The sequence below is a fragment of the Rhizobium sp. 01L419 genome (genome assembly GCF_056400025.1).
This window is the reverse complement of record NZ_JBFTSM010000001.1, coordinates 1-113786: the sequence shown is the minus strand read 5'-3', so window position 1 is coordinate 113786 and position 113786 is coordinate 1. Positions and strand designations below refer to the sequence as shown.

Annotated in this window: 104 protein-coding genes and 2 pseudogenes (1 of these 106 running past the window's edge); 49 read left to right on the top strand and 57 right to left on the bottom strand. The window is 61.0% G+C overall.

Translation table 11 applies throughout. The annotated features are described in order from the left end of the window. Positions 1 to 1107, bottom strand: partial view of an adenylosuccinate synthase gene (locus AC1DUP_RS00530; RefSeq protein ID WP_113299793.1) — the 5' portion only. Its footprint begins 192 nt before the window's first position; the window shows 1107 of its 1299 coding nt (coding positions 1-1107); its start codon is at positions 1105 to 1107; its stop codon lies off the left edge, out of view. Between the two features lie 188 nt (positions 1108 to 1295). Between AC1DUP_RS00530 and AC1DUP_RS00525 the strand changes: the two genes are divergently transcribed. Further along, positions 1296 to 2213 (top strand): DMT family transporter, encoded by a 918-nt coding sequence (locus tag AC1DUP_RS00525; RefSeq protein WP_477831818.1) that lies wholly within the window; start codon positions 1296 to 1298, stop codon positions 2211 to 2213. Here the strand turns inward: AC1DUP_RS00525 and AC1DUP_RS00520 are convergent. Together AC1DUP_RS00520 and AC1DUP_RS00515 are read right to left on the bottom strand one after the other, a co-directional pair. Further along, complete coding sequence (locus tag AC1DUP_RS00520; RefSeq protein WP_477831817.1) at positions 2210 to 3058, bottom strand: GNAT family N-acetyltransferase; 849 nt, start codon at positions 3056 to 3058, stop codon at positions 2210 to 2212. The two genes, AC1DUP_RS00525 and AC1DUP_RS00520, sit on opposite strands and share 4 nt — an antisense overlap. Positions 3059 to 3326: 268 nt before the next feature. Further along, positions 3327 to 3665, bottom strand: a complete 339-nt coding sequence (locus tag AC1DUP_RS00515; RefSeq protein ID WP_477831816.1) for a hypothetical protein — start codon at positions 3663 to 3665, stop codon at positions 3327 to 3329. Between the two features lie 265 nt (positions 3666 to 3930). On the opposite strand from AC1DUP_RS00515, the gene AC1DUP_RS00510 reads away from it, so the two are divergent. Together AC1DUP_RS00510 and AC1DUP_RS00505 are read left to right on the top strand one after the other, a co-directional pair. Continuing rightward, entirely contained in the window at positions 3931 to 4140 is a 210-nt protein-coding gene (locus AC1DUP_RS00510) for a KTSC domain-containing protein (protein ID WP_113311253.1), read from the top strand. Positions 4141 to 4269: 129 nt separating this feature from the next. Next, positions 4270 to 5109, top strand: coding sequence for a DUF6030 family protein (locus tag AC1DUP_RS00505; protein WP_477831815.1), 840 nt, complete (start codon positions 4270 to 4272; stop codon positions 5107 to 5109). Here the strand turns inward: AC1DUP_RS00505 and AC1DUP_RS00500 are convergent, their stop codons facing one another. Continuing rightward, positions 5110 to 5643, bottom strand: coding sequence for a hypothetical protein (locus AC1DUP_RS00500; protein WP_162747200.1), 534 nt, complete (start codon positions 5641 to 5643; stop codon positions 5110 to 5112). Between the two features lie 268 nt (positions 5644 to 5911). Between AC1DUP_RS00500 and AC1DUP_RS00495 the strand changes: the two genes are divergently transcribed. Further along, on the top strand, positions 5912 to 6112 hold the full coding sequence (locus AC1DUP_RS00495) for a KTSC domain-containing protein (RefSeq protein WP_113299799.1): 201 nt from the start codon (positions 5912 to 5914) through the stop codon (positions 6110 to 6112). 130 nt (positions 6113 to 6242) lie between these two features. Here the strand turns inward: AC1DUP_RS00495 and AC1DUP_RS00490 are convergent, their stop codons facing one another. The 6 genes and pseudogenes from AC1DUP_RS00490 to AC1DUP_RS00465 all read right to left on the bottom strand — a co-directional run bounded on the left by AC1DUP_RS00490 (position 6243) and on the right by AC1DUP_RS00465 (position 16434). Beyond that, the gene (locus tag AC1DUP_RS00490) at positions 6243 to 8081 is read right to left on the bottom strand and encodes a bifunctional diguanylate cyclase/phosphodiesterase (RefSeq protein WP_477831814.1); all 1839 of its coding nucleotides are present in this window, start codon (positions 8079 to 8081) and stop codon (positions 6243 to 6245) included. Between the two features lie 103 nt (positions 8082 to 8184). Beyond that, positions 8185 to 9969 carry an IlvD/Edd family dehydratase gene (locus tag AC1DUP_RS00485; RefSeq protein ID WP_477831813.1) on the bottom strand — a complete coding sequence of 595 codons (1785 nt, stop codon included), beginning with the start codon at positions 9967 to 9969 and terminating at the stop codon, positions 8185 to 8187. Next, a pseudogene (locus AC1DUP_RS00480) lies at positions 9966 to 10883 on the bottom strand (NAD(P)-dependent oxidoreductase); the annotation flags it as partial. The pseudogene AC1DUP_RS00480 and the gene AC1DUP_RS00485, both read right to left, overlap by 4 nt. Positions 10884 to 11062: 179 nt before the next feature. Further along, the gene (locus AC1DUP_RS00475) at positions 11063 to 14260 is read right to left on the bottom strand and encodes a multidrug efflux RND transporter permease subunit (protein ID WP_113311248.1); all 3198 of its coding nucleotides are present in this window, start codon (positions 14258 to 14260) and stop codon (positions 11063 to 11065) included. A gap of 122 nt (positions 14261 to 14382) precedes the next feature. After that, entirely contained in the window at positions 14383 to 15573 is a 1191-nt protein-coding gene (locus AC1DUP_RS00470; protein ID WP_477831812.1) for an efflux RND transporter periplasmic adaptor subunit, read from the bottom strand. Positions 15574 to 15621: 48 nt separating this feature from the next. Then, a complete protein-coding gene (locus tag AC1DUP_RS00465; RefSeq protein WP_477831811.1) occupies positions 15622 to 16434 on the bottom strand; it encodes an alpha/beta hydrolase fold domain-containing protein in 813 nt (270 codons plus the stop codon). A gap of 164 nt (positions 16435 to 16598) precedes the next feature. Here AC1DUP_RS00465 and AC1DUP_RS00460 point away from each other — a divergent pair, with 164 nt between their 5' ends. Then, positions 16599 to 17510 (top strand): LysR family transcriptional regulator, encoded by a 912-nt coding sequence (locus tag AC1DUP_RS00460; RefSeq protein WP_113299806.1) that lies wholly within the window; start codon positions 16599 to 16601, stop codon positions 17508 to 17510. Positions 17511 to 17749: 239 nt separating this feature from the next. On the opposite strand, the gene AC1DUP_RS00455 is transcribed toward AC1DUP_RS00460, so the two are convergent. Together AC1DUP_RS00455 and AC1DUP_RS00450 are read right to left on the bottom strand one after the other, a co-directional pair. After that, entirely contained in the window at positions 17750 to 18652 is a 903-nt protein-coding gene (locus AC1DUP_RS00455; protein WP_477831810.1) for an SDR family oxidoreductase, read from the bottom strand. Positions 18653 to 18734: 82 nt separating this feature from the next. After that, positions 18735 to 19475, bottom strand: coding sequence for an SDR family oxidoreductase (locus AC1DUP_RS00450; RefSeq protein WP_477831809.1), 741 nt, complete (start codon positions 19473 to 19475; stop codon positions 18735 to 18737). 121 nt (positions 19476 to 19596) lie between these two features. Here AC1DUP_RS00450 and AC1DUP_RS00445 point away from each other — a divergent pair, with 121 nt between their 5' ends. Next, positions 19597 to 20511 carry a LysR family transcriptional regulator gene (locus AC1DUP_RS00445; protein ID WP_477831808.1) on the top strand — a complete coding sequence of 305 codons (915 nt, stop codon included), beginning with the start codon at positions 19597 to 19599 and terminating at the stop codon, positions 20509 to 20511. A gap of 19 nt (positions 20512 to 20530) precedes the next feature. Then, the gene (locus tag AC1DUP_RS00440) at positions 20531 to 20851 is read left to right on the top strand and encodes a hypothetical protein (protein WP_113299810.1); all 321 of its coding nucleotides are present in this window, start codon (positions 20531 to 20533) and stop codon (positions 20849 to 20851) included. A gap of 21 nt (positions 20852 to 20872) precedes the next feature. On the opposite strand, the gene AC1DUP_RS00435 is transcribed toward AC1DUP_RS00440, so the two are convergent. Then, positions 20873 to 21193, bottom strand: a complete 321-nt coding sequence (locus AC1DUP_RS00435; protein ID WP_477831807.1) for a hypothetical protein — start codon at positions 21191 to 21193, stop codon at positions 20873 to 20875. An 83-nt stretch (positions 21194 to 21276) separates the two neighbouring features. Between AC1DUP_RS00435 and AC1DUP_RS00430 the strand changes: the two genes are divergently transcribed. Beyond that, the gene (locus AC1DUP_RS00430; protein WP_113299812.1) at positions 21277 to 21891 is read left to right on the top strand and encodes a DNA-3-methyladenine glycosylase; all 615 of its coding nucleotides are present in this window, start codon (positions 21277 to 21279) and stop codon (positions 21889 to 21891) included. Between the two features lie 79 nt (positions 21892 to 21970). Here the strand turns inward: AC1DUP_RS00430 and AC1DUP_RS00425 are convergent, their stop codons facing one another. The 3 genes from AC1DUP_RS00425 to AC1DUP_RS00415 are packed head-to-tail and all read right to left on the bottom strand — an operon-like array spanning position 21971 to position 25198. Continuing rightward, a complete protein-coding gene (locus AC1DUP_RS00425) occupies positions 21971 to 23512 on the bottom strand; it encodes a DHA2 family efflux MFS transporter permease subunit (protein WP_115034204.1) in 1542 nt (513 codons plus the stop codon). A gap of 5 nt (positions 23513 to 23517) precedes the next feature. Next, the gene (locus tag AC1DUP_RS00420; RefSeq protein ID WP_113299814.1) at positions 23518 to 24741 is read right to left on the bottom strand and encodes an HlyD family secretion protein; all 1224 of its coding nucleotides are present in this window, start codon (positions 24739 to 24741) and stop codon (positions 23518 to 23520) included. Beyond that, on the bottom strand, positions 24734 to 25198 hold the full coding sequence (locus AC1DUP_RS00415; protein ID WP_113299815.1) for a MarR family transcriptional regulator: 465 nt from the start codon (positions 25196 to 25198) through the stop codon (positions 24734 to 24736). The genes AC1DUP_RS00420 and AC1DUP_RS00415 overlap by 8 nt, the downstream gene beginning before the upstream one ends. Before the next feature lie 490 nt (positions 25199 to 25688). Here AC1DUP_RS00415 and AC1DUP_RS00410 point away from each other — a divergent pair, with 490 nt between their 5' ends. Both AC1DUP_RS00410 and AC1DUP_RS00405 read left to right on the top strand, forming a co-directional pair. Next, on the top strand, positions 25689 to 26864 hold the full coding sequence (locus AC1DUP_RS00410) for an efflux RND transporter periplasmic adaptor subunit (protein ID WP_113299816.1): 1176 nt from the start codon (positions 25689 to 25691) through the stop codon (positions 26862 to 26864). Continuing rightward, entirely contained in the window at positions 26861 to 30040 is a 3180-nt protein-coding gene (locus tag AC1DUP_RS00405) for an efflux RND transporter permease subunit (RefSeq protein WP_113509565.1), read from the top strand. Before AC1DUP_RS00410 ends, AC1DUP_RS00405 begins: the two co-directional genes overlap by 4 nt. A gap of 104 nt (positions 30041 to 30144) precedes the next feature. On the opposite strand, the gene AC1DUP_RS00400 is transcribed toward AC1DUP_RS00405, so the two are convergent. Beyond that, positions 30145 to 30921: a metallophosphoesterase family protein gene (locus tag AC1DUP_RS00400; protein ID WP_113299826.1), complete on the bottom strand. Its 777-nt coding sequence runs from the start codon at positions 30919 to 30921 to the stop codon at positions 30145 to 30147. 162 nt (positions 30922 to 31083) lie between these two features. Here AC1DUP_RS00400 and AC1DUP_RS00395 point away from each other — a divergent pair, with 162 nt between their 5' ends. Beyond that, complete coding sequence (locus AC1DUP_RS00395) at positions 31084 to 32208, top strand: acyl-CoA dehydrogenase family protein (RefSeq protein WP_477831806.1); 1125 nt, start codon at positions 31084 to 31086, stop codon at positions 32206 to 32208. A 65-nt stretch (positions 32209 to 32273) separates the two neighbouring features. On the opposite strand, the gene AC1DUP_RS00390 is transcribed toward AC1DUP_RS00395, so the two are convergent. Together AC1DUP_RS00390 and AC1DUP_RS00385 are read right to left on the bottom strand one after the other, a co-directional pair. After that, positions 32274 to 32735: an RrF2 family transcriptional regulator gene (locus AC1DUP_RS00390; RefSeq protein WP_007815103.1), complete on the bottom strand. Its 462-nt coding sequence runs from the start codon at positions 32733 to 32735 to the stop codon at positions 32274 to 32276. Between the two features lie 207 nt (positions 32736 to 32942). Continuing rightward, positions 32943 to 33731, bottom strand: a complete 789-nt coding sequence (locus AC1DUP_RS00385; protein WP_477831805.1) for an SDR family NAD(P)-dependent oxidoreductase — start codon at positions 33729 to 33731, stop codon at positions 32943 to 32945. A 164-nt stretch (positions 33732 to 33895) separates the two neighbouring features. On the opposite strand from AC1DUP_RS00385, the gene AC1DUP_RS00380 reads away from it, so the two are divergent. After that, positions 33896 to 34663 carry a TIM barrel protein gene (locus tag AC1DUP_RS00380; protein WP_477831804.1) on the top strand — a complete coding sequence of 256 codons (768 nt, stop codon included), beginning with the start codon at positions 33896 to 33898 and terminating at the stop codon, positions 34661 to 34663. A gap of 38 nt (positions 34664 to 34701) precedes the next feature. On the opposite strand, the gene AC1DUP_RS00375 is transcribed toward AC1DUP_RS00380, so the two are convergent. Beyond that, complete coding sequence (locus tag AC1DUP_RS00375; RefSeq protein ID WP_113509561.1) at positions 34702 to 35757, bottom strand: LacI family DNA-binding transcriptional regulator; 1056 nt, start codon at positions 35755 to 35757, stop codon at positions 34702 to 34704. A 184-nt stretch (positions 35758 to 35941) separates the two neighbouring features. Here AC1DUP_RS00375 and AC1DUP_RS00370 point away from each other — a divergent pair, with 184 nt between their 5' ends. The 8 genes from AC1DUP_RS00370 (at position 35942) to AC1DUP_RS00335 (ending at position 47958) form a co-directional block, all read left to right on the top strand. Then, positions 35942 to 37867 carry an ABC transporter substrate-binding protein gene (locus AC1DUP_RS00370; RefSeq protein ID WP_477831803.1) on the top strand — a complete coding sequence of 642 codons (1926 nt, stop codon included), beginning with the start codon at positions 35942 to 35944 and terminating at the stop codon, positions 37865 to 37867. Positions 37868 to 37954: 87 nt separating this feature from the next. Beyond that, positions 37955 to 40063: a family 10 glycosylhydrolase gene (locus tag AC1DUP_RS00365; RefSeq protein ID WP_477831802.1), complete on the top strand. Its 2109-nt coding sequence runs from the start codon at positions 37955 to 37957 to the stop codon at positions 40061 to 40063. Positions 40064 to 40169: 106 nt separating this feature from the next. Further along, complete coding sequence (locus tag AC1DUP_RS00360) at positions 40170 to 41156, top strand: ABC transporter permease (protein ID WP_113509558.1); 987 nt, start codon at positions 40170 to 40172, stop codon at positions 41154 to 41156. A 10-nt stretch (positions 41157 to 41166) separates the two neighbouring features. Beyond that, entirely contained in the window at positions 41167 to 42354 is a 1188-nt protein-coding gene (locus AC1DUP_RS00355) for an ABC transporter permease (protein ID WP_115034196.1), read from the top strand. 10 nt (positions 42355 to 42364) lie between these two features. Further along, entirely contained in the window at positions 42365 to 44074 is a 1710-nt protein-coding gene (locus AC1DUP_RS00350) for an ABC transporter ATP-binding protein (RefSeq protein ID WP_113311231.1), read from the top strand. Between the two features lie 10 nt (positions 44075 to 44084). After that, complete coding sequence (otnI, locus tag AC1DUP_RS00345) at positions 44085 to 44864, top strand: 2-oxo-tetronate isomerase (protein ID WP_477831801.1); 780 nt, start codon at positions 44085 to 44087, stop codon at positions 44862 to 44864. Positions 44865 to 44871: 7 nt separating this feature from the next. Continuing rightward, entirely contained in the window at positions 44872 to 45747 is an 876-nt protein-coding gene (locus tag AC1DUP_RS00340) for a 2-hydroxy-3-oxopropionate reductase (protein ID WP_477831800.1), read from the top strand. A gap of 108 nt (positions 45748 to 45855) precedes the next feature. Beyond that, positions 45856 to 47958 (top strand): beta-galactosidase, encoded by a 2103-nt coding sequence (locus AC1DUP_RS00335; RefSeq protein WP_477831799.1) that lies wholly within the window; start codon positions 45856 to 45858, stop codon positions 47956 to 47958. Here AC1DUP_RS00335 and AC1DUP_RS00330 read toward each other — a convergent pair whose 3' ends face one another. Genes AC1DUP_RS00330 through AC1DUP_RS00305 form a run of 6 tightly spaced genes read right to left on the bottom strand, consistent with a single transcriptional unit; the run spans position 47959 to position 53583 of the window. Further along, entirely contained in the window at positions 47959 to 48687 is a 729-nt protein-coding gene (locus AC1DUP_RS00330) for an ABC transporter ATP-binding protein (RefSeq protein ID WP_477831798.1), read from the bottom strand. Continuing rightward, entirely contained in the window at positions 48684 to 49508 is an 825-nt protein-coding gene (locus AC1DUP_RS00325; RefSeq protein WP_477831797.1) for an ATP-binding cassette domain-containing protein, read from the bottom strand. Before AC1DUP_RS00325 ends, AC1DUP_RS00330 begins: the two co-directional genes overlap by 4 nt. Continuing rightward, positions 49501 to 50358, bottom strand: a complete 858-nt coding sequence (locus AC1DUP_RS00320; RefSeq protein WP_477831796.1) for an ABC transporter permease — start codon at positions 50356 to 50358, stop codon at positions 49501 to 49503. The genes AC1DUP_RS00325 and AC1DUP_RS00320 overlap by 8 nt, the downstream gene beginning before the upstream one ends. Then, positions 50355 to 51437 (bottom strand): ABC transporter permease, encoded by a 1083-nt coding sequence (locus AC1DUP_RS00315; RefSeq protein ID WP_113311225.1) that lies wholly within the window; start codon positions 51435 to 51437, stop codon positions 50355 to 50357. The genes AC1DUP_RS00320 and AC1DUP_RS00315 overlap by 4 nt, the downstream gene beginning before the upstream one ends. Beyond that, the gene (locus AC1DUP_RS00310; protein ID WP_113311224.1) at positions 51438 to 53024 is read right to left on the bottom strand and encodes an ABC transporter substrate-binding protein; all 1587 of its coding nucleotides are present in this window, start codon (positions 53022 to 53024) and stop codon (positions 51438 to 51440) included. 28 nt (positions 53025 to 53052) lie between these two features. Further along, a complete protein-coding gene (locus AC1DUP_RS00305) occupies positions 53053 to 53583 on the bottom strand; it encodes a carboxymuconolactone decarboxylase family protein (protein WP_477831795.1) in 531 nt (176 codons plus the stop codon). A gap of 230 nt (positions 53584 to 53813) precedes the next feature. On the opposite strand from AC1DUP_RS00305, the gene AC1DUP_RS00300 reads away from it, so the two are divergent. The 5 genes from AC1DUP_RS00300 to AC1DUP_RS00280 are packed head-to-tail and all read left to right on the top strand — an operon-like array spanning position 53814 to position 57632. Then, positions 53814 to 54485: an amino acid ABC transporter permease gene (locus AC1DUP_RS00300; protein ID WP_113311313.1), complete on the top strand. Its 672-nt coding sequence runs from the start codon at positions 53814 to 53816 to the stop codon at positions 54483 to 54485. Then, positions 54485 to 55156: an amino acid ABC transporter permease gene (locus AC1DUP_RS00295; protein WP_113311222.1), complete on the top strand. Its 672-nt coding sequence runs from the start codon at positions 54485 to 54487 to the stop codon at positions 55154 to 55156. The genes AC1DUP_RS00300 and AC1DUP_RS00295 overlap by 1 nt, the downstream gene beginning before the upstream one ends. Before the next feature lies 1 nt (position 55157). Next, positions 55158 to 55892 carry an amino acid ABC transporter ATP-binding protein gene (locus AC1DUP_RS00290; protein WP_115034186.1) on the top strand — a complete coding sequence of 245 codons (735 nt, stop codon included), beginning with the start codon at positions 55158 to 55160 and terminating at the stop codon, positions 55890 to 55892. 8 nt (positions 55893 to 55900) lie between these two features. Then, positions 55901 to 56818, top strand: a complete 918-nt coding sequence (locus AC1DUP_RS00285; RefSeq protein WP_113299847.1) for an isoaspartyl peptidase/L-asparaginase — start codon at positions 55901 to 55903, stop codon at positions 56816 to 56818. 22 nt (positions 56819 to 56840) lie between these two features. After that, the gene (locus AC1DUP_RS00280) at positions 56841 to 57632 is read left to right on the top strand and encodes a transporter substrate-binding domain-containing protein (RefSeq protein ID WP_113299848.1); all 792 of its coding nucleotides are present in this window, start codon (positions 56841 to 56843) and stop codon (positions 57630 to 57632) included. A gap of 40 nt (positions 57633 to 57672) precedes the next feature. On the opposite strand, the gene AC1DUP_RS00275 is transcribed toward AC1DUP_RS00280, so the two are convergent. Further along, positions 57673 to 58674, bottom strand: a complete 1002-nt coding sequence (locus AC1DUP_RS00275; RefSeq protein WP_113299849.1) for a LacI family DNA-binding transcriptional regulator — start codon at positions 58672 to 58674, stop codon at positions 57673 to 57675. A 148-nt stretch (positions 58675 to 58822) separates the two neighbouring features. Here AC1DUP_RS00275 and AC1DUP_RS00270 point away from each other — a divergent pair, with 148 nt between their 5' ends. Together AC1DUP_RS00270 and AC1DUP_RS00265 are read left to right on the top strand one after the other, a co-directional pair. Continuing rightward, complete coding sequence (locus AC1DUP_RS00270; RefSeq protein WP_477831794.1) at positions 58823 to 60181, top strand: Xaa-Pro aminopeptidase; 1359 nt, start codon at positions 58823 to 58825, stop codon at positions 60179 to 60181. A gap of 74 nt (positions 60182 to 60255) precedes the next feature. After that, positions 60256 to 60726, top strand: a complete 471-nt coding sequence (locus AC1DUP_RS00265) for a cupin domain-containing protein (protein ID WP_025668423.1) — start codon at positions 60256 to 60258, stop codon at positions 60724 to 60726. 3 nt (positions 60727 to 60729) lie between these two features. Here AC1DUP_RS00265 and AC1DUP_RS00260 read toward each other — a convergent pair whose 3' ends face one another. The 14 genes from AC1DUP_RS00260 to AC1DUP_RS00195 form a co-directional block, all read right to left on the bottom strand. Then, a complete protein-coding gene (locus tag AC1DUP_RS00260; protein ID WP_477831793.1) occupies positions 60730 to 62343 on the bottom strand; it encodes a GMC family oxidoreductase in 1614 nt (537 codons plus the stop codon). A gap of 8 nt (positions 62344 to 62351) precedes the next feature. Then, entirely contained in the window at positions 62352 to 63569 is a 1218-nt protein-coding gene (locus AC1DUP_RS00255) for a mandelate racemase/muconate lactonizing enzyme family protein (protein ID WP_477831792.1), read from the bottom strand. An 11-nt stretch (positions 63570 to 63580) separates the two neighbouring features. Beyond that, positions 63581 to 64999, bottom strand: coding sequence for an aldehyde dehydrogenase (gene aldA, locus AC1DUP_RS00250; protein WP_477831791.1), 1419 nt, complete (start codon positions 64997 to 64999; stop codon positions 63581 to 63583). Positions 65000 to 65095: 96 nt separating this feature from the next. Next, positions 65096 to 66685: an ABC transporter ATP-binding protein gene (locus AC1DUP_RS00245; protein WP_115034179.1), complete on the bottom strand. Its 1590-nt coding sequence runs from the start codon at positions 66683 to 66685 to the stop codon at positions 65096 to 65098. After that, positions 66682 to 67527 carry an ABC transporter permease gene (locus tag AC1DUP_RS00240; RefSeq protein WP_477831790.1) on the bottom strand — a complete coding sequence of 282 codons (846 nt, stop codon included), beginning with the start codon at positions 67525 to 67527 and terminating at the stop codon, positions 66682 to 66684. The genes AC1DUP_RS00245 and AC1DUP_RS00240 overlap by 4 nt, the downstream gene beginning before the upstream one ends. 7 nt (positions 67528 to 67534) lie before the next feature. Beyond that, the gene (locus AC1DUP_RS00235) at positions 67535 to 68494 is read right to left on the bottom strand and encodes an ABC transporter permease (protein ID WP_477831789.1); all 960 of its coding nucleotides are present in this window, start codon (positions 68492 to 68494) and stop codon (positions 67535 to 67537) included. Between the two features lie 53 nt (positions 68495 to 68547). Next, positions 68548 to 70173: an ABC transporter substrate-binding protein gene (locus tag AC1DUP_RS00230; RefSeq protein ID WP_477831788.1), complete on the bottom strand. Its 1626-nt coding sequence runs from the start codon at positions 70171 to 70173 to the stop codon at positions 68548 to 68550. A gap of 36 nt (positions 70174 to 70209) precedes the next feature. Beyond that, positions 70210 to 71205 carry a LysR family transcriptional regulator gene (locus AC1DUP_RS00225; RefSeq protein WP_477831787.1) on the bottom strand — a complete coding sequence of 332 codons (996 nt, stop codon included), beginning with the start codon at positions 71203 to 71205 and terminating at the stop codon, positions 70210 to 70212. Continuing rightward, positions 71205 to 72650: an NAD-dependent succinate-semialdehyde dehydrogenase gene (locus tag AC1DUP_RS00220; RefSeq protein WP_477831786.1), complete on the bottom strand. Its 1446-nt coding sequence runs from the start codon at positions 72648 to 72650 to the stop codon at positions 71205 to 71207. Before AC1DUP_RS00220 ends, AC1DUP_RS00225 begins: the two co-directional genes overlap by 1 nt. Position 72651: 1 nt before the next feature. After that, positions 72652 to 73161 (bottom strand): formaldehyde-activating enzyme, encoded by a 510-nt coding sequence (fae, locus tag AC1DUP_RS00215; RefSeq protein ID WP_113311211.1) that lies wholly within the window; start codon positions 73159 to 73161, stop codon positions 72652 to 72654. 33 nt (positions 73162 to 73194) lie between these two features. Continuing rightward, complete coding sequence (locus tag AC1DUP_RS00210; RefSeq protein ID WP_113311210.1) at positions 73195 to 74190, bottom strand: aldo/keto reductase; 996 nt, start codon at positions 74188 to 74190, stop codon at positions 73195 to 73197. A gap of 105 nt (positions 74191 to 74295) precedes the next feature. Next, on the bottom strand, positions 74296 to 75468 hold the full coding sequence (locus tag AC1DUP_RS00205) for an ABC transporter permease (RefSeq protein WP_113509541.1): 1173 nt from the start codon (positions 75466 to 75468) through the stop codon (positions 74296 to 74298). Beyond that, on the bottom strand, positions 75465 to 76676 hold the full coding sequence (locus AC1DUP_RS00200; protein WP_113299861.1) for an ABC transporter permease: 1212 nt from the start codon (positions 76674 to 76676) through the stop codon (positions 75465 to 75467). Before AC1DUP_RS00200 ends, AC1DUP_RS00205 begins: the two co-directional genes overlap by 4 nt. 1 nt (position 76677) lies before the next feature. Continuing rightward, positions 76678 to 77667: an HlyD family secretion protein gene (locus tag AC1DUP_RS00195; protein ID WP_477831785.1), complete on the bottom strand. Its 990-nt coding sequence runs from the start codon at positions 77665 to 77667 to the stop codon at positions 76678 to 76680. Between the two features lie 555 nt (positions 77668 to 78222). On the opposite strand from AC1DUP_RS00195, the gene AC1DUP_RS00190 reads away from it, so the two are divergent. The 5 genes from AC1DUP_RS00190 to AC1DUP_RS00170 all read left to right on the top strand — a co-directional run bounded on the left by AC1DUP_RS00190 (position 78223) and on the right by AC1DUP_RS00170 (position 81759). After that, the gene (locus AC1DUP_RS00190) at positions 78223 to 79812 is read left to right on the top strand and encodes a sensor histidine kinase (RefSeq protein WP_477831784.1); all 1590 of its coding nucleotides are present in this window, start codon (positions 78223 to 78225) and stop codon (positions 79810 to 79812) included. Next, a complete protein-coding gene (locus AC1DUP_RS00185) occupies positions 79799 to 80446 on the top strand; it encodes a response regulator transcription factor (protein ID WP_113311205.1) in 648 nt (215 codons plus the stop codon). The genes AC1DUP_RS00190 and AC1DUP_RS00185 overlap by 14 nt, the downstream gene beginning before the upstream one ends. A 93-nt stretch (positions 80447 to 80539) precedes the next feature. Next, entirely contained in the window at positions 80540 to 80908 is a 369-nt protein-coding gene (locus AC1DUP_RS00180) for a response regulator (protein ID WP_113299865.1), read from the top strand. 143 nt (positions 80909 to 81051) lie between these two features. After that, positions 81052 to 81258 carry a hypothetical protein gene (locus tag AC1DUP_RS00175; RefSeq protein ID WP_113311204.1) on the top strand — a complete coding sequence of 69 codons (207 nt, stop codon included), beginning with the start codon at positions 81052 to 81054 and terminating at the stop codon, positions 81256 to 81258. 90 nt (positions 81259 to 81348) lie between these two features. Next, positions 81349 to 81759 (top strand): ACT domain-containing protein, encoded by a 411-nt coding sequence (locus AC1DUP_RS00170; protein ID WP_477831783.1) that lies wholly within the window; start codon positions 81349 to 81351, stop codon positions 81757 to 81759. Positions 81760 to 81761: 2 nt separating this feature from the next. On the opposite strand, the gene uxuA is transcribed toward AC1DUP_RS00170, so the two are convergent. Then, the gene (gene uxuA, locus AC1DUP_RS00165) at positions 81762 to 82949 is read right to left on the bottom strand and encodes a mannonate dehydratase (RefSeq protein WP_477831782.1); all 1188 of its coding nucleotides are present in this window, start codon (positions 82947 to 82949) and stop codon (positions 81762 to 81764) included. Positions 82950 to 82989: 40 nt separating this feature from the next. Next, on the bottom strand, positions 82990 to 83712 hold the full coding sequence (locus AC1DUP_RS00160; protein WP_477831781.1) for a GntR family transcriptional regulator: 723 nt from the start codon (positions 83710 to 83712) through the stop codon (positions 82990 to 82992). Positions 83713 to 83950: 238 nt separating this feature from the next. On the opposite strand from AC1DUP_RS00160, the gene AC1DUP_RS00155 reads away from it, so the two are divergent. The 4 genes from AC1DUP_RS00155 (at position 83951) to AC1DUP_RS00140 (ending at position 88125) form a co-directional block, all read left to right on the top strand. Further along, complete coding sequence (locus tag AC1DUP_RS00155; protein WP_113299943.1) at positions 83951 to 85126, top strand: extracellular solute-binding protein; 1176 nt, start codon at positions 83951 to 83953, stop codon at positions 85124 to 85126. 165 nt (positions 85127 to 85291) lie between these two features. Next, positions 85292 to 86401, top strand: coding sequence for an ABC transporter ATP-binding protein (locus AC1DUP_RS00150; protein ID WP_113299870.1), 1110 nt, complete (start codon positions 85292 to 85294; stop codon positions 86399 to 86401). Then, positions 86398 to 87279, top strand: a complete 882-nt coding sequence (locus tag AC1DUP_RS00145) for an ABC transporter permease subunit (RefSeq protein WP_113299871.1) — start codon at positions 86398 to 86400, stop codon at positions 87277 to 87279. The genes AC1DUP_RS00150 and AC1DUP_RS00145 overlap by 4 nt, the downstream gene beginning before the upstream one ends. Before the next feature lie 3 nt (positions 87280 to 87282). Continuing rightward, complete coding sequence (locus tag AC1DUP_RS00140) at positions 87283 to 88125, top strand: ABC transporter permease subunit (RefSeq protein ID WP_113311201.1); 843 nt, start codon at positions 87283 to 87285, stop codon at positions 88123 to 88125. A 40-nt stretch (positions 88126 to 88165) separates the two neighbouring features. On the opposite strand, the gene ppk2 is transcribed toward AC1DUP_RS00140, so the two are convergent. Further along, the gene (gene ppk2, locus AC1DUP_RS00135; protein ID WP_113299873.1) at positions 88166 to 89074 is read right to left on the bottom strand and encodes a polyphosphate kinase 2; all 909 of its coding nucleotides are present in this window, start codon (positions 89072 to 89074) and stop codon (positions 88166 to 88168) included. A 333-nt stretch (positions 89075 to 89407) separates the two neighbouring features. Between ppk2 and AC1DUP_RS00130 the strand changes: the two genes are divergently transcribed. Genes AC1DUP_RS00130 through AC1DUP_RS00110 form a run of 5 tightly spaced genes read left to right on the top strand, consistent with a single transcriptional unit; the run spans position 89408 to position 93971 of the window. After that, positions 89408 to 90583, top strand: a complete 1176-nt coding sequence (locus AC1DUP_RS00130) for an ABC transporter substrate-binding protein (RefSeq protein WP_477831780.1) — start codon at positions 89408 to 89410, stop codon at positions 90581 to 90583. 55 nt (positions 90584 to 90638) lie between these two features. After that, positions 90639 to 91499 (top strand): branched-chain amino acid ABC transporter permease, encoded by an 861-nt coding sequence (locus tag AC1DUP_RS00125; RefSeq protein ID WP_477831779.1) that lies wholly within the window; start codon positions 90639 to 90641, stop codon positions 91497 to 91499. Next, entirely contained in the window at positions 91496 to 92530 is a 1035-nt protein-coding gene (locus AC1DUP_RS00120; protein WP_477831778.1) for a branched-chain amino acid ABC transporter permease, read from the top strand. Before AC1DUP_RS00125 ends, AC1DUP_RS00120 begins: the two co-directional genes overlap by 4 nt. Then, positions 92527 to 93273: an ABC transporter ATP-binding protein gene (locus AC1DUP_RS00115; RefSeq protein WP_477831777.1), complete on the top strand. Its 747-nt coding sequence runs from the start codon at positions 92527 to 92529 to the stop codon at positions 93271 to 93273. The genes AC1DUP_RS00120 and AC1DUP_RS00115 overlap by 4 nt, the downstream gene beginning before the upstream one ends. Continuing rightward, positions 93273 to 93971 carry an ABC transporter ATP-binding protein gene (locus AC1DUP_RS00110; RefSeq protein WP_477831776.1) on the top strand — a complete coding sequence of 233 codons (699 nt, stop codon included), beginning with the start codon at positions 93273 to 93275 and terminating at the stop codon, positions 93969 to 93971. The genes AC1DUP_RS00115 and AC1DUP_RS00110 overlap by 1 nt, the downstream gene beginning before the upstream one ends. 4 nt (positions 93972 to 93975) lie before the next feature. Here AC1DUP_RS00110 and murA read toward each other — a convergent pair whose 3' ends face one another. From murA to AC1DUP_RS00095, 3 genes are all read right to left on the bottom strand, one after another. Next, complete coding sequence (gene murA, locus AC1DUP_RS00105) at positions 93976 to 95289, bottom strand: UDP-N-acetylglucosamine 1-carboxyvinyltransferase (RefSeq protein ID WP_477831775.1); 1314 nt, start codon at positions 95287 to 95289, stop codon at positions 93976 to 93978. 202 nt (positions 95290 to 95491) lie between these two features. Further along, positions 95492 to 96904 (bottom strand): vanillate/3-O-methylgallate O-demethylase, encoded by a 1413-nt coding sequence (gene ligM, locus AC1DUP_RS00100; protein ID WP_113299880.1) that lies wholly within the window; start codon positions 96902 to 96904, stop codon positions 95492 to 95494. Positions 96905 to 97061: 157 nt separating this feature from the next. Then, entirely contained in the window at positions 97062 to 97796 is a 735-nt protein-coding gene (locus AC1DUP_RS00095) for a GntR family transcriptional regulator (RefSeq protein WP_113311193.1), read from the bottom strand. 198 nt (positions 97797 to 97994) lie between these two features. Between AC1DUP_RS00095 and AC1DUP_RS00090 the strand changes: the two genes are divergently transcribed. Genes AC1DUP_RS00090 through AC1DUP_RS00075 form a run of 4 tightly spaced genes read left to right on the top strand, consistent with a single transcriptional unit; the run spans position 97995 to position 100212 of the window. Continuing rightward, on the top strand, positions 97995 to 98705 hold the full coding sequence (locus AC1DUP_RS00090; protein WP_477831774.1) for an alpha/beta fold hydrolase: 711 nt from the start codon (positions 97995 to 97997) through the stop codon (positions 98703 to 98705). Then, a complete protein-coding gene (locus tag AC1DUP_RS00085) occupies positions 98698 to 99051 on the top strand; it encodes an extradiol ring-cleavage dioxygenase (RefSeq protein ID WP_115034162.1) in 354 nt (117 codons plus the stop codon). Before AC1DUP_RS00090 ends, AC1DUP_RS00085 begins: the two co-directional genes overlap by 8 nt. Next, positions 99044 to 99886, top strand: a complete 843-nt coding sequence (locus AC1DUP_RS00080; RefSeq protein WP_113311192.1) for a class III extradiol dioxygenase family protein — start codon at positions 99044 to 99046, stop codon at positions 99884 to 99886. The genes AC1DUP_RS00085 and AC1DUP_RS00080 overlap by 8 nt, the downstream gene beginning before the upstream one ends. After that, positions 99886 to 100212, top strand: a complete 327-nt coding sequence (locus tag AC1DUP_RS00075) for a YciI family protein (RefSeq protein ID WP_113311191.1) — start codon at positions 99886 to 99888, stop codon at positions 100210 to 100212. Before AC1DUP_RS00080 ends, AC1DUP_RS00075 begins: the two co-directional genes overlap by 1 nt. Positions 100213 to 100364: 152 nt before the next feature. Here the strand turns inward: AC1DUP_RS00075 and AC1DUP_RS00070 are convergent, their stop codons facing one another. From AC1DUP_RS00070 to AC1DUP_RS00045, 6 genes and pseudogenes are all read right to left on the bottom strand, one after another. Next, a complete protein-coding gene (locus AC1DUP_RS00070; protein ID WP_477831773.1) occupies positions 100365 to 101231 on the bottom strand; it encodes an NAD(P)-dependent oxidoreductase in 867 nt (288 codons plus the stop codon). A 66-nt stretch (positions 101232 to 101297) separates the two neighbouring features. Beyond that, positions 101298 to 102356 carry a 4-oxalomesaconate tautomerase gene (locus AC1DUP_RS00065; RefSeq protein WP_477831772.1) on the bottom strand — a complete coding sequence of 353 codons (1059 nt, stop codon included), beginning with the start codon at positions 102354 to 102356 and terminating at the stop codon, positions 101298 to 101300. After that, the gene (locus AC1DUP_RS00060) at positions 102349 to 103020 is read right to left on the bottom strand and encodes a 4-carboxy-4-hydroxy-2-oxoadipate aldolase/oxaloacetate decarboxylase (RefSeq protein ID WP_477831771.1); all 672 of its coding nucleotides are present in this window, start codon (positions 103018 to 103020) and stop codon (positions 102349 to 102351) included. Before AC1DUP_RS00060 ends, AC1DUP_RS00065 begins: the two co-directional genes overlap by 8 nt. Beyond that, the gene (locus AC1DUP_RS00055; protein ID WP_477831770.1) at positions 103020 to 103748 is read right to left on the bottom strand and encodes a PIG-L deacetylase family protein; all 729 of its coding nucleotides are present in this window, start codon (positions 103746 to 103748) and stop codon (positions 103020 to 103022) included. The genes AC1DUP_RS00060 and AC1DUP_RS00055 overlap by 1 nt, the downstream gene beginning before the upstream one ends. 3 nt (positions 103749 to 103751) lie before the next feature. Beyond that, positions 103752 to 104711 (bottom strand): VOC family protein, encoded by a 960-nt coding sequence (locus AC1DUP_RS00050; protein WP_477831769.1) that lies wholly within the window; start codon positions 104709 to 104711, stop codon positions 103752 to 103754. Positions 104712 to 104943: 232 nt separating this feature from the next. Next, positions 104944 to 106322: pseudogene (locus AC1DUP_RS00045) on the bottom strand (aldehyde dehydrogenase). Between the two features lie 447 nt (positions 106323 to 106769). On the opposite strand from AC1DUP_RS00045, the gene AC1DUP_RS00040 reads away from it, so the two are divergent. The 3 genes from AC1DUP_RS00040 to AC1DUP_RS00030 all read left to right on the top strand — a co-directional run bounded on the left by AC1DUP_RS00040 (position 106770) and on the right by AC1DUP_RS00030 (position 109997). Beyond that, positions 106770 to 107690, top strand: coding sequence for a methylenetetrahydrofolate reductase (locus tag AC1DUP_RS00040; protein ID WP_477831768.1), 921 nt, complete (start codon positions 106770 to 106772; stop codon positions 107688 to 107690). 32 nt (positions 107691 to 107722) lie between these two features. Then, complete coding sequence (locus tag AC1DUP_RS00035) at positions 107723 to 108919, top strand: LysR family transcriptional regulator (RefSeq protein ID WP_477831767.1); 1197 nt, start codon at positions 107723 to 107725, stop codon at positions 108917 to 108919. A 106-nt stretch (positions 108920 to 109025) separates the two neighbouring features. Further along, entirely contained in the window at positions 109026 to 109997 is a 972-nt protein-coding gene (locus AC1DUP_RS00030) for a D-2-hydroxyacid dehydrogenase family protein (RefSeq protein WP_477831766.1), read from the top strand. A gap of 36 nt (positions 109998 to 110033) precedes the next feature. On the opposite strand, the gene AC1DUP_RS00025 is transcribed toward AC1DUP_RS00030, so the two are convergent. Genes AC1DUP_RS00025 through AC1DUP_RS00015 form a run of 3 tightly spaced genes read right to left on the bottom strand, consistent with a single transcriptional unit; the run spans position 110034 to position 112457 of the window. Continuing rightward, the gene (locus AC1DUP_RS00025; RefSeq protein ID WP_477831765.1) at positions 110034 to 110960 is read right to left on the bottom strand and encodes a dihydrodipicolinate synthase family protein; all 927 of its coding nucleotides are present in this window, start codon (positions 110958 to 110960) and stop codon (positions 110034 to 110036) included. Continuing rightward, on the bottom strand, positions 110957 to 111661 hold the full coding sequence (locus AC1DUP_RS00020; RefSeq protein WP_113299896.1) for a ribonuclease activity regulator RraA: 705 nt from the start codon (positions 111659 to 111661) through the stop codon (positions 110957 to 110959). The genes AC1DUP_RS00025 and AC1DUP_RS00020 overlap by 4 nt, the downstream gene beginning before the upstream one ends. A 10-nt stretch (positions 111662 to 111671) precedes the next feature. Further along, positions 111672 to 112457, bottom strand: coding sequence for an SDR family oxidoreductase (locus AC1DUP_RS00015; RefSeq protein ID WP_477831764.1), 786 nt, complete (start codon positions 112455 to 112457; stop codon positions 111672 to 111674). 93 nt (positions 112458 to 112550) lie between these two features. On the opposite strand from AC1DUP_RS00015, the gene AC1DUP_RS00010 reads away from it, so the two are divergent. Continuing rightward, a complete protein-coding gene (locus tag AC1DUP_RS00010; RefSeq protein WP_477831763.1) occupies positions 112551 to 113426 on the top strand; it encodes a LysR family transcriptional regulator in 876 nt (291 codons plus the stop codon). A gap of 121 nt (positions 113427 to 113547) precedes the next feature. On the opposite strand, the gene AC1DUP_RS00005 is transcribed toward AC1DUP_RS00010, so the two are convergent. Then, positions 113548 to 113786, bottom strand: a 239-nt coding sequence (locus tag AC1DUP_RS00005) for a transposase (RefSeq protein WP_477831762.1), incomplete at its 5' end; no start/stop codon positions are given.

The window sequence follows — 113786 nt, the reverse complement described above, 5'->3', positions numbered from 1 at the left end:
GACTCGAGCTTGCGCCGCCTGGCTTGCCGGAAGATGGTCGATCTGTTCGCCATCGAGCATATAGCCGACGCAGATCTTCAATTCATCGAGGCCGTCGAGCACATCAAGCTTGGTGAGCGCGATGCCACTGATGCCATTGGTCGCGACCGACTGGCGCACGAGTGCGGCGTCGAACCAGCCGCAACGGCGCTTACGGCCCGTTACCGTGCCGAATTCATGACCTTTCTCGCCGAGGAACTGACCGATCTCATCCGTCAACTCGGTCGGGAACGGACCTTCGCCGACTCGCGTCGTATAGGCCTTGGTGATGCCGAGGATATAGCCGAGCGAACCCGGACCCATGCCCGAACCGGCAGCGGCCTGGCCGGCCACCGTGTTGGACGAGGTCACGAAGGGATAGGTGCCATGATCGATATCGAGCAGGCTGCCCTGCGCACCTTCGAAAAGGATGCGGGCGCCCTTGCGGCGTTCCTTGTCGAGGAACAGCCAGACTGTATCGCGGAAGGGCAGCACACGGTCGGCGATCGAGGTCAGCTCATCCATGATCGTCTGGTGGCTGACTTCGGCAACACCGAGGCCGCGGCGAAGCGCGTTGTGATGGGTCAGGATGCGATCGACCTTGCCCGGCAGGGCTTCAAGGTCCGCAAGGTCCATGACGCGGATGGCGCGGCGGCCGACCTTGTCTTCATAGGCCGGGCCGATGCCGCGCCGCGTCGTGCCGATCTTGGTGCCGCTGTTGGAAGCTGCATCTTCGCGGAAAGCGTCCAGTTCGCGGTGCAGGGAAAGAATGAGGGTCGCGTTGTCGGCGATACGCAGGTTTTCCGGCGTGACCTTCACGCCCTGGGCTTCCAGCCGGCCGATCTCGGCAATCAGCGCATGCGGATCGACGACGACGCCGTTGCCGATGACAGCCATCTTGCCCGGGCGCACCACACCGGATGGCAAGAGCGAGAGCTTGTAACTCGTGCCGTCGATGACGAGAGTATGACCGGCATTGTGTCCGCCCTGATAGCGCACAACGATATCCGCACGTTCCGAAAGCCAATCGACAATCTTGCCTTTGCCTTCGTCACCCCATTGCGAACCGACCACGACTACGTTCGTCATCAAACTCTTCCTGTTACCGGCGGAGAACCGCACACCTGCTCAAACCCGCGCATCTATAAAGCTTTGTTTTTGGGAAAGCGACCCTGTTGTCACAGCAGATTCGGCTTTTTACGTGACAAATCAGCCGTCAGCAGGCTAAGCCCGATCGAAAAAGCCTCCCAGAGACGGCAAGACGGGAAGATCAGCCTTTGCAAGCTAAAGCCTATATCTGCCTCGTCATTGCAACTCTCTGCTGGGGCGGCAATGCCGTTGCAGGCAAGCTGGCGCTCGGCCATGTCAGCCCTATGATGCTGACCTTCCTGCGCTGGTTCCTGGCCGTCATGCTGATCGCCGCCGTCTCGCTGCCGCAGTTGAAGAAGGACTGGCCGGTCGTGCGCAAAAACCTGCCCCTGCTCTTCTTCTACGGCGTCATCGGCTATACGATCTTCAACGCCATGCTCTATTCGGCCGTGCAATACACGACTGTGATCAATGTCGCCATCGAGCAGGCCGGCATTCCCATGCTGATCTTTCTCTTGAATTTCGCCTTTTTCCGAACCGGTGTTTCGCTGGCGCAGGTCGTCGGCTTCGGCATGACGCTTATCGGCGTGGGGCTGACGGCAGCCCATGGCGATCTCGCGACGCTCCTGCGGCTCAACCTGAACCGCGGCGACGGCCTGATGCTGATCGCGGTGGCGGCCTATTCCGTCTATACGATCTTTCTGCGCTGGAAGCCCATCGTCGACTGGCGCACGCTGATGGCGATCCCGGCACTCGGTGCGGCCCTGACTGCCCTGCCGCTGCTCTTGTGGGAGGCCTCCCGCGGCGCGGCTCAATGGCCCGATGGACAAGGCTGGGCGATTGCCTTCTATACGGCAATCTTCGCCTCTCTGCTGGCGCAGATACTTTATATCAGAGGCGTCGAGGAAATCGGCGCCAATCGCGCCGGCCTGTTCATCAACCTCGTCCCGGTTTTCGGTACGCTGCTGTCCGTCGCCCTGCTCGGTGAAACGCTGCAGCTTTTCCATATGATTGCGCTGGCGCTGACGCTCGGCGGCATCGCCATCGCCGAAAAGGGACGGCCGAAGTCGGCTGCGCCCACCGTGCCGGCTTCGCCTGTCGACTAACCAAGCTCCAGCGTCGTCACGCCAAAGACGTTCTTCAGCGGGATTTCCGGCGCCGGACCGCGATACATGCGCGCGGTCTCCATGACCGGCTCAAGCCCCGCGCTTTCGGCAAGCGCAATCGCCTCGGCATTGGCGGCGGGGATATCAATATAGATCGACGCACCGTGCGCCTGGGGAATGAGGCCGGCCAGAAGGGCGGCAGCGCTGTCCGCCTCAGCGGCGAAAAGCGGGCCGATCTTGTAACCCTCATAACAGCGGCGGATCGTGCCGTAACCGCGGATCTTGCCGCTCTTGCGCACGACAACAGAACTGCGCCCCTTGCGGCCCGTGCACCAGGCAGAAAGGAAAGCCGGACGGGGCTGCGGGAAAATGCCGCTGTCGTAGCGCTGCAGGCCTTCGAGCCGCGCATCCGGAACCGGCTGTGCGACGAGCGAGGATTGCGGTACGGATGACGGCACACCGCCATAGCGGATCGTGTTGTAGGCAACCTCGAAACCGGCCTTCCGATAGGCTGCCTGCTGCGCAGCAACCCCGTCGAGACCGATCGTACGGTCCCCGGCAGAAGCGATGCCGGCGTTCCAGATCGCCTTGCCGAAACCTCGGCCGCGGAAGTCGGGGTGGACAATGTAAAGGCCGAGGAAGGCGAAGTTGTCGCCATATTTGACGACCGAGATAGAGCCGACCGGCACCTCACCAATGGAGCCAACGAAAAATCCGGAAGGATCGGCTTCATGGAATGCGATCGCATCATCGAGGCCGGGATTCCAGCCCTCCTGGCGTGCCCATTCCAGCGCAAGCTCCAGTTCGCCGGGCCGCATGGAACGAACGACAAATTCCGAATTCATGCAACCTTCCCAGATTGAAATCAGCAAGTTCATTCGGTGATGCACCAAGCAATCGTCAAGTCGATTGTCAGTGCGCTCGGACCGGTGATGATGAACTCGCGTTCACGGCTTGAACGATGCGTATCGTCGTTTTGAAATGCAATGCAAAAGAACTTCGATCTCGCCTTACCATGAAACAATGCAATTGCAATCTCAAGAAAATTACTGCGCCCGCAGGATCCTTCCGGCGGGCGCAAATCGAAAGACGGCAGTATCCAATATTTAAGTGTTAACGCAGAAACGGACCCAGCGCTTCGGCAGCACCGATGGTCTGGGCAGCCTGGCTGAGAACGCTGTCGAAAACGAAGCCGACGACGACAGTCAATTGGTGCGAATAGGCCTTCAGCTTATATCCTTCGCCGTCGACCTGTGCCGGAGCACGCAGAGCGAAGGGCATGTTCGGACGAACGAAGCCGGCGCTCGTCGTCAACGGCTCCTCAGGCAGATGGCCGATGGCCGAGGTGTACATGAGATCGCGACCGAAGCCACCAGGGCCAAAGGCAAAAGCCGGCTGGCTTGCAACCGATACGGTGATTGCGAGCGTCGCGGCAAGAAGAAGTCTGCTCATCTTGAAGTCCCCGTTTTCCAGTCGGCCCGACGATTTCCGCCTGGCCGCAGCGCCGGTCGCATCTGTCCATGCCCGGCCGCTTTCATGAGGGTCACTCTACATGTCGGTATTTGCAGGCCTTTTAAGCCGATCCGTACAATTTTATTGAAACGCGATTTTTTAGACTGTCGCTCTTCATGCGGAAAACAATCTTTACCATACGCCTTGACCGTATCTTCGCATCCTTACTTCTAAGGTGCCGCAAAACAAAACAGGGCAGAAAACAATGCACGAAGTTCCAGTCAAATCCAGGATTATTCAGAACGTCTATTTCAGCCAGGAAGACGGGCGCCTGCGCATCTGCTTCCGCAACGGTGAAGAGCGTCTGTTCGAAGGCGTGCCGGTCGATGACGTCAATACCATGGTGGCCGCGCCCTCGCCGGGCCAGTACTATATCGACCAGATCAGAAAACGTTATCGTCGCATCGCGGCTTAAGGCGCGTCGATACTTTCACCGGCGCGGCTTTAAATCGATTGCCCCCATGCTCCGGATGAGATCGATTGCCACATTGGTCCGAGCCTTATAAATGATGACTTCCGTTGTCCGAGGTCTCGCGAACTGACGATGCAGTCGTCCGATCAGAACATGAAACTGGCGCCGCAGCCGCGAAGAGGCCGCGCCGTCATGTGGCTTCTGATCATTCTCTCCTTTTCAATTGTCGCCGCCACTGTGCTGCTGTCGAATGACATGCGTCACCTGAAGTCGCTGGCTCACTACTTCGGCATAGAACTTTTCCCGCCGGAGGCACCCCCGCCTCCCCCACCGCCTAAGGTTTTCCGCCGAACCGAACCGGTCAGCATCAAGATCGCGCCGCGTATGTTCGACCCGCCGCAGCCGGCTCTTGCGAGCGTTTTTCTGCGGACCTGGCGCATTTCCGGCCCGGCCATGTGCGAGGCGCTGCGTTCTGCCGGCGTCCAAACAAGTGAATGGACGGCGACCGCCTTCAATTCCGATACGTTCGAATGCTCGTACGAACAGATTTTCAAGAAAGAGAAGGAGCACATCGCCAGCTCGCTCTTCCTCGTCGTTCGCGGCAACGGCAATGGCACGATATCAAGCATGCGGGTGAAACTCGTCGGCCCAGCAACCAACAATGACGGGCAGCTCGACGCTGGCACGATGCGCATCTTCGAAACCATGCTCACGCAGCCGGCGTGGCTGGATTTCCATGATGCGCTGGCAGCAATCCGTAATCTTAGGGATGTGAAGGAAGAAGGCTTCGGCTCGCTGATCAACTTCACCCAGGAACATTCGCGTCCGGGCAGCTTCAATTTCACGCTCCTGCTTCAGGAGACCTCCCCCCAACAGCGCCGCACGAAGGATTATTTTTCCGCGAAGACCTGGCTGCCTGCGCCCGATCCCTCCTGGCTGGTGCCGGAACTCATCTTCTGGCGACGCGCCTGATCACTTCGCGCTGGCAACAAGCTGCGGCCTTGACGTGTCGTTGAGCACGCCGGCAAGATCCTGACCGTCCCGTCTGCAACTGACCATGAACAGCTTCGGCGCCAATTCCTTGCGGCTGCATTCGATGAAACTGCGGCGCAAGGCAGTCCGCAGCGCGCCCGCTGCATTCTGGCCGCAGGCAAGACGGCGCCCCTGCACATCGACACAGAGCGCCTGCGGGGCGATGCGCGATACACCGGCAATGACGAACGTGTCGCCATTAAGGGAAAAGGTCGCATTGTCGATGACCTTCAGGGACCGACCGGCGGAGAATTTGAAGGGATAGCGGTCGGGCTCGCGGTCATAGGGCTGATGGCCCGGATCGATATGAACCGGTACAGAGGTCCAGATCGCTCCACTTTCCGCATCCATACGCGGCGTCGCATCGACCGGAGAGGCAATCAGATAGGAGGCAAAAGCCATCGCACCCGCCACGGCCACAAGCGCGCCGCAGACGCGGCCGAAAAGAATGAGCAGCTCTGCAATCACTCGCAAGAAATCACCGTGCCTGAGGCTGGATAGAACGTTTTTTGAACGCTCACCGGCGGACGATGGTTCCGTGAAGGGGGCGCTCCATTTTCCATAGTGCGCCCGGCCTAATTTAGGGCGTCAAACTTCAGACGCATTTAACTCAAAATAGGTGCAGCCAAACTCTTTCGATCCTTGACTTGAATCGACCAGGGATTAGCTTTGACGCTGTCTTGAACCGCTCGTCGGATCCAGCAGCCACCTCTCTCGCGCGAAACACATCGGGGAGTACCGCATGGAAACTAGACTGCAGTCCAAACTCATTGAAGCGATTGATTATAAGCGCGAAACTCGACACCTCACGCTCTATCTGACCAACGGCCAACGCCGTCACTACGAAGATGTCCCCGAAGGCATCGTCGTCGGACTTGCCGCAGCAGCTTCTCCTGGCGACTTCTACATGAGCCAGATCCGGGGCCGCTTCCGCACTACCTGAAAAATACGGCACGCACCCAAGGCGTGCCGTGTCGGTGCGCTAGGAACCAACCTACATTGTTCACCGATTGGACCGTTCATAACCGAGATCGGCCTCGCATCCCTCCATCGACTAAACTCAGCCACAAATCTCAGCCGGCCACACTTCGCGATTTGTCGTCGTGGCCGTTTGATGCAAGAAGGCGTCCCGTATCGGCAGCGCTTGAGGGATAGCCGAGCGCAAAGCCCTGCAGGCTGTCGCAGCCGAGCCATGACAGCGTCACGGCATGAGCCTCGGTTTCCACTCCTTCGGCGATCACTTCGACATCGAGAGCCTTGGCGATCTCGACGATCGATCCGACCACGCGCCTCTGCTCGGCCGATTCCACGACATCGGTGACGAGCTGGCGGTCGATCTTCAGCCGTTTCGGTTTCAGCCGCACAAGACCGATGAGCGAAGCATGGCCGGAACCGAAATCGTCGATCTCGATATCGATGCCCATTTGCTTGATGAGGTCGATATTGGCGAGGAACTTGTCATCGCAATCGTCGAGGAAGATCGTTTCCACCAACTCGAAGACGATGGCGCCCGGCGGAATGGCAAGCCGGCGCAACTTGTCTAGCAGAGCTGGATCGGCAAGACGCGCAGGAGAAATATTCACGGCGATGCGAGGTACGCTGCAGCCCATAGCCTGCCAGACAACGCGATCTTCGAGCGCACGCTGCAGGATCGCGGCATCGATCTCTGCCGAAAGCCCATACTCATCCGCAATGCGGAGGAAGACGCTCGGCGCCAGCAAACCCTTTTCCGGATGGTTCCAGCGTGCCAGCGCTTCCAGCCCGGTGATCTCGCGAGTGCGCGCATCGAGCTGAACCTGATAGTAGGGAACGATCTGGCCCTGCTCCAGAGCTTGGGCGAGGTCCTCGGCGAGGCGGCGTTTGCCGCGCAGGTCTTCCTGAAGCTGTCGGCTGAAGAATTCGATGCGGTTGCGGCCGAGCTTTTTCGCCTGATAAAGCGCCAGATCCGATTCGGCGAGCAAATTGCGCGCCCGCCTGTTGCTGCTCCAGGATACCCCGATCGACGCGCCGGATTGCAGCATCTCCTGCCCGAAACGGATTTTCTTCCGCAATCGCCGCTGCACATCCTCGACAATCGCTTTCAGTTCGGCGAGGCCGGCGAAGTTGATCAGAACGATGACGAATTCGTCGCCGCCGACACGCGCGGCCATGCCATTTGCAGGAATGGCAGCTGCAATTCTGAGCGATGCCGCGCGCAACACGGCATCGCCAGCCGTGTGGCCATGGCTGTCATTGATCTGCTTGAACTGGTCGAGATCGAGGTGCAGAACGGCAAGCATGGATACGCCCCTGTCGGTCGGCAGTTCGGCAAGCCGCTTGTCGAGCAGACGTCGGTTCGGCATGCCGGTCAGGTAGTCACGGTCGGCTACATGCTCGATCCGCGCATTGCTTTCCTCGAGTGCGAGCGCCCGGGCCTCGGCCACTATCTTCTGCTTGCCGAGTTCGGCATTGAGCAGCACGTCGGAGGTTACGTCCCATTCCGCGCCGATGAAGGACGGGGTCCCCCCCTCATCGACATAAAAGTGCGCCCGCGACCTCAGATGGCGGATCTCGCCGCTCGGCAGGATGATGCGAAACTGGGAATTATAGGCGCCACGGGCGGCAACCGCTTTTTCGAAGTCTTGCTCGGCCCGTTCCCTATCCTCTGGATGCAGGGCATTCGACCAGATCCAGGTCGGCACCTCTCGGTTTGTCTGACCGGTTCCGTAGAGGCGGTGCATCTGCGCATCCCAGAGAATGGCATTCTTATTGATACTGTGCTCCCACACACCGATCTGCGAAGCGTCCAGCGCAAGCTCCAGTCTCCGGAGAAGATCCTGGAACTCTCGCTCGGATCGCGTTGGTTTATTCTCGGGCAATTCGGTTTCAGCCTCGAAGCCTGCAAAAACTCTAATATAGTCGCAAGCCCTCATTAATGAAGCCTTTTTGTAAGTACCGAACTAGTTACTAGGTGAACTGTTCGTTACGACTGCCTCCTTTTCGATCAGTATTGCTTTAGCCAGACAATTTCTTCAATTAGTGATTGTGACGGGGCGAATTCTTGGCAATCTGGCGGAAGTCCGCCGCACCCTCGATCACCGCACCGTCAGAAAGCTGTGTGACCGAACTGCGGTATAGGCGCTGCCAGGGCGTCGCATCGGCCGGCACAGGCGGAATTCCGTCCCCCTTGCGCCGCTCGATTTCGGCATCGTCGACGAGCATGTCGCAGCGCCCCTGGTTGAAATCGATGCGGACGATGTCACCCGTCCGCAGCCAGGCAAGCCCACCGCCGGCAGCACTTTCGGGCGAAGCATTGAGGATCGAGGGGCTGTCCGACGTGCCGGACTGGCGCCCGTCGCCGATCGTCGGCAGACTCTTGATGCCGCGCTTCAGGATATGATCCGGCGGCTGCATGTTAACGACCTCCGCCGAGCCCGGCCAGCCGAGCGGACCGGCGCCGCGGATGGCAAGGATCGTGTTCTCGTCGATACCGAGGCCCGGATCGTTGATGCGCTTGTGGTAGTCTTCCGAGCCATCGAAAACGACAGCCTTGCCTTCAAAGACGCCTTCGCGGCCTGGCTCCTGCAGGTAGCGCTTGCGGAAGTCCTCGGAGACGACGCTCATCTTCATGATGGCGAAATCGAAGAGATTGCCCTTGAGCACGAGGAAGCCGGCGCGTTCCTTCAGGGGCTCTTCATAGGGCTTGATGACATCGCGGTCACGCGCCTCACGCCCTCTCAGATTGTCAGCCATGGTCCTGCCGGTGACGGTGCGACAGTCACCGTCGAGCTTGCCGGCCTGCAGCAATTCCCACATTACTGCGGGGGTGCCACCGGCACGGTGGAACTTCTCGCCGAGATAGGCACCTGCGGGCTGCACATTCGCCAGTAGTGGAATGTCGAAACCATGGACCTGCCAATCCTCGGGATATAGCTCGACTCCTGCATGTTTCGCCATGGCGGCAAGATGCGGCTGGGCATTGGTCGAGCCGCCGATGGCCGAATTGGTCTTGATGGCATTGAGGAAGGCTTCGCGCGTCAGGATATCCGACGGCTTCAGATCTTCGAGTACGATTTCGACGGCGCGCCGGCCCGTGCGATAGGCCATCTGGCCACGCTCGCGATAGGCAGCCGGGATATTGCCGCAGCCCGTCAGCGACAGGCCGAGCGCTTCGGCGAGTGCATTCATGGTCGAGGCCGTGCCCATCGTGTTGCAATGACCGACGGAGGGTGCCGAATCGAGCGCCGTTTGCAGGAATTCCTCTTCATCGATCTCGCCTGCCGCCAGCTTCCGGCGCGACTGCCAGATCGCCATGCCGGAACCGGCGAGCTTGCCTTCGTGCCAGCCGTCGAGCATCGGCCCGCCCGAGAGAACGATCGCCGGAATATCGACCGTCGACGCCGCCATGATCGCCGACGGCGTGGTCTTGTCACAGCCGGTCGTCAGTACGACGCCATCGAGCGGATAGCCGTAGAGGATTTCAACGAGGCCGAGATAGGCAAGGTTGCGATCAAGTGCTGCCGTCGGGCGCTTGCAGTTCTCGAAGATAGGATGCGTCGGAAACTCGATCGGGATGCCGCCCGCATCGCGGATGCCGTCACGCACGCGCTTGGCAAGCTCGATATGGACGCGATTGCAGGGCGTCAGATCGCTGCCGCTCTGGGCAATACCGATAACAGGCTTGCCGGACCGCAGCTCCTCCGGCGTCACACCATAGTTCATGAAGCGCTCCAGATAGAGCGCCGTCATGTCGATATGATCAGGATTGTCGAACCAGTCCTGTGAGCGCAGGCGGCGCTTGCCGGTCTTGCTGTCGGTCATTTCTTCCCTCCCATTCGGGCATTCGTATCTTCGAGATGGAGCAGCAAGGCACTGTGATCCGTCTCGCCGTTGCCTTTGCCAACAAATTCTGTGAATTCGGCATGCACCGCTTGCGTCAGCGGCAAGGTCAAAGACAGCGTCTTTGCCATCGCCATGACGGCGTCGAGGTCCTTCAACTGATTGGCCGAAGAACCGCCCGGTGCAAATTGCCGGTCAATCATGCGCTTGCCGTGGATCTCCAATATGCGACTGTCGGCAAAGCCGCCACGCACGGCATCCCGGAAGGCCGCCGGCGAACCGCCGCCCGCCTCGATCAGCATCATCGCCTCGGCAACGGCGCCGATCGTCACGGCCACGATCTGCTGGTTTGCGAGTTTGGCAAGCTGCCCTGATCCACTTGGCCCGACATGTGTAGCGCGCCCCATTGGCGCGAAAACTTCGGCGAGTTCGGCAATGACCGCAGCATCCCCGCCCGCCATGATGGCAAGAGTACCGGCCGCCGCGCCGACCGTGCCGCCCGAAACCGGCGCGTCGATGTGACGGATGCCGCGCGCGGCCAGTTTTTCCGCATGCTCCCGTGCAAAAGGCGGGGCGATGGAACTCATGTCGATGATAGCCGCGCCCGGTCTCATGGCGTCGGCAACGCCCAGATCGAACAGAACCTGCCCGACGGCCTGTGCATTTGTCAGCATGCAGATGACGACATCGGCTAAAGAAACGGCTTCAGCTGGGGATGCGGCGATATCGGCACCATCTGCGGAAAGAACCTCGGCCTTGGCGCGATCACGGTTCCAGACGGTGACGGCAAAGCCTGTGCCAAGCAGGCGCCGCACCATCGGCGCTCCCATGAGCCCGGTGCCGAGAAACGCAATCTTCGGCTTTCCAGTGTTTCCCGATGCGTGTGTCATCCAGCCCTCCCGAACCGTTGCCTGCCTTTGATACCCCCCTTACCTCAGCATGCAACCGTTTTGATGGACGTAACGCATTTTTGTCGCATCCCGCGACATCGTCCCCAAAATCGAGTGTACTTCACCTTAAAAACGAAACGGGCGAGGACCGAAGTCCCCGCCCGGTTTACCCGACAAAGGAGAGGTTATTCCGCAGCGACGCTCATATGGTCGTCCTTGTCCTGCGGATGATTGTCGTTGTGCTGGACGAGCGGACGGTTGCCCGTCATCCGGCGCAGGAGCACGTAGAACACCGGCGTCATGAAGATGCCGAAGAAGGTGACGCCGATCATGCCCGAGAACACCGCGACACCCATGGCGGCGCGCATTTCCGAACCCGCGCCGGTCGAAGTGACGAGCGGCACGACGCCCATGATGAAGGCCATGGAGGTCATGAGGATCGGCCGAAGACGCATGCGGCTAGCCTCGATCGCGGCCTCACGCGGCGTCCTGCCTTCGAACTCCAGTTCGCGGGCAAATTCCACGATGAGGATCGCGTTCTTGGCCGATAGACCGACAAGCACCACTAGGCCGATCTGCGTGAAGATGTTGTTATCTCCACCGGTGAGCCAGACGCCGGTCAAGGCGGCCAGAACACCCATCGGCACGATCATGATGATCGCAAGCGGCAGTGTCAGGCTTTCATACTGGGCAGCGAGCACCAGGAAGACGAGCAGCAGGGCGAGCGGGAAGACGACGATGCTGGAGTTACCGGCAAGGATCTGCTGATAGGTCAGGTCCGTCCACTCGAACTCGATGCCCGCAGGCAGCGTCTCGTCCAGGATCTTCTCGATCGCTGCCTGCGCCTGCCCGGACGAGAAGCCCGGTGCCGGACCGCCGTTGATATCGGCAGCGAGGAAGCCGTTATAGCGGTTGGCACGCTCCGGACCGGTGCTTGCATCCACCTTCAGGAGAGCTGCAAGCGGGATCATCTGGCCCGATGCCGAGCGGACCTTCAACTGGCCGATATCTTCCGGCTGGGCGCGGAACTTGGCATCGGCCTGCACGCGGACGCTGTAGGTGCGGCCGAAGGCGTTGAAGTCATTCACATAGAGCGAACCGAGATAGATCTGCAGCGTCTGGAAGACGTCGGTGACGGAGACTCCGAGCTGCTCGGCCTTGGCGCGGTCGAGGTCGGCATAGAGCTGCGGCACGTTTATCTGGAAGCTGGAGAACAGCCCCGCAAGTTCCGGCGTCTGATAGGCCTTGGCAAGCACTGCCTTCGTGGCTTCATCAAGCGCCTGGTTGCCCAGACCCGCACGATCCTCGATCTGCAGCTTGAAACCGCCCGTCGTGCCGAGGCCGTTGACCGGCGGCGGCGGGAACATGGCGATGAAGGCATCCTGGATGACGCCGAACTTCTGGTTCAGGGCCATCGCGATCGCCCCGCCCGAAAGGTCGGGCGTCTTGCGCTCATCGAAATCCTTCAGCGTCACAAAGACGATGCCGGCATTGGACGAGTTGGTGAAGCCATTGATCGACAGGCCCGGGAAGGCGATGGCGTTGGCAACACCCGGCTGGGCCAGGGCGATATCGGTCATGCGCTTGATGACGTCTTCCGTGCGGTCGAGGCTTGCGGCATCCGGCAACTGTGCAAAGCCGATCAGATACTGCTTGTCCTGCGACGGCACGAAGCCGCCCGGAACCGTATTGAAGATACTGTAGGTCGCACCAACAAGCACAAGATAGATCACCATGACGATGCTCTTGCGCGATACCAGACCGCCGACGCCCTTGCCGTAATAGTTCGAACCGGCACCGAAGGCGCGGTTGAAGCCACGGAAGAACCAGCCGAAGATCGCATCCATGAACCGCGTCAGCCAGTCCTTGGGCGCATGGTGACCCTTCAGGAGAAGAGCGGCAAGCGCCGGAGACAGCGTCAGCGAGTTGAAGGCGGAGATGACGGTCGAGATTGCGATCGTCAGCGCGAACTGGCGATAGAACTGACCCGACAAGCCCGAGATGAAGGCGAGCGGCACGAAGACCGCAACAAGAACCAGCGCGATCGCGACGATCGGGCCGGATACTTCCTTCATGGCCTTGTAGGTCGCAGCCCGGGGACTGAGGCCGCTTTCAATGTTGCGTTCGACGTTTTCGACGACGACGATCGCATCATCCACGACGATACCGATCGCCAGCACGAGACCGAAGAGGCTGAGTGCGTTGATCGAGAAGCCGAACATATACATGACCGCGAACGTACCGATGATCGATACCGGAACGGCGATCAGCGGGATGATCGACGCGCGCCATGTCTGCAGGAACAGGATGACGACGAGAACGACGAGCGCGATCGCTTCCAGCAGCGTGTCGATGACCTTCTCGATGGAGGCGCGAACGAACTTCGTCGTATCGTAGACGATCTCGTACTTCACGCCTGTTGGCATGGCGAGTTGCAGTTCGTCCATGGTGGCGCGAACATTGTCGGCGATCTCGATTGCATTCGAACCCGGGGCCTGGAGAACGGCGACGGCGACAGCCGGCTTGCCGTCGAGCAGCGAACGCAGCGTATAGTCGGCGGCACCGAGTTCGATCCGGGCAACGTCGCGCAGACGGGTGATCTCGCCATTGGCGCCCGTCTTGACGATGATGTTGCCGAATTCCTCGGGCGTACGCAGACGACCCTGGGCGTTCACGTTGAGCTGAAGGTCGACGCCTGGCTGGCTCGGCGAAGCGCCGATGATGCCGGCGGCGGCCTGAACGTTCTGCGAGCTGATCGCATTGCTGATGTCGCTGGCGGCAAGATTATGCTCGGCAGCCTTCTGCGGATCGATCCAAACGCGCATCGAATAATCGCCGGCACCGAAAACCTGCACCTGGCCGACACCGGCGATACGGGCGAGCCGGTCCTTGACGTTCAGTGTCGCGTAGTTGCGCAGATAGGTGATGTCATGGCTGTTCCCGTCGGAGACGAGATTGACGACCATGATGAAGTCCGGCGAGCTCTTGACCGTGGTGATGCCGAGTGCACGAACTTCCGCCGGCAGACGGGGTTCTGCCTGCGACACGCGGTTCTGAACCAGCTGCTGCGCCTTGTCCGGGTCGGTGCCGAGCTTGAAGGTGACGGTAACGTTCAAGGCGCCGTCCGACGTCGCCTGGCTGGACATGTAGAGCATGCCCTCGACGCCGTTGATCTGCTCTTCGAGCGGCGTCGCAACAGTTTCGGCGATGACCGACGGGTTTGCGCCGGGATAGGTGGCGTGCACGACGATCGACGGCGGCACGACCTCGGGATATTCGGAGATCGGCAGCGCCTGGAGGCCGATGAGGCCGGCGACCACGATGAGGACCGAAAGAACACCGGCAAACACCGGGCGGTCGATAAAGAATCTGGATATGTTCATTTTAGAGCCCTCTCCGGGGTGAACATGGATGCAAAGTCCCTCTCCGGTGGCCTGGAAAGCCCACCGGCAGGTCATGTCTTTTAGGGTAGCGGCCTCCTCCCCAAGGGAAGGAGGCTCAGATCTTACTGAGCGGTCGCGACTTTCTCTTCCATCTGAGGCGCAACGACTGCACCCGGACGGATACGCTGCAGGCCGTTGACGACGATCTTGTCGCCGACCGCAAGGCCGTCTTCAACCACGCGCTGACCGTCGAACAGCGAACCGAGCTTGATCTGCCGGTAACTGACCTTGTTCTCACCGTCGACGACGAAGACGAACTTCTTGTCCTGGTCGGTACCGACGGCGCGGTCATTGATGACGATCTTGTTCTCGGCCTTCGGCTGGCCCATGCGCACCCGTACGAACTGGCCGGGGATCAGCCTGCCGCCGGGATTGTCGAAGACTGCCCGCACTGCAATGGTACCGCTTGCGGCGTCGACTTCGTTATCGACGAGCTGCAGCTTGCCCTTGATCGGCGTCCCGTCATCGGCAAGCGTGCCGATCTCGACCGGGATCTGCTCGACGGCCGGCAGTGCCGCGCCGGTTTCCGGAAGCTCGGAGAGCGCCTTCGTGACCATCTCTTCGCTCGCATTGAAGCTTGCATAGATCGGATCGACAGAGACAAGCGTCGTCAGCTCAGGCGAAGCCGAGCCGGCCGCGACAATATTGCCGACCGTGACCTCGATCTTGCCGATACGGCCGGAAACCGGCGCTTGAACCTGGGTATAATCGAGATCGAGCTGCGCGGACTGGAGAGCCGCCTGCGCCGAGCGCAGGGTTGCCTGGGCTTCAGCTAGCGTGCTCTGGCGCTGGTCGAGGTCGCTCTGCGAAATCGTCCGGTTGTCTGAAAGACGGTGGCCCCGGTCGAGTTCCGTCTGCGCCAGGCTGACCTTGGCTTCGGCCGAAGCGACCTGACCTTGCGCTTGGGAGACGGCCGCCTGATAGGGAGCAGGATCGATGGCGAAAAGCAGATCGCCCTGCTTGACCAAAGCGCCCTCACGGAAATGCACTGATTGAATGGCGCCCCCGACGCGGGGACGGATCTGCACACGGTCGATGGCTTCCAGACGACCGGAGAAATTCTCCCAATTCGTCACATCACTGCTGGCGACGACGGCAACCGTCACCGGCACGGCGGGAGCCTGCGCAGGTTCGGAGGCGGCCGTGGCGGTTGCACTCATCGGCAATTCGAAAAAGATGGCAGCGGCCGAAACGGACGCAGCAACACCCAGACCGGCGCCCACTAGGGCCCAGCGCTTATTTCTGGACGTCATTGGTACTCTCCTTGCGGCCCTGAATGGCCGTAAAAAATCAGTTCGTCTTCAATGCAATTGTGGCTCAACGCTCACGTCCTGAAGGAAATCTCCGAAATGGCGGCTGACGTTGCCCTGCCACGTGGGAGTTCCCTCAGATTTCCCGCCGTAAATGGATGGCCAACCTGTCCCGGCGGGAAGAACATGCTGGCGCACGCCAACGCCTGCCTTCTTCAGGCGAGCGGCGTAACCGATGGTTTCGTCGTGCAGCGGATCGTCCTCCGCCGTAAAAATCAGTGCCGGTGCAACACCTGATATACGCGAACACAGGCAAGGCGCAGCATAGGGGTGGCAGCCGCCGCCGCTCAAATAATGGCTCCAGCCTTCCGTCCAGCGCTGGCGCATGCCGATCTTTTCCGCCTTGCGGATCGAGGACGTACCCATAAAAGGATCGAGAAGCGGAGAAAGCAGGATCTGGCCGTCGAGCGCCTCCGGCATCTGGTCACGCGCCTTGAGCGCAACACCGGCAGCGACATTGCCACCCGCCTCTTCGCCGGCGACGAAAAGCAGCGACTTGCGGTCGCCGAGGCCGGCCTTCTTGAGGGCGAGATAGGAAAAGATCGAGAAGGAAACTTCGAGCGCCTTCGGAAAGACATTGCCCGAAAGCGTGCTGTAATCTGCGCAAACAACGATCGCGCCCGCCTTTGCGAGGCTGCTTGCGATCGGGCGGTCGGCCTTCGGATCGCTATCGAGAAATGCCCCGCCATGCAGGTAGAGCACGATCGGCGGACCCTTGCCGAAATCAGCGCCCATATAGACGCGCGCAGAAACGGGGCCTGCGGCCACCTTTTCCAGCACCATGTCTTTGATCTCGGGCACCATCGTCTCTATCTCTTCGCTGCTTAGCGATGGACGGACAACGCCCGCCTCTTGCATTTTGAACTAAAAAGATATTGTTATTCAAATCGGGGAATAAGAAGCGATATCGCGATAACACTATTCCAAATCCCGAACAATGTTGCAACGCAAACTGCGGAATTGAACCGATGGATCAGCTCTCGGCAATGCGCGTCTTCATCCGCGTGGTGGAGACGGGCAATTTCACCCGCGCCGCCGACATGCTCGCCATGCCCAAGGCGACGGTGACCAATCTCATTCAGGGCCTGGAAGCGCATCTGCGCACCAAGCTCCTCAACCGCACGACGCGCCGGGTCATGGTGACGACGGACGGTGCCCTCTATTATGAACGCGCCGCACAGATCATTTCCGAACTGGAGGAACTGGACGGCAGTCTTTCAAATTCCCAAAGCCTGCCGACGGGACGGTTGCGGGTAGAGATGGCCGGCGCCTTTGCCGACTCCATCATCGTGCCGGCGCTTTGCGATTTCTACCTGCGTTATCCCGATATCCGCATCGACCTCGGCGTCGGCGACCGCACCGTCGACTATCTCGCCGAAAACGTCGACTGCGCGCTGCGTGCCGGTACGCCCGCCGACCAGTCGCTGATTGCAAGACGCGTTTCGGAGATCGAAATGATCACCTGTGTCGCACCCCTCTACGTCGAGAAATTCGGCCTGCCACAGCGGCCGGAAGAACTTGAAACGGAACATTATTCCGTCAATTATTTCCGAGCTCAGAACAATCGCACGGTGCCTTTCGAATTTCGCAAGGACAATGAGGTTGTCGAGGTAAATCCGCGATACATCGTCTCCGTCAACGACAGCCGCACCTACATGACAGCGGCGCTCGCCGGCCTCGGCCTCGCCCAGATCCCGGTCTTCATGGCGCGTGGACCGCTCGCAAACGGCGAACTGGTTCAAACCCTGACGGAATGGACCCGCGAGTCGCTGCCGCTCTACGTCGTCTATCCGCCGAACCGGCACCTCAGCAACAAGGTCCGCGTCTTCGTCGACTGGCTGGTGAAACTGCTGGCGGATGCGAATCTCAACGCCCGTTGAAAAACTCACCCTCAAAAAGAAAGCGGCCCGTGATGGGAGGGATAACCATCACGGGCCTTGATCTGATGTCTGAAACTGAAGGCCTGTCGCGCGCAGGGAAGGCGCGGCAGGCCCTGGAGTGGAGGTCAGGAGGCTGGCGGCAATCTGCCGTCCACCTCCGTCTAAGCTGATATAGGTGCGCTTAGCCGGATAGTAAGGGGCAGCGCCCAAGAGATCGTTCACAACTTTGCGACAGCCGGTTATCTCTTGATAGCAGGCTTCAGCAGATCCTCGATACCGATGCGGCGGAAGAGTTCCGCACGGACACGATCGGCGACGCCATTGACGATCTCCGCACCGTCTTCCGATGGATCGATATGGGTGCGGAACGGCCGCTTGCCGAAGGGCATATTCACCACATCGACGATGGCGGTCGCGACGGAGTCGGCATCCGCATCGGCAGGTTCGAGAGAGGCGAGGCCCTTCAGCGCCTGTTCCGGCAGCCCCTTGTAGGGACCTTCGTCATATTCGGCGGCGCGAGCCTTGTCGGCCGGCGAGCCGGAATGGGCGAAGTGGTTCGTGCCCTTGGTGAAGGCGCCGGGAACGATGATTGCCGTTTCGATGCCCCAGCGGGTCAGTTCACTCGCATAGGAGACGGCAAGCGAGTCCATCGCCGCCTTGGCAGCGAAATAGGGAGCAAGGTACGGAGGCGTGCCGCCGCGGGTGCTCGAGGAGGAAACCCAGACGACCAGGCCTTTGCCCTGCTTGCGCAGGTGCGGAAGCAGGGCGCGGTTCACCCGCTGGGTCGACAGCACGTTGATATCGAAAAGCTCGGCATATTGTTCCGGCGTGAAAGCTTCGGCCGGGCCGAAGGACATATGGCCGGCATTGTGGATGATCGTATCGATATGGCCTTCGGCAGCGATCACCCTGGCGACACCGGCTTCGACGGAGGCATCGGAGGCGACATCCAGTTCGACGGCTTTCAGTTCTACGCCGTTTTCCTTCGAGAAGGCCTCGACTGCCTCGACCTGCGGCCTGTTGCGGCCTTCGGTTTCGCGCATCGAGGCATAGACAGTGTAGCCGGCCTTGGCGAGCGCGCGGGCAGTAAGGGCGCCGAAACCACTGGAAGCGCCGGTGATGACGATGACTTGCTTGCTCATGATCCTGTTCCTTCTGGAAGAATTGGGTTGCTTGAAAGAATACGGGGAAAGAGCGTGGCGGCGCGCCGCCACGAAACCTGTCTCAGACCATGCCGCCATTGGCGCGCAGCACCTGACCGTTGACCCAGGCCCCATCGGGCCCGGCGAGGAAGGCAACGACAGCAGCGATATCCTCAGGCGTACCGAGACGTTCGAGCGGGTTTGCCTTGGCAAGGCGGTCGATCAGCTCGTCGGACTTGCCGTTGAGGAAGAGATCAGTGCCTGTCGGGCCGGGAGCGACCGAATTGACGGTGATCTGGCGGCCGCGCATCTCCTTGGAAAGGATGGCGCTCATCGTTTCGACGGCGGCCTTCGTAGCGGCGTAGATGCTGTAGGTCTCCGGCTTCAGCCCGACGACCGAGCTCGAGAAGTTGATGACCCGGCCACCGTCACGCAGGCGCTTGGCGGCCTCGCGCAGGGTGTTGAACGTGCCCTTGAGGTTGACGCTGATCTGGCGGTCGAACGTGGCGTCATCGACATCGGCAAGACGGGAAAGCAGCATGATGCCGGCATTGTTGACGAGCACGTCGACACCGCCGAAAGCGGCCTCTGCGGCATCGAACATGCGGCGCACGGCGTCCGCATCGGCGACGTCGGCCTGTGCCGTCAGCGCCTTGCCGCCGGCCTTTTCGATCTTCTGTGCCAGTTCTTCAGCAAGAGCTGCATTGCCCGAGTAGTTGATGACGACGGTAAAACCGTCCTTTGCGAGACGTTCAGCGATCGAAGCTCCGATGCCGCGGGAAGCGCCGGTAACGAGAACGACCTTGTTTTGATTGGCAGACATTTTTCTTTTCCTTTGCTTCGGCGCCACAGCGCCCCTTCGATGAGAAGAAGATGCCTCTTTCTATCGCGCGGATAATCAGCCATTATTCGGCATCACTATCCGGGAAATACGAACAAATAAAATGGACAGATTCGATGCCATGCGGGTTTTCTCCCGCGTCGTGGAGCGCCGCAGCTTCACGCTTGCGGCCGAAGATACCGGCCTGCCGCGCTCGACGGTGACGGATGCGGTCAAGCAGTTGGAGGCCCGCCTCGGCGTGCGCCTGCTTCAGCGCACCACGCGCCACGTTAGCCCGACGCTCGACGGCGAAGCCTATTACCAACGCTGCCTGTCGATCCTCGCCGATATCGAAGATGCCGAAGGCGCCTTCGCCGGCGCCAAGCCGAAAGGCCTGCTGCGGGTCGACGTCCACGGCACGCTTGCAAGGCATTTCGTGTTGCCGAGCCTGCCCTCCTTTCTGGAAACCTATCCAGACATCGAATTTTACATGAGTGAGGGTGACCGGCTGGTGGATCTGGTGCGCGAAGGCATCGACTGTGTGCTGCGCGTCGGCACTCCGCAGGACAGCGACATGGTTGCGCGTCGCGTCGCCATGCTCGACGAGGTCACCCTCGCCTCACCGTCCTATATCGCCGCTTTCGGCACGCCCGACCATCCCGACAGGCTGGACGCGCACCGCATGGTCGGCTTCCGCGCAACCGGCAGCGCAGGCCCGCTGCCCCTGGAATTCATCGTCGACGGCAGTGTCCGCAATATGAGCATTCCCGCGACTGTGACCGTCAATGCCGCGGAAAGCTACATTTCCGCTGCCCGCATGGGCCTCGGCATGATCCAGATCCCGCGCTACCACGCCGAACAGGATCTTGCCGCCGACACTCTTGTTGAGGTGCTCGCCGATTTTCCGCCCACGCAGACACCGGTCTCGCTGCTCTATCCGCGCAATCGCCAGCTTTCGCCGCGCGTACGCGTCTTCATCGACTGGCTGGTCAAGGTCTTCGCTCGACAAAACCCCGAAAACGCGGTTCACTCATATTAGCATTTTCGGAGAAAGAAATATGGCAGTCAGCGATATCATCGTCTACCAGACGGATGAGGGCTTCGTCGTCGAATTCGGTGGCGAGGGGGAGGACAGGATCGCAGTCACACTGCGCAATGCCCCCGATCTCACACATGACAATGCTATCGCAAGGGCGAAGGCACTTCTCACCTCCGCATTCGAGCCTGCTCATGGCGACGGCGCCCGCAACAAGGATGCGGCATTGCTCGAAGAAGAACTTCAGGAAGGCCTCGAGGACTCGTTTCCCGCAAGCGATCCTGTTTCCGTTACCGTTTCCTCCATCCCGATGCGCGACCCGAAGGCCGGTCACAAGATGTGAGCATCAAGAGGCTGTCCTCGGTCAGACCTGTGTCGAGATGATATTGTCGACCCGGACCTGGCCGCGCACGACGCCGCGCTCGGTGATGTCGGTGCTCGGCGCTTCCTCGATAACGGTGTAGAGTTTCTCGTTGCGAAAAGCGCTCGCCATCTTCGTCGACTTGTCCTCTGCCGGCGAACCGTCGATTTCCAGAAAATCGAGTTCAGTCTCCGCCGCGACGACACGTGCATCGCCGGACGTCAGCGCGGCGACGACGACCTCTCCGTGGGAAGGTGCGAGATCCCAGTGGGGGTCATCAGGGGCAGCGGCCGGCACCAGCCGATAAAGCTTGAGACCGTCCATGTTCCATCTCCTTGCTATTGTTGGCTTGCATTCGAAACGCCGGCCGGCGAACCATTGTTCCGGGTGGCGGATCGGCAAAGGGGATGCTATCGGCAATTCCCATGACGACAGAAATGATTGATGGCGCGATCGGCGCCGGCCCGCTTGCCGGGGAGAGCCTGCGCCATTTCTTCGAACGCGATGCGATCGAGGTCGCCCGCGACCTGCTCGGCTGCCACCTCACGGTCAACGATACGGGCGGGCGGATCACCGAGACGGAGGCCTATTATCCAGACGACGAAGCCTCTCACAGTTTCCGCGGCCCGACGAAGCGCAACGGCGCCATGTATGGCCATCCCGGCAACGTCTATATCTACCGCATCTACGGCATGTACTGGTGCCTGAACTTCGTCTGCACACCGGGTTCGGCGGTGCTGATCCGCGCGCTGGAGCCGGAAATCGGCCTGTTCGGAATGATCGAGCGACGTGGGACTGATGTCCTGACCCAGCTCTGCAGCGGCCCCGGCAAGCTCTGCCAGGCGCTTGATATCGACATAACCATCAACGACCGGATGCTCGACCATCCGCCCTACGCGATCTCACCGTCTGCGCCCGTCCCCATCGTCTCCGGCAAACGTATCGGCATAACGAAAAATGCCGAAGCACCGTGGCGCTTCGGCATTCAGGGATCGCGATATCTGAGCAAGCCGTTTCGTTAGAGCAATTGCAGCAAAGTTTGCAGCGGTTTTGCGTCCGGAATTGCGTGAAACCGAGAGCTCTGGACGAAGGCGTGCAAACTCATTCCATGACGGCACTGTGGTCGATTGCCGGCGCGGCCCTCGGCTTGCGCAGCAGCAGCACCAGCGGCATGACGGCAAGCGACATCAACATCAGCAGTTTGAAGTCATCCATATAGGCGATGATGGTCGACTGCAGCGTGATGACGTCGTTGAGCGCCGCGCGGCCGACCGCCGTCAGTGGGCTGAGGCCTTGCGCCGCCGTGGCATTGAAAGCGTGGTTGAACGGCGTCACATAGGCCGCGATCGACTCATGATTGCTCTGCGTATTCTCGACGATCAGCGCCGCGACGATGGAGATGCCGACCGAGGAGCCGATGTTTCGCGACAGATTGTAGAGGCCGGTTCCGTCGCCGCGCATCTGGGCCGGCAGCGTCGCAAAGGCGATCGTCGTCAGCGGCACGAAGAGGAAGCCGAGGCCCGCCCCCTGGATGAAGCCGACCGACACGATCGTCCACTGCGAGACGTCAGGCGTCCAGCCGGTCATGTCGTACATCGCCCAGGCCGTCAGGCCGAGGCCGAGCAGCAGCAGCCAGCGCGTATCTACCTTGCCGATCAGCCGACCGACGATGAACATGCAGAGCATGGTGCCGAGGCCCCGCGGTCCCATAACGATGCCCGCGGTGATGACCGGATAGCCCATCAATGTCTGCAGATAGGGCGTCATCAGCGCCAACGAGGCGAGATAGGTGATGCCGATCACGAAGATGAAGATCATGCTGACGGTGAAATTCTGGTCCAGGAACAGCCGCGGATTGACGAAGGATTTCTCCGCCGTCAGCGTGTGCACCAGGAGCAGGTAGAAGGCGGCAGCACAGATGATCGCCTCGACCACGATCTCGCCGGAGGAGAACCAGTCGAGCTGTTCGCCGCGGTCGAGAAAAAGCTGCAGCGAGGCGATGAACAGGCTCATCATCCCGAAGCCGAACCAGTCCAGCTTGGCGAGCGCATCCCTCTTCGTCTCCGAGACGAAAATGACAATGCCGGCAAAGGCGAGCGCGCCGATCGGAATGTTGATGTAAAAGACCCAGCGCCAGCTGATATTGTCCGTCAGCCAGCCGCCGATGACAGGACCCAGAACCGGCCCGACCATGACCGAGACGCCGAAGAGGGCCATGGCCGAGCCGCGCTCCTCGACTGTATAGATGTCGAGAAGGATGCCTTGGGAAAGTGGGACCAGCGAAGCGCCGAACAGGCCCTGCAGCAGGCGGAAGGCGACTATCTGTGGCAGCGACTGCGCCAGACCGCAAAGGATCGAGGCGATGACAAAGCCGACGATCGCAGTCAGCAGCACGCGCTTGCGGCCGAACTTGGCAGCAAGGAAACCCGACGGCGGCGTCATGATCGCGGCCGCGACGATGTAGGAGGTCAAAACCCAATTGATCTGGTCGGCGGAAGCCGAAACACTGCCCTGAATATAGGGCAGCGCCACGTTGGCGATCGTCGTATCCAGCGCCTGCATGATGACGGCCAGGATGACGCAGGCCGTGATCGCGCCGCGATTGGCAACCGGGGTTGCCGGTGATGCTGGAGCAGTGCTCATGGCCGTTACTCGGGGCTCTTGCCGTGGCCCAGAAGGTTGTTGACGAAATCAGGCAGGCCGCGCGCATGGCCGGTATCGACATCGACGACCGTGCTCATGCCGACGCGAAGCGGCGGCTTGCCCTGGGAATCGTCGATGCTGACGCGCATCGGAATGCGTTGCACGACCTTTACCCAGTTGCCGGTCGTATTCTGGGCCGGCAGCAGTGAGAAGGAGGAGCCCGATGCCGGGCTGATGCTCTCGACCTTGCCCTTCCACATCACGCCCGGATAGGTATCGACGTAGATATCGACCGACTGGCCGGGCTTGACGTAAGTGAGCTCGGTTTCCTTCGGGCTTGCGGCGATCCACAGATGCGAGGTCGAAACCAGTGAGAAGGCCTGCTGCGAAGCCTGCAGGTAGGAGCCGACCTGCAGCGCGTTCACGTTGGTGACGATACCGTCGAAAGGCGCCTTGACGACGCTGTGGTCGAGCTCGCGCTGGGCGTTGTCGACCTGCGATTTGGCCTGCAGGTAGAGCGGATTTTCCTCGACCGGCTGGTCGGCATTGCCGCCGAGTTGGGCAAGCGTCGTTGCAGCCTCCGCCTTGGCGACGGAAACCTTCTGCTGCGCGGCCTCGAGATTGTGCTTGGCTTCATCATAGGCCGACTGCGTCGCGCTGCCATTGTTGACGAGATTTTGCTGCCGGTCGAACTGATCCTGATAATAGGGCAGATCGGCTTGGGCCTGCGTGATCTCGGCAAGCGACTGCTGGTAGCTGGCCTTGAGGTTCATGATCTGATTGCGCTGCGCTCCGAGTTGTGCCTTGTCGCCATCGAGCGCGATCTTGAAGGAATCCGGTCGCAGGCTGAAGAGCACCTGACCGGCCTTGACCTGCTCGTTCTCATGCACGTTGATTTGCTCGACAAGGCCGGAAACGTCGGTCGTGATGCCCACCATGTCCGCCTGGAGATAGGCGTTGTCGGTCGACATGATCTGACCGCCATTGACATAGTAGTAGCCACCGACGGCGAGCGCCACAGGCAGTAGGGCAAAGAGGACGGGTCGGGTGAAGCTGCGCCGGCGGCGGACCTTGTTGCCGCCAGGCGCAGCCACCGCGGCAGCCGCGGGCGCTGAATTGGATGAAGGCGCCTCAGCCACCGTTTCCGGTTGTTGGGGAATTTCTTTTTCTTCGACAGGGTTCTTGGCGTTCGCGTCGGACACGACACGCAGGGGGGATTGGTCAGCCATGTTTCGTCTCATTATCGGCGACCGGAGACCGGCACGCCTGCACCAGGTTCGTCTTCATTATGGATAGGGTGTGGAAAAGCTGCTCGCGCTGTTCGGGCGTGACGCTTTCCAACGCTTCGCCGCGCGTCACGTCGCCGATCTCACGCATTTCGGCGAGAATCGGATGAGCTTCCTCACGCATGTAAAGCAGCCAGATACGCCGGTCCGTGGGATGCTGACGGCGTTCGACCAGACCGCGCTCGGCAAGCTTGTCGAGGATGCGGACCAGCGTAATCGGCTCGATTTCGAGGATTTCGGCAAGCCCGCTCTGATGGATGCCCTCATTGTTGGCGAGATAGGCAAGCGTCTGCCACTGAGACCGCGTCAGCCCAAGGTCCTTTGCGCGCTGCTCGAACCGCTTGCGAAGCAGACGGGCAACGTCGTGCAGAAGAAAACCGAGTGTTGGATTGTTGGTCATATACCTTCGCCGGTAAGTAATAAGCATCCTTATGATATCGGTAGATATATTGAGCACGGGCGTTGCACAAGGATGCACACGCAAGATTCCGCATCTGCGGCCAAAATGCCGCAGCCCACGATAAGCAGAGCTTTCGATATGGCTTTTGAAAGATTGAAAGGTGACCGGAGGTTTGCTTGACCAACACCCGGAAGCAAGCTCCGGTGAAAGCTGATGCCTGGAAACCCAAACCGGTTCAATCAATTGGCATTTGCAATTTTTTGATTCTCCCGTTTATAGTCTCTCTTCAGAGGGTTACGGAGAAGCAGATCTCTCCCTCCGGTTGTTTTCGGGGTGCTGACTTGCACCTGTCATCTTACGGCAGCCGCACATGGGTAAGTTCGGACTTAGGACGAAGGCTCGGTGCTTTCGTCTCCACAGCAGGCATGGACAGCGCATTCAAGCATAGGTTCAGGCGGCTGCGATATGCCGCCCGCAACGGGGGACTGGCATGGCTAATTCGCTTCGACAGACATTGGCGCTCGGCTGCTTTGCGGCCTTCTTGCCACTCATCGCCCAGGCGCAGCAGGCGGCCGCTCCCCCGCCCGTCACCGTTGCCAAGCCCGTCATGCGCGACGTGGTCGATAATGATGAGTTCATCGGCCGTTTTGAACCGGTCGATGAGGTCTCCGTCCGTTCGCGTGTCGGCGGCTACCTTCAGGAAATCGACTTCACCGACGGCGCTCTGGTGAAACAAGGCGACCGGCTCTTCGTCATCGATCAGCGGCCTTTCGTAACCGCGCTCAATCAAGCCAACGCCGCGCTGGAAGCGTCGAAATCGGCTCTGGTCTTTGCCGATGCGCAATATAAGCGCGCCCAGTCGCTTGCTTCGAGCGGCAGCCAGTCGGCGCAGACGCTGGACGATCGCCGCCGCGAATTCGATTCCGCCCAGGCCAATGTCCGCGGCGCACAGGCTGCATCCGATCGTGCTACTCTCGACATGGAATATACCGAGATCACCGCGCCGCTCAGCGGCCGTATCGACCGCCGCCTGATCTCCGCCGGCAACCTCGTGCAGACCGACCAGACCGTGCTCACGACGATCGTTTCACTTGACCCGATCGATTTCTATTTCGACGTCGACGAACGCCGCCTGCTGAATTTCGCCGATACGGCACGCAAGCTGGGCAAGGATCTCCAGCAGGGCGGTGGCGGCCTTGATGTCATGGTCACCATCTCGGATCCCAATGCCAAGCCATTCAAGGGGAAACTCGATTTCGCCGAGAACCGGATCGACAACGAGAGCGGCACGATTCGTCTGCGTGCCCGCTTTCCCAATCCCGATCTCGTCCTTCAGCCCGGCCTATTCGGCCGCATCCAGGTCGAAGCCTCCAACACCTATCAGGCCATTCTCGTCCCCGACGAAGCCATCGGCTCGGACCAGAATGAGCGCGTCGTTTACGTCGTCGGCGCAGATGGCACGGTTTCAACCAAGCCCGTGAGGCCCGGTCCCCGGCTCTACGGCTACCGCGTCATCCGTGAAGGCCTCGACGGCACCGAGACGATCGTCGTCAACGGCCTGATACGCGCCCGGCCCGGCGCAAAGGTCACGCCTCAGATGACCGAACTGCCGAAGGAGCGGACGGACGCTCCGCCGGAAACCGCTGGTGCGGAGAGCGGACAATGAGATTTGCTCATTTCTTCGTAGACCGGCCGATTTTCGCGGCCGTCATCTCGATCGTTCTCCTCGTCGTCGGCAGCATCGCCTATACGCAGCTGCCGGTCTCCCAATATCCGGAGATCGCGCCGCCGACCATCGTCGTGCGCACCTCCTATCCGGGCGCCGATCCGCAGACGATCGCCGATACGGTTTCGACCCCGCTCGAACAGCAGATCAACGGCGTCGAAGACATGCTCTATATGTCTTCCTACTCCAGCGCCGATGGCGCCATGTCGCTGACGATCACCTTCAAGCTCGGCACCGATCTCGACAAGGTCCAGGTTCTTGTCCAGAACCGCGTTTCCATCGCCCTGCCCCGCCTTCCCGAGGAAGTCCAGCGGCTCGGCGTGACCACCGATAAAAGTTCGCCTGACCTGATGATGGTGGTGCACCTGCTGTCGCCCTCGCACCGCTATGACCAGCTCTATGTCTCGAACTACGCCCGTAACCGCATTCGCGACACTCTCGTGCGCCTTGACGGCGTCGGCGACGTGCAGCTCTTCGGCGAGCGCCAGTATTCGATGCGAATCTGGCTGGATCCGGAAAAGCTCTCCGCCTACGGCATGACGTCAGATGACGTCGTTGCCGCGCTGAGAGACCAGAACGTCCAGGTATCGGGCGGCAAGATCGGCGCCCCACCCGTTACCGGCAAGAATGCCTTCGAATATACGGTGCGAACGGACGGACGCTTCTCGGACGTGCGCCAATTCCGCTATGTCATCGTGAAATCGACGACCACCGGCCGGCTTGTGAGCTTGCAGGATGTCGCTCGCATCGAGCTTGGCGCGCAGGACTACGTCACCAACAGTTATCTCAACAATGACCCCGCAGTCGCGCTCGGCATCTTCGCCCGGCCTGGAACCAATGCGCTGGATACTGCCCATCAGATCCAGGGGATCATGAAGGACCTGTCGCAGAATTTCCCGCAGGGTCTGGAGTACCGCATCGTCTATGATACGACCGAATTCATCTCGGATTCGATCAATGAGGTCTACAGGACCATAGCCGAGGCGGCGATCCTCGTGGCGATCGTCGTCCTCGTCTTCCTGCAATCCTGGCGAACTGCCCTCATTCCGATCATCGCCATCCCCGTATCGCTGATCGGCACCTTCGCCGTGCTGCTCGCCTTCGGCTTTTCGCTCAACATGCTCACCTTGTTCGGTCTCGTGCTGGCGATTGGTATCGTCGTCGACGATGCGATCGTGGTGGTGGAAAATGTCGAGAGAAACCTGGCGCGCGGCATGACCCCGAAACAGGCCGCGCATGTCACGATGGACGAAGTCGGAACCGCGGTCGTCGCCATCTCGCTGGTGTTGATCGCGGTGTTCGTGCCGACGGCGTTCATCCCCGGCATTTCCGGCCAGTTCTACAAGCAATTTGCGGTGACGATATCGGTCACGACGGCAATTTCCGCATTGAATTCACTGACCCTTTCGCCTGCGCTCGCAGGCATTTTGCTCAAAACCCATGATCATGAGAGCAAGCGCAAGAATATCTTTTCCCAGCTGGGAAGCAGTCTTGCAAACGGCTTCAACCGCGGCTTCGATCGAATGAGCTCCGGCTATTCCTGGATCGTCCGGCATCTGGTCAGCAGCTGGGTCGGATTGACCTCTTCGCTCGTCGTCTTCGCCTGCCTGCTGGGCGCGACCTGGTATATGGGGCAGAAGGTTCCTTCCGGCTTCATCCCCACCATGGACCAGGGTTACGCGATCATCGTCATCCAGCTTCCGGACGGCGCATCGCTTGCGCGTACCGACGCCGTCGTCAAGCAGGTGGGCGATATCGCCCGAACGGTGCCCGGTGTCGGCAATGCCGTGCAGTTTGCCGGCTTCAGCGGGGCAACCTTCACCAACGCCTCGAATGCCGGCGTCGTCTTCGTCCCGTTCAAATCCTTTGCCGAACGTGAGGAAGGCGGCGAGACCGCCAACAAGATCATTGGCGAGCTTTACGGCAAGCTGCAAAGCATCCAGGAAGCCTTCATCATTGCCATCCCGCCGCCATCGGTGCGTGGCGTCGGCAATTCCGGCGGCTTCAAGATGCAGATTTCGGATCTTGAAAACGCGGACATGACACGCGTCCTTGGTCTGGCTCGCCAGATGATGGGTGCCGCTGCAACGACCGAGGGGCTGACCGGCGTCTTCACCACGTTCTCGGATGCAAGTCCGCAATATTTTCTCGCAATCGACCGCGACAAGGCACGTTTCCTCAACGTGCCGATTCCCAATATCTTCAACGCACTTTCCATCAACCTCGGCGTTGCTTACGTCAACGATTTCAATGCGTTCGGGCGCGTCTACCAGGTTCGCGCCCAGGCCGACCGGCAATATCGCATGGACAGGGATGACATCCTCGCGCTGAAGGTTCGATCGGCAACCGGCGCGCTGGTTCCGCTTGGCACCCTGATGGATATCCAGGATTCCAGCGGTCCGGCGCTTGTCCAGCGCTACAACATGTATGTCTCGGTACCGCTTCAGGGTAATCCCACACCCGGCACATCGACCGGCGACGCAATCAAGAAGATGGAAGCGCTGGCGGCGCAGATCCTTCCGCCGGGAACGACGTTCGAATGGACGGAGCTTGCCTATCAGGAAACCCACACCGGCAATACCGCCGTCTACATCTTCGCCCTGTCGGTGATCTTCGTCTTCCTTGCGCTTGCGGCACAATATGAGAGCTGGGTCCTGCCTCTGGCGATCATCCTTATTGTCCCGCTCGCAGTGCTCGCCGCGTTGATCGGCGTGTGGCTCCGGGGAATGGACAACAATGTCCTGACACAGATCGGCCTGATCGTGCTGATCGGCCTTGCTGCCAAGAACGCCATTCTGATCGTCGAGTTTGCAAGACAGGCGGAAGAAGAAGGAAAAAGCGTCGTGGATGCCGCAATCGAGGCAAGCCATCTTCGTCTGCGCCCGATCCTGATGACGGCCTTCGCCTTCATCTTCGGCGTTCTGCCGCTAGCCATCGCCACCGGTCCCGGTGCTGAAATGCGCCAGTCGCTCGGCACCGCCGTGTTCTCCGGCATGCTTGGTGTAACGATCTTCGGCCTGTTCCTGACGCCGGTCTTCTACGTCGTGCTGCGCCGTTGGCGCAAAAAGCCGGCAGAAGTGCCGGCTCAAGCCGATGCTGAGGAAAATGCCGCCTAGAGCAATTCCAGCAAAAGTGCATTGCGGTTTTGCGTCCGGAATTTCGTGAAAACAAAGAGATAGAGTATTTTCGTGTTTCGAGGAAAACGGGAATACTCCAAGGCTCAGGTGGAGAAGAGGTGAACCTGCCCCTGCCAGAAGCGGGCAACGGAAAGCCTGCCGCTCCTGAAGGCGCGGGTATCGAGGTTCAGCCGCATCGGCTGCACATCCGGCTGGTCGGCCGGCGTATGTCCGTGCACGACGAGTTTCGGCAGCGTCAGCGGGCTTTCCAGGAAACGCTGGCGAATGAAGGCCAGGTCGTCGTCGGCCTGCTCTTCGAGCGGCACGCGCGGATCGATGCCCGCATGCACGAAGACGACATTGGGCGTGTCGAGCATGATCGGCAGGGAGCGGATGAAATCGATGTGCGTATGCGGCAGAGACTGACGGATGAAGCCGTCGAGCTGCGCACCGGAGCGGAAAAGCAGCGGCAGGTGATCGGGATCGAGACCGTAGGATCTCAGAAGTTCGGCGGCGCCCATGGTCATCCAGTCGTCATAGGATGCCCAGCCGTCGATATAGTCGAGCATGACGATTTCATGATTGCCGGCAAGGCAGATGCGTTCGAATCCATCAGGCGCCGGATCCATGAGATGGCCGATGACATGCGCCGATTGCGGGCCACGATCGATATAATCGCCGAGCATGACGATGAGCTTGGTGCCCGGCAGATGCTCCGCATCGCGCGCGATCGCCTCTTCGGCCTTCTGCAGCAGATCGAGACGCCCATGCACGTCGCCGATGGCATAGGTCGGAATTTCGGTTATATCCATGCTCACGCGCGGGCGCGGCTGACGTCCAGCCTTCGAACCCTCGCGGCTTCGTGCAAGAGAATCGCTCATCATCATTCCTGATCAGTTGGCCGTCCCCTAACGATAAGTAGAGCATACGGCAAGGCGATCAAGCTGGTAAGAAAATTCAGCCGGCCGGGCTTTTGTGGAAAAACCGGCCTTACGCAAGCTGATGCAATCGCGCACTTTTTTAACATTAGGAAAGAGTGGCAGATGGGCACCATATCGCAGTTACACGACAATGTGCGCCCTCCGGCGCACCGCATCGAGACCGAGGAAGAAGCCGTTTCCACGGCGCGCGAGCTTGCAGCCACCTTTCGCCGGCAGGCAAGCGAGCGCGACATCAACCGCCTCATGCCCAATACCGAGCTCGACACGCTCTCGCAATCCGGCCTGACGGGGATCACCGTCCCCCCGGAATATCAGGGGCTTGATGTTTCCAACGCCCTGCTCGCCGAGATCATCGCCATTATCGCCGAAAGCGATGCCTCGATCGGCAACGTGCTGGTAGCTCATTTCCGCGTGCTGGAGGGGCTGCGCAACCAAACTTCGGAAGAGCTGAAAAGCACCCTCTTTGCCCGCGCACTGGACGGCGATCGTTTCGCCGCTGCCCGTTTTGCCGATCAGGCAAGCCTTACTGCCGAAAGCTCCGGCTTTCGCCTGGCAGGCCGGTCGGAACAGGCCGCCGCCATTCTTTTCTCCGACTGGATCGCTGCAGCAGCGATCGATCCCGGCGGCCGCAGGGTAACGCTCCATCTCCATCGTGACGGCGACGAACTGCAAGCGGTGGACGATTGGGACGCCTTCGGCCTGCGCACCAACGGCACGGCAACGCTGATTGCCGCTAAGCTGCATGTGAATGCCGATACCGTCACCGCTGCCTTATCCGGCGATCACACCACGGAAAAATCCTTGGGTCTTCTGCTGCAGGCAGCCGTCTGCCTCGGTATCGCCCGCGCCGCCTTTTCCGACCTGCTTGTCATGGCGAAGGAGCCCTCTACCCTTTTCGGCAAGATCGGCGAGCGCGCCATCCGCACCGAAACCGCAACCGGCGCGCTGGAACAGGCCGGCCGCAAACTGGATATTGCCCAGGTAAGCCCTGCCGAGGCAGCCATGGCGGAGGCCTATTTCTCCGCCTCCTCCGCCTGCCTAACAGCAACCGAGCTGGCGCTGGACACGGCAAATGCCCTCTTCGAACTAGCCCGGGGTGCCACCGGCAGCATCGCGCTCAACCTCGACCGTCACTGGCGCAACGCCCGCATCCACGACATGGCGATTCAGCGCGAGCCGCTACTGAACGCAGCAGGCGCGCATATTCTGAAAATCAGGGAAAGCTGAAGCACTTCCAGTAGAAGTGCGCCGCGGTTTTGCGTCCGGAATTGCGCGAAAACGAAGAGAGCGGATCAGCTCGCGGCAGAAACCGGCACCTTTTCCTCGACCGTTTCGATGCCGCCACCGGCAACGAACTGCTCGAGCGTCATATTGTCGAGAATGGCGGCGATCGCGTCCCGGACTTCGGTCATCGAGCGCCGCACCTGACAGGTCTCGGGATCGGCACAGTCGTCGCACGCCTCGTAAGCCGTGCGGCTGGCACAACGGATCGGCGCAAGCGGCCCATCCAGCGTGCGGATGACATGTCCGATGCGGATGTCCGATGCGGGCCGCGACAGCGAATAGCCGCCGCCCGGCCCCTTTTTCGATCGCAGGATGCCGACATTGCGAAGCTCCAGGAGGATCGTATCGAGAAACTTCTTCGGGATATTGTTGCGCGAGGCGATATCGTTGATGAAGGCGGTCTCGCCCGGCGCCAGCCGCGCCAGATCAACCAGCGCCTTCAACCCGTATTTTCCCTTTTTCGTCAACATGTGGATCGCCCTGCACTTTGCGGCATTATGCTTCTGTAATAGCAGGCAAATAGAGTCAAAACCATGAAGAGACAACAAAATAACCAGTTTTTATAGGCTACATAAGCAATATGTTGCCGTAAAACCGCGCTTCAGAGTTTCCTGAACCTTGCAGGCCTCCAGAAGATGGTCTCGCACCGCCAATCGATGCGAGACCGGAAGCCCCGTCTAGACCGTTTTCAGCATGCCGCCATCGACGAAATAGGTAGAGCCGATGCTGTAGCTCGCTCGGTCGGAGCAGAGGAAGACGAAGAAATTCGCCAACTCCTCCGGCGTGCCGAAACGCTTGGACGACGCATGTTCATCCGCCACACTCTGCAAGTAACCCTCCCAGTCGCCGCCGGTCTCCGCCGTCAGCTGCTTGGCAGTCTTGATCCAGTCAGGCGTCAGGATGAGGCCGGCATTGACGCAGTTGACGCGAATGTTTTCCTTCACCAACTCAGTGGAGAGCGTCTTGGAAAACATCATCAGCGCTGCCTTGGTGACATTGTAGATCGGCTCGTACCAGAGCGGCTGCACTGCGCAGATCGAGGCATTGTGGAGGATTACGCCGCCACCGCGTTTCATCATCTGCGGCGCGATGCCGCGCGCAAGCCGCACGGCCGCCATAACATGCAGATCCCAGTAATCCTGCCACTTCTCATCCGGCGCTTCCATGACAGTCTCGTTGGAGCCGGTGCCGGCGTTGTTGATGAGAATATCAGCCCCGCCACGTTCGGCTGCCGCCGCAATAATCGCCTGCGTGCCCTCGACGGTCGCCACATCGCTCTCAACGGCGATGGCGCTGACGCCATATTTATCGGCAATGCGGGCAGCTTCAGCATCCAGCCGCTCGAGTCCCCGTGCCGACAGCACGAGGTTGGCGCCTTCAGCCGCCAACCCTTCGGCGATGGCAAGCCCGATGCCGACGGAGCCGCCAGTGATGACGGCGGTCTTTCCCTTCAATCCAAGATCCATGAAATCCTCCCAATCCGGCCGGCAGACCCGGTCGATCCACCAACTCTTCCGGCATTGGTTCTGCCCGTCAAGCCGTGACGGAAAATCATCGGCACCAGAAGCCGATCCCTCTTGCCGCAGGCAGCGATCTGTCGCATGCCTACGGCATAGTGGAGGAATTTTTCGTGCGACTTTATTCAGCATGCATCGAATGGCTGTTTGCCGAAGACGGCGATCATTTCGCCGATCGCATCCGCCGCGCCCATGTCGCCGGCCTCAAGGCCATCGAATTCTGGCGCTGGACGGATAAGGACCTCGACGCGATCGAAGCCGCATTGAAGGAAACCGGCCTCAAGGTGACGAGCCTTGTCGCCGAGCCGATGATCGCGCTCACAAACACCGCCAATCGCGAGACTTGGCTGAAGGGCCTTGCCGATTCCGTTGCCGTCGCAAAACGCCTCGGCGCGCCGGTCCTCATCGCGCAGGCGGGCGACGACCTTCCAGGCTTCACGCGGGATGAACAGCGAAAGGCACTGACGGAAACGCTGCGAGCCGGCGCAGAGATCCTCAACAGCAGCGGCGTACGTCTCGGCGTCGAGCCGCTCAACATCCGCATCGACCATATCGGCTATTTCCTCGATTCCACCCGCGAAGGGCTCGATATCGTCGATAATGTCGGCCGCCCGGAAATCGGCATCGTCTACGATATCTACCATTCCGCCGTCATGGACGAGCGCACTGAGGATGTTCTGGCCGGTCGCATCGATAGCGTCTTTCACGTCCATGTCGCCGACCATCCCGGCCGCAACGAGCCCGGCACCGGCACGATCGATCTTGCCCACCGCCTGAACTGGATCTTCGCCAACGGTTATACCGGCGCTGTCGGACTGGAATACAAGCCGACGAAGCCGGGCGCGGATGCAGTTAAGGCAGCGATTGCAGCCCTGGGCTGACGGTCGCCGTCAGCTGCTACCCGGCAGAATCAATCTGATCACTTCACACGTGCACTGAACTCAACTGGTTCCGATTCCCGCTTTGCCGGATCGATCGCCGCCGGCACCTTGCACGGACCTGCGGAGCGACGCTCGACAATGCGCGAGGCAACCATTATCCGCCGGGCAGGCATGCCCGGCAGGCGCGGATTTTCGATCCGCTCCAGCAAAAGCCGAAGGCCTACCGCCCCGCATTCCTGCCCTTCCATCCGTACCGTCGTCAGTGGCGGCGATATCTGCGTAGCGGGCGAAAAATCACCGAAACCGACGACGGAAACATCGTCGGGAATGCGATAGCCCTGCCCCAGTAACTCCGAAACCACAGTCAAAGCCAGGCCGTCATGGGCGCAGAAAAAGGCCGTTGGGTGTATGCCCTTCGCCTTAAGATCCCGGAAGGCTTCACCGAAGCCGATCTGCTCATCGAAGCGCAAGACATGCAGCGAAACGTCTTCGCAGCGCTCGGCGATCTCCCGCGCGCCGTAGAAGCGCTCGCGCCGGCCACGGAAACCGGGCGTGCCGTTGACATAGACGATCGACCGATGGCCGAGTTCGATAAGATATTGCAGCACCGCCTGCCCCGCCTCATGATCGGTCCCGGTGACCTGATCAGCCTGCTCCAGCGGATCGACCCAGCCAAAACGCACGACAGGGATTCCGGTTGCCGTCGCCGCCACGATCGCCTCGCGGTCATGCGGACCGACGAGCAAAAGCCCGGCACAGGAATGTGCCAGCTCTTCCAGCTGGCCGGGGCTATGGGTCCAGCGGATACGCAGCGCCATGCCCAGCCGATGCGCCTCGCGCTGCAGGCCGTTCTGAACCTGCATGTAGAGCTCACTGTTGACGGCATCGAGATCGTGGAAAACGACGGCAATATCACTCGTCAGCGACTGGCCTGCAGGACGTGTATAACCCAACCGTTCGGCGGTGGCGCGGATCAGCGCACGCGTCTCGTCGCTGACGCCGCTCTTGCCTGCCAGCGAGCGCGAGACCGCATACTTCGAGAGGCCGACCTCCCGCGCGATCGTCTGTAAGGTAACTCGCCCCCTGCTTCCCACTTTCCACCTCGATGTTTCATCCGGAATTGAGGCGTTTCGCTACACCGCCCATACCGGAATTGCAAATTCTCGCACTAACAAAACATAACGCTTTACCTAACAATATCCAAATGTATTCTTTCCGTTATCCCAACCTGAAAGCAAAAATAACGATAAGGGTTGCGGATTTTTGGAGGAGAACCCTATGATCAAGCTGAAACGTCGTGCGTTTCTGGCCGGGACTTCGGCCGTTCTGATCTTGCCGGCCCTGCCGGCTTTCGCCGCCGACTACAAGGAAGCGGCCATTCTGAAAGACAAGGTTTCAAGCGGCGCGTTACCGGCCCTGAAGGATCGGCTGCCGGAAAATCCGCTCGTCGTCAAACCGGTCGAAAGTGTCGGCAAGCATGGCGGCGACTGGAATATGGCGCTCGTCGGCGGCGGCTCGCTGTCCATGCTGTTCCGCTATCAGGCCTATGAACCACTGCTGCGCTACACGCCCGACTGGTCCGGCGTGACGCTGAACGTTGCCGAAGCCTTCGACGGCAATGCAGATTCCACGGAATATACCATCCGCCTGCGCAAAGGCATGAAGTGGTCGGACGGCCAGCCCTATACCACTGCCGACGTGAAATTCTGGTACGATACTATTCTCACGGACAAGCGGGTCGCCGTGAACGGCCAGGGTCACTGGAAGACATCAGGCAAGCCGGCCAAGCTCGAAATCGTCGACGAACAGACGTTTAAAGTTATCTTCGCGAAACCTAACGGTATGTTTCCGTTGCAGGTCGCCTGGGCCAATAGTGACCACACGACGCGCTGCCCCAAGCATTATCTCGAGCAGTTCCATATTGACTACAATCCGAAGGCCGACGAGCTCGCCAAACAGCGCGGCTTCGAGACCTGGATCGCCGCCTTCCAGTCCGCCTCCGGCTTCCAGGATGACAATGCCTTCTTCCTGAACTCCTCGAAGAAGCCCTGCCTGCACGCCTGGATGTTTACGACTGCGCCCGGCGAGAATACCGAACGCGCCGTTGCCGAACGCAACCCCTTCTACTGGAAGGTCGATACGGAGGGTAACCAGCTCCCCTATATGGATCGCATCGTCTATCAGATGGTCGCCGATCCGCAGGTGCTGCTTTTGAAGGTCATGCAGGGCGAGATCGACCTGATGGACCAGTACATCGCAACACCGAACAACAAGTCGGTGCTCTATGATGCGCGCGAGCAGGGCAAGTATGATTTCTACACGCTGACTTCGACCGAAGCCAACGTGATGAACTTCATCTTCAACCTCAACCACAATGACGAGACCAAGCGAAAACTCTTCCGGAACAAGGATTTCCGTGCAGCGCTCTCCATGGCGCTCGATCGCCAGTCACTGATCGACGCCGTGCTCGTCGGCCAGGGCGCCCCTGCCCAGCCATCGATCAAGCAGGGTGATCCGCTCTACAACGAGCAGCTCGCCACGCAGTTCACGAGCTACGACGTCGACAAGGCAAACGCCATGCTCGACACGATCATCCCGAAACGCGACGACCAGAACTTCCGTCTGGACGACCAGGGCCGCCGCCTGACGGTGATCTTCGAAATCGACCAGGCACGCGCCGTCTTCCTCGACCTCTTCCAGCTGGTCATCCCGATGTTCCAGGCAGTCGGCATCGATGCGCAGATGCGCACTATGGACCGCTCGCTCTGGGAAACCCGCGTCCGCCAAGGCCGCGATTTCGATGCGACGGCCCACCAGTTCGGTGCGAACGGCGGCGTCGCTGCCATGCTCGACCCGCGCTACTACGTGCCGACGGATTCGAACGCCATGTACGCTCCGGCCTGGCAGCTCTGGTATCTCGACCGCAACAACGCCAATGCGGAAGAGCCCCCGGAAGAGACGAAGAAGCTGCTCGAGCTCTACGACAAGCTGAAGGCGACCTCCGATCCCGCCGGCCAGCAGGAGATCATGAAACAGATCCTGCAGGGTGCTGCCGACAACTTCTATGTCTTCGGCATTTCCCAACCACCGGATGGCTACGGCGTCGTCAAGAACAACATGAAGAACATCACCAAGACCATGCCGAATTCCTTCGGCTGGCCGACCCCCGCTCCCACCATGCCGGAGCAGTTCTACAAGGTCTGATGACCTGCAAAATGATGACGCATTCAAGGCGCCGGCTTTATCGGCCGGCGCCAAGGCCCCTCTTTTGCCAATGATTGGATGAAGACGATGCTCGACGCCAGAAGACAGAATACCGACACGCTGCGCACGCCGGACTGGTTCAAGACCGCAACGCGCTGGACCCAGCTCACCTTCGTGGAAGACGATCCGGAAAAATACGATCCGGCCTTCTGGGTCGATGTCTTCAAGCGTACGAAATCGAATGCCGTCTGCCTCAGCGCCGGCGGCTACATCGCCTATTATCCGAGCGAAGTCCCTTATCATTACGTCAGCAAATATCTTGGTGATAAGGATATATTCGGCGCGCTGGTCGATGCCGCCCGCAAGCTCGACATGCATGTCATGGCGCGAGTCGATCCGCACGCCATCCATGACGATGCCGCCAAAGCCCATCCCGAATGGGTGATGATCAATGCCGATGGTACGCCGCGCCGTCACTGGGCCTATCCCGATGTCTGGGTCACCAATGCCTATGGCGACTACAACACCGTCTTCATGCCCGAAGTCGTCAAGGAAATCGTCCGCCAATACGATATCGATGCCGTCTTCGCCAATCGCTGGCAGGGCCACGGCGTCGACTATAGCGAAGACAGCGCACGCCGTTTCAAGGATATGTTCGGCCACGCCCTGCCGAAAAAGGCGGATGCTGATGATCCCGCCTGGCAGGCCTGGCTGCAATGGCGCCGCCGCGTGCTGACTGACATGATCGCCCAGTGGGACGATGCGGTCAAAGCGATCCGCCCGCATGCGAGCTTCATCCCGAATATGGGCGGCGCTTCACTGATGGAATTCGACCTTTCGGTCATCGCCAAACATTGCCCCTTCCTCGTTGTCGATCATCAGGGCCGCAAGGGTCTCGAACTCGGCTGGTCTGCCGGCCGCAACGGCAAGCGCATCCGCGCCACCTTCCCCGATCGCCCGGTCGTGCTCATCACGTCGATCGGCCCGGAAGAAGAATATCGCTGGAAGGATGCCGTCACCTCCGGCGAGGAAATGCAGCTCTGGATCAATGACGGCACGGCCCATGGCCTCTATGCCTGGTTCACCAAGTTCAACGGCGTCGTGCCGGATAAGCGCTGGGTAGAACCGGTCGCCGACGCCTTTGCACTGCAGGCAGCCGTCGAGCCGGTTCTCGAAAGTATGCAGCCGACAGCCGAAATCGCCGTCGTTGATCCTTCGACCACCCTTCGCCACTGGGCGCCGGAAGAACGGCACAATGCCGAGAAGCACGATCTCGGTTTCTACCACGCGCTCGTCGAAGCCCGCCTGCCCTTCGAGCTTCTCTCGGATCAGGTTCTGACCAAGGAAAATCTCGACCGTTTCAAGGTAATCATCCTCGCCAACGCTTCCTGCCTTTCGGATGCGCAGAACGAGGCGATCCGCGCCTATGTCGAACGTGGCGGCAGCGTCGTCGCTTCCTACGAAACCTCACTCCGTGATGAATTCGGCAAGAAACGCAACGAATTCGGCCTTTCGGATGTACTGGGCGCCAAGTTCGTTTCCGGCCCGCGCGGTATTGTCAAGAACACCTATGTGGCACTGTCAGGCGATCATCCTGTCAACCAGGGCTATGAAGGCGCCGAGCGCATCATGGGCGGCACCCGCCTCATCCATGCCAACGCAACAGGCAATGCGACGACACCCTTCCTCTATGTGCCAGATTTCCCGGACCTGCCGATGGAGGAAGTCTATCCGCGCAAAGCTCCTGAAGGCGCCGGCGTGATCGCCCGCGAAACCGGCAAGGGCGGCCGCACGGTCTATATTCCCTGGAATATCGGCGAGATCTTCTGGGAAGTCTTCGCCGTCGACCACGGAAAGCTGATTGCCAATGCCGTCAACTGGGCGCTCGGCAAGACCTCGCGCGTCACGGTCGAAGGTCCCGGCGTCATCGATATGGCACTGCGCGACAGTGCCGAAGGTATCGCGGTCAGTCTCTTCAACCTCACCAACCCGATGATGATGAAGGGGCCGATACGCGAAAACTACCCTCTGGCGGCTCAGACGGTTTCAGTGGAAATTCCTCAGGGCAAGTCGGTCGCCAAGGCATGGCTCACCGTTACCGACCGCGCCGCAAACTTCAGCGTCAAGGATGGCCGCGCACAGGTGGAAGTGCCTGATATCGAGCGGCTGGAGGTTCTGCACCTCACCTGGAAATGAGGTGTCGAGACAAGGAGGAGGTTTTCGGCCTGGAGGGGCCGAAAGCGGATGGAGATCCGAAGGAAGCGCCTGACCGGGCGCTCTCAACGGGAGGAGAAACATTCCGATGCTTGGCTATATCTTCAAGCGCGTGCTCTACATGATCCCGACCCTGTTCGGCATGTCGCTGATCTCGTTCCTGATCATCCAGCTGCCGCCGGGTGATTACCTGACCTCGATGATCGCGACGATGAGCGACAGCGGCCAGGCTGTCGATCCGGCGCAGATCGAGCGGCTGAAAGAGATCTACGGCTTCGACGACCCCTTCTATATCCAGTATCTGAAGTGGATATGGGGCATTGTCAGCCGCGGCGATTTCGGCTGGTCCTTCGAGTGGAACCAGCCCGTCTCCGGTCTCATCTGGGCACGCATGGGTTCAACGCTGGTGATTTCACTCCTGAGCCTGCTCTTCGTCTGGGTCGTCGCCCTGCCGATCGGCATCTATTCGGCCGTACGGCGCCACTCGATCAGCGACCACGTCTTCACCTTCTTCGGCTTCATCGGCCTTGCGGTACCGAACTTCATCCTGGCGCTGACATTGATGTATGTCGCCTATCGCTACCTCGGCCAGAGCGTCGGCGGCCTCAACTCCCCCGAATTTGCCGAAGCACCCTGGAGCCTCGCCAAGGCAGGCGATTTCCTCGCCCATCTCTGGATCCCCATTATCATCATCGGCGCATCGGGCACCGCCGCCATGATTCGCATCCTGCGCGCCAACCTGACGGACGAGCTGCACAAGCCCTATGTCATCACCGCTCGCGCCAAGGGCCTGCCGGAATACAAGGTGATCCTCAAATATCCAGTGCGCATAGCGCTGAACCCCTTCGTCTCGGCGATCGGCTGGGTGCTACCCCATCTCGTCTCCGGCGTGACAATTACCGCCATCGTCCTGAACCTGCCGACCGCAGGTCCCCTGCTTTTCCGCGCGCTGGTCTCGCAGGACATGTATCTCGCCGGTAGCTTCATCCTGCTGCTCTCGGCACTCACCCTCGTCGGCATGCTCCTGTCGGACCTGCTGCTTGCGCTGCTCGATCCGCGCATCCGGTTCAATTGAGGAGGCGCCGATGACGCACGAAACATTCGGAACTCACACCGGCCCCTTGCATGTCGTCGCCGACGGCCCTTCGATCAGCCCGCTGAAACAGGGTAAGACGGTCTCGACAGCTGCCATCGGCCCATGGCGGTTGATCGCGGGCAAGCTGATCCGACAGAAGGTGGCAATGGTCGCCGGCGCGATCATCCTCTTCCTCTATCTCGTCGGCCTCTTCGCCGAGTTCCTGGCGCCTTCGCTGCCCGCGATCTCCAAGCCGCAATATACCTACGCCCCGCCGCAGGGTTTCAGCTTCTTCGTGGAGAAACCTGATGGTAGCTCGGAATTCAATTTCCATGTGAAGGGCTACAAGGTGGAGATCGACAAGGTGGCGCTCAGGCGCACTTTCGTGGTCGATGACACCAAGGTCGTACCGATCGGCTTCTTCGTCAAAGGCCCGGCCTACAAGCTCTGGGGCCTGATCCCGATGACCACGCGTTTCATCGGGCCGATCAACCTCAATGATCCTATGTACCTGCTCGGCGCTGACCGCCTCGGCCGCGACGTTCTCACCCGCCTGATCTACGGCACCCGCATTTCCATGTCGATCGGGCTCGTCGGCGTCGCCATGTCGCTTGTGCTCGGGGTCGTGCTCGGCTCCATCTCCGGCTTCTACGGCGGCTGGGTGGATACGCTGATCCAGCGCATCATCGAAGTTGTCAGCGCCATGCCGACCATCCCGCTGTGGCTTGGCCTTGCCGCGGCGATCCCGCTCACATGGTCGCCTGTCAACGTCTATTTCGTCATTACCATCATCGTCTCGCTGCTCGGCTGGACCAGTCTTGCCCGCGAAGTGCGCGGCCGCTTCCTGGCGCTGCGCAGCGAGGATTTCGTTACTGCCGCAAAGCTTGACGGCTCAAGCGAGGCGCGGCTGATCTTCCGCCATATCCTGCCGTCGCTGACGAGCCATATCCTCGCGGTCGTCACGCTCGCCGTACCGACGATGATCGTGGCCGAAACCTCGCTCTCCTTTCTCGGTATCGGCCTGAAACCGCCTGTTGTCAGCTGGGGCGTGCTGCTGCAAGACGCCCAGAACATCCGCACGGTCGCAACCGCGCCCTGGCTGCTGATCTGGCCGTCTCTGGCGGTGGTCGTTGCCGTCCTATCCTTCAACTTCTTCGGCGACGGCCTGCGCGATGCAGCCGATCCCTATGACAATTGAGGAGGAAGCCATGACCGATCTTCCCGATGACGTCGTCCTCTCGGTTGAAAACCTCTCGATCGATTTCCGGCTGCGCACGCATATCCTGCATGCCGTCGAGGATGTCAGTTTCCAGCTGAAGCGTGGGCAGACGCTCTGCCTCGTCGGCGAAAGCGGCTCAGGCAAGAGCGTGACTGCCCGCTCGCTGCTGCAGATCGTCGACAAGCCAGGCACGATCGTCGGCGGCCGCATCCTGCTGCGCAATGGCAGCGAGATCACCGATATCGCCACCCTTCAGCCCGGCAGCCGCGCCATGCGGGAAATCCGCGGCCGGCACATCGGCCTCATCTTCCAGGAGCCGATGAGCTCGCTCTCCCCGGTCCACACGATCGGTTCGCAGATCATTGAAGCGATCCGCCTGCACAGCAATCTCGACAAGAAGGCGGCGCGTGCCCGCATGGTCGATTTGCTGGGCCAGGTGGAAATTCCCAATCCCGACAAGATGGCCGACCGCTACACATTCGAATTCTCCGGCGGCATGCGCCAGCGCGCCATGATTGCCATGGCCCTTGCCGGCAATCCCGATATCCTGATCGCCGACGAGCCGACGACCGCTCTCGACGTGACGACACAGGCCGAAATCCTCGACCTCATCAAGCGCCTGCAGGTCGAGCGCGGCATGGCGATGTTGCTCATCACCCATGACATGGGCGTGGTGGCCGAAGTGGCGGACGAAGTTGCCGTCATGCGCTTCGGCCATATCGTCGAGCGCGGCCCGGTCGATGCCATCTACCACGCCGCCACTCATCCCTATACACGCCAGTTGCTGGCCTCGACAGTGAAGCTGACGCATCATGTCGAAGGCAGGCAGCCGGCAATCGCCCTGTCTTCGGAAGCGCCGAAACCGATCTTGTCGGTCCGCAATCTCGGAAAAACCTTTGGCTGGCACGGCAATACCAATACGCTGCGCGCGGTCGATGACGCCAATTTCGATCTCTATCCCGGGGAGAACCTCGGCATCGTCGGCGAAAGCGGTTCCGGTAAGACGACACTCGGCCGCCTGATCCTGCGCACCGTCGAGCCGACGACCGGCACTGTCCTCTACCGTGGCAAGGATGGCAGAGAGACCGATGTCACCAAGCTCGGCAAGAAGGAACTGCGCAACTTCCACCGCGAAGTCCGCCTCGTCTTCCAGGATCCTTTCGCCTCGCTCAACCCGCGGATGACCGTCAAGGAAGTGATCGCCGATCCACTCATCGTCAACGGCCTTGCCAAAGGCAAAGCGCTGGAAGATCGCGTTGCCGAACTGATGCGCCTCGTCGGCCTCGATCCGATGGGCATGGAGCGTTATCCGCACGCCTTTTCCGGCGGCCAGCGCCAGCGCATCGGCATCGCCCGCTCACTCGCGCTCGATCCGCGCATCATCATCGCCGATGAAGCGACCTCGGCGCTCGACGTCTCCATTCGCAGCCAGATCCTCGACCTGCTGCTCGACATCCGCCAGCGGCTGAACCTGAGCTTCATCTTCATCTCCCATGATATTTCCGTGGTACGCTATTTCTGCGACCGCGTGGCCGTCATGCATCGCGGCAAGATCGTCGAACTCGGCGAGGCCGAGCAGATCTGCACCGCACCGCAGGAAGCCTATACGAAGAGCCTCATTTCAGCCGTTCCCAATCCCGATCCCCGCGACAAGCGCATGCTGCACCGGCATCGTTTCGTCGCCCCCGCCAATGCCTGAGGATGTTCCAGTGCCGAAATTCTCCGCCAATCTTTCCTTTCTCTATCAGAACCTCGCCTTCCTCGATCGTTTCGCCGCCGCCGCCAAGGACGGTTTCGACGCGCTCGAATACCTCGGTCCCTATGCCGAACCGAAGGAAAAGGTCGCCGAGACCTTGAAGGCAAGCGGCCTGAAGCAGGCGCTCTTCAACGTGCCTTCCGGCGACTGGGCCGGCGGCGAACGTGGCATTGCCTGCCTGCCGGATCGTATCGAGGAGTTCCGCAACGGCATCTCGCTCGCCCTCGACTATGCCAAGGCGCTCGCCTGCCCGCAGGTCAACGTCATCTCAGGCCTGGTGCCCAGAGACGCTAATCTCGAAACGCTGGAAAAGGTGCTGGTCGAGAACCTGAAATATGCCGCTCAGCGCACTGCCGATGCCGGCGTGAAGCTCCTGATCGAGCCGATCAACCTGCGCGATATTCCCGGCTTCTTCCTGTCGACGACCAATCACGCGGAGCGCATCCTCGAAAAGGTCGGCTCCGACAATCTCTACATCCAGTATGATTTCTACCACATGCAGATCATGCAGGGCGATCTGATCCCGACCTTCACACGGCTGAAGGACAGGATTGCCCACGTGCAGATCGCCGACAATCCCGGCCGCAACGAACCCGGCACGGGCGAGATCAACTACAGCTTCATCCTCTCCGAACTCGACCGCCTCGGCTACGACGGCTGGGTCGGCTGCGAATACAAGCCGAAAGCCGGCACCAGTGAGGGCCTTGGCTGGATGAAACCCTATCGGAAGTGAGCGTGACATGAATATCGGTTTTATCGGACTGGGCGTCATGGGCCGCCCGATGGCGGAACACCTGATCGATGCCGGCCATACGCTGCATCTGAGCCGTGTGAAGGAAGCCTCCCAGCATCTCGTCACCAAGGGCGGCAAGGCCGCTCATAGCGCCAAGGCCGTCGCGGAAGCCTCCGATATCATCATCCTGATGCTGCCGGATACGCCCGATGTCGAAGCCGTTCTCTTCGGAGAAAACGGTGTGGCCTCGGGCCTTTCCTCGGGCAAGCTGGTCATCGACATGAGCTCGATTTCCCCCGTCGCCACCAAGGGGTTCGCCAAACGCATCGAAGCGCTTGACTGCGATTATGTCGATGCACCGGTTTCCGGTGGTGAGGTCGGCGCCAAGGCGGCCTCGCTGACGATCATGGTCGGCGGCAAGGAAGCAGCTTTCGAGCGCGCCCGGCCGCTCTTCGAAAAGATGGGCAAGAACATCACACTCGTCGGCAGCGTCGGTGACGGTCAGACGGCCAAGGTCGCCAACCAGATCATCGTCGGTCTCACTATCGAGGCGGTCTCCGAAGCCCTGCTCTTTGCCAAACGTGCCGGCGCCGATCCTGCCAAGGTGCGCGCCGCCCTGATGGGTGGCTTTGCCGCCTCGCGCATTCTCGAAGTGCATGGCGAACGCATGGTCAAGGAAACTTTCGAACCGGGCTTCCGCATCCGCCTGCACCGCAAGGACATGACGCTCGCGGTTGACGCCGCCCGCGCGCTCGATCTATCGCTGCCGAACACGGCGGCCACCCAGCAGCTCATGAATGCCGCTGTTGCCAATGGCGATGGTGAACGCGACCATTCCGCCCTTATCCGCACGCTCGAGCTCCTCGCCGGAGGGCCGCGCTAGATCAAGACCACCTAGAACACCCGGACGACATCTTCGATTGCCTCCTGCCGGAGTCTTGTCTCCGGACGGCGAAGCCATGTCCGGACATCGATAGAAAAGGACAAGACAATGCTTAGAAACGATATCCAATTCCCTTTCGGCGCCGTCTATTTCCGCAAATCCAATCCGCCGCGCGACGATTGGGAACGCGACTATACGACCGCCGGCGAAGATGGCCTGAACATCTTCCGCCACTGGTTCATGTGGAGCGCGATCGAAGTGGCCCCCGGCGTCTACGACTGGGAAGAATATGACCGCCAGCTCGATCTTGCCGCCAAGAACGGTATCAAGACGATCATTGCCGAACTCATTCATGCTGTGCCCGACTGGGCGGTGCGCAAATATGCAGATGCCCTGCAGGTCAACGCCGATGGCACCAAGCTCGGCTCCTACATGGGAGTCTCAGCCGCAACCGGCGGCTTTTCCAACAATGGCGGCGGCGCCGGTGCGCTGACGCTGAACTGCCCGGAAGTGAAGGAAGCCGCCGGCAAGTTCCTGACTGCACTCGCCACCCGCTACAAGGACCATCCGGCGATCTACGGCTATGACGTCTGGAACGAGGTCAACTATTCCGCCGATGTCGATTACAGCAGCTATGCCAAGGCCGCCTTCCGCAAATGGCTGGAGAAGAAATACGGCAGCCTGAAAGTGCTCGCCAAGGCATGGCATCGCTACAGCTATGCCGAATGGGCCGATATCGAGCCGCCGGTCCACATGGCGCCCTACCCTGAATGCATCGACTGGCTGCAGTTCAAGCGCGACAATTTCTATGGCCAGATGCAGTGGCGCATCGACACGATCCGCGCCGTCGATCAGAAAAACGTCATTGCCGCGCACGGCATATCAGGCGCGATCCCCAACATGGCCGCCAATGGCTGCGATGACTGGCTTGCCGCCTCCAAGGTAGAAATCTACGGCTTCACATGGATCCAGGCCCGTAAGGGCACCGAGCCCTGGAAGACCTGGTACGGTGTCGACATCAATCGCGCCGCTGCCCGCGGCAAGCCCTTCTGGCACGCCGAGCGTCAGGGCGGCCCGCTCTGGCTGCAGCCGCAGGTGATCGGCCGCGACAAGGAAGACGGTCGCGTCGCCGAGCCCGAGGATATCCGCATCTGGAGCATGACCTCCTTTGCCGGCGGCGCCCGCGGCGTCCTCAATCTGCGCTGGCGCCCGCTGCTCGACGGCCCCCTCTTCGGCGCCTTCGGCGCCTATGGCATGGACGGCAGCCGCACGCCGCGCTCCGACCTGCAGAGCGCCATGGCGAAATGGGCGAACGACCCGGCGCAGAAGACACTCTGGGACGCAAAGCCGGTGCGAGGCGAAGTCGGCATTCTCGTCGTCCCCGAAACGCAGGAATGGGATTACCTGCTGAATTACGACCGCAAGGAAAAGCCCTATCCCGAGGCCATGTGGGGCGCCTATCGCGCCTTCCTCGGTCAGGGCCTGCAGCCGGACTGGGTGCATATCGATGATATCGACGCCTATGACTTTCTCTATTTCCCCTACCCGATCATGTTTACTGCCGAACAGGCGGCGCGCCTGAAAACCTGGGTGGAAAAGGGCGGCACACTGATATCAGAAGCCTGCCCTGGTTATTTCGGCGACCGCGGCCATGTCGGCCAGGTACAGCCGAATATGGGGCTCGATGAAGTGTTCGGTGCGCGTGAGGAGGAAGTGGAATTCATGCCCGATATCGGCGACCGCATCCACTTCAAGTTCGACGACCTGGCCGTCGATGGCGGCGGTCTGCTGCAGTCCTATCGCCTGACCGGCGGCACCGGCCGTGGCACGTTCGATGGCGGACGGCTTGCCATCGTCGAAAACCGCTTCGGAAAGGGCCGCACCCTGCTGATCGGCACCAATCCCTCGGTCGCCTTCTATCGCACCGATGGCAAGGCCAATGCTGCCTTCTTCGCCGAACTGGTGAAATGGAGCGGCAGGACGCGCCATGCGACGCTTTCCAATGATGCGGTCTTCGCCCGTATCCACAAGGGCGAAAAGGGCAGCTTCCTCTGGCTGGTCAATCCGACACGCAAGGCCCAGACGACCACGGTCAGCCTCGCGGACGGAAAACTGTCAGGCAACAAGCCCGCCTGGCCGGTAAACCACGCCTATGATGCTGGCCGCCTCGAAGTGCCGGCTCGCGATGTCCTGATCCTGCCGCTGGCCTGATCAGCGAGCGACAAGCTGCTCGACCCAGCCGCCTTGCGAAAGCGCGGCGCGGTCGAGTTCGCTTTCGATGCGACCGGCCTGCATCAGCACGGCCCGGTCGCACATATGCGCGACGACGCCGGGATCGTGGCTGACGAGCACGAAGGTCATCCCATGCGAAGCCTTCAAGTCGTTCAGCAGGTTCAGGATTTCGGCCTGCACCGAGACATCGAGCGCCGAGGTGGGCTCATCGAGCAACAGCAGCTTCGGCTTCAAAAGCAGCGCGCGGGCAATCGCCACGCGCTGTCGCTGCCCGCCGGAAAGTTGGTGCGGATAGCGCCCGGCGGCAGCGGCCGGCAGGCCGACCTGATCCAGCGCGATGCGCACCTCATCCTCGACATTGCGGTTGCCGCGCAGCGCCATCGGCTCGCCGAGAATGCGGGAAATGCGATGGCGCGGATGCAGCGAGGAATATGGATCCTGAAACACCATCTGGATATTGGAGCGCAGTGCGCCGGTAATCTTATGCCCCGGTTGCAGCGCCTCGTCGAAGACCGTGATGGAGCCCCGCCAATTGGTGTTCAGCCCGGCAACAGCACGCAGCGCCGTCGTCTTGCCGCAGCCGGAGGGGCCGATCAGCCCGAACGTCTCGCCCGGGGCAACCTCGAAGCTGACGCCACGCACGGCGGTAAAACCCTTGCCGCCGCTCTGAAAAGTCACGGAAAGATCGGAAACGGAGAGCGCGCTCATGTCTGGTCTCCATAAACCGGCAGCCGCGTCCCATAAGTCGCAGCCGAAGGCCGCGCCGCCCAGAGCGCCCGCGTATAATCCGATTTGGCATTGGCAAGATCGGCAGACGCCATCTGCTCCTCAATCATGCCGTGCCTCATGACCATGACGCGATCGGCATAACGCGAAACCTGCTGCAGATCATGGCTGATGAGCAGCAACCCCATGCCGAGCTCTTCGGTCAGCAACCGCAGCAGCGTCAGGATCTGGTCCTGCAGGCCACGGTCGAGCGCCGAAGTCGGCTCGTCGGCGATCAGCAGTTTCGGCCGGTTGATCAGCATGGCCGCGATCATTACCCGCTGCCCCATGCCTCCCGAGAGAGAAGCGGGATAGCTGGAATAGATCCGCTTCGGATCGGGAAGACCGACCTTGTCCAGCATATCGAGCGCCCGCTCGCGCCGTTCGCCAGCCGAGAGTTTCGTGTGCAGAAGCAGCGCCTCTTCGACCTGCCGGCCAACCTTATGGGCCGGATTCAGCGAATATTTCGGATCCTGCAGGATCAGCCCGAGACCACTACCGCGCAATCTGTTCCACCCGGATGCGGACAGCGTGGTCAGCTCCTGCCTGTCGAAGGCGAGACGCTTGGCTCTCACCTCCGCCCGGCGCGGCAACAACCCCATGATCGCCCGACCCGTCATCGACTTGCCGGAGCCGGATTCACCAACCAGCGCCACGACCTCGCGCCCGACCGAGAAGGAAATGCCATCGACGACACGCACCGGCCCTGCCTCTGATGGGAAGGCAATCGACAGATCCTCGACGGAAAGCAGCGGCTCAGTCATGGCGCGGATCCAGGATATCGCGCAGGCCATCGGCCAGCAGATTGAGGGCGAAGGACGTGATCAGGATGGCAAAGCCCGGCACAGCCGCCACCCACCATTGATCGAAAATCACCTGCGTGCCCTCCGACACCATCGAGCCCCATTCCGCCGTCGGCGGACGCACGCCGAGGCCGAGGAAACCGAGGCCAGCGGCAGCAAGGATGATGCCCGAGAGATCAAGCGCCAGACGGATGATCGCCGAAGGCAGTACCAGCGGCAGGATATGCCCCCAGAGCAACCGCACGCCCCGAATGCCGACCATCTCGGCCGCCGCCAGATAATCGCTGCGTCGCAACGCCGCCGTCTCGACACGGGCCTGGCGCGCATAAGCGGGCCAGCTCGTCAGCGCCAGTGCCAGCGCGCCATTGATCAGTCCCGGCCCCATGATGGCGACGAAGGCGAAGGCGAGCAGAAGCCGCGGAAAGGACATGACGATATCGGTGAAGCGCATCAACACCCGCTCGGTGATGCCGCCGAAGAAGCCCGAGAGGATGCCGACGAGAATGCCGAGCGGCGCCATCAGCAGCACGACGACGAGCACCAGCAGCAACGTCGGCCGCGCGCCATAGATGATGCGTGACAGGATATCCCGGCCGAAACCATCGGTGCCAAACCAGTGCGCAGCATCAGGCGGCATCAGGCGATTGGCCGTTTCCTGCAGGTTCGGATCATAGGGCGCAATCAGCGGCGCCAGTAGCGCCAGTGCCAGAATGAAAAGCACGACCACACTGCCCACCGCAGCCGAAGGTGAGCGCAGCACGCGACGCAGGAAGGATGGACCGCCGAGCGGCGCCTGGACGATCGCACTCATCGCTTCCTCCCCGATTCCAGCCGTGCCACGCCAAGATCGGTCAGCGCGTTGAGAAGCACGAAGGAGGCACCGACGACCAGCGTCGCGCCAAGGATTGCCGGCATGTCGCCGGCAAACATCGCCGTGGTCAGATACCGGCCGATACCCGGCCAGGCAAAGACGGTCTCGGTTAGTACGGCGCCTTCCAGCAGGCTTGCATAGGAAAGGGCAATCACTGTCAGCAGCGTCCCGGAAATATTCGGCAGGATATGGACGAAGACGATACGGCGAAGGCTCGCGCCCTTGGCGCGCGCCGTCGTCACATATTCCTGCCCGAGTTCGGTGAGGATCGCGGCGCGCGTCAGCCGCGAAATCGCGGCGAGAGCATGGAGGGCCAGCACGATCGCCGGCAACGCCAGATGCGCCAGCGCGTCGCGAAAGGCACCCGCCTTGCCCGATATCCAGGTATCGACAAGCGCAAAGCCGGTGACCGATTTGACCGTATATTGAAAGACGACATCCGCCCTGCCCGGCCCCGGCGCCCAGTGCAGCCGCGCGTAGAACAGCAGCAACATCAACAGGCCAAGCCAGAAGATCGGCACGGAATAGCCAAAGAGAGACACGAAACGGGCAAGCCCGTCCACCCATGTCCCCTGCCGCATGGCGGCGGTGACACCGAGCGCAAGACCGATGACCGCGCCGAGAATGATCGCCGCCGTCGCAAGCTCTATCGTTGCCGGGAATGTGCGGGCGATATCGTTTGCGACGGGTTGACCGGTCGAAATCGACTGACCGAAATTCCCCGAGAGCGCCGTCTCGACATAACGGAAAAACTGCACCGGCAGCGGCTGATCGAGCCCAAGTTCGAGGCGCGCCTGTTCATAGGTCGACTGGCTGGCATGATCGCCGACGAGCTGCAGCGCCGGATCGATCGGCGATAACCGCGTCATCGCGAAGGTCACCAGCGCCAACCCGAAGAGCGTCAGCGCGAAGGACCACAGCCACTTCGAAAGCGGCCAAACGAACGACAACTCCCGCCAGCTGTTGCGCTGGCGGGAGTTGGTCATGTCGGCATTGTCAGTCGTTGCCGTTTGCGGCACTTATTTTGCTACCTTGTCGTAATAGACCTGGTCTGCGTTCAGACCCTGCGCATAGTTCTTCACCTTGTCGCTTAGCACGACCTGGTCATTGCCTTGAAGCATGAAAACGAAGGGCGAGCTTGCCTGGATCTTCTTCTGCAGATCCTGGTAAAGCGCAGCGCGCTTGGCGGCATCCTGTTCCTTCACCGCGGCAAGCGTTTCGTCGGTCAGTTCCGGGATCACCCAGCCAGCCTGCTTGGCAACGGTATTGGCCGAGTTGTCCTTGTTGATCGCGAAGGCGCTGGCGTTGGAATGGGCGTCGAAATAATCCGGGATCCAGTAGCGCAGCGTCATCTCGAATTTGCCGGCGCGGCCGCGGGCATAGATGTCGCTGGCAACACCCGGCTGAATGTCGAGCGTGATGCCAGCCTGAGCGAAGGTCGACTGCAGCGACTGGGCGATCGACAGGAACGGCTGGTCGTTGAAGACGATGAATTCGATCTTGAACGGCGTCTTGATACCAGCGTCCGCAAGGATCTTCTTTGCCTTCTCGACATCGAGCTTGAAAGGCGTGTCGCTGAGCGCACCAGGGAAGCCGTTCGGCAGGAAGGCCTGGTGAACGCTGCTCTGGCCACGCAGCAGGTTCTTGGTGATGCCGTCATAATCGACGAGGTAACGTGCCGCTTCCCATAAGGCGGGGTTGCCGAGCGTCGGGTTCGCCTTGCTGTTCAGCAGGATATAGTCCTGGCGGGCGGAAGGAACGGAGAGCACCTTGACGCCGCTCTTGTCCTTCAGCGCTTCGATCTGGTCGGCGGACAGGCCACGGGCGATATCGGCATCGCCCTGCTCGACGAGCAGGCGGCGGGCGCCGACGTCAGGCACATTGCGGATGATGACGCTTTCGAGCGTCGGCTTGTCGGAAGAATTGGCATTGGCCTGCAGCACCAGCGCCTCATGCGGCGTGTAGGTAGCGATCGTGTAAGCGCCGCTGCCGGCCGAATTGGTCTTTAGCCAACCATTGCCGAAATCGTTGTCCTTGGCCTGCGGCGAAACCGTTTGCTCGTCGACGATGGAGGCAATCGGCGCCGTCAGGATCGAGAGCGCGAAGCCAGAGCCAACATCGGCCGTCCAGGTGAGCTTGATATGCTTGTCGTCAACCTTGGTGATCGCAGCATCGACATTGTCGGCCTTCCAGCCGAGTTCGTTGAGGATGAAGGCCGGCGACTTGTTGAGCTTCACGGCGCGCGTCAACGAGAAGATCACGTCTTCGGGGCGAACCGGATTGCCGGACGCGAACTTGGCATCAGAAAGCGCGAACGTCAGGCTCTTGCCATCGCTGCCGGCTTCCCAGCTAGCGGCAAGTGCAGCCTCGATCTTCGTGCCGTCATCGCGGTTGGACTGCACGAGGCGCTGATAGATATTGTTGAAGGACTGGACGGTCGTCAGCTCGAAGCCTTCGGCCGGGTCGAAGCTGACGGCATCGTCGATCGACTGGGCAACGACGAGCACGTTCGGCGGCGTTTCGGCGTGAACGACCGGCGCGCTGAATGCCAGCGCCAGGCTGAAGACAGTGCCGAGCAGCTTGGCGCGGCTGGTGATGATGGACATGGAAAACTCCCCTCGGGTGATGAAAAAGTCAGTTGGCGCCTTCGGCGAAAGCCTTAAGCTCGGGATCGAAATCGACCTCGACAACATTGATGTAGACGGCAGTGGCAATCATGATACCGGCAAAGGCGACGAGATCGACGAGCACCTTGGTGTCGTAGCGCGCCTTCAATTCGGCCCAGATATCGGCAGGAATGGCCTTGGAATCGGCGACAACAGCCGTGCCAAAACGTTTAAGCAGCGATTCCGTTTCGCTGAGTTCGAGAGCATCCGGGTTGAACCCGGTCTTGATCAGCGCTCGGCGAAAGAAGGTGATGGCGATATCGGACTTCAGCGCCTTGGAGATCGAATGCGAGAAGATCCATATCTCGCGATCGCTGATGGCGGGATTGAGCTCGGCCCGGAGCGTGAACCACTCGGCATAGATACGGTGGGCTTCCGGCGAATGCAGCAAGGTCCGCTTCATGTTGGTCATGTTGCCCCGAACGCGCACTTCCTCGTCATGCGCTGCGCGAATCTCTTCGGAAGCGGTGTCGTAATCGATGTAGGGAAGCTGGCTCATGCGAATTGCTCTTTCTTTGTGCGATAAAGGCTAGCGGGATGGCGAGATATTGTGCAGTCCATATTCATCCAGCTTTCCCGCCTTTTGACGAAAAATATTCCGCAGAACGTTACCGGGAAAAACGAACTTTTCGTCACAGATATATCAGCATTCCTTATTGGGCGTTCTTGACATCAGCGCGCACAAACGACACGATGAAACCGGTTTCAATCGTACATAAGGGAGTGATCGTGCGGTTCGACCTTTCGATCCTCTTGCCCCATCTGGGCTTTCTCGGTCAAGGCGCGCTGCTGACAGCAGAAGCTTGTGCTCTGGCATTGATCGGCAGCGTCATCATGGGCGCTTTCGTCGCCATCGCGCGCACGTCTTCATCCACCCTTCTGCGCCGGATTTCCTTCGTCTACGTGGATATCTTCCGCAACGTGCCTTTCATCGTGCAGCTGTTCTTCTTTTATTACGGCCTGCCGGAGATCGGCATCTATATCGATGCCTTCACCACGGGTGTCGTTGCGCTGTCGATTGCCGGCGGCGCCTATGCCTCCGACGTTATCCGCGCCGGCATTCTGGCGATCGATCCCGGCATCATCGAAGCCGCAGAAGTAAGCGGCCTGTCCCGCCGGGTGACCTTCACCAAGATCGTACTGCCGATCGCGCTTAGAACCTCCGTTCGCCCGCTCGGCTCGGTGCTGATCAACATGGTCCTGACCTCCTCGATCCTCTCGACCATCACGCTTAACGAGCTCACCGGCTCGGCCCAGATCGTCGTCTCGCAGACTTACCGGCCCTTCGAAGTCTATGTCGTGCTGCTGGTCGTCTATGCCGTGCTGACCTATCTCGTTTCGCTCGGCATCGCCCTCCTCCACCGCCGCCTGAACCGCGACATGATGGAGGCCGTAGCCTGATGCGTTTCTCCGATTTCACACCATTCGACATCTGGCTGCTGCTACAGGGCCTCGGCGTCAGCCTCGGCCTGTTCTTCTCGACTTCGCTGATCGGCCTGCTGATCGGCACGCTCTGGGCCGTTTGCCGCTTCTATCGCGTGCCGGTGCTGACATCAGTCATCACCTTCTTCGCCGAACTCCTGAAGAACTCGCCCGTGCTGGTGCAGCTCTTCCTTGTCTTCTTCGGCCTGCCCGGCCTCTTCCATATCCGCATCACACCGACAACGGCCGCGATGATCACGCTGTCTGCCAATTCGGCGGCCTTCGTCTATGTCATCGCGGTCTCGGCAATCGAATCCATCGGCCGCGACCAGATCGAGGCCGCCCGCGTCTTCGGCCTCACCCGCTGGCAGGTGCTGCGCCATGTCGTGGCGCCGCAGGCCATGGCCTTCGCCATCGGCCCGCTGACGGCCCTGCTCGTCAACCAGCTGCAGGTCACCTCGCTGATCTCGGTCATCGGCGTCGTCGATCTCACCAAGATCGGCAACATCCTCAACCTGCGCACCCTAAAACCCTTCATCGTCTGGACGGTGGTCGGCCTGCTTTATTACGCCTGCGCCAAGCTGCTCGCATGGCTCGGCGCCCGCTTCGAAAACCGCCTCAGGGCGCATGCCGCCTGGAGAGGGCTCTGATATGCTCAAAGTAGAAAACGTCAAAAAGGCCTTCGGTCCGGTCACCGTCCTCGACGGCGTCAACCTCACCATCAAGCCCGGCGAGGTCGTCTCGATTCTCGGCTCATCCGGTTCCGGCAAATCGACGCTGATCCGCTGCATCAACGGCCTGGAAAAATTGAACGGCGGCAGCATTACCGTCGACAATTTCGACGTCAGCAAGCCGAAGGATCTGGCGGAAGCGCGCAAACGGTCGGGCACCGTCTTCCAGCTTTTCAATCTCTATCCGCACATGACTGTGCTCGGAAACATCACGCTGGCGCCGATCGAAGTGCTGAAGAAGCCACGTGCGGAAGCCGAAGCCACCGCCCGCGCCCTCTTGAAGTCCGTCGGTCTCGGTGACCGTGCCGATGCCTACCCCGCTCAGCTTTCAGGCGGTCAGCGCCAGCGCGTGGGCATCTGCCGTGCGCTCGCCATGCAGCCGCGCTATCTGTTGCTCGATGAGGTGACCAGCGCGCTCGACCCGGAAATGACGGCGGAAGTGCTCGATATCCTCGCCAAGCTCGCGAGCGAAGGCACGACCATGCTTTTCGTCACCCACGAGATCGAATTCGCGCGGCAGATTTCCAATCGCATCGTCTTCCTCGACAAGGGAAAGCTGCTCGTCGACCTGCCGACCGCCGATTTCTTCGCTACCGAAGGCGGCATGTCACATCAGCGTATCGCCCAGTTCCTGTCCAAAATGCGCAAAGATTAGAGGTATTCATGCTGCTCTTGGCCAATAAAGAAGCCTGGCCCGGTTTCCCGACGACGGTGCAGATGTTGCGCGAGGGTGCCATCAGCCTCGATGCCATGGTTGCCGGCATCAGCAAGGTGGAAAGCGAAGTCAAGGTGCGCAGCGTCGGTTACGGCGGCTGGCCCAATATGCTCGGCAATATGGAACTCGACGGCGCCGTCATGGACGGCAACACCCGCGATGTCGGCACTGTCGGCGCCGTGCCAAACACGCTACCGGTCGCCCGCCTCGCCCATGAGGTGATGAAGCGCCTGCCGCACGTCATGCTCACCGGCGACGGTGCCCGTCGCTTTGCCAGTGAAATCGGTTTCTCCGAAGACGACGTGCTGTTCGAAGACAGCAAGCGCGTCTGGTGGGAACGGCTGGAAAAGGAGCTTTCGCCGGAGGAACTGGCGAAATTCCCCAATATTCCGCTGGCCCCGCTGAGCCGCACCATCACCGATCCCGAGCGCGTGCGCGACACCACCGTCTTCCTGTCGGCTGATCCGGCGCGCGGCATCCACGCTGCGACGTCCACCTCGGGTTGGGCCTGGAAATATCCCGGCCGCCTCGGCGACAGTCCCATTCCCGGCGCCGGCTTCTATGCCGATAGCCGTTATGGCGCAGCCGCCTGCACCCATACCGGCGAGATGACCATGCGTTGCTCGACTGCGCGCACGGTCGTCCTGGCGCTCAAATTCGGCTATTCGCTTTCCGACGCGGTTAAGCTCGCCGTCGAGGAGCTCAAGGAATTATCCTCCGGTTTCCTGGCCGGCGTGGTCATCCATGCCGTCGATGCCAAGGGCAACCATGAGGTCGTGAATTTCAGATGCGAGGGCGAGATCCGCTACTGGCTCTGGGAGGACTCGATGCCCGAACCGGAGCTTCGGGCAGCGAAACAGGCATAATCAAGAAGAGGGAAATGGAACCATGAAACGCATTCTCACAGCCATTGCCGCGCTGGCCATCGTTGCCGGCTCTGCGCTTCCGTCCTTTGCCGGCATGATCGACGATATCCGCTCGCGCGGCGTCGTGCACATCGGCGTATCGCTCGGCGGCGAGCCGATCGGCTTCCGCGACGCGCAGAATAACCCTGTTGGTTATGACGTCGACGTCGCCAATCGCCTGGCCGAAAAGCTTGGCGTACCGGTCGAATTTACCGACGTCTCCGGCGACGCCCGCATCTCCATGCTCGTTTCCGGCCAGATCGACGTGGCGATCGCCAATACTTCGGCCACGCTCGAGCGCGCCAAGGTCGTTAACTTCTCGATCCCCTATAATCGCGCCGGCCTGCGTGTCATCGTCCAGAAAGACTCCGGTATCAAGGAATTGAAGGATCTCGCTGGCAAGAAGGTCGTCGTCGGCCGCGGCACAACGGGCGAAACCTTCCTGAAGACGGCCGTGCCGGATGCGCAGCTCGTCTATGTCGACCAGTTCGCACCTGACGGCGTTCTGCAGCTTCAGCAGAAGCGCGTCGATGCGGCGATCGAAGACTCTTCGCTGCTCGACTACCTCGCTACCAAGAACCCGACGCTGGTCACCCTTGCTGGCCTCTATTCCAACGACCCGATCGGCATCGCCGTTGCCAAGGGCGATCCGGAATTCGTCCGCTGGCTCGACATGTTCGTCTCCGACTACATCCAGTCGGGTGCGTATGAAGCCAACTACAAGAAGTGGTGGGGCGCCGAAGCCAACCCGCCGGCTCTGAACCCGCAGTGGTAAGCTGATCCTGACAGGCCGCCTCCGGGCGGCCTGTTTGCCATCAGGCAGTCAGGCGCGGAAAGAAGGTCGTCGGCACGATGACCGGCGGCTGGTTGGGCCGAAAAGTGCCGGGGTTGGCGATGAAATCCACCATCTGCTCCACGTAGACGCCCTTGTCGTAGCCGATCGAGGAAATCGGATAGGCATCGAAATCGGTGAGCGACAGGTTGTCGAAGCCGTACAGACGAAAGCGCGTCGGCCGGTTGGCGGGAAAGTCGACGCGGCAGACATCGAGAATACCCATGGCCATCGCATCCGACGTGCAGAAGATCGCATCGGGGCAATCGGCCCCGGTCAAGACCGCAGCCGCAGCATGCCCGCTCTCATAGGAGTAGTCGCCTTGCACCGTCCGCCCCAGCTCTATGCCGTTTTCAGCGAAAGCCTGCCTGTAGAAGCCGATGCGTGCCTGCTCCACCGGCGAGGACGAACGACCGGTCACGAGCCCCGCCCGCTTCACACCCTTCGTTGCGGCATCGGCGACGGCTTCAGCAATTCCACTGCCTTCATCGGGAATGACGACTGGCGAAAGGTCGTCATGCAGGCCGTTCAACATGATAACCAGATCGGAACGAAACATGCGCCGCACGGTGGCAGCATCCGCAAAATCCGAAAACACGAGCGCCGCATCGACGTGATAGGCAACGCCATTGCGCAGAAATTCCTCGACGCGGGCCACCGAACCGATGCGGATCATGATGACCTGCTTGCCGATCGATTGGATCTGGTCCAGCAGCCGGTCGAAAAGATCGAGGTCCGAGAGATCGTGGATGTGGTTGACGACAACGGCGACGAGGTTGACCGTTTTGGTCGTCAGGCTCTGCGCCAGAAGGTTCGGCTTGTAGCCAAGCTGTGCAGCCGCCTCGACCACTCTTTCACGCTTATCGGCCGAAACCGGTCGCGGCTCGGTGGAGAGCGCCCGGCTGGCGACCGCACGCGACACTCCGGCCAGCTTTGCAACATCGGCAATCGTCGGGGCGGCATCGCGGCCAATGTTTTGTGTCATGTTCGAGCGCTTTCCAACCTGTCATGGCGTGATAGCGCAGGGAAGCGCATCTTCGCTATCGGAAACTTGCGATCATCCACTTTCGTGGCATTGAAACCGATGCCACGATCCCTTTTCGCCTCAATGCCAGCCTGAATGGAGGAACTGTATGGCAATCACCCTATCACCCATAGCCCTGCCCGATTTTGGACCTGTGGCCGCCGAACAACCGCAGATTCCGGCGGCAACCTATGCCGCCCGCGCGGATGCCGCGCTGAAAGCTGCCGGTACCGACTGGCTCGTCGTCTATGCCGACCGCGAGCACTTCGGCAACATCATGTTCCTCTCCGGTTTCGAACCTCGCTTCGAAGAGGCCCTGCTATTGCTCGGCCCGAAGGGAAAGCGGGTGATTATCACGGGCAATGAATCCGAGAGCTATACGGTGCTTGCCCGCCTGCCGGGCATCGACGTGCTGCGAGCGCAGACCTTCAGCCTCATGGGCCAGGACCGCAGCCAAAACCCGCGCCTCTCCGACCGTCTGCGCGACGCCGGCATCGGCAAGGGCGACAGCATCGGCCTCATAGGCTGGAAGTATCTTTCGGCGGAGGAGGATGAGGATCATGCAAACTGCTTCTTCGTGCCCGACTTCATCGTCTCTGCGCTACGCCGCTTGGCCGGCAAGATCACCGATGCGACTGCCGTTCTCATGCATCCCGAGACCGGCTTGCGTGCCGTCGTCGATGTCGACCAGCTCGCCGCCTTCGAATGGGCTTCGGCCCGCTGCTCACGTGCTCTCTGGCGTGTCGTCTCAGGTGTTCGCGAAGGCGACAGCGAGTTCGAGGCACTCGGCAGACTGGGCTACCAAGGCGATCCGCTGAACCTGCACACCATGTTCGCGTCTGTCAGTTCTGGCGAGGCCATCGTCGGCCTGCGCAGCCCGACGGCACGGCGTCTGAAGAAGGGTGATGGCGTAACGACTGCCCTCGGTTACTGGGGCGCCCTCTCCTCCCGCGCCGGCCTGCTGACCGACCATGACGACGCCTTCCTGAAACCTGCCAAGGCCTATTTCGAAGCGCTGATCACCTGGTACGAGACGGCCGATATCGGCACGACTGGCAGCGATCTCTTCACATCCGTCACCGAAAAGCTGAAATCCGCCGGCCTGAACTCAGCGCTCAACCCCGGCCATCTCGGCAGCCACGAGGAATGGCTGCATTCGCCGGTCCGACCGGGCTCCACCGAACGCCTGCGCTCAGGCATGCCCTTCCAGGTCGACGTCATCCCCGTGCCCATGCCGGCCGGCTGGGCGCTCAACTGCGAGGATGCGGTCGCCTTTGCCGATGCAGAGCTTCGTGAGGCAATCCGCACGAAATACCCGGAGATGTATGCCCGCATCACCGCTCGTCGTACCTTCATGGCGGATAAGCTCGGCGTTTCCTTGAATGAGAACATACTGCCGCTGTCCGACACGCCGCTCTACCTGCCACCCTTCTGGCTGAAAGCGAACCATGTGCTGGTCCGCGCATAGCGCGCAAAGGATCGACGGCCCTTGGCTGTCGGTCCGACCTTACCTAAATTTAGCTTGAAAGCAGGAGGAGCGGCATGAGCGACGATCACAAGCATATCGACTGGCGCGAACATGGCGTGAAGGTCATTCCCGGCAACGCACTCGATCCGAATACGGCGCAGACGCCGGGCATGAACCGCGCAACCGCCATCAACAATGCGCGCGCCGGGGCGGAGAAGATCTGGGCTGGTACGGTGACGATCCATGCCAATGCCAAGACCGGCGCCCATCATCACGGCGATCTCGAAAGCATCATCTATGTGGTGAAAGGCAAGGCACGCATGCGCTGGGGCGAAAACCTCGAATTCACCGCAGAAGCCGGCCCCGGCGATTTCATCTACGTGCCGCCTTTCGTTCCCCATCAGGAAATCAATGCCAACCGTGACGAGACGCTGGAATGCGTGGTCGTGCGATCAGGCCAGGAACCTGTGGTCGTCAACCTCGACATCGAACCGGTCGAAAAGCCCGAAGACGTCCCCTGGATCGACCCCATCCACCGCCACTAGCTCTCAAGCAGCGGCGAGGATCATCGCCGCGCCCTTTTCCGCCACCATCATCGTCGGCGCGTTGATATTGCCGGCTGTGATGTTCGGGAAAACCGAGGCATCGACGATTCGCAGCCCGGTGATGCCGTGCACCCTCAGGGAGGCGTCGACCACGGATGTCGTAGCATCCGGCCCCATCGAAGCCGATCCGCAGAGGTGGTAGATCGAACCGGAATTGCCACGGAAATAACTAAGCAATTCCTCATCCGTCTGGGCTTCCACCGAAGGCGGCATTTCGGCTTTGGTGATCGATTGCAGAGCCGGCGCTTCCATGATCCGGCGCACCAGCCGGCTGCCCTGAATGACCTCTTCCTCGTCATGCACAGTGCCGAGATAGTTCGGCTTGATCTGCGGCGCTTCCGTTATCTCGGGCGAGACGATGCCAACCGTGCCGCGGCTCGTCGGCCGGCAGGAATTGAAGGCGAGCAGAAAACCGGAATAGGGCTCCGGCTTCAAACCTGCCTTCGGATCCGTCGGAATGCGATAGGAAAGCGGATTGAAATAAAGCTGGATATTCGCTCGCTCTTCATCCCGGCTGCCGCGCAGGAAGGCGCCGGCCTGATTGACGCTGAGCGCCAGCGGCCCGCGCCGTGTCAGGATATAACGCAGTGCCTGCCGCGCCTGGCCGAACAGCGTTCCAAGCTCGTCGTTCAGCGTCGGCACGGTGGAGCGATAGTAGAAACTGGCACAGAGATGATCCTGAAGGTTCTTGCCGACGGCCGGTAGATGCCGCACCAGCGGGATGCCTAGGGATTGCAGATGCGCGCCGTCACCGATGCCCGAGAGCTGCAGAAGCTTCGGCGTATCGACCGCGCCCGCCGAGAGGATGACTTCCTGTCGCGCCGAATAGCTGGTGATGCCACCGGGACCGATTACCTCCACGCCGGTCGCACGGGCTTCCGTATCGACGATCACCCGGCGCACCCGGCTGTTGCGCAGGATGGCGAGATTGGGTCGCCCAAGCGCCGGCCTCAGATAGGCAAGAGACGAGGAGGAACGCACGCCGTTCCGCGTATTGATGTCATAGATGCCGGCGCCTTCGATATTCTCGCCGTTGAAATCCGCATTCAGCGGCAGCTGTAGTTCGGCACAGGCTTCCAGGAAACGGTCGGTAATAGCATGCGACTGGCCGCGCATCGGCGTCACATGGATCGGCCCGCCGCCGCCATGATATTTGCTCTCGCCACCCGCATGCGTCTCCAGCTTGCGGAAGAACGGCAGCACATCCTCATAACCCCAGCCGAGATTGCCGGCAGCCTTCCAGTCGTCGAAATCGTCGGCAGCACCGCGCACGAAGATCATTGCGTTGATGGAGCCGGAACCGCCCTGCACCTTGCCGCGCGGTGCATAGATCCGTCGGCCGTTGAGCGCAGCTTCCGGCTCGCTCCAGTACATCCAGTTGACCTTCGGATCGTAGTAGGAGCGCGCATAACCGACCGGGACACGGAACCACGGTGAGCTGTCATTGCCGCCGGCCTCGATCAGCAGCACATTGTGCCTGCCGCTCTCGCTGAGGCGCGCGGCCAGAATGCAGCCGGCCGAGCCGGCGCCGACGATGATGTAATCGTATGTCGTCATCTTCGTTCTCAGCCGCGGGCCGGTGCGAAAGCCTTCACGTCGGCGGGCTTGTCATCCATTTGCAGATGCAGTCGCTGCCCTTCGTAAGGCGAGTGTTTCGCGACGACATCGAGATCGAGCTCCACGCCCAGCCCCGGTTCGTCTGACGGGATCAGGTAACCATCCTCGAAGCGCAGCGGCGTCTTCAGGATCTCGGCGTAGAAGCCCGAGAAATCGACAATCGCCTCATGGATCAGGAAATTCGGCGAGGAAGCGGCAAGCTGGATGCTGGCGGCAGCGCCAACAGGACCATTGTAGAGATGCGGCGCAATCTGCGCGTAATGCGCTTCGGCCATGCCGGCAATCTTCTTGGATTCCAGAATGCCGCCGGCGCGCGCCACGTTCATCTGCAGGATAGAGGCCGCACCCGTTTCCAGCACGCGCTGGAACTCGTATTTCGTTGTCAGCCGCTCACCGGTCGAAATGGGGATCGAGGTCCTGCGGGCGACTTCCGCCATCGCCTCTTCCTGGCCGGGAGGCACCGGCTCCTCGAACCAGAGTGGATCATATTTCTCCAGCCGCTGCGCCAGCCGGATCGCCGAAGACGGCACCATCTGGCCATGTGTGCCAAAGAGCAGATCGGCACTGCTTCCGACAGCCTCGCGAATCTTGGCGCAGAATTCCTCGCAGCGATCCATCACTCCGAGCGACACCTGATGGCCGGAATAGGCCGTATAGGGGCCGGCCGGGTCGAACTTGACGGCGGTAAAGCCCATCTCGACCATCTTCACCGCGCATTCGGCGGCGAGGTCCGGATCGTTATAGTCATATTCGCCGGCAGCGTTTTTCGGGTAGAGATAGGTATAGGCGCGCAGCTTCTCATGCACGCGCCCGCCGATCAGCTTGTGCACCGGCTTGCCGGCCGCCTTGCCGATAATATCCCAGCAGGCAATCTCCAGGCCGGAAACGATGCCCATCATCGTCGGGTCAGGCCGCTGGGTGAAGCCGCTCGAATAGGCAAGCCGCCAGAAGCGCTCGATATCATGCGGATCGTGGCCGAGCAGATAGCGCTGGAAGACATCCTCGATCAGCGGCACGAGCGCCTTCGGATGGAAGGCAGTCGAGTAGATTTCCCCGACGCCTTCGATACCGTCGGCCGTCGCCAGCCGCACGAAGATCCAGTACATGCCGCCGATATGCGGCGGCGGGACGGCGACGACGTGGGTGGAAAGCGATGCGATCTGCATGGCCGTAATCCCTAATGCTTGAGTATGACGAGGCGCGTCTGGGTAAATTCGAGCATGCCGTGCTTGCCGTCATCGCCGCCAAGGCCGGAGCGCTTCCAGCCGGCGTGATAGCCCTGATAGGGATCGGCCGGGAAACGGTTGACGTAGAATTCACCGGCCTCGATTGCATCGGAAAAGCGCATGATCGTGCGGTGGTTGTTGGTGAAAAGCACCGAGCTCAGACCGAACTGATGATCATTGGCGAGCGCCAGCGCCTCCTCGGTCGTGTCGTACGCGACGACGGGTAGAACCGGCCCGAATATTTCCTCGGCAATGATCTCCATGTCTTGACGGCAATTGGAAAGCAGCGTCGGCGGATAGAAGAAGCCGGGACCATCAGGCAAGGTACCGCCGGCCTCGATGCGCGCGCCCTGCTCCACTGCCTTGAGGACGGCCTTGTGCACATTCGTCTGTGCTGATTTCGTGGCGAGCGGCCCGACGCGAGATGCTTCGACCGAGCGGTCGCCAAAGACACGTGAAGCAAAGCCGGCCTTCAGCTTGGCAAGCAGCGCGTCATGAACGGAGCGATGCACATAGACGCGCTCCGGCGCGGTGCAGAGCTGACCGCAATGATTGGTCTTGGCAGCAACGAGCTGTGCGGCAACGGCATCGAGATCGGCGTCCGGCTCGATGATGACGGGCGTCTTGCCACCGAGTTCCAGCGACGGCTTGGCGATATTTGCCTTACAGTAGTCGAGTACGACGCGACCAGCCTGCAGGCTGCCCGTCAGCGTGATCATCCCGACCTTCGGATGAGTGCAGAGCATTGCCGCAACCTCATGCGACATGGTGAGGATGTTGATGAGCCCGGCTGGCAGTCCCGCTTCGGCCGCGGCTTCTGCAATCTCGAAAGCAGAGGTCGGTGTCGAGTTGCTCGGGCGGACGACGACGGCATTGCCGGCAATCAGCGCCGGCGCAATCTTTCGCACCAGCGTATAGATCGGGAAATTGAAGGGGATCAGGCAGGCGACGATACCGATTGCCTCGCGCTTCAGAAGCAGCGTCTCATTGGCATTGTCGCTCGGAATGATCTCGCCCTCGATGCGCCGCGCCCACTCCGCGTGGTAACGCATCAGCTCGGCGCCATAGATCGCCTCGCCCGTCGCATCGGCAAGGCTCTTGCCGGATTCCAGCGCCAGGGCAGCGCCGATCTTTTCCGCCCGCTGCTCGATGAGGGCAGCAAACTTGCGCAATGCGTCGCCACGGGCAATGGCCGGCAGCGCCCGCCATTCCTTTTGCGCCTTCGCTGCCGCCTCAACAGCCTCTATGGCTTCTTCGGCAGTCGCCGAAGGCACCTTGGCAAAAGCGGCTTCCGTTGCCGGATTGAGCACCGGCACCAGAGTGGAGGAAGACCGGAATTCTCCGGCGATGAAATTGCGATATTCCGTCATGACGGTATCCTCAGGACAATAGCTAACCACGCGCATGCTGGCTTCTGCCGGCCATGCGTTGAAACGAAACAGTGTGCCGTCGCCCGGAAGCGGCGGCTAGAATGTGCTGCGGCCCGGCGCCGCGTCGAGAAGCGTTCTCGTATAGGGGTGTGTCGGCGCCTGCAGTACCTGGGCCGCACTGCCGCGCTCGACGATTTCACCCTTCTGCATCACCACGATCTCGTCGCTGATCTGGGCAGCGACGCGCAGGTCGTGAGTGATGAAGACGATGGCGAGCTGCAGCTTCTCCTGCAGCTCGCGAAGCAGTTTCAGAACCTGTGCCTGCACGGAGACGTCGAGCGCCGAAACGCTCTCGTCCGCGATCAGCACATCCGGCCGCATGGCAAGCGCTCGGGCAATCCCGATGCGCTGGCGCTGTCCGCCGGAAAAGGCCGACGGCTTGCGCCAATAGGCGCTCTTCTGCAGGCCGACGAGGTCGAGCAACTCTTCCGCCCGACGCCGCGCCTCGCCTGCCTCCATGCCGGCAAGCCGGGCTGAGCGGGCAATCATCGGCCCGACACGGCGGCGCGGATTGAGCGAGCCGAACGGATCCTGGAAAATCATCTGGATCGACCGCCGCCTGGCGCGCAACGGCGCCGGCGCAAGGCCGAGAATATCGGCGCCCGCCACTTCCACTCGTCCGCTCTTCGGCTCGATCAGGCGGATCATCGCCTTGGCAAGGGTAGACTTGCCGCAACCGGATTCACCGACGATGGAGATTACGCGGCCCGGCGACAGGCTGAGCTCCACATGTTTCAGAACCTGTACGCTGCCGTAAGAATGCTGCAGATCGTGCACGGCAAGCACCGGCGCTTCACCCACCGGTGGGGCCGGACGGTCGTGCGGCTTCAGGCTCGGCACGGCGGCGATCAGTTCTTTCGTGTAAGGATGGTTCGGCGCCGTCAGCACCTGTTTTGCCTCACCAATCTCGACGATCTCGCCATAACGCATGACCGCGACGCGGTCGGCAATATCGGCAACGACACCGAAATCGTGCGTGATGAAGAGGATGCCGTGATCGTGCATGTTGCGAAGCTCGCGAACGAGCTTCAGCACCTGCGCCTGCGTCGTCACATCGAGCGCCGTCGTCGGCTCGTCGGCAATCAGCACGCGCGGGTTCATGGCAAGCGCCATGGCGATGACGACACGCTGGCACTGGCCGCCGGAAAGCTCATGCGGATAGGCCTGCAGGATGCGGTCGGGGTTTGGCAGATGCATGGATTCGATCAGCGCGCGAGCACGCTTCTTGCGCTCGGCAGCATCGAAGTCTGAATGCAGTTCGAAGACTTCCTCGATCTGCGCCGATACCGTCATCGCCGGATTGAGCGAAGCGATCGGCTCCTGGAAGATCATGGCAATGTCGCTGCCCCGGATAGCGCGGAACGCCCGTTCGGAAAGGCCAACGAGATCGGTATCTCCGAGCATCACCCTGCCGCCGGAAACCTTCAATCCCTCTGGCACCGCGCCCATGAGTGCACTGGACAGCACCGACTTGCCGGAGCCGGACTCGCCGACGATGCAGAGAATTTCACGCGGCCTGAGATCGAAACTCGCCGCCTTGACGGCATAGGGTCTGTCGGCGCCCTTCGGCAGTGCGACACTCAGATTTTCGACCCGAAGGATCGGTGGGTTTTCGTTGCTGCTCATGCACGCCTCCCCTGCGCTTCCGAGACTTCCCGCAATCCGTCCGCCAGCAGGCTCAGGCCCAGCATCAGCGACGAGATCGCAAGGCATGGAAAGATGACCAAGTGTGGGAAGGCGATCGCCATGGCGCGTCCTTCGTTGACCATCGTGCCCCAATCCGGCGTCGGTGGCGGCAGGCCGAGGCCAAGGAAGCCGAGCGTGCCGATGGTGATCGCGGTGTAGCCGAGGCGCAGGCAGAAATCGACTGCGAGCGGGCCGCTGGCATTGGGCAGGATATCGAAGAGCATGATGCGCCAGGTGCTTTCGCCCTGTGTCACCGCAGACGCCACGAAATCGCGGCTCGACACATCAATGGTAATGCCGCGCACAATGCGGAAGATCGCTGGCGCACTGCCGAAGGTGACGGCAAGCACGATATTGAAGGGCGAGGAGCCGACCACGACGATGATGACAATGTAGAGCACCAGCACCGGGAAGGAGAGCACCACATTGGCGATATAGGACAGGACCGCATCGACCCAGCCGCGCCAGTAACCAGCGATAAGCCCAAGTGCCACGCCGACGATATAGGCCGTCACCGTCGCAAGCGTCGAGAACACCACGACGGTGCGTGCGCCGTAGATCAGGCGCGAAAGGATATCGCGGCCGAGCTTGTCGGTGCCGAGCCAGAATACGCCGCCTGTCGGAGCGGCAGTACCCGGCTTTGCCAGCGGCAGCAGCGTACGGATCGGGTCAAAGGGCGCAAGGATTGGCGCAAAGACCGCCACCAGCAGCCAGCCGATGGTCAGGAACCCGCCGATCAGCACGACCGGATTGGTGAGATAGGGTGTTACAGCTTTCCGCATGGCGCCCTCACTTCCGTCCCTTGACTGCATCGAGCAGCGAGACACGCGGATTGAGCCAGCCATAGGCGAGGTCGGAGAGGATCTGCGTCGCGACGACGACGACGACGCTCACCATCGCGCAAGCCTCGACAAGGCGGATATCGCTGTTGAGCGCGGCGTCATAGAGCAGCGTGCCGAAACCCTTATAGGCATAGAAGACCTCCACGACGATGACGCCCGAGAGTAGCCAGGGAAACTGCAGCATGATGACGGTGACAGGCGTGATCAGGGCATTGCGCAGCGCATGCTTCCAGACGATGCGAGCCGTGCTGGCCCCCTTGAGGCGTGCCGTGCGAACATAATGGGTGCCCATGACTTCGATCATCGAGGCGCGGGTGACGCGCGCCAGGTAGCCGGTGGAATAGAAGGCGAGCACCAGCACCGGCAGAATGATCTGCTGCAGCGAGAAGCCCGTCAGCATGGTGCTGGCGCCGGGCAACCAGTGTAGCCAGAAAACGAAGACGGCCGAGAAGAAGACCGCAGAGGCGAAATCCGGGATCGAAGTCGTGACGATTGCGATGAAGGAGACGACACGATCGAGCAACGAACCAGGCCGCATGCCGGCAATGATGCCCGCAAACAGGCCGACAGGGACGATCACGAGCAGCGCACCGCCAGCAAGGATACCCGATGCCGCAAGACGGTCCGGGATAAGCTGTGCAACCGGCGCACGATAGTAGGTGGACATGCCCCAGTCGCCGGTGATGAAGGACCAGAGCCAGCGGCCGTAGCGAATGATGAAGGGGGAATCGTAACCGTTGGCAGTCAGCCACTGGGCGCGCTGTGCCGGCGTCGAGAACTGGCCGAGGACTTTGACGGCGACATCGCCGACATTGACCTCCAGTGCTAGGTAAACGAGCAGCGACACGGTGAACATCACCGCGAGTGCGCTTGCCAGTTTACGGAGAATGAAAAGGAAAACGGTCACGAACCACCTCTTTACCGGGTCGGGGCCGCCGCGATGAGCGGCCCCGCCGAAGATCAAGCCTTGGCGAGCCAGACGCCGTCCATGCGGAAGTAATCCGCCGGATGGAGCACGAAACCGCGGACAGTGGTGGCTGCGGCGCTGAAGCGGTTCGGCCAGTAGGGTTGAACGATGACGCCGGAATCCTGCAGGATCTGCTGGACATCCTTCATGGCCTCAGGGCGCTTGGCCGGATCGACGACGGCCAGAGCCTTGTCGAGCGCGGCGTCGAATTCCTTGCTGGCGAAATGGCTCTCGTTCCAGGCGCCGCCGGAGCGGTAGGCGAGATCAAGGGTCATTGCGCCGAGCGGACGGTGCGCCCAGTAGGTGAGACCGAAGGGAACCTTGTCCCAGATCGGCCAATATTGCGAGGCCGGCAGGACGTTGAGCTTGAGCCGGATGCCGGCTTCGGCAAGGTTCTGCTGCAGCACCTGCGCGGTATCCTGCTCCCAGGTGCCCTGCGTGTTACCAAGCGTCAGCTCGATATCCAGGCCGTCCTTGTGGCCGGCTTCTGCAAGCAGGGCCTTGGCCTTCTCGACATCGCGGGGCACGGCCGACAGCGCGAAGTAATCGGGCTGGACCGGCGAGACGTGGAAGTTGGCACCGACTTCGCCCTCGCCGCGATAGGCGACATCGAGCATCTGCTTGTTGTCGGCGGCAAGCTGCACGGCCTTTCGGACGCGAATATCGTCGAACGGCTTCTGGTCGGACTGCATGCGCATGACGAGCGTATGGGCAGCCTTGCCGGTCAGAATCTGGATGTTCGGCAGCGACTTCATGAGATCGTATTCGGCGATCGTCGCGCGATAGATGATATCGATCTGGCCGCTCGAAAGTGCTGCGAGATGCGTGGTGATATCCGTGCCGAGGTCGATATACTGGATGCCGTCGAGATGAGCCGGCGTGCCCCAATAATCAGCGCGCTTGCTGAACACTGCTTGGCGGCCGACTTCATAACTTTCCAGCTTGAACGGACCTGTACCAACAGGATTGGCCGGCCAGTTGGCACCGCCCTTGACGAAATCGCGGTGCAGCATCGGGCAGGTGTAGGAATAGAGCTGCTCGGGCAGCGAGGAAACCGCACGCGATAGCGTAATGCGAACCGTATGGTCGCCGGTCTTTTCCACCTTCGCGACGGCCGAGAAAGCGGTCTTGTTGGAAGACTGGGAGTCAGGCGCAATCCAGCGCTGGATATTGAAGATCACGTCTTCGGGTGTGAAGGCATCGCCATTCGACCACTTGGCGCGCTCGTCGAGCTCGAAATCCCAGATCTTCAGGTCAGCAGACGGCGTCCAGCTCTTGGCGAGATAGGGATGGGTGACGTTGTCGGCATCGACATAGGTCAGGAATTCGAGGCTGTTGCGATAGAGGTTCGAAGCCTCGATCCAGCTCGTCATCATCGGATCGGTCAGTTCCTGGATCTGGCAGCCGAAGCGCAGCGTGCCGCCATCCGTGGGCGTTTCCTGCGCAAGAGCCGGCTTGCTGTCGCCGAGGAAGGCGCTGGCGGAGGCCGCCGTCACACCGAGCCAGGCGACGGCACGCAGGAAACCGCGGCGATCGATCTTGCCGGCGCGGATCTGTTCGCACAGTTCCGGCACGGAGGGATGCAGCGGATTGCCGCTGTTGGTTTTCAATTCAGTCATGATCTGCCTCCTCCTTGAATGGCAGTATGTTCGCTATCAGACACCCTCTGTGCCAGACACGATGCGCAGGGCGGGCTTTTCACCGTCGTTCACCACACGATTGCTGAAGCGGCTGATGATCCAGGATCGAAACCCTGCAATCATAGGATCCACCAGCCCTTCCGCATCGGTCTTCAGGTAATAGCCGAAGCCTTCGTAATAGTGTGCGGTGACCGGCGCAACCAAGCGGCCGCTTTCTATTTCCTCCCGAAATAGCGCCGGGTCTGCCAGTACCAGGCCCTGCCCCGACAATGCGTACTGAACCCCGAGGCTGGCGCTGTCGAATGTCACGCCCCGCGCCACGGAAACCCCGCCGAGACCGTTCTGCACAAGGAAGCGCTGCCAGGTAAGGTAGGGCTCCATGTCGACGATCTTGATGTGGATGATCTCGTTTGCAGCAATGAAAGCCGCGATATCCGACACGCCTCCCCTGATCAGATCGGGATGACAAAGGATCGTCGGCCGCTCCTCCCAGAGCAGGTCGGTGATCCATTCATCGACTGCTGGCCGCGTATAGACGACCGCCACATCGAATTCGCTGTCCGGCACCCCATAGGGGGTCGAAACCTCCAGAAGCACTTCCGGGAAGCTGCGCCGGAAATCCGTCAGCAGCGGCACGGTGAGCTTCATGGCAAAGCTCGGCGGCAGGTTGATGCGCAGCTTGCGTTGGCGCTGTTCGTCCGGCGCGCAAACTTCCTTCAGCGCCTGCTCGATGCGGTCGAAGCCCTTGCCGATGCCGGCAGCGAGCGAGCGCCCGGCATCCGTCAGCGTCGTGGCCTTATGGCCGCGTTCGAAAAGCTTGCGCCCGATACTCTCTTCCAGACCGATGACATGCCGCGAAAGCGCGCTCTGCGAAATGTTGAGCGCCACGGCGGCCGCCGTGAAGCTGCCGTGATGCGCCACCGCCTCGAAGGCTCGTAGCGCATTCAACGGCAACCGGCGGCGATCGACCGCCGGCTCCTTCTTCGTCTGGGGAGAGCGATCCTCCGTCATCAGCCCGACAGCCCGCCGAACAGGACGTATTTGCTCTCGAGATATTCATCGAGCCCTTCGGCAGCACCTTCACGGCCGAGCCCGGATTGCTTGACGCCGCCAAACGGAGCAACTTCCGTCGAGATCACGCCCTCGTTGATGCCGACCATGCCTGCCTCCAGCGCTTCGGCGACACGCCAGGCGCGGCCGAGATTCTGCGTGAAGAAATAGGCCGAAAGACCGGTTTCCGTGTCATTGGCGAGCGCGATCGCCTCTTCCTCACCCTTGAAGCGGAAAAGGCCTGCAACCGGACCGAAGGTCTCTACGGTCGCAAGCGCCATATCCGTCGTCATGCCGGTCAGCACCGTCGGTTCATAAAACAGGCCGCCGCGCTCGTGCGGCTTGCCGCCGGTCAGCACCTTGGCGCCCTTTTCGACAGCGTCGGTCACATGCCGCTCGACCTTCGCCAGCGCCGGCGCATTGATGAGCGGACCTTGCAGTGCGCCATCCTCGACACCGGGGGCGACCTTCATGGCCGCAACCGCCTTGGCCAAAGCCTCGGCGTAACGGTCGTAAATGCCGTCCTCGACGAGGATACGGTTGGCGCAGACGCAGGTCTGCCCTGTGTTGCGGAATTTGGAAGCGATCGTGCCGCGCACGGCCTGGTCGATATCGGCGTCGTCGAAGACAATCAGCGGAGCGTTACCGCCGAGTTCGAGACTGATGCGCTTCACCGTGTCGGCACTCTGGCGCATGAGCAGCTTGCCGGTCGCCGTCGATCCCGTAAACGAGAACTTGCGCACGACCGGGCTCTTCATCCAGACGCCGACGACATCGGCCGGAGACTTCGTCGTCACCACGCTGACAACACCGGTGGGGACGCCGGCCTGTTCGCCAAGACGGGCAAGCGCCAGCGCCGAAAGCGGCGTGTCTTCGGCCGGCTTGATGATGATAGTGCAGCCGGCGGCAAGCGCCGGGCCGACCTTGCGGGTGATCATCGCCAGCGGGAAGTTCCACGGCGTGACCGCCGCAACAACACCAACCGGCTCCTTCATGACGACGATGCGGGCATCAACCTTGTGCGACGGCACGACGCCACCATGAGAGCGGCGGCCCTCTTCGGCAAACCAGGTCAGAAAGCCAGCCGCATAGGCGACTTCGCCGCGCGCCTCGGCAAGCGGCTTGCCCTGCTCGGCCGTTAATAGGCGCGCGAGGTCTTCCTGGTTGGCAAGCATCAGCTCGGCCCAACGGCGCAGAACCGCGGAGCGCTCGGAGGCGAGCGTCTTGCGCCAAGTCTTGAAGGCTTTTGCTGAGGCATCGACCGCCTGCTGCGCTTCCGCCGCGCCGCAATCCGGCACGGTCGCAAGCTCGCTGCCGTCAGCGGGGTTCAGCACGGCGAAGCGCTTGCTGTCAGCAGCACTTCCCCAGCCTCCACCGATCAGTGCATTGTCTTCGACAAGCTTCATATCAGGCGACCTTCGGTGTGAAGAACGGATTACCGACCGTTGCCACGCCTTCGGCAAGCTCAGCACGCGACGGCCAGCCCTTCAGCAATGCGCGCTTGGCGGCAAGATGCGTTGCAGCCTTGTTGTTATGATACACTTCTTCGGCATCGTTTGCCGACGGATTGACCCAGACGGCGGCAATCGCGACCCAGTCATCTTCAGCTTCCGCCGGCAACGAGCCGTCGAGCAGCGCTGTAGTAATACCGGCGGCAACACCGGCCTGCGCCGGACCCCAGGTCATTAGCTCATGCGAGGAACCTGACTCCATCACCGCCTTGGCGATGAACAGCGTCACTGGCTTGGCAGGCAGGTTCGGCTTCAGCACTGCCTGGAACGGCAGGTGACCGGGACCGGGGCTTGCGGCCGCACCGGCGAGTGCACCGGAAATCGGGCCGTTCTTCGGGCCGATATAGAGGTTGATATGGGCAGCGTTCGGGCCGGAGCCCTCGAAGCCTTCACCGATATAAAGCATGGAATTCTCCAGTAAAAATGCGAGTCGAACCCATTATGCCTTCGAAAGGGCGCGGGGGCGACGGACCGTGTTGTAGTCGTTGATCATGTCGCGCGGGCGATAGGGCTCTTCAAGGAAAGCACGCTCTTCTGCCGTCAGCTCGATCGCCGCAGCCTCGATGGCGGCAATGACATGCTCGGGGCTCTCCGTGCCGACGATCGGAACCGTGCTGTTGCCGGAGCCGATGACCCAGGCCTGGGCAATCTGGCTCGCCGTCTTGCCGCGCTTGGCAGCGATCTCGTTGACACGCTTGGCAATCTCCTGGTCGATCTCGTCGCCGAACCAGTCGAGATAGAGGTCATGGGCGATACGCGGCGCCGAGCCGCCGCCGGCCAGATAACCACGGGCGAGCGGCGAGAAGGTTGTCACCGCGATGCCAGCGTCCTGGCAGTAAGGCATCATTTCGCGCTCTTCTTCACGATAGAGCAGCGAATACTGGCACTGCATGTTGACGAACCGCGTCCAGCCGTTCTTGTCGGCGACATGGTTCATCTTGGCGAACTGCCAGGAATACATGGTGGAAGCGCCGATATAACGCGCCTTGCCCGACTTCACGATGTCATGCAGGGCGCTCATCGTTTCTTCGATCGGGGTTTCCGGATCGAAAGCGTGGATGACGTAAAGGTCGACATAGTCTGTGCCCATCTGCTTCAGCGACTTGTCGATCGAGGCCATCAGATGCTTGCGCGACAGGCCCTTGTCGTTTGGATCATCGCTCATCGGATAGAAGGCCTTGGTGGCAAGCACCAGCTTTTCGCGGTCGGTCAGCGACAGCAGCGTGCGGGCGACGACCTGCTCGTTGACGCCTGTCGAATACCAGTCCGCCATGTCGAAGAAATTGATGCCGACATCGAGCGCCTTCTTGAGGATCGGTACCGACTTTTCTTCGTCCAACACCCAACCCTTCCACTTGGATGAGCCGATACCCATGGTACCAAGGCAAAGCGACGAAACCTTCAGGCCGGTCTGGCCAAAGCGCACATATTCCACAGCAATGTCCTAAAAGTGTTTCTCCCTCCTAAGACTATGCCGTGGCGACACTATTGTGACAAATAGGTTTATTCGATGCGGCTATCTCAAAATGAGATGGCGCCATCAACCGCCCGCAGGGGCCTGTGCCGCAGGCTTTTCCCTTGCGGACCTGATGTCCAGCAGCACCGCGACAAGCCCGTAAACCGCGGCAAGTATCCACAGCGTAAGGAACGGTTCCCTGACCGCCTGAAGCGGAGCGCCGAGCTGTGACACCTCGACGATGCCGTTGATGGCGCTGGTGCTTGGCAGCAGAACGGTCAGCGCCCGCAGCGGCTCGGGTATGGCTTCGCTCGGCCACGAAAAACCGGCAAGGAACATGAAAGGCAACCCGAGCGTGGCGCAGACGAGCTGAACGGCGAGCGGCTTGCGGAACAGGGAGGCAATCACCATCCCGAGCGTGGCAACTGCCAGAACGAACGGCAGGCAGAAGATGAAGATCGTCAACAAACCACCCAACCGCGGAATGCCGTAAAGGTAAGGCAGCACGATCAGGTAGAATGGCAACACGATCGCCTCGATAACAAGATAGGCAAGCAGCCTGCCTCCGACCCGGGCAAAGGGGCCAGCCGCCGAGGCAGCGGGATTTCGCGCCGCCGCATCATTGCCGATCGTACCCAGAAGGCCGACGCCGATCAACAGCGTCTGCTGCAGGATCAGGACGAAGGCTGCGGGCAGGATATAGGTCGCATAGCCGCCTTGCGGATTGAACAATGCGACCGTCGTCAACGGCATCGGATCAGGGGCAGCTGCCGCCAGCACCGGATCGATATTGGCCGCAATCAGCCGCGCCGTCTCGATTTCCGCACCCATGGTTCTGGCAACGGCAACGACCGCGCCGGAAATGCGCTGATAGATCAGGAAATAACTCGCATCCCCATAAAGCGCGACCGGCGATTGCCGCCCATGCAACAGGTCACGTTCGAAATATTGCGGAATGACCAGAATGCCGTGAAGCTGGCGTCCCTGCACCGCCCGCTCGGCGCTCACCTGATCCGGCAGCGTCGCAGCCACCGCGACATCACTCGACGCATCGATACGGCGCACCAGCTCACGGCTGCTCGTCGTATCATCGAGATCGACGACAGCAATCGGCACGTCGCGCAGCGCCTCGTTGGCATAAGGCTGCGGATAATAGAGGGCATAGATAAGCGGCCCGAAGACCAGTACCGCGAGCGCCGGGCGCAGCGTCAGGATGCGGATCAGCTCGATGCGAAAGATCGCAAGGAAGGCCCTCATGGCGTGACCTCCCTCAGCCTCTGCGCTGCCTGTCGCTGCCGGCGAATGCGGAACACTTCCAGCCGCAGCGCCGTCACGATCGCCAGCACCAGGACGAATATACCAAGCACCATCAGTGGCTTCAGGGACAGATCAACCGGCGTGCCGCGGATCGTCTGATCGATCCTCGCCGTCAGATACCAAGTGCCCGGAATGAGCTCACCCCACCAATAGGAAAACCCGTTCATCGCCAGACGCGGAAAGCCGATACCCATATAGCCGAAGGATGGGGCGAAGATCAGCGTGCCAACGCTAATGGCGCTTGCGACCGGCCGCAGGAAAAGCGCCAGCAGCACGCCGATAAACTGGTTCGCGAGGATGAAGAGCAATCCGGCAACGACGAGTATCCAGCGCTCGCCCCTGAGCGGCATATCGAGCACGCCGAAGAGAACGGCGTCCGACAGGCCAAGAACCACAAGGAAGATCAGCGTGTAGGGCAACATCTTGCCGGCCATCGCCGGCCAGAGACCACCGCCGAGCCGCCGCAGAATGACAAGACGGTGCATGGTTTCAGCATCCATGCCCACCGTGTAGGCCATGGTCGTGACGATCACCACCTGCAGCAAGGCGGGCATCAGCGCTGCCAGCAGGAAATGCGCATAGTTGAGCGTCGGATTGAAGAGTGGATTGACCTGAACGGGGATCGGCGAAAGATCGGCCTGCGCAATATCGACCGGCTGCCCTTGCGCCGTGCGCAGCGACAGGCGGATGCCGGCAGCCACAGTCGGCACGGCAGCACTGACGCCCCTGAGCGTAAGATTACCTGTTGTCAGTGTCTGCGTATTGTAAAAGAACACCACCTCGGGACGCCGGCCGGCGAAGACGTCGCGCTCGAGATTGTGCGGCAGCATCAGTAGCCCGTGAACCTTTCCGGACAGGATCAGCGCGCGGCCTTCTGTGAGATCGCTGACATTGACGGCAACCGCGGTATCCGGCGTCGCATCGACCGCACGGATGATCGTTCGCGAAAGGTCGCTGCCATCGAGATCAAGCACGGCGATCGGCAGCCGTGTTGCCAGTCCCGCGCTGAAGACGATGGCGAGCACGCCCATCAACAGCAGCGGCAGCAGAGTCGTCAGGAAAAGCAGGAAAGGCCGGCGATAGAACCAGTCGAACTCCCGCCGGAACACCAGAAGAAAGCCGGGGCGGAGCCCGCCGGGCGGCTTCATCTCAATGCCCCGCCGGCGGCCAGGAGGCGATGACACTCATGCCCGGCCGCAACCCTTCGACGGGATTGGCGGGCACGGCGCGCACCTCGAAGGTGCGCAGGTCGAAATCGCCGGTAGCGCGCGTCGCACGCCAGGTCGCATATTGGCCCTGCGCGTTGATCATCGTTACCTTGACCGGGATCGACGGACCGCCACCAAGCGCCGGAACAGTGACATTGAAGCCGTCCCCGACGTTGAGTCCCTTCAGCAGGTCCTCACGAAGATTGAAGGTGAACCAGGGGCTCTGCAGGTCGATGATCGAAAACAGCGGCGAACCGGCGCTGAAGTTTTCGCCGAGCTCGGCAACGCGCGTCGTCACCTGACCGGAAATCGGCGCATGGATGGTGAGTTCCGAGACATCGACTTGCCGTTGATTGAGGGAGGCGCGCGCCTGCTCCACCTGGGCGGCGGCAAGCGCTTTTTCTTCCTTGCTGGACCCGGCCGTCGCAAGCCGCGCATTGGCTGCAGCCGATTCCTGCTTGCGGATCGCCGCTTCCAGATTGCGGGCCGTCTGATCGACCTGCGCCTGCGTCGAGGCCCCTGTCGTGATCAACCGCGCCTGACGGGCGGACTCTTCCTGATAGAGCGTGACGTCGGCGCTCGCTGCCGCAAGCTCGGCATTGGCCGCATCGATGGTTTCCGGACGCGTGCTGTTGACCCGGGTCAGATCGGCTTCGGATACGCCGACTGCCGCTTCGGCCAGATGCAATGCCGCCGTCAATTGCGGGCTTTCCAGCTCGGCGATAACAGTGCCCTTCTCGACATTGTCACCGACATCGGCGTTGAGTTTGAGAATACGGCCAGCGACACGCGGGCTGATATCGACGCGATTGGCGGAAACCTCGCCCTGCACTACCAGCGGCGGCGGGCGCGTCGCAAACCAAAGCAGAACACCAAGAACGACGAGGGCCACGATCCCCACGACTGCCCGTACCATTCCTGCTGCCCTCATCGGTGCCCTCTTTCAGATGGAGTAGTCCGGCTGACTGTGTCTCAGGATTATGCCTCTGGCAATATGACAACCGTGCTGCGACGCCTTGCACGCCGTAAAAGTCGTGACCGTGTCCGATGGATTTTCATCGGTTCTTCGTGCCACCTGCGGCGTCATCCTTGCGGAAGTCATCAACCCAAGTTTCAAAGCCATTCGCCCAGGAAACGGACCTGCCGCTTCGTATGGCCGGACCAAAACCTAAGTATAGTTACGCCACAGGGCTCTTCGATTTACCTTCTACTCGTAGCTCGGAACCGACCTGACCATTCACGGTTCCAAGCTGGTGGCACCGCCCCTTGCCACCTCTAGGGCAGGCGTCCCCCTCCGCCGAAGCCCTGCGGATCCTCCCATCCGCCATAGACCGTCCCGCCGCTCGGGGCGGTCTTTCTTTTTGGCCGGAGGAACTATTCGCCCTTTACTTCCAACACTTTTGTATAGCTTTGCGCGGCTAAACACCGCATTAAGCTACGCGAGAATTAACCGGTTCGAATAGGACCGGGGCCACAGCGAGGGGGCATGGGATCATCTGTATTATTGAAGCTGATCAACCGGCGAGGAACACCCTCGCATGAAATCACGCTTGGCCTGATCGCCTTGGTTCTCGGCGCCACTGTATTCTACGTCGATGCCTTCACCGAGATCCAAAGCGCCATCGCAGTCCTCTATGTTATCGTGCTGCTGCTAGCTGCCGAAATACTGACGAGGATCGGAACAACGCTGCTTGCGGTCATCTGCACCGCTTTTACACTTTTTGCTTATTTCTACTCGCACGGCCTGGGGGAAGATGTTCCGGCGCAGTTGCGCTTTGCGGTTTCTCTAGCCGCGATCACCATCACCTGCGCCCTTATTCTCCGGAACGAAACCGCGCGCACCGGGCTCATCGAGGCCAACCTGCACCTTCGCGACAGTGAGACCCGCTTCCGCTATATTTTCGAGCACAGCCGCATCGCACTCTGGGAGCGCGATTATTCCGCAGTGCGAGCCTTCCTGATGTCTTTGAAGGCCGAAGGTGTCAGCGACCTCAAAGATTACTACCGAACGAACCCCAGCATCATCGCCACCTGCACAGGCCTCATCCGTACCATCGCCTTCAATGACGCGGCGCTGGAACTGCTCGGTCATGTCGCCGACGGCCTGCAGTCGCGCACGATGCGCCGCTACATCGCCCCTGACGATGATACCTTCCTGGACCTGATGAATGCCATCTTCCGCGGGGAACGTCATTTTGAAGGCAAGGGCAATCTGATTGCTGAAAACGGCGAGACCAGGCTCGTCATCATGAGCATGAGTTTTCCCGAGGACCCTGCCGCCTTCAACCGCGTGGTGGTCGGCATGGTGGATATCACCCAGCGCGAAATGACGCAGAAGGCTTTGCGCGAAGCGCAGGACGAGCTTGCCCGTGCCTCCCGCGCGGCGACCGTCGGCACGCTTTCAGCCTCGCTCGCCCACGAACTCAACCAGCCGCTCGGCGCCATTGTCGTCAATGCTCAGACGCTGCTTCGCTGGCTGAACCGCGAACCGCCGGATCTTGCCGCCGTGCACCGTTCGGCCGAGCGCATCATCCGCGACAGCCAGCGCGCGAGCGAAATCATCCACAACACCCGCTCGATGCTGTCCCATACCGACCGTACGCCCGAATATGTCGATCTTGAAACCCTGATCGAGGAAACGCGCGCCTTGATGGATCACGACTTCCAGCGCGACATGGTGAGCTTCGAGGTTGAACGAGGCGAAAAAGCGCCTTCGGTAAAGGCGATCCGCATCGAACTGCAGCAGGTGCTGATCAACCTCGTTACCAATGCCGTGCAGGCCATGCAGGCGACGGCGATCGAGCAGCGTAAGATTCTGATCTCGCTCGAAAGGAAGGATGATATGTTTGTCAGCCTCTCCGTGAGAGATTTCGGCCCTGGTATCAGCGAGGAGGCAATGACGAAGCTTTTCACGCCCTTTTTCACGACCAAGCCCTCCGGAATGGGTATGGGACTCTCTATCTGCCGCAGCACGCTGGAAGCCGGAGGCGGCCAGCTGATTGCCGGCAATCATCCTGAAGGCGGCGCCATCTTCGAAATGATCATACCGATTGAGGACGACCATGACCGACACTAGCGCCGCATCGAAGGCAGCCTCGCAGTCCGTATTGCCAATCGTCTATGTCGTCGATGATGACGAATCCATCCGCGAGTCGCTTGTCGACCTCTTCCGGTCGGTCCAGATGGACGCCGCCTCCTTTGCCACGACCACTGCCTTTCTCGATACCGCCGACCTGCGCCGGCCGGGCTGCATTCTCCTCGACGTGCGCTTGCCGGGCCTGAGCGGACTGGATTTCCAGCTTCATCTCGAACGGATCGGCAGCAGGATGCCGATCGTCTTCATGACCGGCTTCGGCGATATTCCGATGAGCGTGCGCGCCATGAAGGCCGGCGCCGTCGACTTCCTCACAAAACCTTTCCGCGACCAGGACATTCTCGATGCCGTCGGCATCGCGATCGAGAAGGACATGGCGCGGCGCCGGGAAATGGCAGCAAGCGATGCTGTCGCCTCGCTGGTGGATACGCTCACGCCCCGCGAGCGGGAGGTGATGGCCGCTGTCGTCAAGGGACTGATGAACAAGCAGATTGCCTATGACCTCGGCATCAGCGAAATCACCGTGAAGCTGCATCGCGGCAATGTCATGCGCAAGATGCAGGTGCGCTCGGTGGCCGATCTGGTGCGCAAGACCGAAATGCTGGAAGGCAGGTAGTGTAACCTAGACCCTTGTATGGTACCGCGACACGGTCATGAGCCTCATAATATAACCTAACGTAATGCAGGAATAAGCAAGGCTACCAATCTCGTGTCACATACATCCACAATCGCGGTCGTCGATGACGACCAGGCCATCCGGGAGGCTCTTGACGATCTGATCCAGTCGTGCGGCTACCGCAGCAAGCTTTTTGCTTCTGCGGAAGAGTTTCTGGCCTTTAATGACAGGGCGGCGATCGACTGCATGCTCGTCGACGTCAAGATGCCGGGCCTCAGCGGCATCGAACTGCAGGAAATCCTCAACGGCGAGCCCGAAAAACCGCCGATGATCTTTATGACCTCCTATCGCGACGAGCGGACTAGGACGGCCGCCATTGAAGGCGGCGCGCTGGCCTTTCTGGGCAAGCCGGTCGAATTTGATTCCCTCATCAAGTATCTGGAAATGGCTCTGAAGCCGTAAGGCTCCACTGCGCCGAATTCCGAAGTATTGCTTCCGCCATCAGATCAATTTTATACACCTATGTATAATTTTGGACGAAAGCATTAAAGAATAGAATTGCTTCGTTACATCCAGTACACTGGATAGAAAAACGAGGTGACGCCATGATGAAGTTCAAACGTCCGATATTTATCAGCGTGGGGAAGAACATTCTGATGGATGTAATCTTCTCCAACATCGTAACCGGTGCCAATTACAAGTTCCACTGCGCGCTTCTGCGCCTGGAACCGGAAAATCCGATCTACGAATACCAACCGGTCCGCATTGCCGCGCATCGCCGCCCGGATGAAATCAGCCGGACGCATTTCTGATCCCCCCAATACCTGGTACTGACCGGTTTACTCCTCCCGGCCGGTCAGTGAGATAACGCCGGCATCTCTCGGCTTCAGGGAAAAGACGACATGACAGGCATCACGGACCTTTCCGTTCTTCTTTCGACCATGGAGCCGGAATTGGCAGACGGCGAATTTGTCTATTGCACCGTGCCGGCCTTCCAGCCGGAAGACTACCTGCATCTTCGCCCGCTCGGCCTCTTTCACGAAACGGAAGGGCTGACGCTCATCCTGTCGCTGGAGGCGGCCCGCAAGTCCGGCCTGCAGGCTAGCCCGCCCATGCGGCAGATCACGCTGAAGGTGCATTCCTCGCTTGAAGCGGTGGGCCTGACCGCCGCCTTCTCCCGCGCGTTAACGGAAGTCGGCATCAGCGCCAATGTGGTCGCGGCCTATCACCACGACCACATTTTCGTGCCTGCCATTGATGCCGAACGGGCCGTCGAAGCGCTGCGGCAGTTTTCGGCTGCAAGCCAGAACTGAAATCAGGTCGGTGGCGCGTCGAGCGCGTGCAGAATGCCGCGTAGCTCGGCAAGGCCGCGAAGACGGCCGATTGCCGGATAGCCGGGCGTGACATTCTTCTGCAGATCGTCGAGCATGCGGTGGCCGTGATCCGAGCGGAAGACGATCGACTGGTCGGCGCTGCGGCGGCGATCCTCAGTAACCAGCTCCTTCAGCACGGCAACCATGTTCACGTCACCTTCGAGATGTGCGCTTTCATGGAAGGTACGGCCGTCGCCCTCGCGGGTCGTAGCGCGAAGATGGGCGAAATAGATGCGCGAGGCAAAACGCCGCGCAATCGCCGGCAGGTCGTTGCCGGCGCGCACGCCGAGGCTGCCGGTGCAATAGCACATGCCGTTGGCGGCCGCCGGCACGGCGTCGAACAGTGCTGCGTAGTCCTCAGCCGTCGAGGCGATACGCGGCAGGCCGAAGAGCGATCGCGGCGGATCGTCCGGATGCAGGGTCAGCTTCACGCCTCGCGCTTCTGCGGCCGGCACGACGGCTTCGAGGAATTCGATGAGGTGCTGGCGAAGCTTCTTCGCGTCGATCCCCTGATAGGCGATAAGCTTTTCGCGAAAAGCCGGAATGGTCAGCGGCTCGGTCGTCGAGCCTGGCAGAGCCGAGGTGATGATGCGAGTAATTTCGGCAATCTCCGCTTCCGTCATGCTCTCGTAGACGGCCCTGGCCCGCGCTTTATCCTCTTCAGAATATTCTTGGGCTGCACCCGGCCGCTCCAGCACGAATAACTCGAAGGCCGCAAATCGCTCATGGTCAAAGCGCATGGCGGTTGCGCCGGTCGGCGTTACATAGTCGAGATCGGTGCGCGTCCAGTCCACCACAGGCATGAAATTGTAGCAGACGATCGGAATATTGCAGGCGGCGACGGCTTCGAGGCTGGCGATCCATGCTTCGATCTCGGCCTTGGCCTGCCCGCCCTTGCGCTTGACGGCATCGGGGATCGGGATGCTCTCGACAACGCTCCAGGTCAGCTTCGAGCGGCCGGCCGGCGTCGTTTCAATCAGCGACTGGCGCTCGCGCACTTCCGCTTCGGTCCAGGCGCGGCCGATCGGCACCTGGTGCAACGACGAAACGATGTTTGTCGCACCCGTCTGGCGCACCTCGTCCAGCGTGACCGGCGCCTCTGGCCCAAACCATCTCCAACCTTGCCGCATTTACTCTCTCCTTGATATCCTGTGTTCTGTCGTTCCGCCGTCAGCAGAAATAGTCGGGGAACTGCGACCGCAGCTCCGCCACGTCGGGTATAACGGCGCTCAAGTGATGAATCATAGCTTCGCGCGCCGCCGCGACATCGTGCGCGGCGATGGCGTCGCGGATGCCAATATGCTCGTGCACGACATTGTCCATGCGGCCGAGCACCGGCAGCGTCAGTCGCCGCGCCCTGTCGATCTGTACCTTCACGGTCTTTAAAATAGTCCAGATGCCGGGATAGCCGGCAATCTGCGCGATCGCCTCGTGAAAGGCCTCGTCCTCTTCATGGAAGCTCGAAGCATTGCCGAGTGCTGCATGTGTCTTCTGCCGCGCTATGATTGCATCCAGCCGCGCAATGTCGTCTCCTGTCGCAATGCTTGCCGCCGTTTCTACCGTCGTTCCCTCAAGCGCCTTGCGCACGACGACCGCTTCCGGAATGGCCGAAACCGGCACGCGCGAAACCACCGTGCCGGACTGCGGATAGATATCGACGAGCCCACCCTCGGAGAGCCGCAACAGCGCTTCGCGCACCGGCGTGCGGCTGACGCCGAAATCCTCGGCGATCCGCTTTTCCTGCAGCGCCGTTCCCGGTGGAATCCTCAGCGAAACGATGTCGGCATGCAGGCGCTCATGGATCGCCGCCGCCGTCGTCACGCGGCGGATCTTTCCGCCGGCGTCGCGTGACGTCGGGAAGGCGAGGATTTCAGGATCGGAAGCCTGCCGCATGCATGATCTCGGGACGTTGACACTCTCGTGCATACTAGTATATCAATTGAATTCTGTTGCCAAGACATGCTGCGGAGGAGAACAGCGGCGTGGCATTGCACCCGGAGGAAAAGCTTCGAGCTGCGGGCATTTGATGCTGCCGGAAAACCGGCGCATCGAGGCATTGAGACGTGCATTGCGATGCAAACGGGCGGCGCTCGGGGTTAAGGCCGACACCGCCGCAAAGGAGGAGGACAGAATGAAGATCACTCGCAGAACATTCGTCGGCGGAGCTGCCGGCGTCGCCGCGGCCGGATTGCTGCCGCTGCGCGCTTTCGCGCAGGCAAAGGCGCCGGCAAGCCCTGTTACCATCACCGTCGTCGATGTCGCCGGCAACCTGGCGCTGACGCAGGGTATGTTCCAAAACTACGCCAAGGCTAAGCCGGAATTCGTTTCCAGCTTTTCCTTCACCAAGGCTCCTGCTCCGGAACTGCCTGCCAAGATCCAGGCCCAGCAGGCTGCCGGCAAGGTCGATATCGATCTCGTCCTGACCGGCACGGACGCGCTTTCGGCCGGCGTCGACCAGGGTCTCTGGGTCGACCTAACCAGCCACAAGTCGGCACTGCCCAATCTTGAAAGCATCCTGCAGCCACAGGCATTCAAGATGCAGGCGCTTGCCAAGGACCAGGGCGTCGTCATCACCTATTATCCGTCCGGCCCGCTGATCGAATACATGCCGGACAAGGTGGCAACCCCGCCGAAGACGGCGCAGGAGCTGCTCGACTGGACGAAGCAGAACAAGAACAAGTTCCTCTATGCCCGCCCGGCAAACTCCGGCCCGGGCCGCACGCTGCTGATGGGCCTGCCCTACCTGCTCGGTGACAGCAATCCCCGCGACCCGGTCAACGGCTGGGCCAAGACCTGGGAATATCTGGCCGCTCTCGGCGAAAACATCGAATACTACCCGACCGGCACCGCAGTGGTCTTCAAGGAACTCGGCGAAGGAACCCGTGACATCGTCGCCACGACCACCGGCTGGGATATCAATCCGCGCGCGCTCGGCATCGTTCCCGAGGAAGCCAAGGTCGGCAAGCTCGAAGGCTTCCACTGGGTCACCGACGCCCACTATGCGGCGATCCCGAAGGGCGTTTCCGACGAAAAGGTCGGCGTTCTGCTCGATGTACTCAACTACATCTACCAGCCGCAGCAGCAGGCAATCGCCTATGACGCCGGCTACTTCTATCCCGGCCCGGCAGTGAAGGACGTCACCCTCGAAATGGCGCCGGCAGAAAGCCAGGAAACCATCAAGGAATTCGGCCGGCCGGAATATGCCGACTGGATTGCCGGCAGCCCGCTGGAAGTGCCGCTCGAGCCCAAGCAACTCGTCCAGGCCTTCCGCATCTGGGACGAAAAGATCGGCGCCAAGAAGGGCTGATCCCTGGTGATCACGAGAACCCGGCGCCGGTTTCCCGGCGCCGGATTTCTACTGCAATTCCAAGCAAAAAGCGCAACGGTTTTGCGTCCGGAACTGTTTGGAAACAACGAGATAGAACGTCTCCGTGGAAAACCGGAGATGCGCTAACGGCCATGATGCCGATAAATGGAGATTGCATTGACTTTGTCGGTTCAAAACGCAGCAACGCTGTCTTCGCGGAAGAATGCGCGACTTGAGCTTGATGGCATCAGGCGATCCTTCGGCGCCTATAACGCCCTTGATGGCATCGATCTTGCCATTGAGCCCGGCGAATTCATCGCACTTCTCGGCCCCTCTGGCTGTGGCAAGTCTACGGCGCTGAACTGCATTGCCGGTCTGCTTGGCCTTACCGGCGGCGAAATCCGCCTCGGCGGCAATCGCATCGATCAGTTGGAGCCGGAAAAGCGCGGCTTCGGCATGGTTTTCCAAAGCTACGCACTCTTCCCGCACATGAGCGTGCGCAAGAATGTCGGCTTCGGCCTTGCGATGCAGGGCATCCGCGGCGCAGAGGCCGACAAGCGCATCATCGATGCCCTGGCCCTCGTGCGCCTCGAAAGTCAGGCCGACAAGCTGCCCGGCCAACTCTCCGGCGGTCAGCAGCAACGCGTCGCCATCGCTCGCGCCATCGTGATCCGCCCACCGATCGTGCTGATGGACGAGCCGCTCTCCAACCTGGACGCCAAGCTGCGCCTGGAAATGCGCGCCGAAATCCGCGGCATCCATGATCAGATCGGCTCCACCACCGTTTACGTGACCCATGACCAGGATGAGGCACTGTCGCTTGCCGACCGTATCGTCGTCATGAGCCAGGGCCACATCCAGCAGATCGGCACGCCTCAGGACCTCTACCAGCGACCGGTCAATCTTAATGTTGCCGATTTCATGGGCTTCCGCACCCGCATCCCCGGCCGCGTCGTCTCCGTCTCCGGCAACGAGGCCGAGATCGAAACCACCGGCGCCCGGCTGACCGGTACCATGCGTGATACGCTTAAAGTAGGCGATGCCGCCGTGCTTTCCGTGCGCCCGGAAGATCTCGTCGCAACCAATGACGGCATCGGCATTCCCGTCACCGTCGCCAGCACCGAATATCGCGGCCGCGCCTTCTTCGGCATGGCTCGCTCGGCCGACGGATCGGACCTCTATTTCCGCGCCGATAACGCATTGCCGCGTGGCGCCGCGGCGGCGCTGCAGCCGGTCGCAGGTCGCTCGCTCGTCTTCAAGGGGGCAGCCGGATGAGCGGGCCGTCACTGAAAACCAGGCTCGCCGCCCAAGGCCTTGATGGCACGACGCTGCTTGTGCTGCCGGGCCTGCTCTTCATGATCGCGCTCTTCATCTATCCCTTCATCTACGGCGTCGCGGATTCGCTGATGCCGAAGGATGGAGGGTTCTGGTACGAAAATTACGCGAAGTTCTTCTCCGACCAGTTCCAGTACGGCACGATCGCCAACACCATGTGGCTCGCCTTGCCTGTCACCATCGTCAACCTGGCCTTCGCAGTCCCCGTGGCCTTCCGCGTCCGGCTGATGCGCCGGCAGCGGCTGCTGACAACCATTCTCGTGCTACCGATCACGCTCGGCACGGTCTTCGTCGCCGATGGTCTTCTGACTTTTCTCGGGCCGCGCGGCTGGTTCAACGAGACACTCATTCTTTTCGGCGTCCTGGATTCACCGGTCAAGCTGACCAACAACTACTGGGGCGTCTTCGCCTCGTTGCTGATCACCGGCTTTCCCTTCGCCTTCCTGCTGACGCTGTCCTATATCACCGGCATCGATCCGGCGATCGAGCAGGCAGCAGCCACGCTCGGCGCCAATGCACGGCAGCGCTTCATGCGCGTTTTCCTGCCACTGCTTGTGCCCGGTCTTGCCGTGACCTTCTGCCTCTCCTTCGTGCAGGCCTTCGCCGTCTTTCCATCAGCTGTCCTGCTCGGCGCGCCGGCCGGTCCGACGCGCGTCATCTCGATTGCCGCCTATCAGGCCGCCTTCGAACAATATGACCATTCCTACGGCACGGCCATCGCCCTTATCATGGGCGGCGTCGAGCTCTTCGTCGTTGTCGCCATTCTCGGCGCACGTTCGTTCTTCTACCGCGGCCCGGCCGGCGGCACGAAAGGCTGAGCCATGATCCGTGACCAGGGCCTTACTTCAAAGATCTGGCGCATCGCCGTCTGGGCGCTCGCGACCCTCTTCGTCCTCAACCTGCTAGCCGTCATCGCGGCCGTGATCGTCAACTCCTTCGCCACGCGATGGCTCGGCACATGGCTGCCGCGCGGTTGGACGGATCGCTGGTATTTCAGCGCCTGGAGCGAGTTCCAGCTTTCCAGCGTCGTCATCGTCACCTTCGAGATGGCCTTCGTCGTCGTCCTCATCTCGGGCATTCTCGGCGTGATGACAGCCTATGCGCTGGCGCGGCGCGACTTTCCGGGCAAGCGCGCCATCATCCTGCTCTTCCTTCTGCCGCTGCTGATCCCGCCGCTGACCTACGGCATTCCGCTGGCGACCGTGCTCTATCAGCTCGGCCTCGGCGGCACGTTCTGGGGCGTGGTGCTGATCAACCTCGTCCCGTCCTTCCCCTTCGTCGTGCTCGTCATGATCCCTTTCATCGAGCAGATCGATCCGCGCATCGAGGCAGCAGCACGCGTTTTCGGCGCCGGCACGACCAGCCTCTTCATCCGCATTCTGCTGCCGTTGCTGCTGCCTGGAATGCTGGCGGCACTGCTGCTGGTTCTGGTGCGCACGCTTGCCATGTTCGAGCTGACTTTCCTGATCGCGGGGCCGCAGACGCAGACGCTTGTCGTCTCGCTTTATTACGCGGTCTTTGCATCCGGCGTGCGCGCCGGCCAGTCGATCGATGCAATGGCGGTGATCTATATGGTGACGACGCTCTTCTGGCTCATCATCGCGCTGCAGTTCGTCAATCCGACGCAGATCGTCGCGCGCGCCAAGCAGCAATCAGCGCATTGAGCATGCCGCTGCCGGAAACCGGCAGCAGCTTTTCCAATCGTCAGTAGACTTCGGGAACGTACATTTCCTGAGGAACCGCGCTGCGCTGATAATCATCGTGGCGCACACGCTCGGGAAGCACGATCTCCTGCTTCGGCACCTCCTCGTAAGGAATCTGGCCCAGCAGATGCGCGATGCAGTTCAGGCGCGCCCGCTTCTTGTCCACCGCCTGGACGACCCACCACGGCGCTTCGTCGATATGGGTGCGATCGAGCATCTCTTCCTTGGCCTTGGTATATTCCTCCCAGTGGACGCGGCTCTGCAGGTCCATCGGCGAAAGCTTCCACTGCTTCAGCGGATCGTGGATGCGCATGTTGAAGCGGAATTCCTGCTCCTCGTCGGTGATCGAGAACCAGTACTTGATGAGAATGATCCCCGAACGCACCAGCATGCGCTCGAACTCGGGGACCGAGCGGAAGAACTCTTCCAGCTCGTCCTTGGTGCAGAAGCCCATGACGCGCTCGACGCCGGCCCGGTTGTACCAGCTGCGGTCGAAGAGCACCATTTCGCCTGACGATGGCAGGTGTGGAGTGTAGCGCTGGAAATACCACTGGTTCCGCTCGCGCTCGGTCGGCGCCGGAAGCGCCACGACGCGGCAGACGCGCGGGTTGAGGCGCTGGGTCACGCGCTTGATCGCACCGCCCTTGCCGGCGGAGTCGCGGCCTTCGAAAAGTACGACGACCTTGAGCTTCTTGTACTGAACCCAGTCCTGAAGGCGGACCAGTTCATGCTGCAGGCGGAAAAGCTCGCGGAAATAGAGCTTGCGTTCAAGCGTCTGTTCCGCCGGGCCGGACATGCCCTCGGCGACCAGCTCGTCGAGCCGGTCCTCCTCCAACTGCAGTTCCAGCTCCTCGTCGAAGCTGTCCGCAATTTCGTTCTTGATACGGTCGAGCTCAGTGTTTTCGATCATGGCACGCTCCCTGTTCAATTTGCTCGATAAAGCACGTTCTCGCCATAGCTATATGACAGAGTTGCGACGATCGAAAATTTGCTTTGGCAAAACGCAAAATTACAGACCGGGAACCCCGGCTTGTACAGCCTTTCATGGCCGTTTCGGCGGCGGCAATCGACTGGTTCTACAGATGGCCGCGGCTTGTGCCATGTCAAGTTTTATGTATACATTGGACTTGCTGAGCAATTTTCGCGACGGCGGCGTTTTCTTCGGAGGAGCGAAGGAAAACGCGCAGGTCGCGGGCATATCTCCGGGAGAGAGATATGGTGCGCAACATTGGGAGGAGTATACATGGTTTCGTTTTCGAGAAGACTATTCGTTGCCGGCGCTGCGCTCGCGACGCTTGCCGGAGCACCTGCATTTGCACAGGAAACGGTGAAGATCGGCGTGATCCTGCCTATGACAGGCCCTTTCGCCTCAACCGGACGCCAGGTCGAGGCGGGCGCTCGCGCATACATGGCAATCAATGGCGATACGGTTGCAGGCAAGAAGATCGAGCTTGTCCTGCGTGACGACGCCGGCACGGCCGACCAGACCCGCCGCATCGCCCAGGAACTCGTCGTCAATGACGGCGTCAAGATGCTGGTCGGCTTCGGTCTGACGCCACTTGCCATGGGTGTCGCCCCAGTTCTCAATCAGGCAAAGGTCCCGGCGATCATCACCTCGGCCACGACGTCGGCGATCATGAAGCAGTCGCCCTATTTCGTACGTACCTCGATGGGCGGTCCGCAATCGGCCGTTCCGGTCGCCACCTGGGCCGTCCAGAACAACCTGAAACGGGTCGTCACGCTGGTGACTGACTACGGCCCGGGTATCGACATCGAGAAGGGCTTTACCGACCAGTTCAAGAAGGAGGGCGGCACGGTTGTAGAAGCGCTTCGTGTTCCCCTGCAGAACCCCGATTTTGCACCCTTCCTTCAGCGCGTGCGCGATGCCAAACCTGACGCCCTGTTCGTCTTCGTGCCGTCGGGCGTCGGCGCGATCTTCATGAAACAGTTCATCGACCGGGGTCTTGCGGATGCCGGTATCAAGTTGATCGCCACCGGCGACGTGACCGATGACGACCTCTTGAACGGAATGGGACCGGCTGCCAAGGGCGTCATCACCGGCCATTTCTACTCGACCGATCACGACAGCCCTGAGAACAAGGCCTTCGTCGCCGAAGTCCGCAAGGCCAACAAGAACATGCGCCCGAATTTCATGTCGGTCGGCGGTTATGATGCCATGCACGTCGCTTATGCCGCGCTCGAAAAGACTGGCGGCGATACCGATGGCACCAAGCTCGTCGAAGCCATGAAAGGCATGGAATTCGTCAGCCCCCGTGGCCCGATCACCATCGATCCTGATACCCGCGACATCGTGCAGGACATCTACATGCGCGAGGTCAAGGAGAAGAACGGCGAGCTCTACAATGTCGAGTTCGCGACTTATCCAAAGATCCACGATCCGAATACGGCTGCCAAGTAAGCCCCGAGGAACAGGCGGCGGAAGCAATTCCGCCGCCTGCATGCAGTGAGGTCTCATGCTGACAATCCTGTTCGACGGCATTGCCTATGGCATGCTTCTCTTCGTTCTCGCCTGCGGATTGTCGGTCACGTTGGGCCTGATGAATTTCGTCAATCTGGCGCACGGCGCCTTTGCCATGGCCGGTGGCTATGTCACAGTCATCATGATGAACCGCTACGGCATATCCTTCTACTGGTGCCTGCCGGCGGCCTTCATCGTCACGGCGCTTGCCGGCGTAGTGCTGGAGCGCTTGCTCTACCGCCGCCTGTATTCCGCCTCGCATCTCGATCAGGTGCTGTTTTCGATCGGCCTCGTCTTCATGGCGATCGCCGCGATCGATTATTTCATGGGTGGCCAGCAGCAGCTCATCAATCTGCCGCCCGAACTCAGCGGCCGCTTCAGCTTCCTCGGCATGGATATCGGCCGTTACCGCCTCTTCATCATCGTCATCTGCGCAGCCTTGACGGTAGCACTTCAGTTAGCTCTCACCCGCACCCGCTTCGGCAGCCAGCTTCGCGCCGCCGTCGATGACGGACGCGTGGCGCGCGGCTTGGGCATCAACGTGTCGGTCATCTTCGCACTGACGTTCGCGCTCGGCTCCGGCCTTGCCGGTCTTGGTGGCGCGCTCGGTACCGAACTGCTCGGCCTCGATCCGAACTTTCCGCTGAAATATCTCATCTATTTCATGATCGTCGTCACCGTCGGCGGCACCTCGTCCATCACCGGTCCCTTCATCGCAGCACTTCTGCTCGGCATCGCCGATGTCGCCGGCAAATATTACGTGCCGCAGCTCGGCGCCTTCATCATCTATGCCGTCATGATCCTTGTGCTGATCCTGCGGCCCCATGGCCTCTTCTCCCGGGAGGGCAGCCGATGAGCGGCGAACGCAACAACGCCTCTATGGAGGCCATGGGGCTCTTGAAGCGCGCCGGCCGCTGGCAGATCTGGGAATTTGCTCTCTGGCTGGTCGCCATTGCCGCAATCTTCCTTCTGCCGTCGCAGATGCTGATCCTGACCGAGATCGTCATCCTGGCGCTCTTTGCTGTCTCGCTGGATCTCATCCTCGGCTACGCCGGCATCGTCTCGCTCGGCCATACCGCCTTCTTCGGCCTTGGCGCTTACGCAGCTGGTCTCTTTGCCGTCCATGTCTCCGGCGAGCCGATTATCGGTCTGCTGGTCGCTGGCCTCGTCAGCGGCATCTTCGGCTTTCTGACGAGCTTCCTCGTGCTGCGCGGTTCTGATCTCACCCGCCTGATGACCACCTTCGGTGTCGCCATGCTGCTGGCCGAACTCATCAATCAGGCCGCTTGGCTTACCGGCGGCGCCGATGGCCTCAGCGGCGTCATCATCAATCCAATCCTCGGTTATTTCGAATTCGATCTTTGGGGCCGCACCGGCTACATCTACTGCCTGATTGTGCTGATGGTCCTGACCTATGGCGCCCGGCGCATCGTCAATTCGCCTTTCGGCCTGTCGCTGAAGGCGATCAAGCGCAACGAGCGCCGCGCCTCCATGCTCGGCATCTCGCCCACCCGCCGCATCGTCGCAATCTACACGATATCCGCCGCCTATGCCGGCATAGCGGGCGCGCTACTGACCCAGACAACCAGCTTCGTCTCGCCTGACGTTCTCGCCTTCCACAGGTCAGCCGAAGTGCTGCTGGTGCTGGTTATCGGCGGCGTCGGCTATCTCTATGGAGGCGTGTTCGGCGCTGTCATCTTCTCGATCCTGCGCAACTGGCTGTCGGTCATCACGCCGCAATACTGGATGTTCTGGATCGGCCTCGTGCTTATCATCATCGTCCTAGTCGGCCGCGAGCGCCTGACGCGCTGGCAGACCCTGCTACCAGGCTCGACGCGCAAGCGCGAAGCCAGCATGCAGCAAGCCGTCGCGGAGGAAAGTAAATGACGCTCGCCCTCGAGACACGCCACCTCGTCAAGCGCTTCGGCGGCTTCATCGCCACCAATGACGTCTCGCTGCAGATCCGCCAGGGCGCGCGCCATGCGCTGATCGGCCCGAACGGCGCCGGCAAGACCACGATCATCAACCTGCTAACCGGCGTACTGACACCGAACAGCGGCGAGATCCTGCTCGCTGGCGAAGATATCACCAGCGTCTCCTCCTATCGCCGCGTCGGCAAGGGTCTTGCGCGCACTTTCCAGATCAACCAGCTCTTCGGCGATTTCACGCCGCTGGATTCCGTCATGCTGGCGATCAGCGAACGCCGGGGGCATGGCCGTTTCGCTTGGCGGCCACTTTCGGCGGACCGCGAGGTGGCTGATGAAGCAGCCGCGCTGCTGGAACGTTTCCGTCTCATCGATGTCATGGGCATGCCGACGACGCTCCTGCCCTATGGCAAGCAACGCCTGCTGGAGATCGCCCTTGCAATTGCCATGCAGCCGAAGGTGCTATTGCTCGACGAGCCCGCCGCCGGCGTTCCCGAAGAGGAGCGGCACGAGGTTCTCGGCATCGTCCGCGAGCTGCCGGCCAACGTCACCGTCGTGCTGATCGAACATGATATGGACCTCGTCTTCTCCTTCGCAGACCGTATCTCGGTGCTCGCCGCCGGCGCACTCTTCGCTGAAGGAACCGTCGCCGAGATCTCGAAAGACCCGCAGGTGAAAGCCATCTATCTCGGGGAGGATGCCTGATGGCCGAATTACTGCGGATCGAACGCCTCATCGCTGGTTATGGCGAAGCACATGTGCTTGCCAAGGTCGATGTCTCGCTGGAGGAAGGCCGCTCGCTGGCGCTGCTTGGCCGCAACGGCGCCGGCAAGACGACCCTGCTCAACACCATCATCGGCGTCACCACCCACCACGCCGGCTCCATCCATCTGCGACAGCGCGACATCACCCGGCTGCGGGCGGAAAAACGCGCACCGCTCGGCATCGGCTGGGTGCCGCAGGAGCGGAACATCTTCCGTTCGCTGACGGTGGAGGAAAACCTGACGGCAAGCGCCCGCCCCGGTTCCTGGAATATCGGCCGCGTTTACCAGATGTTCCCGCGCCTGCAGGAACGCCGCCGCAACCTCGGCAATCAACTGTCCGGCGGCGAGCAGCAGATGCTCGCCATCGCCCGCGCGCTGATGCTCAATCCGAAGATCCTGCTGCTCGACGAGCCTCTGGAAGGCCTCGCCCCTATCGTCGTCGACGAGCTGCTGGCTGCGCTTCGCCGTATCGTCACCGACGAAGGCATGTCGGCAATCATCGTCGAGCAGAAGGCACGCAAGGTGCTGCCGCTGACGGATGAGGTCATCGTGCTCGAACGCGGCGCGGTGATCTATCGCGATACATCGGAAGCGCTTCTTGCCTCACCCGAAACTCTCGACGCACACTTAAGCGTCTGAGATTTCAGGTTTCCCGAGGCGGTACACGGGTGATGCGCGCGCCGAGTGCGTTCAGCCGCTCCTCGATCCGCTCATAGCCGCGTTCAATCTGCTGGGCATTATTGATGACGCTGGTTCCCTCAGCGCACATGGCAGCAATCAGCATCGCCATGCCGGCACGGATATCCGGGCTCTCGACCTGCGCTGCACGCAGCTTGGAGGGGCCGGCCACGATCGCGCGATGCGGATCGCAGAGCACGATGCGTGCGCCCATGGTAATCAGCTTGTCGACGAAGAACATTCGGCTTTCGAACATCTTCTCGAACATCAGCACCACACCATCGCATTGCGAGGCGGTGACGATGGCAATCGACATCGTATCAGCCGGGAAGGCCGGCCATGGCTGGTCCTCAATCTTCGGAATGTGCCCACCGAAATCCGGCTGGATCTTCATCTCCTGCCCCGCCGGCACCACGAGATCGTCGCCCTCGATGCGGCATCGGATGCCGAGACGCTCAAAAGTCATCAATGTCGAACGTAAATGCTCAACGCCCGCCCGACGGATGGTGATTTCCGAACCGGTGACGGCAGCGAGGCCGATCAGCGAACCGATCTCGTTGTGATCGGGGCCGATACGGTGCGACGCGCTGCCAAGCGGCTGGCCACCGTGAATGGTCATCGTATTGGTGCCGATGCCCTCGATCTTCGCGCCCATGGCGATGAGGAAATGGGCGAGATCCTGGACATGCGGCTCTGATGCGCAATTGCGCAGGATTGTCTTGCCTTCGGCAGAAACTGCTGCGCAGAGCGCATTCTCGGTCGCAGTGACGGAGGGTTCGTCGAGGAACACGTCAGCGCCGCGCAGATGCTCTGCACGGAAACTATAGGAGCCGTTGACGCTGATCTTGGCGCCGAGCTGCTCAAGCGCCAGGAAGTGTGTGTCGACGCGGCGGCGGCCAATGACATCGCCGCCGGGTGGCGGTAGCGTGATCTCGCCGCAGCGGGCCAGCATCGGCCCGGCAAGCAGGATGGATGCCCGAATGCGGGCGCAGAGGCCAGGATCGAGATCGGCCGGCTTGAGGTCGCTCGCCTCGATCTCGAGCTCATTGCGTCCCAACCAGCGCGCTTTGGCGCCAACCGACTGGATCAGCTCGACGAGCGCTTCGACATCGCGGATACGCGGCACGTTGGTCAGATGCACAAGCTTGTCGGTCAGCAGCGAGGCGGCAATGATCGGTAGCGCGGCATTCTTGTTGCCGCTCGGCTGGATCTCGCCGGCAAGGCGGTGCCCGCCCTCGACGATGTATTGAATTCGCTCATGCGGCTGGGCCTGTGCCACTGCTGTCATCCTTGTTCGATTCGATTTTTCACGGACATTATCTGCGTTGTCATTGTGACATCGAAGTGATCGCCCGTTCCAAGCTGCGGCTGTTCTTAACGCTGCCTTGCATCGAGGGCTAGGTGCAAGATGACAGGAAGAATCCATAAAAAACGGCGCCCTCCCGGGCGCCGTCGTTAACACCGTGGATGGGTGTCGGATTTCAGCCCTTCTTGCTACGCCAGCTGTCAGCGTAATTCTCGCGGGCTTCGCTGGCATAGGGCGTGGGCGAGACGCGCACGCGGATTTCGGCCTGCTTGTGCGGCTCGACCGAGGTCTTGCCGGAGCCGCCGTCAGGCTCGCCCCAGACGAGGGTCAGCACGTCGCCGATCTCGACATCCGCATCGACGATGCCGAGCGAAAGCATGCAGCGTTCGTTGTAGCTATAACCATTGAACATCGACATGCCGACCATCTTGCCGTCGCGCATGATCTTGTCGGCGCTGGTCGAGGCATAGTTCGGCTGCGGGAAGTCGATCCACTTGAAGTGATCCTCACCCGGACGGAAGGCCGAGGCGATGACGTTGACCACGTCTTCGGCATTCCACTCGAAGGTTACCTTCTTGCGGCTCGTCTGGCCCTTCATCTTCTCGAGCGCGGACTTACCGACGAAGTCATCCTTCTTCCAGCCAATGTAGAAATCGTAGCCGAGTTCGAACGGCGTGACGTAGTAGTCCTCGATATTGCTGGAAACGAAGCTGCCGCCAATCGCACCCGTCGCCTCATAACTGTCGGCGCCCAGCCAGTCGCGATAGGCCGCCAGCATGCCGTCACCCGTATAGATGCCCGGCAGCGGCGACGGGATCCAGCCGGATTCCAGCGTGTTGGTGGAATAAGCGCGGCTGCCGCAACGAACGAGATCGACGCCCGCCGCCTTCGCCGATTCCAGGATGACAGAGTGGATATAGGCCTTGTCCTCATAGGGCCCCCAGATTTCCAGACCCGGCGCACCGGACATTCCGTGGCGCAGCGCATTCACCGTCTTCGAGCCGACCTTGATCTTGTCTACATGGAAGAACTTGACCTCGGGGATAGGGCCTCCGTTCATCTTCTCGAAGATCTTTGGGGCATCCGGCCCCTGGATCTGGTAGCGGTAATGGGTGCGCAGCACGCGTTCGCCTTCCGGGCGTGAGGGCGAACGCGGATCATATTTCAGGCGCACATTCCACTTGCCGTAGGCGGCGCAGAACATCAGCCAGTTGGAGGTCGGCGAACGACCGACGAGGATGAATTTGTCTTCGCGCTCGCGGAAGATGATCTGGTCGCCGATGACATGACCGGCAGGCGTGACCGGCACGAAATGCTTGGCGCGGTTCGTATCGAAATTCGAGAAGGAGTTGACACCGTGATAGGCGAGGAACTTCTCCGCATCCGGTCCTTCGACGGTCAACTCGTCCATATGGTGTGACTGGTCGAAGAGGACAGCGGAGTTACGCCACGCGGCCTGCTCCGAGCGCCAGTTGGAAAACTCGGCTGCCACGACCGGGTATACATACATGCCGACTTTGGAATTGCGCAGCAGCTCCACCGTATTGCCGGCCGACTTCAAAACTTCCGATAAGCTTGATCTCGCCACCTGATGTCCTCCCATTGGTATGCGATAATGTATACATGAAATGCCCAAAGCGATCAGATTGCAAGCCTATTTTCTACCCGCCTCACTGTATTCCAGAAGCCGGAAACGCAAAAGGGCGACTCAAAAGCCGCCCTCCCAAATGCCGATTTGCCGGAAATTACCGGTGAATCAGTGCAAGTCCCCTGATCTGCTCGATCAGATCAGGGTCTTCCGCCAGAATGTATTCAAGATTGCGCCGCGCCGTGCGGGCATGCTCCCTGGCGATCGCGTCCGCGCGGCTGCCTTCGCGCGCTTCGATCGCGCTCACGAGTTCCCTGTGCTGCTCCTGCGCGGAGCGGAGCGAACGACGGAAGGCGGCAATATCCGCCTTGTCGGGCAGGAAGGCGGACGGTGAAGCAAAGGGCAGCGAACTCGCCCGCTCTACCTCACGCCGAATGATCTCGCTGCCGGCAAGTGCTGCAAGCTGGTGGTGGAACTTCTCGTTCAGGTCAGAGTAAGCGTCGAAATCGACATCGTCGAGGCGCTCTCCGAAACAGGCATCAAGCTTGATCACCGTCTGCTTGATCTCATCGAGCGCTTCGGGTGCCGCACCGCGCTCTGCAGCAAGCCGGGCCGCCATGCCTTCCATGACGCCGCGCACCTCGATGGAATCGACCACGTCGGCAAAGCCGAAACGACGAACCACGAAGCCGCCGTTCGGAAGGCGATCCAGAAGCCCCTCCTCCGTCAGCCGCGACATCGCCTCACGCACCGGTGTGCGGGAAATATCCAGCGCCTCGGCCAACGGCACTTCGAACAGCCGCGTACCGCCCTGTAGCTCGCCGCTCAGAATCTTTTCCCGCAATTCGATAACGGCGCGACGGCCATGCGTCGCGGCTTCACTTTGCTTCATCGGCGCCTCCAATCCCGGCTAAATGTATATAACAGCGCGAACGCATACAAAACCCCACCCCGAACCATCTCTCTATCACAGTTTTGTATGCACGAGAAAATTCCCTTCCGGTGGAATTGGCCATTGATGCAGGTATATGCACCGATCACTTGACATAATGTATACATTTGTGATGTCTGGTTTGCGGGAGGAAAACTGATGGCAACGCTCGCGCTCATTCCAGGGCTGGTGTCCGACAGCATTGTTTGGGCACCGCTGGCCGATGCTGTTGGGCACCGCATGCCCGTGCACGTGGCCGACGTGTCCCGCACCTCCTCGATACCTGACATGGCGGAAAGCATTCTCGCCGCCACAGAAGGCGATTTGATCGCGGTCGGCCATTCCATGGGCGGCCGCGTCGCCATGGAAATGGCCCGCATCGCACCGGATCGTGTCCGCGGGCTGGTGCTCGCCAATACCGGCCATCACCCGAAACGTGAAGGCGAGGAAATCAGGCGCCAGCAGATGATCGATCTCGGCCATCGCAGCATGCAGGAGCTGGCAGACGTATGGCTGCCGCCCATGGTCGACCCTGCCCGGCTGACAGATGCGGAAGTGATCGCCAGCCTGCGCGCTATGGCTTTGCGGGCCGGCCCCGATATGCATGAGCGGCAGATCCGCGCGCTGATCAACAGGCCGAACGCTACCGCCTATATGGCCGAACTCGGCTGCCCCATCCTGCTCGTTGCCGCGCGCCACGATAGCTGGAGCCCGATCGTCCAGCATCAGGAAATCGCCGATGCCGCACCCGATACTGAACTCGTCATCATCGAAGACGCCGGCCACTTCGCCCCCGTGGAGCGGCCTGCCGAAGTCACTGATGTAATCATCGGCTGGCTGACACGTCGATTTGGAGGATTTGATGCCTGAGAAGACAGCGACCATTCCTGACACACCACTCTTCGACCGAGCCGGCTCGATCCGCGGCTACCGGCTCAACAAGATGGCAATGGCACTAGGCCAGGCGGTCAACCGCGACGCCTTCAAGGCCGACGAGGATGTCTACCTCGCCCGCTTCGGCCTGAACGATGAGGAGAAGGCCGCCGTCAAAAGCCGCGACTGGCACGAGATGGTGCGCCTCGGCGGCAACCTGTTCTTCATCCTGAAGATTGCCGCTGTCGACCCGACGCCGATCACTCAGATTGGCGCGGCACAGGCCGGCATGTCGCATGAGGATTTTCTCTACGAAAGACTGGGGAAGAAAAGACATGGCTAAAATCATCGGCGGCTTAGGAACGAGCCACGTCCCCTCGATCGGCGCAGCACTCGACAAGGGCCTGCGTGACACGCCGGACTGGAAGCCTTTCTTCGACGGCTACGAAGTCGGTAAGCAGTGGATGCGCGAGGCGCGGCCCGATATCGCCGTCGTCATCTTCAACGATCACGGCAATACCTTCTTCCTCGACCGCGTGCCGACCTTCGCCGTCGGTGTCGCAGAAACCTATCACCCAGTCGATGAAGGCTGGGGACCGCGGCCTATTCCAGCCTTCGAAGGTGCCGTCGATTTCTCCTGGCACTTCGTAGACAAGCTGGTCGAGCGCCACTTCGATCCGCTGGTCTGCCGCGAGATCGAGGTCGATCACGGACTGCAGGTGCCGATGGAACTCTTCTTCGGCCGGCCGGAGCGCTGGCCGGTCAAGGTTCTGCCGATCTGGGTCAACACGATCCAGTATCCAATACCCACACCGCAGCGCTGCTGGGAGATGGGCAAGGTGCTGCGCGAGGCGATCGAAAGCTGGCCGGGCGACGAACGCGTCGTCATCCTCGGCACCGGCGGCCTGTCGCATCAGCTTCAAGGCGCCCGCGCCGGCTTCATCAACCAGACGGCCGATCGCGCCTGGCTGGACGGCATTGCTGCCAATCCGGAACCTTATCGCGCCATGAGCCGCGAGGATTATGTCGAGCAGTTCGGTTCTGAAGGCGCAGAGCTCATCATGTGGCTGGTCATGCGTGCCGCCATGAATGAGCAGGTAAACCTCATCCACAAGCACTATCATGCCCCGGCCTCCATGACTGGTGCCGGCATGGTCGTTCTGGAAAACGCCGCCTGATGCCCGCCTTCTTCCTCATGCGCTGCTTGCACCATTCCGGGCAGGATAGCGCCCGCGACCTGCACCGCCCGGCCCATCGCGCCTGGGTGCAATCTGGTGGTGAAGGCCTTGCTAAGGTGCTGATCGGCTCTGCCCTGCTCGATGATGGCGGGACCTCGATCGGCAATTTCGGCATATTGGAAACGGCTGGTATCGCCGAAGCAACAGCCTTTGCACAGGGCGACCCTTTCAACAGGGCAGGCATTGTGGCAAAGATCGAACTCACGCCATTGCCTGCGACATTCCAGGCCGGACGCATCAGTGATCCGATGACACCGAGGACATAGAGTTTTAGTTCCGCCACGAGCGGGAGGGGTGCCCCGGAGAGGGGCAGATGAGGGGGCTGGCAAAACAAGAGAGGGAACGATCGGACCGAGAGGGACGGTCGCTTGTGAGCTATGGCCCCCTCATCCGGCCCTACAGTCCCGACCTCGGGTGCTCATCCTTTCTGAGGCCTCAACCGCAATTCCAGCACACGTCCGACAGTTTCTTCCAGCCCGTCAGTCGGGCCGAGGCCGCAAGCACCCGTGCGCTCCTGCACCTCGGCAATCTCCATCGCCAATCCGCCGCGAAGCCCAAGCGCATAGAGCGTCGCAGCACTTTCGCGCATCTCCGCCGCTCGCCGCCGCCCGTGCCGCGTCGTGCGCTCCATCTGGTATTCGGCAAATTGCGGCCAGCTGAGACCAGGAAAAGACCCTGAAAGCGACGAAAGGATCTCTTCGTAGCAACCGGATGCCTTTGCTGCGAGCAAGGCCTCGACGGTAATCGCCTCCAGCCCTTTCACAAATAGCGAACGCACCATCTTGATCGCTGTCGCAGCACCGGCTGCCGGCCCCGCAATCTCTGCCGAAAAGCCGAAACCCAGAAGCTCAGGCAACAGCCGCTCAGCCGGAGCACCGGCGAGCAGTACGGGCGTCTGGTGCTTGCGCGGGTGAACCGGCGCCATGACCGCCATGTCGAGATAATCGCCGCCCGCCGCCTCTACAGCGAGAGCTGTCTCCCGCTTTCGGCCGGGAGACACGGAATTGATATCGATCACCACTTGCCCCTGACGCAGATGCGGAAGCAATGGTTCGACCGCAAGCAGGCTCTGGTCGGCAGTCACGGCGCTGAACACCCAGTCCGCTTCCGAGAGCCCCGCAATGGTCTCGGAAATATCGGCGCCGCGGGTCCGCATCGCTTCGCGCACGGCCTCTCCATCAGAGGCAAGCAGGATATCATAGGCGATGAAGCTCAGGCCCGGCCGGCGCAAGCCCTCGTGAAAAGCTCGCGCCGCTTCGCCGTAGCCTAGAAACCCGATCCTCATCTCAGCCTCCTGTTTTGCGGATATGATGGCCCGTCCTTGTTGATCAGCAACAAAGTGCAGCAGCATTCACGCAAAGACATATCCGTCAAAAAGCTTACGGGCGGTCCGCAGCACCGCCGCATCGGTCACGACACCGTCCCTGACGGTCGCGACCACACTCATCTCCCCGGTCGGATGCTCCACCGAGATCAGTTTCTCGTTGCCATCGGGCACGACAGCCAATTTTGCCGCCGGCCCTTCCGGCAGCAAACAAGCCGTCGCCACGCTGACGGCGCCGAGCACGCCGATCGCATCATGGCAGCGATGCGGAATGAAGGTCCGCGTCGAGATCGCGCCACCAGCTCTGGCAGGCGAAACCATGGTCATCTTCGGCACGGATTTCTTCGCGACATCACCGAGATTCATCATCGGCCCGGCCTTCAGCCGGATCGCCTCCAGTTTCGCTTTGAGTTCTCCATTGGATTCGAGCGCGTCAGGCGTCTCCGTTCCCTCGATGCCGAGATCGCTCGCCAGCATGACGACGCAGGGCATGCCATTGTCGATAAGCGTGCATTCGATACCCTCGATGATATCGACGGCATGGCCGGTCGGCAGCAGGGCTCCACAGCTTGAACCTGCCGTATCGGCAAAGGTGATCGGCACCGCCGCCGCTGTGCCCGGCACACCGTCGATGCGGGCCTCCCCCGCGTAGGTCACCCGCCGATCCGGCGTGGCAATCTTCGCGGTGGCGACCTGCCCGGTATTTTCCATGAAGATACGCACTTCCGTCTGCCCGTCCTCGGCCTCGATCAGGCCGCGCTCGATGGCGAAGGGCCCGACACCGGCAAGGATGTTTCCGCAGTTCTGCGCATCGGTGACAATGGGCTCATCAACAAAGACCTGCAGGAAGAGATAGTCGATATCGACGCTGGGCCGCTCGGACCGCTTGACGACGGCGATCTTCGAGGTCAGCGGATCGCCGCCGCCCATGCCGTCGATCTGTCGCGGATCGGGCGAGCCCATCACGCGCAGCAGAAATCCGTCGCAATCCTCGGGCAGATCCTCAGCCAGGAAATAACCGCCCTTGGAGGTGCCGCCGCGCATCCACATGCAGCGAACGCCGTCTTGCGCGGCGGCCCTAGACATATTTCAGCCCCTTCTCCGCCAGCCGTTCGCGCATCTTGTAGATATCAAGCCCGAGCTCACCTGCGGCAAGCCGCCGGCGCTTCTCCTCTTCCGCCGCGACCCGCTGCTCGGCCTTGCCGGCAACTTCAGCAGCCTCCTCCTGCCGCACGACGCAGACGCCATCATCGTCGGCAACGATCACGTCACCTGGATTGACCAGTGCACCGGCGCAGACGACGGGAATATTGACCGAGCCTAGCGTCTCCTTGACCGTCCCCTGTGCAGAGATCGCCTTCGACCAAACGGGAAAGTTCATCGTCTTGAGATCGGCAACATCGCGTACGCCGGCATCGATCACCAGCCCGCGGCAGCCACGTGCCATGGCAGACGTCGCCAGCAGATCGCCGAAATAACCGTCCTCACAGGGACTGGTCGGCGCAAGCAGCAGGATGTCACCTGCCCTGATCTGCTCAATCGCTACATGAAGCATCCAATTGTCACCCGGAGGCGCGGAAATGGTCACCGCACTCGCCGCGATCCTCGCGCCCGGATAGATCGGTCGCATGTAGCTTGCCAGCAGGCCCTTGCGGCCCTGCGCCTCATGCACCGTTGCGACCCCGCAGGCAGCGAGGCGATCGATGACAGCCTGCTCCGCCCTCTCGATGTTCTGAACGACGACGCCCATCAGAGTTCATCCACCGTTCGCGGAAACACCGACTGGAAGCCCTCGGCATGCGTTGCCTTGCGCCCACCCGACTGCCCGCCGGAATTCCGCATGAAGTGATTGCCGCGGTTCTCGGCGACATTCTTGTAATAGTGCCAGAGATGCTCCTGCCCCTCCATGCACTGGATCGCCGCCCATTTCCTCTCCCAGACCGGTGAAATATCGAGGAAGACGTCGGGCTTCCATTCCATCTGCTCGGTCTGGTGCGGCTCGAAGAGATAGAGCTGTGGCGCGCCAAGGACCTTCTCGCCGGGATTATGTCCCCAGGCCTGCGCGATCATCCGCGCTTCGAGCGCCACCTGCGTCGCATACATATGGTCGGTATTGTAGGGATCCCACTTGGAGTGGCTGAGCATGAATTCCGGCCGTACCGCGCGGATCACATCGACCAGCCGGAACTTTGCCTCCTGATCGACGACCAGCGGATAGTCGCCGAGATCGAAAAACTGGATGTCGTGTACGCCAAGCGCCTTGGCCGCATTTTCCGCTTCGATACGCCGCCCTGCCTTTACCTTTTCCAGGGTCATCCCGGCATTCTTCCAGAGCTTGGCGCTCTCGCCACGCTCGCCGTAGGAGAGGCACACGACCGTCACCTCGTAGCCCTTTTCCCGATGCAGCGCGATCGCACCGCCGCAGCGCCAGACGAAGTCCGCCGAATGCGCGCTGATGACCAAGGCCGTTTTTGCCATGAACTAGTCCTTCCTTGCCACCGGGGGCGTGCCATGCGTGTGAAATGTTTCGATCGTTTTCAGACCCCAGGCCTGGCCTTTCTTGCGCTCCGTCTCTGTCCAGGTAACTGTCGACCAATCGGGCCTGAGGATCAGCCGAGCACCGGCATTGGCGAGCTCGACACGGTTGCCCGCCGGCTCCCAGACGTAGAGGAAAAAAGTCCCCTGGATCGCATGCTTGTGCGGTCCGGTTTCGATATGGACGCCGTTCTCCAGAAAGATATCGGCCGCGCGCAGAATGTCCTCGCGTTGATCAACGGCATAGGTCACGTGATGGAAGCGGCCCTTCGCATCGGTATGATCCTCGGAATAGGCGATGTCATAGGTCTTGTTGTTGACCGTGAACCAGCAGCCTCCAAGCCGGCCATTGTCGAGCTGGATCTGCTCCGTCACCCGGCTGCCGAGCGCTTTCGTCATGAAGTCGCGGATTGCCCTGATATCGCTTGCAAGCAGGTTCAGGTGGTCGAGCCGGCGCGGACTGGCGCCGCGCCCGTGATAGCGCTGGGCGATATTCTTCAGCGCTGGACGCTCACCTTCGGGCGCCTCATAGAGATGCGTGTCGTAATAGAGCTCGAAAATATGACCGTCCGGATCGGTGAAGCGATAGGAGCGGCCATGTCCCGCATCGCCGTCCACCCAGCCAAGGCCACAGCCCATCTCCTCGATCACCTTCACCCGCCGCTCCAAGGCTTCTGGAGACGAAGTGCGGTAGCCGACATGGCCGACGCCGGTCGTGTGATGGCGAACCAGCTTCAGCGTATGGAATTCATAATCGTCGAAGGCGCGCAGATAGGCGACGCCATCTTCGATCAGGCTGGGTGTGAGCCCATAGACCCGCGTGAAGAAGTCCAGACTCTCATCGAAACGGTCGCTGTAAAGTTCCACATGCCCGAGATGGGCGACGTCAAAGCAGGGCTCGGTCATGCTGCAACATCCCGGGCGATAGCCTCACCGGCTTTCGAAAATCTCATGATGATCCTCCTGGCAGGCGGACGCCTCCACGTCCGCCTGCCATTGAACATACTAGGAAGGTTGGCAGCAGCAGGCAATTTCGTTCTGCTGACGTGTCATAAGCTGAGGTTACAGACCGGCTCGGAACCAAGCTGAACACACGGCCTCCAGAGCCCCTGTCCGGCGGCCGTCACGCCGCCAATAACTAGGCGAAGTGGATGGTCTTCAGCTCGATATAATTGTCGAGACCTTCGATGCCGCCTTCGCGGCCCTGCCCGGATTCCTTGACACCACCGAAAGGCATGGCCGGATCGACGATGTTGCCGTTGATCGTCAGGCCCCCGGAGCGGACACGCCGCGCGACGCGATAGGCGCGTTCCGGATCGGCGCTGTAGATCGCGCCGTTGAGACCATAGGCACTATCATTTGCCTTGCGGATCGCATCCTCCTCATCGCTATAGGTGATGACGGAAACGACCGGTCCGAAGATTTCCTCCTGCGCGATCTTCATGTCTGGCGTCACATCCGTAAAGACGGTCGGCTCGACGTAAAAGCCTTTCTCTAAACCCGCCGGCCGCCCACCACCACAAGCTAGCGTCGCGCCGCCCTTGATACGGCATCGATATAGGTTTTCACACGCTCGAGCTGACGGCCCATGGCAAGCGGTCCCATATGCACAGTGGGGTCAGAAGGGTCACCGACCTTGATATTGGACACGGCGCCGAGGAAAAGATCGAGGAATTCCTGCTTGCGGGTCTCCGGCACGAGGATGCGCGTCAGCGAAAAGCAGACCTGGCCGGTGATCGGCATGGTGTAGACCATCAGGCTCGGCAGCGCCTGTTTGAAATCCGCATCATCGAGAAGAAGCGCTGCGGACTTGCCGCCAAGTTCCAGGCTGACGCGAGCGAGACGCTTGGCGCAGGCCGCAGCGATGTGTTTGCCCGCTGCGGTCGAGCCGGTGAAGGCGACCTTGTCGATGCCCTTGTGGCGGATCAGATAATCACCCGCTTCGCGCCCTGCCGGAACGAGATTGAAGACACCTTTCGGCAGGCCCGCCGCCTCGATGCATTCGGCAAGGATATAGGCTTCCAGCGGCGTTTCCGGCGAAGGCTTGGAAACGAAGGTGCAGCCTGCCGCAAGACCGGCTGCGATCTTGTAGCTCAGGAGCACCATCGGTGCATTCCAGGGAGTGACCGCTGCGCAAACGCCCACAGGCTCCCTGACGACCCGCACCTTGCCGCCATCTGCGCGCGTACGCTCGTCGACGAAACTGTAGGAATTGCCATCGATCAGATCGGCATAATAATTGAAGAGCGTCGCATTCTGCGGCACCAGCTTCTTCGTCAGCATGATCGGCGCGCCGACCTGCAGCGTCCAGGCTTCGGCGATTTCATCAAACCGCTCACTGATATTTGCGGCAATCTTGCGCAGATACTCGGCGCGCTCCCGCGGTGAAAGCCGCGGCCACGGGCCGTTGTCAAAGGCGTCACGGGCAGCGGCCACGGCCGCATCCATATCCTCGATCGAGGCCTCCGGATATTGCATGATCAGCTCTTCGGTGACCGGCGAAATTACATCGAGCATCCGGTCCGAAAGCGGGCTCACCCATTCGCCGCCGATGAAGAATTTCTCCGGCGCACGCAACACAGACTTTGGCGCGGTCATGACATTCATTGCTGCTCCTCCTCAGATAGGGTGACGGTTTGCTAGGCTCAACAGATCCGGCAATTTCCGGGGCCTCGGCACCGGATGCCGGGCAAAACCCGGCCGATGTCATGTCATTGCCACAGTGCCGGTTCCCTCCACGAAACCTGCACCTCCTCCGGGAAAGCAGAGTGCCAGAGGAGACTTTAGCGCGCAAGCAGCTTTCGAACAGTTCAGTCATTCTTCTCGATAAAAATGCATACGATAAAATCGGAACATTTGCGGATTTTTGCATTTTTTCGCACGAAATTGACTCATCTTGATTGAAATGGATTTATCTATGTATACATTTCGAAGGCATGACGGAGTACCGAAGGGAGCGCTGGAATGGCTTTGTTGAATTTCACCGGCAAGTCGAGGGAACGCACTCCGGAGCCGGAATTCGCAGACATGATCGAGGCTTGGTCGATCGAGGTGATGCCGCGCACGGCCGCCAAGATCGATGACTTTCGCGCCCTCCTGCCGACCGGGACCCGCGTCTATATCGCTCACCTCGACGGCACCCCGATCGAGGATATGATAGCTACGGCAAGGCGGCTAAACGGACAGGGATTTCCGGTCATGCCGCATCTCCCGGCCCGCAGCATTCCGGATAGCAGCACATTGGCGGACTGGCTGGAACGATATCGCGGCGAAGCCGATGTCCGTCAGGCTCTCCTGCTCGGGGGCGGCAGGGTCACGCCTGCAGGCGATTTTCACAGTTCCATGCAGTTGATCGAGACCGGGCTTTTCGACCACCACGGCTACACGCATCTGCATTTTGCCGGTCATCCGGAAGGCAGCCGTGATGTCGATCCGGACGGATCAACTGCCCTGGCCGATCGGGCACTGCGCTGGAAGCAGGATCTCGCCTCGCGAACCGATGCGAAGCTTGCCATTGCCACCCAGTTCGCCTTCGACCCGCAGCCCATCATCGACTGGGCGGAGCGCATCCAGGCAGCCGGCGTCACCATGCCCATCCATGTCGGCATTGCCGGCCCTGCCAAATTGCAGACGCTGATCAAATACGCCATTTCCTGCGGCATCGGCCCCTCGATGAAGGTACTGCAGAAACGCGCCATGGACATGAGCAAGCTGCTCTTGCCCTATGAGCCAACCGACCTCGTCGCGGCCTTTGCCGACTACAAGGCAAGAAAGCCGGAAAGCCTCATCAGTCAGTTGCACATCTTCCCGCTCGGCGGCATCCAGGTGGCCACCGATTGGATGAACAAACACCGTTCCGTTGAAACACCTGTCGCGCTACCCTGAGACGGCCCCTCCGCGGGCCTTCAGGAAGTACCATGCCGACGCCCACTCATCCGAATATCAGACATATCAGGCTATTCGTCGCCTGTGCCGAGACCGGCTCGCTGACAGCGGCCGCAGCCATGCTCGGCATCACCCAACCCGCCGCATCCCAGGCCTTGCGGCGATTGGAACAGCTTCTGGACGTCGCCCTCGTCGAACGCGACGGCATGGCATTGACAGTGGAAGGCAAGATCGCCTTGCAGCGGTTCCGCCGCCTCTGCGATCTCATCCGTCAGGCCTGTACTCAGGTCGCAAAAGCAGCGATCGGCATCGTCGAAACCCGTCTGGGATGGCCCCACCTGCGCGCCATCACGGGTTTTGCCGAACATGGCAGCTTCAGTGCAGTGGCCCGCATGCTGGATCAATCCGAACCAGCCGTGCAGCGCGCCGCGCGCGAGGCCGAAGCCGTTATGGGCATTCCCCTCTTTGAAAACTCCGGCCGCAATGTCCGGCTGACGGCCGCAGGACTCTCCGCGGCCCGTTGGTTTAGTCTGACGCTCGCAGAATTCGACAGTCTGCGCGACGAACTCCTGGAGGCCCGCAACCACTATGCCGGCCGAATTTCCATCGGCACTCTGCCGCTGACCCGCACCTTCCTTGTGCCCGATGTGATCGCCCTTCTCGCCAATCGCCATCCGCTCGCACGCTTCGAAATCGTGGAGGGCAGCTATGAGGTACTGATCGACGATCTCGAGCGCGGGCGCATCGATATTCTCGTCGGCGCCCTGCGCAGGAGCCTTGTTTCGAAAACCTTGCATCAGGAACCGCTGTTCGATTTCGAACTCAGCATCGTCGGACGCGCCGACCATCCGCTGAAGCAACGTCGAGAAATCACCCCGGACGATCTCTCGGACTATCCCTGGGTCGTTGCCCGCCGCGATACGCCGTCGCGCGAAACTTTCAACACCATGGCCGCGACCTTTCCGGCGGACAAACCAGCCCGCCAAAGCGTGGAGACCGGCTCGCTCAACGCGATCAGGGGCGTGCTCCTGAAGTCCGATCACCTTGCCCTGCTCTCCCGTCATCAGATCCGCTATGAGCTGGAAGCAGGTTTCCTCGCAGCGATGGATTATCCGCTGCCGGGTTCCCGCCGCCCCGTCGGCATCACCCTGCGCCGCCACTGGCTGCCGACCGCCCTTCAGGCGGAATTTCTGGGTTTGCTGCGGGAACATTCGGCAGGACTGAACTAGCCGTTCTGTCTCACGATTGCGCGAGCAGCCACCATCGCCTCGGAATATGCGATAATGGTTCTTTCGCCGGGGGCGGCAAACATCGATACTTCCATGGAGTTCTCCAATGCCTTTACGCTGCGCCATTCTCGATGATTACCAGCACGTCGCGCTGTCCATGGCCGACTGGAGTGGCATCGAGGCGAAAATCGCCATCGATCGTTTCGACGACCATATCGCCGACACGGATGCGCTCATCGCCCGGCTGGCGGATTACGACATCATCATCGCCATGCGTGAACGCACCGCCTTTGACGCCGAACGCCTCGGCCGGCTGCCGAAGCTGAAACTGCTGATCACAACAGGCATGGCCAATGCCTCGATCGACATGGCCGCAGCTGCCCGCCTTGGCATTACGGTTGCGGGCACGCGCGGTTTCGTCGGCTCGGCCGCCGAACTCACCTGGGCGCTGCTGATGGCGCTGGTTCGCCATATCCCCTCGGAAGTCGCCAATTTCCGCGCAGCGAAAAATCCGTGGCAGCTCTCCGTTGGGCGCGACCTCAGGGGGCTGACACTCGGCGTTGTCGGTCTCGGCAAGCTCGGCCAGCAGGTCGCCACTTACGGCCGCGCCTTCGGTATGAACGTCATCGGCTGGTCACGCTCCAACACACCACAGAAAAGTGCCGATCTCGGCATCGGCTTCGCCGCCTCCCTCGATGAACTCCTGTCCGCCGCCGATATCGTCACGCTGCATCTCACCCTGAATGCTGAAACAAAGAGCATCATCGGCAAGCGCGAACTCGACCGCATGAAACCGGGCGCCATCCTTCTCAACACGTCCCGTGGTCCACTCGTCGACGAGCAGGCAATGATCGCAGCATTGGAAAACAGCCATCTCGGCGGCGTCGGCCTCGACGTCTTCGAGGAGGAACCTCTGCCCGCAGACCATGCGTTCCGGCGGCTCGCCAATGTCGTGGCGACCCCACATCTCGGTTATGTGACGGAGGAAACTTATCGCATTTTCTACCGCGATGCCGTGGAGGGTATCGCTGCCTGGATCGACGGAAAGCCGGTACGCGTCCTCAATTCGCAAAGTTGAGAAAGGCCCCCGCTATGCGGCGGGGAGCCATGTTGGTCAGACGGGTGCACGCGGATCATGCCGCGCAAGACGCCGCAGCAGATAATCGACCTCGGCGCGCGCCGTGGCGCTGAGCGCGCCTCCGGGCTTGCGCTGCGCATCCGAGGTGATGACGCCTCTACGCATAAGAACATGCTTGCGGACGGCCAGACCGATGCCGAGCTGCTGCTCATAACGGATCAGCGGCAGATGCGCGTCGAAGAGATCATGTGCCTGGTCACGCTTGCCGGCGGCAAAGAGGCCAACCAGTTCGACCAGCATGTCCGGGAAACCATAGCCGGTCATGGCGCCGTCTGCGCCGCGCTCCGGCTCGAAATCAAGGAACATACCGCCATTGCCACAGAGGATCGAGAAGGGACGAAGCTCGCCGGCCTTCTGCATGGCGCGCAGCTTCGAGATCTTCTCCAATCCTGGCCAGTCCTCGTGCTTGAGCATGAGACAGGAAGGGTGATCGGCGATGATCTTGGCAATGACGCTGGCCGACATGACGACCGTCAGCGTCAGCGGATAATCCTGCAGCACCCAAGGAACGTCTGTGCCGACGGCTTCGACGGCCTGCGCGAAATACTGGACGATCTGCTCGTCGGTGCGAAGCGCCGGCGTCGGCGCAATCATCACGCCGGCAGCCCCCATATCCATCGCATCGCGAGCAAGCGAACGCATCGCCGCAAGGCCGGGTGCGGAGACACCGACAATGACCGGCACTCTGGAACGGCCGACCACCTGGCGAATGATTGCCCGCGATTCCGCAGGTTCCAGCTTGGGTGCCTCGCCCATGATGCCGAGGATCGTCATGCCGGTGACGCCACTATCCTGATAGAAGTCGGTCAGCCGATCGATCGACGGCGCATCGATTGTGCCGTCCGGCAGGAACGGCGTGGTTGCGATCGCATAGACGCCCTTCGCGTCAATTCCGAAGCTCATTGTGCATCCTTCCACGCCTGATAGCGTGCCTTCGTTTCCGCATTCATGGGATAGAGACCGGGAAGCGGCACGCCCCGGTCGATTTCGGTCATGATCCAGCCTTCCAGGCGCTCCTGCTCCGGCGCTTCGGCAAGCACCGCATCCAGCAGCGCGGCCGGGATGAGAACTGCGCCATCCTTGTCGGCAACGACGATATCGCCGGGGAAAACCGCAACGCCGCCGCAGGCGATCGGCTGCTGCCAGCCGACGAATGTCAGCCCGGCGACGGAAGGCGGAGCCGCCATGCCGTCGCACCACACAGGCAGGCCGCTTCCGAGCACGCCTTCCAGATCGCGCACCACACCATCGCTGACCAGGGCCGCGACCTTGCGCTTCATCATCCGGGCGCAGAGGATATCGCCGAAGATGCCGGCATCCTGCACGCCCATGGCATCGACCACGGCGATGCATCCCTCCGGCATATCCTCGATCGCTGCTCGCGTGGAGATCGGTGAAGCCCAGCTTTCGGGCGTCGCCAGATCCTCACGCGCCGGTACGAAACGCAGCGTGAAGGCTGGGCCGACCACCCGCTCCTGACCCGGCCTCAACGGCTTGGTGCCGCGCATCCAGACATTCCTGAGCCCCTTCTTCAGCAGGACAGTCGTCAGCGTCGCCGTTGAGACGCCTTTCAGGGTTTCGATGATCGAGGGATCGAGAGACATCAATAGCACCTCATATGCTCTGGATGAGGCCACCGTCGATGCGGATGACGGAGCCGGTAATATAGGATGCGCGCGGGCTCGCCAGAAAAGCAACCGTGTCTCCGTATTCCTCCGGTCGGCCGTAACGCCCGACAGGAATGGAGGCCGTGCTCTCCGCCGTCACGTCTTCCACCGGCCGGTTTTCGCGCTTAGCCTTCTGCTCGTCGAGGAAAGTGATACGACCGGTCGCAATGCGGCCCGGCAGCACGATATTGGCGGTGATACCGTCGCGGCCGATCTCGCGTGCAAGTGTCTTCGACCAGCCGACCAGCGCCAGGCGAAGGCTGTTGGAAATGCCGAGATTGGCGATCGGCGCCACGACGCCTGACGACGTGGAGGTGATGATCCGACCCCAGCCGCGTTCTTTCATGCCGGGCAACACGGCGTCCGTCACGGCAATCACCGAACGCACCATCATGTCGAAATATTTCGACCAGGTCTCCGCCGGTTGACCGGAGGCCGGTGTCGGCGGTGGCCCACCCGTATTGTTGACGAGAATATCGACGGGTCCGAAGGCCTCGGCAATCACGGCCAACCTCGCCTCGATGATGGAGAGATCGGCGATGTTCCAGCTGATCGCCAGCGCCTTTCCTCCCGTAGACACAATACCCTCCGCCGTCTTTGCAGCGGCGGCTTCATCGATATCGGCTACGGCGACGCGAACGCCCTCCGAAGCCAGTGAGCGGGCAATTGCACCACCCAGTCCACCACCCGCGCCGAACACCAGCGCGGTCTTTCCGTCCAATCGCATATCCAAGGCAGATACTCCGGTTTCGCCGGCATTATGGCGATCGCGAAAAGAAGAAAAATCTCGCTTTTCCTGGTTTCAGAAGATAGAAAATCTATTCTTATGGAAACGCGCTTTCTCGACACATTCCTGCTCGTTGCCGAGCTTGGATCACTGGCCGAAGCCTCCCGCCGCCTCGGCATTACGCCCGCCGCGGTCGCCCAGCGCATGCAGGCGTTGGAAGACGATGTCGGTGTGCCGTTGTTGACCCGTGTCGGACGCCGCGTCCGCCCGACCGACACCGGCCACGCCATCATCGAAAAAAGCCGCACGATCCTTACCGAGGTCCGCGATCTGCGCAGCCTCGCCAATGCCGACCTGCCCTCCGGGGAGCTTCGCCTTGGCGCCATCACCACTGCGCTGACCGGGCTGCTGCCAGCGGCTCTCCATGAGGTTTTCGCCAGCATGCCGCATGTCGAGGTCTTTCTGCTACCCGGCCCCTCCACTGATCTCTATCAGCGGCTGATGGACAGGGATATCGACGCGGCGCTCCTCGTAAAGCCACCTTTTTCGATACCGAAAACGTTGGAATGGGAGGTTCTGCGGGCCGAACGTCTGGTTCTTGTGGCCCCCGCCGATTGCCGGGGCGAGAACCCGCACCAACTCCTGAAGACACGGCCCTTCATCCGCTACGACCGAAACAACTGGGGCGGACGTCTTGCCGACGAATATCTTCAGAAACAAGGCTTGAAACCTGCCGAGCGCCTGGAACTCGATTCCCTCGAAGCGATCTCGGTCATGGTCGCCAATGGGCTTGGCATCTCGCTGGTGCCGGATTGGGCAAGACCCTGGCCCGAAGGCCTCAACATCGCCGTCCTCGAACTGCCCGTCCCCTTCCCACCGCGAGAGGTCGGGATGCTTTGGCCACGCAGTTCCCCGTCGCGCCGGCTGACCCGCATCGTACTCGATGCGCTCAAACGCTCGCAGACCGCTATGTAGCGCTAAAGCATGCCGCGCAAAAGTATGCCGCGGTTTTGCGATAACGACATGCGAAAACAAGAGCTTGAAGCGTGGCGAGTGAATCTGAAAGATCGCGACGCGCTTTAGGCTCCAGACTCAATCAGGCCCACCAAATGACGATGGCGGCGATGTAGCAAGTTGCCGCGAAGTTGAGCATGAGCTTGTCATATCGAGTTGCGACACGCCTCCAGTCCTTGAGGCGACAGAAAGCACGTTCGATGATATTTCTCCGGCGGTAGGCGACGGGGTCGAACGGTTTGATCTGCTTTCGGGTTGGATTGTTGGGAATGACAGGCTCGGTGCCGCGTGCAGTGAGAAAGTCGCGCAACGCGTTGCTGT

Bases quoted from the DNA above. Each gene is read 5' to 3' on its own strand.
- AC1DUP_RS00125 (WP_477831779.1), top strand. From the start codon at position 90,639: ATGCTGACAATCCTGTTCGACGGCATTGCCTATGGCATGCTTCTCTTC.
- AC1DUP_RS00475 (WP_113311248.1), bottom strand. From the start codon at position 14,260: ATGAACATATCCAGATTCTTTATCGACCGCCCGGTGTTTGCCGGTGTT.
- AC1DUP_RS00425 (WP_115034204.1), bottom strand. From the start codon at position 23,512: ATGAGCACTGCTCCAGCATCACCGGCAACCCCGGTTGCCAATCGCGGC.
- AC1DUP_RS00495 (WP_113299799.1), top strand. From the start codon at position 5,912: ATGGAAACTAGACTGCAGTCCAAACTCATTGAAGCGATTGATTATAAG.
- AC1DUP_RS00120 (WP_477831778.1), top strand. From the start codon at position 91,496: ATGAGCGGCGAACGCAACAACGCCTCTATGGAGGCCATGGGGCTCTTG.
- ppk2 (WP_113299873.1), bottom strand. From the start codon at position 89,074: ATGATCGAAAACACTGAGCTCGACCGTATCAAGAACGAAATTGCGGAC.
- AC1DUP_RS00230 (WP_477831788.1), bottom strand. From the start codon at position 70,173: ATGACTGAATTGAAAACCAACAGCGGCAATCCGCTGCATCCCTCCGTG.
- AC1DUP_RS00510 (WP_113311253.1), top strand. From the start codon at position 3,931: ATGCACGAAGTTCCAGTCAAATCCAGGATTATTCAGAACGTCTATTTC.
- AC1DUP_RS00220 (WP_477831786.1), bottom strand. From the start codon at position 72,650: ATGAAGCTTGTCGAAGACAATGCACTGATCGGTGGAGGCTGGGGAAGT.
- AC1DUP_RS00435 (WP_477831807.1), bottom strand. From the start codon at position 21,193: ATGGACGGTCTCAAGCTTTATCGGCTGGTGCCGGCCGCTGCCCCTGAT.
- AC1DUP_RS00245 (WP_115034179.1), bottom strand. From the start codon at position 66,685: ATGAGCAGCAACGAAAACCCACCGATCCTTCGGGTCGAAAATCTGAGT.
- AC1DUP_RS00335 (WP_477831799.1), top strand. From the start codon at position 45,856: ATGCTTAGAAACGATATCCAATTCCCTTTCGGCGCCGTCTATTTCCGC.
- AC1DUP_RS00275 (WP_113299849.1), bottom strand. From the start codon at position 58,674: ATGACACAAAACATTGGCCGCGATGCCGCCCCGACGATTGCCGATGTT.
- AC1DUP_RS00395 (WP_477831806.1), top strand. From the start codon at position 31,084: ATGGGCACCATATCGCAGTTACACGACAATGTGCGCCCTCCGGCGCAC.
- AC1DUP_RS00190 (WP_477831784.1), top strand. From the start codon at position 78,223: ATGGGATCATCTGTATTATTGAAGCTGATCAACCGGCGAGGAACACCC.
- fae (WP_113311211.1), bottom strand. From the start codon at position 73,161: ATGCTTTATATCGGTGAAGGCTTCGAGGGCTCCGGCCCGAACGCTGCC.
- AC1DUP_RS00130 (WP_477831780.1), top strand. From the start codon at position 89,408: ATGGTTTCGTTTTCGAGAAGACTATTCGTTGCCGGCGCTGCGCTCGCG.
- AC1DUP_RS00075 (WP_113311191.1), top strand. From the start codon at position 99,886: ATGCCCGCCTTCTTCCTCATGCGCTGCTTGCACCATTCCGGGCAGGAT.
- AC1DUP_RS00035 (WP_477831767.1), top strand. From the start codon at position 107,723: ATGCCGACGCCCACTCATCCGAATATCAGACATATCAGGCTATTCGTC.
- AC1DUP_RS00050 (WP_477831769.1), bottom strand. From the start codon at position 104,711: ATGACCGAGCCCTGCTTTGACGTCGCCCATCTCGGGCATGTGGAACTT.
- AC1DUP_RS00160 (WP_477831781.1), bottom strand. From the start codon at position 83,712: ATGCGGCAGGCTTCCGATCCTGAAATCCTCGCCTTCCCGACGTCACGC.
- AC1DUP_RS00405 (WP_113509565.1), top strand. From the start codon at position 26,861: ATGAGATTTGCTCATTTCTTCGTAGACCGGCCGATTTTCGCGGCCGTC.
- AC1DUP_RS00485 (WP_477831813.1), bottom strand. From the start codon at position 9,969: ATGACCGACAGCAAGACCGGCAAGCGCCGCCTGCGCTCACAGGACTGG.
- AC1DUP_RS00055 (WP_477831770.1), bottom strand. From the start codon at position 103,748: ATGGCAAAAACGGCCTTGGTCATCAGCGCGCATTCGGCGGACTTCGTC.
- AC1DUP_RS00320 (WP_477831796.1), bottom strand. From the start codon at position 50,358: ATGAGTGCGATCGTCCAGGCGCCGCTCGGCGGTCCATCCTTCCTGCGT.
- aldA (WP_477831791.1), bottom strand. From the start codon at position 64,999: ATGACGGAATATCGCAATTTCATCGCCGGAGAATTCCGGTCTTCCTCC.
- AC1DUP_RS00505 (WP_477831815.1), top strand. From the start codon at position 4,270: ATGCAGTCGTCCGATCAGAACATGAAACTGGCGCCGCAGCCGCGAAGA.
- AC1DUP_RS00260 (WP_477831793.1), bottom strand. From the start codon at position 62,343: ATGACGACATACGATTACATCATCGTCGGCGCCGGCTCGGCCGGCTGC.
- AC1DUP_RS00290 (WP_115034186.1), top strand. From the start codon at position 55,158: ATGCTCAAAGTAGAAAACGTCAAAAAGGCCTTCGGTCCGGTCACCGTC.
- AC1DUP_RS00390 (WP_007815103.1), bottom strand. From the start codon at position 32,735: ATGTTGACGAAAAAGGGAAAATACGGGTTGAAGGCGCTGGTTGATCTG.
- AC1DUP_RS00385 (WP_477831805.1), bottom strand. From the start codon at position 33,731: ATGGATCTTGGATTGAAGGGAAAGACCGCCGTCATCACTGGCGGCTCC.
- AC1DUP_RS00060 (WP_477831771.1), bottom strand. From the start codon at position 103,020: ATGGGCGTCGTCGTTCAGAACATCGAGAGGGCGGAGCAGGCTGTCATC.
- AC1DUP_RS00355 (WP_115034196.1), top strand. From the start codon at position 41,167: ATGACGCACGAAACATTCGGAACTCACACCGGCCCCTTGCATGTCGTC.
- AC1DUP_RS00010 (WP_477831763.1), top strand. From the start codon at position 112,551: ATGGAAACGCGCTTTCTCGACACATTCCTGCTCGTTGCCGAGCTTGGA.
- AC1DUP_RS00270 (WP_477831794.1), top strand. From the start codon at position 58,823: ATGGCAATCACCCTATCACCCATAGCCCTGCCCGATTTTGGACCTGTG.
- AC1DUP_RS00310 (WP_113311224.1), bottom strand. From the start codon at position 53,024: ATGTCCATCATCACCAGCCGCGCCAAGCTGCTCGGCACTGTCTTCAGC.
- AC1DUP_RS00070 (WP_477831773.1), bottom strand. From the start codon at position 101,231: ATGAGGATCGGGTTTCTAGGCTACGGCGAAGCGGCGCGAGCTTTTCAC.
- AC1DUP_RS00295 (WP_113311222.1), top strand. From the start codon at position 54,485: ATGCGTTTCTCCGATTTCACACCATTCGACATCTGGCTGCTGCTACAG.
- AC1DUP_RS00470 (WP_477831812.1), bottom strand. From the start codon at position 15,573: ATGACGTCCAGAAATAAGCGCTGGGCCCTAGTGGGCGCCGGTCTGGGT.
- AC1DUP_RS00420 (WP_113299814.1), bottom strand. From the start codon at position 24,741: ATGGCTGACCAATCCCCCCTGCGTGTCGTGTCCGACGCGAACGCCAAG.
- AC1DUP_RS00285 (WP_113299847.1), top strand. From the start codon at position 55,901: ATGCTGCTCTTGGCCAATAAAGAAGCCTGGCCCGGTTTCCCGACGACG.
- AC1DUP_RS00025 (WP_477831765.1), bottom strand. From the start codon at position 110,960: ATGAGCTTCGGAATTGACGCGAAGGGCGTCTATGCGATCGCAACCACG.
- AC1DUP_RS00090 (WP_477831774.1), top strand. From the start codon at position 97,995: ATGGCAACGCTCGCGCTCATTCCAGGGCTGGTGTCCGACAGCATTGTT.
- AC1DUP_RS00255 (WP_477831792.1), bottom strand. From the start codon at position 63,569: ATGCAGATCGCATCGCTTTCCACCCACGTCGTCGCCGTCCCGCCGCCG.
- AC1DUP_RS00155 (WP_113299943.1), top strand. From the start codon at position 83,951: ATGAAGATCACTCGCAGAACATTCGTCGGCGGAGCTGCCGGCGTCGCC.
- AC1DUP_RS00225 (WP_477831787.1), bottom strand. From the start codon at position 71,205: ATGACGGAGGATCGCTCTCCCCAGACGAAGAAGGAGCCGGCGGTCGAT.
- AC1DUP_RS00140 (WP_113311201.1), top strand. From the start codon at position 87,283: ATGATCCGTGACCAGGGCCTTACTTCAAAGATCTGGCGCATCGCCGTC.
- uxuA (WP_477831782.1), bottom strand. From the start codon at position 82,949: ATGCGGCAAGGTTGGAGATGGTTTGGGCCAGAGGCGCCGGTCACGCTG.
- AC1DUP_RS00085 (WP_115034162.1), top strand. From the start codon at position 98,698: ATGCCTGAGAAGACAGCGACCATTCCTGACACACCACTCTTCGACCGA.
- AC1DUP_RS00365 (WP_477831802.1), top strand. From the start codon at position 37,955: ATGCTCGACGCCAGAAGACAGAATACCGACACGCTGCGCACGCCGGAC.
- AC1DUP_RS00030 (WP_477831766.1), top strand. From the start codon at position 109,026: ATGCCTTTACGCTGCGCCATTCTCGATGATTACCAGCACGTCGCGCTG.
- AC1DUP_RS00265 (WP_025668423.1), top strand. From the start codon at position 60,256: ATGAGCGACGATCACAAGCATATCGACTGGCGCGAACATGGCGTGAAG.
- AC1DUP_RS00440 (WP_113299810.1), top strand. From the start codon at position 20,531: ATGGCAGTCAGCGATATCATCGTCTACCAGACGGATGAGGGCTTCGTC.
- AC1DUP_RS00410 (WP_113299816.1), top strand. From the start codon at position 25,689: ATGGCTAATTCGCTTCGACAGACATTGGCGCTCGGCTGCTTTGCGGCC.
- AC1DUP_RS00330 (WP_477831798.1), bottom strand. From the start codon at position 48,687: ATGAGCGCGCTCTCCGTTTCCGATCTTTCCGTGACTTTTCAGAGCGGC.
- AC1DUP_RS00370 (WP_477831803.1), top strand. From the start codon at position 35,942: ATGATCAAGCTGAAACGTCGTGCGTTTCTGGCCGGGACTTCGGCCGTT.
- AC1DUP_RS00185 (WP_113311205.1), top strand. From the start codon at position 79,799: ATGACCGACACTAGCGCCGCATCGAAGGCAGCCTCGCAGTCCGTATTG.
- AC1DUP_RS00350 (WP_113311231.1), top strand. From the start codon at position 42,365: ATGACCGATCTTCCCGATGACGTCGTCCTCTCGGTTGAAAACCTCTCG.
- AC1DUP_RS00200 (WP_113299861.1), bottom strand. From the start codon at position 76,676: ATGAAGCCGCCCGGCGGGCTCCGCCCCGGCTTTCTTCTGGTGTTCCGG.
- AC1DUP_RS00145 (WP_113299871.1), top strand. From the start codon at position 86,398: ATGAGCGGGCCGTCACTGAAAACCAGGCTCGCCGCCCAAGGCCTTGAT.
- AC1DUP_RS00095 (WP_113311193.1), bottom strand. From the start codon at position 97,796: ATGAAGCAAAGTGAAGCCGCGACGCATGGCCGTCGCGCCGTTATCGAA.
- AC1DUP_RS00115 (WP_477831777.1), top strand. From the start codon at position 92,527: ATGACGCTCGCCCTCGAGACACGCCACCTCGTCAAGCGCTTCGGCGGC.
- AC1DUP_RS00415 (WP_113299815.1), bottom strand. From the start codon at position 25,198: ATGACCAACAATCCAACACTCGGTTTTCTTCTGCACGACGTTGCCCGT.
- AC1DUP_RS00325 (WP_477831797.1), bottom strand. From the start codon at position 49,508: ATGACTGAGCCGCTGCTTTCCGTCGAGGATCTGTCGATTGCCTTCCCA.
- AC1DUP_RS00205 (WP_113509541.1), bottom strand. From the start codon at position 75,468: ATGAGGGCCTTCCTTGCGATCTTTCGCATCGAGCTGATCCGCATCCTG.
- AC1DUP_RS00150 (WP_113299870.1), top strand. From the start codon at position 85,292: ATGGAGATTGCATTGACTTTGTCGGTTCAAAACGCAGCAACGCTGTCT.
- AC1DUP_RS00240 (WP_477831790.1), bottom strand. From the start codon at position 67,527: ATGCGGAAAGCTGTAACACCCTATCTCACCAATCCGGTCGTGCTGATC.
- AC1DUP_RS00520 (WP_477831817.1), bottom strand. From the start codon at position 3,058: ATGAATTCGGAATTTGTCGTTCGTTCCATGCGGCCCGGCGAACTGGAG.
- AC1DUP_RS00110 (WP_477831776.1), top strand. From the start codon at position 93,273: ATGGCCGAATTACTGCGGATCGAACGCCTCATCGCTGGTTATGGCGAA.
- AC1DUP_RS00280 (WP_113299848.1), top strand. From the start codon at position 56,841: ATGAAACGCATTCTCACAGCCATTGCCGCGCTGGCCATCGTTGCCGGC.
- AC1DUP_RS00465 (WP_477831811.1), bottom strand. From the start codon at position 16,434: ATGGTGCCCGAGATCAAAGACATGGTGCTGGAAAAGGTGGCCGCAGGC.
- AC1DUP_RS00430 (WP_113299812.1), top strand. From the start codon at position 21,277: ATGCTATCGGCAATTCCCATGACGACAGAAATGATTGATGGCGCGATC.
- AC1DUP_RS00040 (WP_477831768.1), top strand. From the start codon at position 106,770: ATGGCTTTGTTGAATTTCACCGGCAAGTCGAGGGAACGCACTCCGGAG.
- AC1DUP_RS00080 (WP_113311192.1), top strand. From the start codon at position 99,044: ATGGCTAAAATCATCGGCGGCTTAGGAACGAGCCACGTCCCCTCGATC.
- AC1DUP_RS00460 (WP_113299806.1), top strand. From the start codon at position 16,599: ATGGATCAGCTCTCGGCAATGCGCGTCTTCATCCGCGTGGTGGAGACG.
- AC1DUP_RS00065 (WP_477831772.1), bottom strand. From the start codon at position 102,356: ATGTCTAGGGCCGCCGCGCAAGACGGCGTTCGCTGCATGTGGATGCGC.
- AC1DUP_RS00175 (WP_113311204.1), top strand. From the start codon at position 81,052: ATGATGAAGTTCAAACGTCCGATATTTATCAGCGTGGGGAAGAACATT.
- AC1DUP_RS00195 (WP_477831785.1), bottom strand. From the start codon at position 77,667: ATGAGGGCAGCAGGAATGGTACGGGCAGTCGTGGGGATCGTGGCCCTC.
- AC1DUP_RS00360 (WP_113509558.1), top strand. From the start codon at position 40,170: ATGCTTGGCTATATCTTCAAGCGCGTGCTCTACATGATCCCGACCCTG.
- AC1DUP_RS00445 (WP_477831808.1), top strand. From the start codon at position 19,597: ATGGACAGATTCGATGCCATGCGGGTTTTCTCCCGCGTCGTGGAGCGC.
- AC1DUP_RS00340 (WP_477831800.1), top strand. From the start codon at position 44,872: ATGAATATCGGTTTTATCGGACTGGGCGTCATGGGCCGCCCGATGGCG.
- AC1DUP_RS00450 (WP_477831809.1), bottom strand. From the start codon at position 19,475: ATGTCTGCCAATCAAAACAAGGTCGTTCTCGTTACCGGCGCTTCCCGC.
- AC1DUP_RS00490 (WP_477831814.1), bottom strand. From the start codon at position 8,081: ATGAGGGCTTGCGACTATATTAGAGTTTTTGCAGGCTTCGAGGCTGAA.
- AC1DUP_RS00305 (WP_477831795.1), bottom strand. From the start codon at position 53,583: ATGAGCCAGCTTCCCTACATCGATTACGACACCGCTTCCGAAGAGATT.
- AC1DUP_RS00400 (WP_113299826.1), bottom strand. From the start codon at position 30,921: ATGAGCGATTCTCTTGCACGAAGCCGCGAGGGTTCGAAGGCTGGACGT.
- AC1DUP_RS00455 (WP_477831810.1), bottom strand. From the start codon at position 18,652: ATGAGCAAGCAAGTCATCGTCATCACCGGCGCTTCCAGTGGTTTCGGC.
- AC1DUP_RS00170 (WP_477831783.1), top strand. From the start codon at position 81,349: ATGACAGGCATCACGGACCTTTCCGTTCTTCTTTCGACCATGGAGCCG.
- AC1DUP_RS00515 (WP_477831816.1), bottom strand. From the start codon at position 3,665: ATGAGCAGACTTCTTCTTGCCGCGACGCTCGCAATCACCGTATCGGTT.
- AC1DUP_RS00020 (WP_113299896.1), bottom strand. From the start codon at position 111,661: ATGTCTCTCGATCCCTCGATCATCGAAACCCTGAAAGGCGTCTCAACG.